This window comes from Pseudomonas sp. RIT778 (assembly GCF_019718735.1).
In the GTDB taxonomy this organism is placed as follows: domain Bacteria; phylum Pseudomonadota; class Gammaproteobacteria; order Pseudomonadales; family Pseudomonadaceae; genus Aquipseudomonas; species Aquipseudomonas aphyarum.
This window is the reverse complement of sequence record NZ_JAIHBA010000015.1, coordinates 1-115102: the sequence shown is the minus strand read 5'-3', so window position 1 is coordinate 115102 and position 115102 is coordinate 1. Positions and strand designations below refer to the sequence as shown.

Here is a 115102-nt window from a genome sequence, read left to right as displayed (position 1 = left end):
GACCGTAATCCGCGAATTGCCCCAACACTTCATCGAGCATGGCGAGCCTCCATCATCTCCTCGATGGCAAGGCACCCCACACACTGCGTGCAGCCTGGCTGCGCCAAACGACGAGCTTCCGGGATCGGCTCATCGCACGTTTCGCAAAACAGAAACGAATGCGCCGCCAAGGCAGGCTTGGCGGCATTGCGTGCAGCGAGCGCCTGATCAACACGCTCCAACACCAGGTCATTAGCGAAATCCGCAATGTCAGCCACGATCAATACCCCGCGTCGTCTGGTTGACATACGTGGCGCGGTTGAACATCCCCAACAGCCCCTGAATCCCACGAAACACCTGCAGGCGAATTGCGGCCAGTTCCTCATCAGTGACGACACCGTCACCAATGCTCCTGGCCCAGGTGTCCGCCAGATCTGCCACCTTGCGGAAGTATTCCGCGATGCCGGTGGTCAACGTCTCAGGCATGTCGTTGGTGTACGCCTCAGCCAGCTCCTGCCAGGTCGTGTCACCAACCAGCGCATGCACCGCATCCAGAATGCGGCGATCCTTGGTCAGCTCCAGAATCTCGCCGAACTCTTGAATATTCACCGTGTGGCTTGGGTGGGTTGGGGAAAGCTTGTGCTGCAGCGTGGTCGCATTTCGGCCGGTGGTGGCGGCGATAGCAGCGGCGCCGCCGGGGTAATCCCGTGCAGCATGGTAAAGCGCAAGATCGAGCGGCAAAACTTCCCGCTGCGCCCGGTCTAGAGAGCTCAGAATGATACGGCTCATGGCATTAATCCTTGTAAGTTGCCAGTGCCGCGCGGCATGCAGTGGTGATACATTTGCCGCGTGGCTTGAAAGGGCCCAAACGCCGGCTAGATCTTCGGGATCGACACCGGCACCGTGCCGGGGCGAGCAATCCGTTGCTCACCCCTGGCGCAACAGCTGCCCAATCTGTGGTGGAAAAGGCAGCAACACCAAGGCTTCCGAGCCTTGGAAAAGCGCGATAATGGGAGGTGGTTGCATGTGGTGTGCCCGCCTACCTTTTTATCGCGACCCGACAGCGCTGTGGTGGTGCGTGGCGGGAGGAACTGGGCGGCCTTTGGGTCGCCTTTTTCTTATCTATGCTGCTTTGCTGCCTTGGTTGGACTCAGTGATACCGAAATGATCAAGCACGTCGGCGAGACCAACGATACCTTGACTCTCACGGGCCAGAGACTTGATCAAAGAAACGCTAGGATCTTTGCTCGCATATTTGACATGCAGACGCAGATAGCTCACTGCGATTCGGCAACGAGCGGCGTAAGCCTCAAGTGCCTCTGAATCCAACTGATTGATGTATTCGCGTAGTTTCATATGGTTGTCCTCCGAAACCAAATTTAACCTTTTAGGTTATTTTTATCAACACCCAAAAGGACATTCACCTAAAAGGTTAATTCAGACAAAATCGTCAAATGAAAATTTCAGATACCCGCCTGCACAATTTCCGAAGGCTTCTAGCCGAAAGGCACCTACGCCTTACAGATGTCGCCGACCTACTCGGAAAAGCGCCCGCTCAGGTGAGTGCCTTCGGAGGTAAAAACCCCACGAAAGGGATTGGCAATCGAATTGCTCGCGAAATAGAAAAGGCCCTAGGTCTCCATGACGGCTACTTAGATTTACCTTTTGGGGTAGGCGAGTTCAGTAACACCACGCCGTTAAGCCATACCGGACGACGAGTGCCAGTGATCGGCTCAATAGCTGCTGGAGCTTGGTGCGCTCAAGACAGCCAATTTGATCCGCGAGATGCAGAGGAGTGGATCGAAGTTCCAGGCCCTGTAGGTCCACGTGCCTTTATCCTGCGAGTGGAAGGCATAAGCATGGAGCCGAAATTTGTAGAAGGCGACAAGGTTGTAATCGACCCTGCTCTAGAAGCGCTACCAGGTCATTTCGTAGCAGCCAAGAGAACTAGTGATCACGCAGCAACGCTTAAACAACTCAAACAGGAAGGCGATGAGCAATACTTATACGCCCTCAATCCAGATTGGCCAGATAGAATCATTAGAATGTCAGAAGAATGGATCATCTGTGGTCGTGCACGATGGAAAATTTCCGACTTGTAAGTCCAGAAAAAATCATTCTGGAAATGATTACTCCATGAGACGAAACCAATCCTTAAGTGTAAGCTTGAGACGAACGACTTCGTCTTCTGCCAGAGGACTACAATGAGCAATCGGCCCACGCAGCAAGTTCAGACTGTTCATCACTCTATTGAATGCTTTCTCACTATAAAAAATATCAGCAAAATGAATCCAGTTCTTTCTCACAATATCCCCAAGCTCACCGAAGGTCGTATAATCTAGCTCATCATCCGATCTTTGGGTAAAAGAAGAGTCCAGCTCTCTTTGAATATTATCTTTCACATTTTTCTTTATAGGCTCAGGAATCTCACTTAAATTCCACCAATCAGAACCCAGTTCAGACTTCATCTTGTCTTTTATCAAAGTTCTTATCGAGACTTCCAAGCAATAAAAGAGCTCATAATGAACTGCCATTTCCTTGGCTTCTGACCTAATATCCATTGTAAATTGTGGATAATAATCTTGATCCTTATCTCCCGCCCTTTCCGATAAATCCGTTCGCAGGAGATCTATCTGGAGTCCTTTTTCAACCCCATCGAGCGCTCTTTCTACCATTTGATGTGAAAAAGCGAAGACTTTGATCTTATCGTCCATTTTATTTCCTCAACAGATTCTCTCTCAAACTTCTAAAAATTGCGTTAAAGACTGACACATCATCAGTCTTCGGAAGAACTAAATTAATCGTATAAGAAAGCCCCAAGCGCACATCGGGATATTCTTCATTAGATGAGGACTCTGAGATTTTTTTCTCAATGGAAATTATTGGCTCCTCCGCATCTACCGCTTTAAATTCTGCAAATGCTTTGAGGGCCTCAAAGGTGGAGACAATGGCCTTGACAGTACCATTACCTTTTTCTAGCCCTGTCATTTCGACTACTAGCCCTTCAAAATCAGCGCGACTCAGACTATGGGCATATTCGTTACGAGCATAAACATCTGAATAAGCATTTTTTATTGCCTTCGCCATAGCGGCTTTGGAAGTAGCTGCGTTTGTATTTCTGAACTGCCTATACAAATCTGTGGGTGTTCCGTCGCTTCCCAATAACCCTAGCTTTTTGGCTAACGGAATAAACGCTCTTGCACCGCCTCCTGGAAAGCCGAGTTCAGTGGCAAGGTAATCCTGAGTAAATCGATCAGGTGTAGCAGCGACTTTTATCTTCTCCAAAATCTTACTGACTGCAGAGGTGGCGTTCACAAAAGCAGGGTAATTCTTAGCCATAAAGATCCCTTTTAGTTTTTGCCTGCGAAAGCAGGGCCGCTGGCACATCAGTATCACTTTTTATTCATTCCGTCACTCCGCGAGAAGGAGAATCTCTCAGGACAAAAAAATAACCATATAGGTTGTTTTTTGTTGACTTGATAACCCTTAAGGTTAATATCATCCTCACTCTTCCACCACAGAGCGAGGCACATCATGCGCACCACAGCAACCCTGCACGTCCACCCGGCCGCTACTGACCCCTTCCGAATCTTCGAAATCCGCCGCTTAGCACGCGAGAGCGGCTGCTCGTTTGTCACCAGCAAACCGAAACAGCTCGCACGTCCTGCCCCTACCCCATTCGATCCGAATGGCGGAGGGCATGCAGCATGATCAAGTACAAAATCGACAACCGCACGCTGCAGTTGCTCAACGCTCAGGTCAACCTGACCGAGACCTTCAACCACGTCCTCCGGACAGCGCCCAAGCGTGAGTGCCTGGCGTTCCGTCTCAAGGTCGAACGCGGCACAACGGCGAGCACCTTCGTCGTAGAGCTGGGCAGCGAACGCCACACGCTGACCCTGCAGAACGATAAGAAAACGCACCTCAAGCTGGCCGACTTCATCGAAGAGATCGCCAACGGCCCGTTCGATGCGAGCAACACCAGCGACCTGGTGCACCGCCCGCACGCCAGCCGCGAATATGGCCGCTTCGAGGTCTCGGACAAACAACGCGTTTTCGAACTGGTACGCACCGGCGGCGTGCTAAGCCTCGACATGGGCTTCGACTACCCCCTGCAAGCTGCGCTGCACCGCACCCAATCGCGCTCAGGCGTCACCACCATCCTGAGCATCGGCAACAAAAGCCCGCACACTCGCTGCTTCACCGCGTACGGCACCGATGTCGAGATCTACGGCAAGGTCACCGAGTCCATCAACCACCTCGCTGCAGCGGCCACCCCAGCCGCGCACGCGGCATAAGGGGAATGCTATGGAACGCACCCTCGCCCAAGCCGCAACCCAGCTCGGCCTCACCCGGCCAAAACTCATCGCACGCATGCGGGAAAAAGGCCTGATCAACGAGAAGAACCTACCGGCCTACCCCAACCGTGACCGCGACTACCTGCGCATTAAGGACGTCCAGTGGTACCACGGCCAACTCGGCATGCAGTACAGCCAGTCGACCCGGGTGAAACAACCCGGCATCCGCTGGTTGGCCGAACAGTTGGGCATCGACCTGCCTGCCATCCCGGCAGACATCCGTGACGTGGCCTAGGGAATACGCCCGCCAGATCATCGCCATGCGGACACGAGAGGAGCGCAACGCCGCGCTCCTCGAAGTGCCCGAACATCTGCGCGAGCTGACCAGAACCCACTGCCTGAACGCCTGGAACCACCCGGCCCGAAAACAACGCAAGGAGGCCCAACAAAGCCATGAGTAACACAGCCCAAAACCCGCTGCGCCTGCACCCAGCACCGGAGTCAGCCACCGTCGAATTGCTCTACCGCATCTTCGGCGACGTCCTGATCCCGCTGGAGAAAGTGCGCGAGCAGTACTTCCGCAACCTCAACGAACAATCGTTCGTGGCCGAGATCAGCAGCGGCCGCATCCAGCTCCCCATCACCACGCTGGACACCAGCCGCAAGGCACCGAAGTACGCCCACATCCGCCACGTCGCCTCCCTGATCGACATCCGCGCCTACAAGGCCGACGAAGACATGCAGCGACAGCAGGAAGAATCCACCGAGTAACAACCACAAGCCGAACGGCTGCCACCACCAGCCAATAACATCACCAGGAGCACACCACATGACTGCAATTCAAATATGCGCGCTGATAGCAATCGTCCTCATGACCGCCGGCATTTACTGGCTCGCCTACCGGAACGGATTCAACAACGGCCATGACGAGGGCCAATCACAGGGCTACAGCGAAGGCTATGACGTTGGCGGCTGTGTTGGGTATCGAGATGGAATGGATGAAGGCAAAGCCATTCAGCGATCTGAAAGCTGGGAAGAGAACCGTAACCTGGAACTCGCCCTCTGCCGGGCCAATGACCAACGCGAGAAACTTTACGCCCATTACGAGCGCGCCCTCGCTGCGTCAAAAATGGGTGAACAGGAACGACTCACCTTACTGGAAATCGCCGAAAAACTTCGGATCGCATCCGAGACATTCAGCGCCTTTCGCACCGGCAAAAAGCTGGAACGCGACACACGCACCCTCCGCGACCAAGCGCTCGCCATGGCTGCCCTGCTGCAGCCGGCAGATCAGGAGAGCGCCGCATGAGCCAAGTTCGCTCCCAACCCCACAGCCACCGCAACCCGGCTCACGCCTCATCAGCGGTTGACGAACCACCGCGCAATCAAACCTCGGAGGAAAGCGGCATGCAAAAGGACCAGCAAAACACCCAATCTACGACCGCTTTGCTCCGCGAGGAAACCCGCGTCGACACACTAGAAACAAACAGCCTCTGCTGCGCAGCAGAGAGCATTATTGCTCCTTCCAGCAGCACCACCGAGGCGCTCATACCCCACGAAAAGCTGCGCGAGGCAGCCACATCCAATGCAACGCGAACCGCTCAAAATCGCCCGCTCGCGCAGCCTGTCGTGGGGTATACGCATGGAGCACGCGTATGACCGCCTTTTCCCAAGCCCCAATAAGCACTGCCGTCATCACCCAATTTGGCCTCGACCTCATGGGCAAGATCCGCGTCGACCTGTTTGCCGGTGGTGGCGGCGCAACCATGGGCCAGGAAATGGCTACGGGCAAAGCCGTCGATATCGCGATCAACCACAACCCCAAAGCCATCAGCATGCACAAGCGCAACCACCCAGGCGCAGAGCATTACATCTCGGACGTCTATGAGGTGTGCCCCCGAAAGGCGACACGAGGCCGCCCCGTCGCACACCTACACGCGAGCCCCGAATGTACCCATCACAGCCTTGCTGCAGGAGGTCAACCACGCAGCAGTGCCAGCCGCTCTCTGTCATGGGTCACCGTCAAGTGGGCCGGGCAGGTCAAACCCGACCTCATCACTATGGAAAACGTCTGGCAGATCCTGCAATGGGGCCCCTTGATTGCTAAGCGATGCAAAACCACCGGCCGGGTGATTCGCCGCGATGGGAGCGTGACCGCAGCAGGCGAGCGCGTTCCGGTCCAGGATCAATACCTGGTGCCTGATCCGAAACGAAAGGGCAAGACCTGGCGCCGCTTCCTACAGATCCTCAAGAACATGGGCTATGACATCCTGCATGGAAAACTCAAAGCCTGCGATTTTGGCGCCGCTACCACACGCGAACGCCTTTACATGGTCGCTCGATGCGATGGCAAGCCGCTGTATTGGCCGCAGCCGACCCACTTCAAAGAACCCGCGAAGGGTCAAAAAGCTTGGCGTAATGCTGCCAGTTGCATCGATTGGTCGATCCCCTGCCCCAGCATCTTTCTGACGAAAGAAGAAGGCCGTGCCGCTGGCGTACGCCGGCCATTGGCAAGCAAGACCATGGAGCGCGTTCGCAAAGGTGCCCGCCGCTATGTGGTCGATCATGCCGACCCGTTCATCGTAAGCGTCAACCATTCAGGCAACGACATAACTCGATGCCAGTCGGTGCAAGATCCAACCAAGACCATCACTGGCGCGCATGGCTTCGCCCTGGTGACGCCACAGGTCGCGCCCTTCCTCACAGAGCACGCCAACGCAACATCCCAGCGGACCATGGCAGCAGATGCACCGCTGGGGACCATCTGCGCGCAGGTAAAGGGTGGGCACTTCGCGCTCGCCGTGGCCTACATCGCACAGCACAACGGTGGTTTCAACGAAACGTTGGGACGGCACCCAGACCAGCCTCTGACAGCGATAACCACGACGGGCAGCCAACAGCAGTTGGTGACCGCCAATCTGCTGACCCTGCGCAAGAACTGTGTAGGCAGCGCGATGGACGAGCCGATCTCTACTATCTGTGCCGGCGCAGAACATCACGCGCTGCTCGAGTACACACTCGCACCAGACGTGGAGGAAGGCGCTCTGCGCGTTGCCGCTTTCCTAATGGGGTACTACGGCACTGACAACATCTACGACCTGCGCGATCCGGCCGCCACGATCACCACACGAGATCGGTTGGCCCTGGTTACCGTGGTGATCAAGGGCACGCCATACGTTATCGTCGACATTGGCATGCGCATGCTGACGCCACGGGAGCTTTACCGAGCCCAGGGCTTTCCGGACAACTACGTGATTGACCACGGCCACGACGGCCAGAAGTTCAGCAAGAAAGATCAAGTATTGATGGTGGGCAATTCTGTTTCTCCATGGCCGATGATGGCTTTGATTGAAGCAAATATGACGGAAAACACAAACAAAGTTATGGTGGCTGCATGAATACACTCTTCTTACTGATGGCTCAATATGAAGGGCAAGCAGTCATTCCGCTCGGCCGAGTATGCGAAGACTACATGCATTTGTCCGTGGAGAAATTCAAGCGCAAACAATTAGATGGGGAAATTGATATTCCAGTAATCCGCATGGGCGCTAATACCCAGAAGGCAGCCCTCGGCATCCATTTGAAAGACTTAGCCGATTACATTGATAGGCAGCGTGAAAAAGCCAGAACTGAGCAAAACAAGTTTATGGGCAGAGAAGCATGAAAAAGGGGGGCGCCAGCCCCCTTTTGCTTATTCAGCTTTGTCCCGACCACACAAGTCTGATCGAAGCGAATCATTATCACGACAAGCTATACGTATAGCCTCTCCTAGTGACTCAGAACGAGTTTCATGCCAATAGTTATCAACTACTAGATACCTAGTTTTCGTGGAAGAATTACGCAACCCGATAGCGCGCAATATTTTGTCAAGTCCAGCCAGTATCCCGTTGGTTGGAAGCACATCATATTGAACTTCAAGTATCGCAGCCACAGGCTGCATATAATCCCTACTACTTAACGGAGGCATGCGAAATTTATGCGCAGAATGGGCCTGCAACTCTTTACCATCTAACTCATGAAACTCAACCGCTGGGATCCAGCTGATATTACCTCCTGGAAGCGTAGCAGATCCATTTATATCAAGCTCTCCATAAATATCCCTGGTAATTCTAAAAATCAAAGATTGAGGACCAGGCGGAATCACTTTAAATGAGCTGACGCGCTGATCAACTGGAGTTTCATTACTCAGTTGAAATATATAATATCGACCATAAGGCCTTATAAAATCCAAGGAAATATCCTTGACAAAAAAACCATAAGCGCTTGCTGCAATAAAACCTATCGCCCCCGTTGTTATCAAAAGACCTAAAAGCCGTCCCCCCCTTAACTTCCACTTCGTAACGACGCCCTGCTTTCTTTTGAAAATACCCTTCCTCACACTATCTCCCTAAATCCATTCATTTGTCATCGCAGGATTTTTTCTAAGTGCTGCCATCCTGAATATCGGTCGCCCCTGCCACGCAGATGGGTATATCGCCGGAGAGAATTCCAATCGCGATGTCCCGAAACACTCGAAACCCTGGGAATATCCCAGTCCATTTCGAACAGGCGGCTCACGCCTTCATGCCTTAGATCATGGAAGTGCAGATCCTCAATCCCCAGCAACGGACACGCCCGCGTGAACGATGCGGAAACGGATCTGGAGTTGTACGGAAATATCTCCCGCTCAGTCCTGGGCATGCTCTGCAGGATTGCCCAGGCCTCATCGGGCAGATGGCACCACACGTCGTTGCCGATCTTCTGTCCGGGGTTCTTCATATCACGTACCAGGACGGCCTGCCGGGACTCGTCGAGATCATCCCAGCGAATCCGAGTAATCTCCTCCTGCCGGCGCGTCGAGAAGAGAGCAAACGCAATCATCTTCGGCATGTTAATCGACTCAGGTCGACGAACCTGCATTTCGAAAAAGTGCCTCATCAACCTGTCCAACTCATCGAGCGTCGGCCGACGGTTGCGCTCCTTACTCTTGCTCACCATACCTAGCTTTCGTAAAACCTTGCGAGCGTCGGGCATGGCCAGCGGATCTACCTCGTAGCCCCAGGCCGGTCGCGCCACGGACAGCACCGCGCCTAGGTGCGAGAGATCATTACCGACCGTCTGCGCCTGAACACCGCCACCCTCTTTACTCATCCGCCACTGTGCAAACTCCACCAGTTTCTGACTGTTCAGAGCCGAGTCATCAAGGTCGCCCAACCAGGTATCCTTGATCGCCTTCAACGTCGCGTTCTTGGTTTTGCCCAACGGCCGGATCTTCTCGTACTCATTCAGGTACTGCTCGATCATCTTCCTGATCGTTACACCCTTACGGTTTGCGCGCTCAATCGCACCAGGCTCGGCCAGCTCGGTCTCACGCCGCTTGATCCAAGCCTGGGCGACCTGCTTTCGGTCGAAGGTTTGGCTTTCCTGATAAACTGTTCGTCCGTCCCGATTGATCCGTATCTGCGCCGTGTAGGCCGTCGAGTTGTCCTTGCGCTTGCGTGATGTGATCGTGCCCATTTCTCGTTGCTACATTGCCGAATTCGCTTGCTACATTGTAGCAACCGACTTCAGAAAACAAGGAAAAATGGGTAAAAACTGCTGTATAAAAGATCAGTATCAATGAATTTCGAAAAACCCCAATCATCCGTAAACACTAGCCCTCCCCGTTCCGAGCCGTCTCGCCGCTTCAGTGTGGCGCCGATGATGGATTGGACTGACCGCCATTGCCGGTACTTCCTACGCATTCTGTCGAAAAACGCCCTGCTCTACACCGAAATGGTTACCACCGGCGCTCTGCTCAACGGCGATCACGAGCGTTTCCTCCGTCACAACGAAGCCGAGCACCCGTTGGCGTTGCAGTTGGGCGGTAGCGTTCCGCTGGACCTGGCCGCTTGCGCACGTATGGCGCAGGAGCACGGTTACGACGAGGTGAATCTGAACGTTGGCTGCCCGAGTGATCGGGTGCAGAACAACATGATTGGTGCGTGCCTGATGGGGCATCCGCAGTTGGTGGCGGATTGTGTGAAGGCGATGCGGGATGCGGTGTCGATTCCGGTGACGGTGAAGCATCGGATCGGGATCAATGGGCGGGACAGTTATGAGCAGCTGTGCGATTTCGTCGGGACGGTGCGGGATGCCGGGTGCACCAGTTTTACGGTGCATGCGCGGATTGCGATTCTGGAGGGGTTGTCGCCGAAGGAGAACCGGGACATTCCGCCGTTGCGTTATGACGTGGCGGCGCGGTTGAAGGCGGATTTTCCGGAACTGGAGTTCATTCTGAACGGCGGGATCAAGACGATGGAGGCCTGCCATGAGCATTTGCAGACCTTTGACGGGGTGATGCTGGGGCGCGAGGCGTATCACAATCCTTATCTGCTGGCCGAGGTGGATCAGCAGTTGTTCGGCAGCAGCGCACCGGTGATCAGTCGGGCCGAGGCGCTGGCGCAGTTGCGGCCTTATATAGCCGAGCATTTGCTGGCCGGCGGCGCGATGCATCACATCACCCGGCATGTGCTGGGCCTGGGCACCGGTTTCCCGGGGGCGCGCAAGTTTCGTCAGTTGTTGTCGGTGGATATCCACAAAGCCAAGGATCCGCTGGCATTGCTGGATCAGGCGGCGGAGTTGCTGGCCGGGCGTTGATCGACGCTTGGAGCGTGTGGGCAACGAATGAGCGTTGCCCGGAGTTTTGTTGTACTGACAGGATGTCTTTTGGTTATGCCCGCGTTCAGCTGTGTTTTATTCAAGCGTTTCACCCTCCTCGCTTTAATCTCGACTCTCTCTGCAAGCGCCTATGCATCCTGTGATTTTGCGAAGGGGTGCGGCAACGGGGAAAATGGCCCTTTTCAATCTACCCAGATGTCTGGTTTTCTGGTTTTCACGACGACGATGGTCACAGTCGACGGGATGTCGGACATTTCCGGACTGAAAAAACGTGTGTATTCGGTAGAGGAAATAGACGCGGCACGTTATTTCCTCGCCAGTGACGGCATGCTGCAAGCCGCGTATTTCACCTCGGCGTTGCAGCGGTTTCGTCAGGATTCGCCCGACTCTGAATTGAATGACCTCGCCGTCGCTGCGCTGCTCAGCAGTCAGTAATCAGCTTGCCGCCGCAGCCGTCCAGTTCACCCAGCCAAACTGCCAGGTGGCGAGGATCAGCAAGCCGAAGGCGATGCGGTACCAGGCGAAGGTGGCGTAGCTGTGGTTCGCAATGAACTTCAGCAGGCCGCGCACGGCGATCATTGCAAAGATGAACGCTACGACGAAGCCCAGGGCGAAGACCGGCAGGTCGTTGCTCTGGAACAGTTCGCGGTACTTGTAGCCGGAATACACCGCGGCACCGACCATGGTCGGCATCGCCAGGAAGAACGAGAACTCCGTGGCGGCCTTGCGCGACAGGCCGAACAGCAGACCGCCGATGATGGTGGAACCGGAGCGCGACGTGCCCGGAATCATCGCCAGGCACTGTACGCAACCGATCTTCAGCGCGTCAGCCCACTTCATGTCGTCCACATGGTCGACACTCACTACATGATCCCGCTGCTCGACCCACAACATGACGATGCCGCCCACCACCAATGCAACGGCAACGGTGATCGGGTTGAACAGGTATTCATGAATCGTGTCGGCGAATAACACGCCGAGAATGACCGCCGGGAAAAAGGCGATCAGCAGATTGCGGGTAAAACGCTGAGCATTGTTTTGGGTTGGCAGGCCTTTGACGATCTCGAAGATCTTTGGGCGAAACTCCCAGACCACGGCCAGAATGGCGCCCAGTTGAATAATGATGTTGAACGCCATGGCGCGCTCGCCGCCGAACTCCAGCAAGTCGGCAACAATAATCTGGTGGCCCGTACTGGAAATGGGCAGGAACTCGGTCAGGCCTTCTACCGCCCCAAGAATCAGTACCTGGAACAAGGTCAGTAAATCCATTAATCCTCCGTCGGCACGCTCTTTGAGGGCGCGCCGTTAAGTGCATTCAGGCATTGAGTATCTGAAGTAAAACAATTGGCAGATGCACACCCATTGCCCGACTCGGGGACGGAGAATATGTCTTATCAAAAGCCACACTCAAGGCATGTTAATAAACGTCCGTGTGTGAACTTGTCGGTGTTATAGCTAAAAATCACATCGCCCCTTAAAATGTGATCCACCTCACACTCCCTGTACTGGCGTGCAAATCAGTAGTGGCCAAGGGACATAAAAACAGGTCGCCACAATTACAAAATAGTGGCACCATTGCACATTGCCACCATCTAACGAGCCCTCTTTCGTTAGTTCAGAGCCCCGAGAAAAGCAACTAAAAGCTTGAAAAGCTTAATTATTGTTAGAAAACTCGGGAGCCACGTCTAAAATCCGCGCAAATGTTACCAATTGTCAGTCACAGATGAGAACCGGTGCTTTAACATCCCGATGTCAGCACCTTTTCGAGTCAATGCATGATGCTCACAGGTAACTTAGCGACTAGAAGCCCGCGCCGCACAAGCGACGAACCAGGTGTTCTCACTCTGGGTCGTACCCGTGGCGTGGCTGAACACTTTAGCGCGCTAATCGCGAAGCATGTGCAGTCTGATCTGGCCATTGAGGCCGACTCTTACGCTAGTTCATATCAGCAAAATGAATATCACGGTTTGTATCGGGCCATATTCATTGTCATCGACAGCCCTCAGGCTCTTGAAGACAACCTGGCACGGGTGGAAAGCCTGCGCAGTGACAACTTGAAGCCGATCATTTGTGCGGTGATCACCGGGCGCGGCGCGTTCAACAAGATCAAGTATTTCCTGGCCGGTGCCGACTTCTGTATCAAACTCAATACCTTATCCGATGAAAGCGGCGAACTGCTGGGCGAGTTCTTCAACAGTGAAGAATGGCAGCGTGATATCAGCCTGGTGCTGGACCCCACCCGCATCTGCCTCTCGGACACCAGCAAGAAACTCGATATCTCCTTTGCCGAAATGAAGATCCTGCAAGCCTTTGCGCAGACCGGCAATCACATTCTCAGCCATGATGAAATCGCCAGCATCATGGGGCTCAACACCCATTTCTACGATCCTCGGGCGCTGGAAAAATCCATCAGCCGCTTGCGTGGGAAAATCAAGGACGTGTACGGTACGAACGCCATACAGAGCATTCGCGGGTATGGCTATCGTCTGATGAGGGGGTTGATCTCGACCGCCTGATTCAGGGAATCACTCTTTTGCAGCTTACGAGGGAACGTCTGATGCAACGCGCTAAAAATCCGATGTCTCACTGTTTTAACTGCGTCACATATCTAATAAAAAGCTGTCAATTGCATGAGCGCTGCAACACTTAAACATAACAATAAACCATTACTCTAAAAGCAGACCGAGTGGAACTTATCGAGGGCCATCATTGGGCCCAGACCCTGCCTGTCGATTATTTCCGAGGAAAACATTGCTCGCCTGCCCATTATTTTTTTCGCCAAATTTGGTGTGTACTTTAGGAGAGAGACATGGAAACCAGCACAACCCTCCCAAGAAAATACTTTGTTGTCGTGACTAATAGCTCGGCGTCGCAACGTGAACTTGAGAACATCCTCTCCAGCGAACGTTTCAATTCGTTTGGCACGTCCCAGGCACAAATGTTTATTGAAGGTGTTGCTTCGCCCTCTTCCACTCCGATGCTGATGGAGTTCACTTACCCACGCGGCACAAGGAAGCATGTCGCACGCAGCATCGAACATGATACCCAGCGCATATTGGCCACTCTCGAATCGGAATGGCTGGCCGCACAATCGGCGCATTCGTTCCACAGTTCCACGGCCATGTCCGAAGACCCCTCCGACACTTCCCGAACGATCGAGTCCGACGCGCCCTGCACTGAAGCCTGGCATCTGGACAATGATCAGGGTGCATTGACGAAAGAGGGTGTCGAAATCAGTCTCACCGGGCTCGAAACCGCACTGGTCCGCAAAATGCTCCACCACGAAGAGCGTGTTGTCAGTCGGGACGATCTGATCCTCAGCATCGGCCGCGAGCCGGAGCAATACCGGGGACTGGAAATGTGCCTGAGCCGTCTTCAAGACAAATTCAAGAACGCCAGCAACGGTGAACGATTGTTTCGTGCCGTACGCAATCGCGGTTATTGCCTGATCCAGGAAGTTGTTGCCTAAACAACATTCCCCCACTACAAGACGAACAGATACAAGTGCGATTACAAAAATAAAAAAGCACTCTGTTTGGTTTCACCCCTCCCTGGTTATACCCGCCTCCTGACCCCACCTACGATAGCAAACACAAGATTGATTATTCACCCCCTGCCTTTCGACCTTTTCTAACGTTTGAATATTGGAAATTTAAATAAGTTGGCACTGTGCCATCTTGTTAGAACTCGTCAGACAGCATCCCCGGCAATAACTTAGTCTATTGACTGACGACAGTTCCGCATACCGGCGTTGTTACCTCAGGACACTGGCTCGAACAACAATAACAAGTCTGCTTAACAACTCGGTTTTCTACTGTCGAAACCTGAATGGACGTCTTTTGGGGATATCGTATGGATCTTTCTCTTCGTATCAATCGAAACACCGGCCTCAAGGGACTGACCTTTTGGGGCCAATGGGCGCTGGCACAGACTTTCATTGTTTCACTGTTGTTCATACTCGCCGAACAGCACACGGGCACCGTCGAGTTCTACTATCGGATGTGTACGATTCTGGCGGTACTGGCCTCGGTGCCGGCTTATACCTTCAGCGGCGCGTATCGAAAGCGAGACAATTACCTGACCGGGCTGGGTCGACTGTTCATGGGCTGGTTCATGACCATGGCCGGGCTGGCGTTCATCGCCTTCATCTGCAAGGCCGATGCGCTGTTCTCTCGGCAAGTCATCCTTGAGTGGGCGGTGTACGGTTTCCTCGGTCAGGCGCTGCTGTACGCACCGCTGCATGCGTTCTCGAAGTTCTACCAGCGTTCGCGCAAAAGCGAACACAAGACCCTGATCGTCGGCACCGGCGAACTGGCGCTGGGCCTGGCGAAGAAATTGAGCCAGCACGAAAATCTGCCGCTGGTCGGCCTGGTCAGCAACGGCGACAAGCCGTCCCTGGAAGCGGACGCCCCACGCGTCGTCGGCGCTCAGGACGAGCTGCTCGAGCTGATCCAGACCCACGACATCCGCCGCTTGTACATCACCCTGCCGCTGTCGGAAGCCGCCAACATCGAGGCCATGTACGTCGATCTGCTGGATGCCAACGTTGACGTGGTCTGGGTGCCGGACCTGAACAGCCTGACGCTGCTCAACCACTCGGTGAAAGTCGTGGACGGTCTGCCGGCGATCTACCTCAACGAAAGCCCGCTGACCAGCCGCCCGACCGCTGCGCTGAGCAAAAGTCTGGTGGAGAAAGCCGTCGCCCTGCTGGCAATCATCCTGTTGAGCCCGGTACTGCTGGCCGTGGCGCTGGCGGTGAAGCTCACCTCGCCCGGCCCGGTGTTCTTCAAGCAGGATCGCCACGGCTGGAACGGCAAGGTGATCAAGGTCTGGAAATTCCGCTCGATGCGCGTGCACGATGACCGTGACGTCAAACAGGCCAGCCGCAACGATTCGCGCATCACGCCAGTCGGTCGCTTCATCCGTCGCACTTCGCTGGACGAGCTGCCGCAACTGTTCAACGTGCTGCAAGGCCACATGGCACTGGTCGGCCCACGTCCGCACGCCGTGGCGCACAACAACTACTACTCGGGCAAGATCCTCGCCTACATGGCCCGTCACCGAATCAAACCGGGCATCACTGGCCTGGCGCAAATCAGCGGTTGCCGGGGCGAGACAGACACCCTCGACAAGATGGAAAAGCGTGTTGAGATCGATCTGAAGTACATCAACAACTGGTCGCTGTGGCTGGATGTGAAGATCCTGGTGAAGACGCCGTTCACCTTGCTGTCGAAGGATATTTACTGAGGCGCAGGGCTTGAGAAGGCAACACCGCAAGGGGACGAAAGTCCCCTTTTTTGTGGGCGGGATTTGGGGGGTGGTCGGGGCTCTGAAGCCGAGGAGTGACAGATGCTTTGATGTTGGCTGTACTAGCGCCATCGCGAGCAGGCTCGCTCCCACAAGGATGATGAGCGGATCAGGATTTGCTATTCACCTCAAACAAATGTGGGAGCGAGCCTGCTCGCGATAGCGGTGGAACACCGCCCGGAGCAACCCCACTCCCACTGACTCCCCGCTCTCCCGAACCTACTCGGTAATCTTCCCGAAGTTCCGATAGAACATGTCCCCTTCCCGACTGTCCGTCATCGAGTGCAGCTGGAAGCTGCGATTGAGCCGCGCACCACCGTCACGGGTCAGCGGCGCCCACACCAGGTTGGCGCGGCGCATGGTCGACATGCTCATCATTTCGTCGAACGGGATCGACAGGTACAGCCCTTTGTCGAAACTACCCTCGCCATACTCGGCGCTGCCGGCGGTGGTGATCGTCGCCCAGGCGCCAAAGCGCACGCCGTTGAAAAACTCGCGGGAGATATCCACCGTACCGCCAAAGTCGCCCGCCAGGTAACGCCCGACGCTGACCGCGGCCAGCGTGTCGAACGGCAGGTCGGTGTAGCCGGTGATGTGGCCGGTCCAGACCGAGTAATCGCGCAGGCCGAAACCCTGATCGAATTCACGCTGACGCACGTAGTTCAGGTCCGCACCGATCGACCAGCGCTTGCCGGTTGGACGAAACAGCACCTCGCCCCCGACCCCGGCGAACATCGACTCCAGATAACCGCCGTAGACCATGCCGTACAAATCCTTGTCCAGTTGCTCGGCGTGGCTGACCTGGAACAGCGGCATGGTGGTGTCCGACGTGGTCAGGTACTGACGCAAATCGGTGCGCACACGCGGCAGGCCGCTGGGCGCGTCGTAGGTGAATTTGTCGAAGTTGTTGATCAGGTTCTGACTGAGCAAGCCGTTCCACCAGGTGTTGCGATTGAAGCGGTACTCGGCGTCCAGATCGGCAGTGAACTGATAGAGCAAACCATCGGGGCCGCCGACGTTCTGTTTGAAGCCCAGGCCGACGCCGTAATTGAAGTGCTGCGGCGCTTCGGTGTAGAGGGTTTTCTCGTTGCGCGGCATCGCCGGGTTGATCTCGGTGGTGCGGTGCAGCGATTCCAGCGGCTCCTCGTTGTTGAGCACTTCGCGGAAGGTCTGCCGGGGCACGCTGGTTTCTTCCAGCGGCAGGTCGTAGCGCTTGTTGACCACGGTGAACCAGTCGATGTCGTCGTTGACGCTGTTGTCGAGAATCCGGCTCGCGCGGCCGACAGCCTTGGGCGAATGGAAGTAGCGCTGCTGCTCGCCGTACACGATCAGTTCGGAATCGCGCTGGGTGATGCGCTCGACCTTGTAGCCGGCGTTCTGCTGCAAACGCCGGGATACGTCGGCCCAGTTGACCTCCTCCATCGTCGTGCTCGGCGCCTTCGCCGGCAGCGGTTCGGCCGGTGGGTCGAAGGTCTTGGCCGGGGCCTTGCGACTGACGAAATTGGTGTGGAACGTCACGCCGAACATCGCCGTGTTGCCCCGCTCCCACGCGGCGCTCAGGTCGAGGGAATCGGTCACCTTGAACACCGCGCCGAGGTTGATCGGCGAGTCCTGCTTGATGATGTTGTCCTTCGGCTCGTGCTTGTAGTCGTTGCCTTCGTATTCGAGTTTCAGGCTGAGGCGATCCCAGGGTGTCTGGTAACTCACGCCACCGAAAAACGCAGGCTTGCCGCGAAAGTACGACCCGGCGTTGACGTCACCGGTGCCTTCCAGATCCGGGCGGGTCTTGAAGCGATCACTGGCCCAGCCCAGCGGGTTGTCGAAGTCGCCGCGGTTACCGATGTAACCCCAGGCGATGCCGGCGCTGAAATCGAAATTGTCGTAGCGCTTGTTGGCCACGAAGAACTCACTGGCAAACAAACCGGTACCACCGATGTCTCGAAAGCCCAGCGCCACTTCCGGCGCCCAGTGGCTTTCCTGCCACAGCCGGACCTTGGCGTCGACCGCCTTGTCCTTATAGCTCTGGCTGCCGCTCAGCGCTTCGGAACCGTACGGACGGTTGGTGATGGCGGTGTAGCGAAACGAACCTTCCAGCCAGTCGAGCGGCTGCAACGAAACGCTGTATCGGCTGTACGGTTCGGTGCGGTTGGCGTTGACGCTCAACTCACCGGCGGGCGACATGCGTGCGGTCGGGGTCTGCAACAGACCGACGCCGCCGAAGTCATTCTGGGTAATGCGTGGCTCGGCATGCACCAGGCCACATGGCAATAACAACACAGCTGCAAAACGCAAATTCAACGAACCACCTCAGCCAACTGCGTGGCAATCAATTCGGCCAACTGCTGATTCAGTTCAGGGACAGGCGGATCCAGATCATCGTTTTTCACCGGCACCAGAATCTTGCTGCCGGCCACGGGCATCTGCCCGCTCTCGCGGTTCCAGTGGGCGATGCCGACCCGCCGCGATTCGCCGTTGGGCTGGATCAGCCACAGGTAATCGGCATCGGCGTCGGCCTCCAGCAACGTGCAGCCCTGCAGGTATTCGCGGGCCTCCTGCAACGGCTGGTAAGGCAAGCGGCACGGCTCGGCGACCGCGCCCAGCACTTCGACTTCGTCGACCCGTTTCGGGTAGATCAGTTGATCGCCATCGTCGAGACGGATGTTGCGGGCGAAGCCGACTTCCACCGCCACCGGATCGAGATCGGCGATCTGCCGCCCGGTCACCGGCATCTGTCGGACCTGCTCGGCCAGCCGCTGGGCCAGCGCCGCTCGACTCGGTTTGTCGAACAGCATCGCCATGCGATGCAGCACATCCAGATCGAACAGCACGCCGACCTTCAGCCGCGTCTGTTCTTCCAGCAATGACTGACGCAACAGCACACTCGCCAACCAGTAGCCTTCGGCATTCGGTACGGCCTCGCCGATCACATCGCGCAAACGCCCGCCCGCCGGCAATTCGATCGGGCCCGGTTTGGCCACATCACCGCTGACGATGACCGCTGCCTCGCTGATCCCGGTGAGTAACATCAAGCACGCCGACAGCGCTCTGAGCCGCTTCACGGGACATGCCTGCGGTCAGGGGTCAGTTGCACGATCCTGACCCGCAACTGCGAGGTCAGTTGCTGTTCACTCTGCACAATGAAACCGTCCACCGGATCGACCCAGTAACGATTGGTCGCGCGCAGGCCGATGGCCGGCGCGTCAATCTGCTCATCGACACGCAGCACGGTGTATTCCTTGTCGAGAATCTCGAGGGTTTCGAGGGCGCGGCGAGAGAAGCGGCTGTTGACGATGATCCCGACTTCCTGGCCCTTGTAGAGGTCGATCCAGCGTCGGCTGGTGTAGCCGTCGGTGATGCGATGCAAACCCTGTTTGAACGGCGAGTCATCGGACAGACGCGTGCCGTCCAGATCCCCCTCCGCGCCCAGGCCGATGCTGCGCATCGCCAGGCCGTCGCGCATCAGCAGCACCTGCTTGCCAGAGGCGACCCAGAACTGCAGATCCTCGCGCTCGCGCACCAGCGCCAGCACCCCGGAACCGGACGGCGTGGTCAGTTTGAGCTGGGGATACTTGACCCCGGCCACCTGCTCCGCCGACACATCGAGTTCATCCGGTCCGATGACCGACGCCTTGAGGTTGTTCAACGAAGCGCTCATCAGCGGATTGCAGCCACTCAACAACGCGGCCGCCATCAGGCACACGCCCACTTTCAACGTTTTCACAGTCGGCGGCCTTATTTGCTGTTGTTACTGTATTCGCTCCAGTTCTTCGCAGCGGAAGCCCCCGTCCCGACAATCGATGCCGACGGCACCAACTGGCTGATCAGGCGATTCCAGCGAGTCACGTTGGCAGGCCCGACATAGACCACATCCTGGGGCCGCACTTCGAAGTGCGAAGCGAGCGCCATGGCAGTCGGCGATTCGGCTTCCAGCTGATAGATTTTCGCCGGCTCGACATCGAGGTTTTCGACCCCGCGAATCACGTACACGGCGTTGCCGTTGGAGGTGGTCTGACTCAGGCCACCGACCGAACCGAGCACGTCGGACAGGTTCATGGTGGCGGTCTTGAAACTCAGCGCACGGGGCTGGTTGACCTCGCCCATCACGTAGATGCGCTTGTTGTCGTTGTACGGCAGATACAGCTGATCGCCACCCTTGAGGTAGACGTTCTGCAATTCGGAATCCTGCTGATTGAGGGCGTCGAGATTGAGCGGATAGACCCGCCCGTTGCGCGTCAGCATCAGCCCGGACAAGTCGGCATTGTTGGTATCGACACCGGCCGAACCGAGGGCCTCGACCACGCTCAGCGGGTTGGTCGAAATCGCCTGGGGGCCGGCCTTGGCCACGGCGCCCGAGACCACGACTTTCTGACTGGCAAAACGCAGCACCGCGACATCCACTTGCGGCTCGGCAATGAACGCCGAGAGGCGTTGCTCGATGTCCGAGCGCAGTTGCTGAATGGTTTTGCCGGCGGCCTGGACTTCCTTGATGTACGGGTAATACAACGTGCCGTCGGAGCGCACCAGACGGCCGTTGGCATCGATCTGCTGTTGCGCACCCGAAGGGGCGGTCAGCTCGGGGTGATCCCAGACCGTGATGTACAGGACATCGTTGCTGCCGATGCGGTATTCGGCCGGGGTCGCCAACAACTCCGCCGGCACCGACTCACGCTTGTACGTGGCGCGGTTCATGGCGATGAGCTTGGGGGTGATCTGAATGAGCTCGACCCGGCTGCTTTCGCTGGCGCCCTGGCGCGTGATGCTACTGGTGCTCAGGTACTGGCCGGGGGAGAACATGCAACCTTGCAAAGCGATACTTGCCAACAATAAAAGAGAAAAACGACGGGTCATAATGGCACTACGCTATTCAAGGGCGAATCCAAAAACAAAGTCACCCGACTTTCGTCGGGCGACCTTGTACTGCACCAACAGATACTTCAGTTAGTTGTGCGTGCCGGTTGTACCCGTGGTACCGGTGGTACCCGTTGTACCGCCGTTGGCACTTCCACCACTGTTGGACGCCGCTACAGCACTGGCAACCATGGCAGTACTGGCAGCAGGCGCTGTAGAAGCCGCGACACTGCCAGATACATTGGTCACTGCTGTAAGCGGCGCTTCAGCTGCGGAGGCCCAGTTGCTCAACATCGTCAACAGGGCGATCGCCATCACTTTCTTCATATCAACTCCTTTCTAACATTGCACCTGAACATCGGGTGTTCGTTAGAGGTGGTAGAGTTCAAGTCGCAAAAAGCGCGAACAAGATCCGTTGTTCTTTCACAGTCTTACCCAACTGATAAAAGTCGAACGGCAGGTTTATATCTACGGACTTGCAAAAGGCATTGCCAGTCTAATTTCCCGACGATATCTAACAACCTGACTGAAACTAACATTGCACTAAAACGCCATCATCCCTGATAACCCCGGGGATGATTCGATTGCCAGCGCCAGGTGTCGGTGACCATGTCCTGCAAGTTGCGTGTGGCTTTCCAGCCGAGCTCCTTTGCCGCCTTGGAGGCGTCGGCCCAGCTCTCGGCGATATCCCCGGAACGCCGTGGCATCACCCGGAACGGCACTGGCTGCCCGCAGGCCTGCTCGAAGGCGCGCAGCACCTGCAACACGCTGTAGCCGTCGCCGGTGCCGAGGTTCCAGGTATGAATGCCGGTGCGGTCGGCGATCGATTGCAGGGCTTTCAAATGCCCGTCCGCCAGATCCACCACATGGATGTAATCGCGCACGCCGGTGCCATCGACTGTCGGGTAATCGTCGCCGAAGATCGACAATTCCTTCAGGCTGCCGACCGCCACCTGGCTGATGTAAGGCACCAGATTGTTGGGGATGCCGTTGGGGTCTTCGCCCATCTGGCCGCTGTGATGCGCGCCGATCGGGTTGAAGTAGCGCAGCAGAGCGATGCTCCAGCGCGGTTCGGACTGGCACAGGTCGCGCAGCACGTTCTCGACGATCAGCTTGGACTGGCCGTAGGGATTGGTCGGATTGCCCGTCGGGAAATCCTCGCGAATCGGCATCTGCGCCGGCTCGCCGTAGACTGTGGCGGACGAGCTGAACACCAGCCGGAACACCCCCGCCGCCGCCATCGCCTGGCACAGCGTGATGCTGCCGCTGACGTTGGTTTCGTAGTACTCGAGCGGCTTGCGCACGCTCTCGCCCACGGCCTTGAGCCCGGCGAAGTGCAGCACGGCATCAATGGCGTGCTGCTGGAAAATCCGGTCCAACAGGGCCCGGTCACAGACATCCCCGCGAATCATCAGCGCACTTTTGCCGCAAATGGCTTCCACCGCGTGCAAGGCGGCGTCGCTGCTGTTGCAAAGATTATCCAGAACTACAACTTCATAACCTGCTTCAAGTAGTGCAAGTGTGGTGTGCGAGCCGATATAGCCGGCGCCACCCGTTACCAGAATCTTCATAGCGCGGTCCATAAGTGGGAAAAGTGCCAACTCGCGTGTCAAGCACTGTTTGTTTAATGTGTGTCTTGATTCACACAAACAGCGCGATAACAACCAAAAACAAAAACAGTTCAATCACTGGCTATAAATATTTTCATAAGCCAAACTGTATTGCCTGGTACTTATTAGCACTCCCGCGCATTCATCACTATCAACGGATGCCGACTAAAAATAACCAATAACTGTCAAACCGACATCTCATAACATTGTCGTGTTTTACACTCATTGCTATTTGCCACTCATCTCCCGAGTCAGGTATTAAAGTACAGCTTCAATAACTTGCAACCTTTCGTTATTGCAATAAACGATGGCAGTGCGCCATGAATGACCAGGAAACTTTTATGATCCGTAAATGTTTGTTCCCCGCTGCCGGTTATGGCACGCGTTTCTTGCCGGCCACAAAAGCCATGCCCAAGGAAATGCTGCCGATCGTCAACAAGCCGTTGATCGAATACGCCGTTGAAGAAGCACGGGACGCCGGCCTGCAACACATGGCCATCGTCACCGGACGGGGCAAGCGCGCACTGGAAGACCACTTCGACATCAGCTACGAACTCGAACACCAGATTCGTGGCACCGAGAAAGAGAAATTCCTGGCCGGCACTCGCGAGCTGATCGACACCTGCACCTTCTCCTACACCCGTCAGGTGGAAATGAAAGGCCTGGGCCACGCGATTCTCAGCGGCCGCCCGTTGATCGGCGACGAGCCCTTCGCCGTGGTACTGGCGGACGACCTGTGCCTGAACCTCGAAGGCGACGGCGTGCTCACGCAGATGATCGAGCTCTACAAGAAATTCCGCTGCTCGATCGTCGCCATCCAGGAAGTCCCGCGCGACCAGACCCACAAGTACGGCGTGATCGCCGGCGAGGCGATTTCCGAGGGCATCTACCGGGTCAACCACATGGTGGAAAAACCGGCCCCGCAAGACGCACCGTCGAACCTGGCGATCATCGGCCGCTACATCCTCACGCCCGACATCTTCGACCTGATCGCCGACACCGAGCCGGGCAAGGGCGGCGAAATCCAGATCACCGACGCCCTGATGAAACAGGCGCAGAACGGTTGCGTGCTGGCCTACAAATTCAAGGGTCTGCGCTTCGACTGCGGCGACGCCGAGGGTTACCTGCAGGCGACCAACTTCTGCTACGACAACGTTTACCTGAAGGGTCGCTGAGCGGCCCCCACTGATTCATTGCAGCACGCACATCCAACGAGGCAACCATGAACATTGCACAACATTCCGCAGAGATTGAACGTGAGGTGGACAACCTCGGGGTGATGAGCTGGTTATCCCGCCATCAGCCATTGCCCAGCGCCAATGGCCCGTGGCTGGGCACCCTGCTGCTGGTCGATCGCCTCGGCGTGTTTCCCTCCTCCGGGGACATACGCCGAGCGATGCGCGATCCGTATCCCCTGCTCGCCCACCTGAAACGGATCTACGGCGAACAGGCGCTGGAGGTCGATGACCGCGACGGCCTGAAAGTGATTTTCAGCGACTGGCGTTTTCGCGTGCGGATCTGCTGCAACGACCCGGCGATCATCGTCAACGTGGAAACCCGTTGCGTGACGCAGTTGATGCCGCAGAAAACCGCAGAGCTGCTGAGCCATCTGGATCTGTTCGACAACTGACGGCTACTTCGAAGTCTCGCCACAGCTGTCCTGTGGCGAGACTTTTTGCTGTCCGCCCACGACCCAACGATAGAAGTAATCGGCAATCACCCGCCCGCCCGTGGCCGGCACCGGATGAATCTTGTCCGGCCCGATCATGGCTGCGGCGTAGCGTTTGACGTCGGTGCCGAAGGCGCATTGCAGATTGGCGTAACCCAGACGCTGCTCACGGGCCCAGGGCTCGATGACCTGCGCATAAGCCGACATCGGATAGGCGCTGGAGCGGGTGGTGTCCTGACGCAGGATCAGGTTGATGCTCGCCGCCGGTTGAATCTCGCGGAGCATGCCGACCAGACCCTGAACGTTGTGCAGATACTGCTCGGGCTTCACGCCAAAACCCTGATCGTTGCCACCGAGCATGATCAGGTAAATGTCTGCGGGGATCTTCGACACCACGGCTTTCCACTGCGCCTGCCAGCGGGCATCGTTGTGGTAGAAATCAGCGGACGCCGCGCCGGATGCTGCCAGTTTCGAGACCCGAACCCCGTTCTGATCGTTGCTCAGCCACAGGCCGAACAGGGTCGGCGCGCCCTTCACCACTTCCAGTCTGAAAGCCCAATCGGTCGCGGACGACGTGCCAGACAACGGGACTTCCTGAACGCCCTCGCCTGCGAGTTTCAACGGCTGCCAGTCGGCAGAGGGTGACCAGCGATAACGCAACTCGCTGGACTCGCCGTTGCCGAGGTAAAGCAGTTTCGCCTGAGTAACGGCGGTGTTGATGGCAGGCGTCGGACTGGCGTCGACTTGCAGCCAGGCGCCGGGGCGGCCGGTCACCGTGCGACTGTCGGGGCTGGCTTGCCCGAGGCCGGAGACCTGCCAGTCGCCGCCGAAGTATTTCTCGCTAGTGCGGGTGTACTTGAAATGCGTGCCACCGAGCGCTGCGCCGTGGTTGAAGCCGACATAACCCGGCCCGGCAAACCCGACCTCCCCGGCCACCCGTTGCACCAGTTTGTTCAGGTAGAAATCCTGCCCGGCGCTGTAGCTGTCGCCGATCACCGAGATCGACAACACCTTGCCGGCCTTGCCTTCGCGCCACTGGCCAAAGCGCTCGCGAGCGTCGCCGATTTGCACCACCGACGCCGCCACCGGCGGCACATCATCAACAGCCAGCATGGATCGCTTCCTTCATCGAATCTGCGCCACCGGTGCGATGGTCGCCGCCGGCTTCTTTTTCGTCGCGGCACGTTCGCCAAGGAACAGCACGGAGGTGAAGTTGAACCGACTGAAAATCATCGACAACACCACCGGCCCGAGCAAGCCACACGTCACGCCGCAGAACACCAGCACGCTTTCGTCTTTCACACCCAAGCGGCCGAGGATCGAGCGCGACGTCGCGGCGAACAACACGTGAAACAGGAAAATCGCATAGGAGTAACCGCCAAGCCAGGTCAGCGCCTTCGAGCGCATGTCACTCGACAGCAACGCGATGCACGACACGCAGCCCACCGTCAGGCCGATCAGGCTGCGGCGGTCGACGATCAGCTCGCGGTCCACCGACGCCACGTACAGCAGCGTCAGCGAGATCAGCACAAACACCAGCGGGCCGATCACCTTGAACGTCTGCTTCAGCTCGCTGACTTTCTCCTGGCCGATCATGCCTGCCACAAAGAACGGCAGCAGATAAATCGCCCCGTTGATGCCGAACGCATCCACCGGAAACGCTGGCAACAGGAACACCGCCGCCGCGAACGCGAACAACAGATACAGACGCGTCGGTGTACGCAGCAGTCCGCGCCATTCCAACAGGCCGACGAACATGAAAATGATGAACACTGCCTGCAAGAACCAGAAGTGGTTGATCGGCACATAGAACGACAACAGCGCATCCATCACGCTGACGTCCTTGTTCACGCCCGGCCCTACCGCCTGCAACACCGAGAACGGCACACCGACGCAAAACAGCGGCACGATCAGCCGCCGCACCTTGCCGCTGAAGAACGCGGAAAAGTCATTGCCGCGAATTTTGTAGATGGAATAGATGTAGCCGGAGATGAAGGTGAACAGCGGCATGCGCACGTACACCATCGAATCGGCGATCACCCGGAACGGCGAGCCGATGTCGATTTTCAAACCACCGCCCAACGGCCCGATCACGTGATAGAGCACCAGCAACAGGCACGCCAGGCCACGCAGGGTTTCGATCTCCAGGGACTTTTTCTTGCTCGACATAAAGCACCCGCCTCAATTCAGAATTCTTGATTCAACCTTCACCGGCTTGTTCGCCCGCAACATCAGACCCAGGCCCACGAACAGCACCGGCACCACCATCGAAAAGTGCCGGGCGAACGAGCCGAAGTCCGGTTCGAACAAGCCTTGAACCAGCAGGAACGCCAGCGGAATCGCGATCAGTTCCTTGGGTTTGGTCTGGATCGGCGCGCCCTTGTAATCGGTCGAGGTGATGACCTTGAACAGCAGCAGCGCGGTCATGATCATCAACGCGACGAAGATCACCTGACCCGGCCCGGACAGCAGGATCAGCTCTACGGGGAACGACAATCGGAAGAAAATGATCATCGAGTCCAGGGCCTGCGAGACGAAGTCGCTGCCGCTGAGCCACGAGACGATCAGCGATTTGGAACCCTCCTCGCCCGCCGTGCGCAGTTCGTTGTTGCTGGCGCGAATCGAAGACACCGGGAAGCCCAGCGCCAGCTGGATCGCCATCGCAACCGCGAGATAGAACAGGAACAGCATCAGGAAGAAGGTCGTGCGCGAGACGTACTTTTTCATCACGCAGACGCCGACCCAGGACAGCGAAAACAGAATCCAGTAGGGCCGGATCAGCACGCCGTAGATCACCGCCGAGAGGAAAAATCCGCCGCGATATTTGCGCGTCAGCGAGCTGAACAGAATGCTCAGCACCGCCACCGACACGATGATTTCCTTGGTCAGGTTTTCCAGGAAAAACGAACGGACGATGCCCCACAGGCACAGGGTTCCGAAGATGGTCAGCGGCATGCGCCGGAACACCACCACGGGAATCGCCGTGAGGAAAAAGTTGCAAAACATCCCGTAGGCCCAGGCGTTGGTCAGGTTGATCCCGGTGGGCCGCAGCAGGAACGCCGAACACTCGTAGGACGAGCGATCCGGCGAGAACGGGTTCCAGAAATTACAGTTGTCGGCCCGGGCGTAGGACGACCACAGGGTCATCGCATCCGGGCCCGGATCGCGGGGAATCAGCAGCGGCATCGCCACCGACAGAAACAGCCCGGTGAACAGGATCAGGAACGACAGCGAGGAATCGAGACGGCGGCCGCGAAACTCGATGCACGGCAGTTTCAGGCCCATGACACGACAGCCTTTTTCGCGCGCGTGGCACGAGTCAGCAGCGCAATCACGCCGAGCTGCACGATGATCGCAAAGACGTTGCCCCAGGCCGCGCCGTAGATCGAATAATGCTTGATCAGCAGGTAGCTGACCGGCACTGAAACCAACAGACAAATGGCCGCGCTGGCGAGGGATACCCGGCTGTTTTTCGAAGCGATCAACCCGCCCCAGACGATGTCGCCAATGGCGCGCAGGGCGAAGGAGAAAATCAGCACCAGAAGGATGCCGTTGTCCGGACGCGGAACGCTGGTGGCGACGTAATCGAGCACCACGTTGAAAAACAGATAAATGCCCACCGCGACCGCTGCCGACACCACCAGCGAACGTGCGACCCATTTGTTCACGAACAACTGCCGGACCGTGAACGGTTGCTGATCGGCCTGATAACGCTTGGCGAGCAGCGGAATGCCGACCACCGCTACCACCGCGTAAGACAACGCCTGCAAGGTGTTGGCCGCTGACCACGCGTACACGTATTTACCGAGGCTGGCGTAAGGTTCGAGGTCGATGATCAGAAAGCGTTCGGCGTACTGACTCAGGGCGATCAGGCCAGTGCCGAGGTAAAACGGCAGCCCGGCTTTCCACACTGCGGCAGTGGCCAGCGTCCCCTCTTCCCGCCCGCGATGAACATTCACCACGATCAGGTAACCGGCGACGATCACCAGCACGTTGGCGATGACCCACAGCCACAGCACGCTGGCGATTCCGGACACCCATCCGAGCGCCATTCCGCCCACGGCCAGCAACGCCCAGAGCCCGGTCTTGATGAAGAACAGCAACGCACCCGCCGTGGCTTTCTGCGCGGAAAACACGAACGAGTTGATCTCGAACGACAGGTGTTCGGTGAGCAGCACCAGCGTCACGCAAGCGATCAGCGCGCTGGTCGCTTCTACCGACTGGAACAGCGAATAGATCACCACCGTCAGCACCGACAACGCCAGCCCCACGGCCAGGTACAGCAGCAGCACCTTGTCCACCACCCGGCGCGAACTGCCGCCCACGCTGATCAGCCGGTTGATCTCGGAACTGAAACCGACGCTGTAGAACTTCGACGCGATCAACGACGCCGCGACCACCACGCCGTAAAAACCCAGCGCCTCGTAACCGAGGTAATGGGTGATGGCGAGCACCAGCAAGAACTTCGCGCCCAGTGCCCCACCCCGCAGCAACAGCCGGAATATCATCGAATGACGCCCTTGATGATGTCGTCCATGGCCACGGTTTTCGCTTCGATCTCGCGGCAGGTGTCGGTCAGGCGTTTGCCGAAATTCGACAGCGCGTCAGGCGCGTAAACCGTGTCGATAATGGTGTCGACATTGATGTCGCCGCCGTTGATGACCCAGTCCTCGACGCCCATGTCCTGATAGGCGCCGAAGCCTTTGCGCTCGTAGCTGATGTGGTACGCCGGCACACCCGAGAGCAGCGATTCGATCGCGCCGTGCAGGCGCACGGAAATCACCAGGTCCGGTTGGTATTTGGCCAGCGTTGCCTTCAACGGCAGCAGGTCTTCGGTGATGCCCAGTTCGCGGTAAAACGCGCCGTCATCGTTACCGCGCACGGCGCTCTGTACGGCGCAGACCACTTTGCTTTTGTTCTTCAAGCGCTGCAGCAGCACTTTCAGGTTGGCCACGTAGGCGAGTTTCTTTTCCTTGCTCCATGCCGGCGGCTTGCGCAGCACCACGCACACCGTGGCCGGCGTCGAGGCGCAGCGAGTGAACTTGGGTTGCTGAAGGATCTTGCCGGCCAGCGCCTGCACCGCGAGGTCCGGTGCGCGGTAGACATTCTCGCAAGCATCGAACAGCGCCGAGGAACGGTTATCGCGCACGAACACCGCATCGGCGCTGGCGTAGTGACCGACGATCTTGTCGCTGTCGCCGTGGAACGGCCCGATGCTTTGCGGCAGGTACACCGACGGCACTTTGCTGAGGATCGCGGTTTCCAGCTGTTTGGCGTGGCCGAGTTTCAGCTTGATGTGCTCGAAGGCGCTTTTGGAGCGCATGTAGCCGCCACCGACGCCAACGATCAGATCGGTTTTCTTCAACAGGTCCGCCAGCCCCGCGTAGGACTGATTGAGGAACACCGCTTCTTTGACCCGGCCCAGGCCCTTGGCCGCCATCACCGGCGCGTCGAAACGCGGGTGCGGCAGGTATTTGAAAGAGTCCGGATCGGACGCCACGACGCTGATCGCGGTGTCTTCGCCAAAGTTGCGCTGCACCAGCGCAATGGCCAGATCGACCAGCAGACCATCGCCGGAGTTGGAGGCACTGTAGCCATGCAAAATCGTTACGTTCATGAGCGGAGTTCTACTTAATAAGAGGGAGCGGAATACACGTCGTAGGTCTGGCGGATCATCAACGCGGCGCTGAAACGCTCGCGGACGATGCGCCGACCTTCGATGCCGAGAGCCGACAACGCAGGCTTCTGGATTTTCTTCAGGCGCTCGGCCAGGGCCTGGTGGTCACCGGCGGGGAACACATAACCGGACACACCATGGGTGACCAGTTCGGGCAACGACGTGCAGTCGCTGGCGATCACCGGCAGGCCCAGCGCCATGCCTTCCAGCGGCACCATCGCAAAGCCTTCCCAGCGACTCGGCACGATCAGGGCATCGGCTTTCTGATACAGCGCGTGCACTTCGGTTGGCGTCACCCAGGGCAGGTATTCCACCCCGTCCAGCGGAGGACATTCGACGACGTCCTCGTTCACTGCACTACCCACCACTGTCAGTTTCAGGTCGCTGCGGTTTGCTTCGCTGTAGGCCTTGAGCAACACGTCGAAGCCTTTCTGGTAGTCGAGGCGACCGACAAACAGCAGATGAATCGGTGCCGGATCGTTGGCCTTGCGTTCGTCATGCTTGTGATCGATGCCGTTGTAGATCAGCGTCATGCGCTGGCGCTCGATGCCAAACTTCGCGGCCTTGTCCAGCTCGAACTGGCTGACGCAAATGATCTTGTCCGTGACCTTCTGCAGCACCCGCTCGATCCACGCATAGACTTTCTGCTTGATCGGCGAGCTTTCCATCAGGAACGAAAACGCATGGGGGCAGTAGACGATTTTCGGCTTGCGCCACGGCCGCAGGAGCACGCACACGCAACGGCCGATGACCCCGGAAAAGGTGCTGTGCAAATGCACCACGTCGGGTTTTTCCTTGAGCAGGACCCGCGCCAGTTGCCAGGCAAAACGCAGCAGCGACGGCACATTCCGCCCGCTTCGGGCGAAGGTGCGGATCTGCTGTTCGTCGATGCCGTGCAGTTCTTTCTTCTGGTCGAGCGGGACCAGGTACACCAGCTCATAGCGCCCGTCTTCCGGAGCCGCCGAAATCGTGCGGATGACCGTCGCCACCCCACCTTTGATCGTTTCCGCCACGTGCAGTATTTTTTTCACAACCCACCCACTTTCATGCCTGTAAGGACCGTCGCTGAGATTCAGGACTGGTCGGACGCGTATTCGTAGTTGTAATAGCTGCCGTTGCCGTAATAGCTGGCCGCGCGCTTCTCGACGCCGTTGAACACCGCGCCCTTCAACTCGATACCGTTCTGGGCGAAACGACGGATCGTCATTTCGATTTCCTTGGCCGGGTTCACCCCGAACCGCGCAACGATCAGGCTGATGCCGGCTTCGCGACCGACAATCGCCGCGTCGGTCACGGCCAGCAGCGGTGGCGTGTCGATGATCACCACGTCATAGCGCTCGCTGAGTTGCGCCAGCAGTTCGCGGAAATTGGCGTGCATCAACAGTTCGGAAGGGTTCGGTGGAACCTGGCCACGGCTGATGAAGTGCAGGTTGTCGACCTCGACCTTGTTGATCGCCTGATCGAGGGTGCAGCGCTTGACCAGCAGATCCGACAAACCGTTGGTGATCGGCGTGTTCAGCGTCTTGTGCAGATGCCCTTTGCGCATGTCGGCGTCGATCAGCACCACGCGCTGCCCGCTCTGCGCCATGACCGCCGCGAGGTTGGAAGAGACGAAGGTCTTGCCGACCTGCGGGCTCGGGCCGGAAATCATGATGCGGTTGTTGGTCGAATCCAGCGCCGCGAAGTGCAGGCAGGTGCGCAGGCTGCGGATCGACTCGATGGACAGGTCCGTCGGGTTGCGCAGGGCCAGCAGGTACGCCGGCGTGTCCGCCGCAACTTTGGCCCGGACTTTTTTGCTGTCCTCTTCCTGTTGCAGGGCGCTGTAGGGAATCGACGCGTAGACCGGCAAGCCGAGCTGCTCGATGGCTTCCGGCCCTTCCAGGCCCTTGCTCAGGGATTTGCGCAACAGCACCAGCGCCACGCCGACGAAGGCGCCGAGGAAAGTGGCGATCAACACGATCAGGGCTTTTTTCGGTTTGACCGGGCTGGTCAGGTCGACGTCCGCCGTATCCACCAGACGCACGTTACCCACAGCGCCGGCGCGGATGATGTCCAGCTCCTGGGATTTGTTCAGCAACTGGGTGTAGATCTGCGAGGCGACTTCGACATCGCGGGTCAGGTTGAGCAATTCCTGCTGCGTGGCCGGCAGGTCCTGAACCTTGCCTTCCAGCGAGCGCTGTTGCTGGGTCAGTTCACCGATCTGGGTCATCAGAGCGCGATAGGCCGGATGCTGTTTGGTGAACTTGCGATCCATCTCCGCCTGTTGCAGTTTCAGCTCGGAAATTCGCGTTTCGAGCGCCACGGACTGGCCGAGCACCGATTGGGTTTCCAGCGAGATGTTCACGGTCTTGCCGTGGGTCTGGTAGGCGTTGAGCGCATCGCTGGCCTTGGCCAGGTCACGTTTGACCTGCGGCAACTGGCTTTGCAGGAAGGCCAGGCTCTGCGCCGCTTCGGCCGAAGTGCGGCGCACGTTCTGATCCACGTACAGCGAGGCGATCTTGTTGAGGATCTTCACCGCTTCAGCGGCGTCGCTGCTGGCCAGGGCCAGACGGATGATCCCCGATTCCTTGCCTTGCTCGGAGATGTCCAGTGCGTCCTGATAACCCTGGATGGTCACGATGCGCGGGTAGCGCACCACTTCGAAACGGGTCCCGGGGTTGGCCAACAATTGCGCGACCTGCCCTTCCACGCCGTCCTGCGTGAAGGCTTCGCCCGCCACGCCGTCGACCAGCAGGTTGTCGTTGTCGTCGAGCAGTTGAAAGCGATGTTGTTCGCCGGCGATCAGGGTGAGTTTCTTGCCCAGCAGTTCCTTGGGCAGATTGAGCTTTGCAAACTCCAGGCGCTCACCGCCCCAGGCGTAGCTGCTCAGGCCGAAACGCGGCGGCGCGACGCTGAGTTCGCTCTCGCCGCGATAGCGCCGGGAAAGAAAGCCGCCGATCAGCGGAAAGGTGTTGGGGGTGACGTCGATGTCCAGGCGCAGATCGTCGACCGTCTTGCCGATCACCGCGCGGGATTTGATGATGCCGATTTCGGTCACCGACGGCGATTGCCCGCCGAGCATGCTGTTGAGGTCGGAAAAACCGAGCATGTCGTTCTTTTTCGGCTCGACCTGCACCAGGGCGTTGGCCAGATACACCGGCGTGGCCAAGATCGCATAAGCCACACCGGTCATCATGAACGCGCCGGTGAACGCACCGATCAACCATTTCTGATCGATCAGGCTGCCGAAGATGCCGAGAAGATCAATACTGTCTTGATCGTTGTCGCGGGTGCCGATTACTGACGGTAACTGCATAAGTCTTTCTTACCATTCACTGAACTGAAGAATATTCATCAACGCGCCAGGCGTTGCGCCCATGAGCTAACAGCATCTTCAATCAATGCATGGGCATGAATAAAAGCGGCCTGCCCCTGACGATACGGGTCCTGTATTTCTCGTTCGCTCTGCCACTTGCCCAGCAGAAACACTTTGCCCCTGGCGTGAGAGGCAATCTTCAGTACTTGATTAACATGTTGTTTTTCCATGACCAGAATCAGGTCTGATTCATTGACGATGTCTGCTGTCAGTTGCCGCGCCGTGAACCCTTCGGCACTGTGGCCGTGGTCTTCCAGCACTTGGCGCGCGGTCGACTCCATGCCTTCGCCGACCCGTGCAGACAGGCCTGCGGAGGTCACGCTGATCGCCGAAGGTGTCAGTGCATTGCGCAACAGAAGTTCCGCTGTCGGACTTCGGCAGATATTGCCTACGCAAACGACAAGAATCTTTTTGAACAAGGTTTACTTTCCCGTGTAATGTCAATCGGCCAACATGCCTTGCACATTCGAATGAACCCGCAAGACCTTCCTTCACTCGGAAATAGATTCACCCGTTAATACCGGTGCATTAAGTACCACGGCCTCTAAAAGTCCCCCAACCAGAATTACCGGACTAAAAATAACTGTGATTTTCGGGCGAAAGTTTTCCGACAAAAAATAACATTCGTGCACTTCGCGCCCTCTTCGTCATCGAAATACAGGCAACGAGATAACTATTGGCTAGATGTCATTCTCATCAGCAGAGCAGACATGAAATCAGCACATCTCAAACATCTTGGTGCCGCCGCCCTGTTGATGCTCAGTGCTACCGCGCAGGTTCACGCCAGCGCGTTGTTCCCGTCACTGCCCGCCAGAACCATCGGCGTACAGGTCAAGATCCAGAACTTCACCCCGGCCGACGCCGAGCAGATCAAAGCGGCCGGGTTCAGTTTTGTGCGCTTCGGCGTGTGGAGCGACAGCCTCGGCGCCAAGGCCTATCAGAAACAGATCAGCGATGCGTTCGCGGCGGCGCGGTCTGCCGGGCTGCCGGTCTTGATGACCGTGCGCGCCACCAAACCGTTGACCGGCGACCTGACGAGCGCCGGTGAAGCGTTCGCCAACACGGTGAGCGGGCTTGAGCAAGCCTGGAGCACGCAACTGGTGGGGATCGAAATCTGGAATGAACCGGATCTCGACACCTACTGGCCCACCGGAGACTTCAAAAACACCTTCGTGCCGTTCATGACGGCCATGTGCAAGACGCTGCAAGGCAAGCCGCAATCGACGCCTCTGGTGGGATTCGGTTTCGCCCGCCCGCCGACGGCCGGCTCCGCCTCGACCGTGGCACTCAACAGCATCCTTGGCACTTATCCGCAGTGCCTGGATGCCATTTCCTACCACCCCTACGGCATGACCGCGACGCAGATCAGCAACGCGCAAACCTTCATCCAGCAAAACTTCCATCTGCCGGGCGTTATCAGTGAATGGGGCATCTCGGCGCTCGCCTCCAACGGCGGGCCGGAAGGGCAAGCCAGTAAAATCTCTGCGTTCATTGCCGATGTTAAAAAACTCAACATCCCGCTGACGTCGATTTACGAATGGAAGAACAGCGAGTCGGGCAGCAACGACCGGGAGAAGAATTTCGGCTTGCTGACCTCCGACGGGCAGTCGAAACCGGCACAAACGGCGGCCTCGACCCAGCTCAACGCCGAATAGGCGCTGCGCAACGGGTCGGTTGCTTTGAACCTGTGGTCCTTTTTGGCATCGTATTGATCGATAACGCGCCCCGCCTTTCAAACAGCCGTTTTCAGGTTGTTGCCAGCGGGGCGCTCGATACGCCGACATGCCCTTGAGTGGCTGCCGACGCTCGGGTAATGTCACCAGACCCATAGGACAGAGCACGCTCATGACTTCCAAGCTGGAACAACTCAAACAGTTCACCACCGTCGTGGCCGACACCGGCGACTTCGAAGCGATTGCCCGGGTCAAACCGGTCGACGCAACCACCAACCCTTCCCTGCTGCTCAAGGCAGCGGCGATTCCGGCCTACGCCGAACTGCTGAACGCCAGCGTGCGCGACTGCAAGGGCGATGTCGGCCTGGCCAGCGACCGTTTCGGCGTCGCGGTCGGTCAGGAAATCCTCAAGGTCATTCCGGGCCGCATTTCCACCGAAGTGGATGCGCGCCTGTCGTTCGACAAGGACGCGATGCTCAAGCGTGCGCACCGTCTGATCGAGCTGTACGACAAGGCCGGCGTCGGCCGTGACCGCGTGCTGATCAAGATCGCCTCGACCTGGGAAGGTATCCGCGCTGCCGAGATTTTGGAAAAGGAAGGCATCCAGACCAACCTGACCCTGCTGTTCTCCTTCGCTCAGGCCGCGGCCTGCGCCGATGCCGGCGTGTTCCTGATCTCGCCGTTCGTGGGTCGCATCTACGACTGGTACAAGAAGGCCAACGGCAACGACTACACCGGTGCTGATGATCCGGGCGTGCAGTCCGTGACGCGCATCTACAACTACTACAAGGCCAATGACTACAAGACCGTGGTCATGGGCGCGAGCTTCCGCAACCTCAATCAGATCGAGCAATTGGCCGGCTGCGACCGCCTGACCATCAGCCCGGACCTGATCGAGAAACTGGCAGCCGACACCGGCAAGCTGGAACGCAAACTCGCTCCGGGCCATGCCGGCGAAGCGCGCCTGAGCCTCAACGAGGCGCAATTCCGCTGGTTGTCCAACGAAGACGCGATGGCCACCGAGAAACTGGCCGAAGGCATCCGTCAGTTTGCCCGCGACCAGGAAAAACTCGAGGCGCTGCTGCAAGCCAAGCTGTAATCGGCCGAGCGCAGACGCAAAAAGGGCGAACCCTCACAGGTTCGCCCTTTTTTGTGCCTCGTGGTTTGGCTGATCAGTGCCGTTCGAGGGCATTCACCAGGTCATGGAACGCTTCGCGGTTGGAGTCGTTCAGGCCCATGAGGATCTTGTGCGCTTCGAGCACCTTGATCCGCACCACTTCTTCCGACTGATCCTGATCCGGCAGGTCATCGAGGCATTCCGGGCACGGCACGGGATGGTTGACGATATTGAACACCTGCTCGAAACCCATCGACTGCAACAGACGGGTGATGTCCTCGTGGGTGGTGACCACGGTCGGCAGCAGGCCGACCTTCTGCCGCGACAGGATCGACAGTTTGGCCAGCAGGCCCAACGTGGTGCTGTCGATGCTGCGGGTTTCGGTCAAATCGATCACGATCGCGTTGAAATTCAGCGCGGTGAAGATTTTTTCAATAGTCGCATCCAACGCCGAACACAGGGTCAGGCGAACTTCACCGACGAACTTCAGGACGAAGGTGCCGTCCTGCTCGGCGAACTGGATTCTACCGGTACTCATCAAAGATTCCTGCTCAACACCAACAGGGCGATATCATCCGGCATCTCCCCTAGCGTGGCCAATCCAAAAACCTGCCGCAGACCATCCAGGCTGCCGCCCGCCGACTTCACCTTTTGCGGTAAAGCGGCTTCTTTCTCTTTGAGTGTGGGCTCTGGCAAAAGATCCAGAATGCCATCAGACATCAGCGTCAGGCTGAACGTCGGTGGCAGTTCGAGCACGTGGTCTTCGTAGGTGGCTTCATTGAAAAGCCCCACGGGCAGACCGCGCCCCTCGAGGTAGCGAACACTGTCAGGCGTGTACAACACAGGCAACGGCAGATGGCCGCCGATGCTATAGGTCAACAAACCGGTCTCCTCGTCGATGACTCCACCGACCATTGTGACGTGTTTACCCAGCTTACAACTGATCAGCCCCCGGTTGATATGACCGAGGACTTCCGAAGGCTTGAATTCCGGCAGCGTGCCGTTGCGCTTGGATTCGAACAACAAGCGCGTAGTCATGAACTTCAGCAGCACGGTGACGAACGCCGAAGAGGCGCCATGACCCGAAACGTCCGCCAGGTAGAACGCAACCCGGCGCTCGTCGACCCGGAAGTAGTCGACAAAATCACCCGACAGGTACAGCGACGGGATGATCTGGTGCGCGAACCTGAATTCGTCGATGCTCCACGGACTTTCCGGCAGCATGTTCATCTGCACCTGGCGACCGGCGTTCTGGTCTTCCTGGAGCAGGTTCAGGCTGGCTTCGAGTTCGCGGTTGGCCTTTTCCAGTTTCTCGCGGTAGCGCTGGTTTTCCAGCAGCAGACGCGCACGATCCAGGGCCCGGCGCACGGAGTGCTCGAGCACGGCCAGATCTTCGAGAGGCTTGATCAGGTAGTCCGCCGCGCCCAGGCGCAGGGCCTCGACCGCGTCGTTCATCACGCCGGCGCCCGAGACCACGATCACCGGAGTCTGCGGTGACCGCTCAGTGACCTGACGGATGAGTTCGAGACCGCCCATCTGCGGCATGCGCAGATCGCAGATGACCAAGTCGGGCGTGTCTTGCTCGAATACCTGAAGACCCTGCTGGCCGTTACTGGCCTGCAAGACGCTGAAACCACTGTCTTCCAAATAGGCCGCGAGGCTCGCGCGCACTACTTCGTCATCATCGATTATCAGCAGCGTGGCACTGGTTTTTGGCATGTGGGCAAACGGCGCCAGAATTAGGTTGGCGTAGCAGGCGGGGCAACGGCCCGGCGCAGACTACTGGATTCGCTTTCTAGCCTCTCTGCTGCACCGCTTCGGAGCGTTTGCCCCACACACGGTTGCACCAGAGGTGCCCTTCTAAGGCGCAGACGGTACTCCCATCCTTCGAGCGTTTCAAGCATGCGCCGATGGTCGCTTGGAGACTTTGTTTGTCAAATCACTCGCAGTTATAAGAACGGGTTCTTCGGTAACCCAATCATTGGTCGCGCCCACAAAAAAGGCGACCTCGCGGTCGCCCTTTTGTACTGATCAATCGAGATCAGAAATCGTCTTCGACCTGCCCGTCCTTGACCTTGAACTCGCGGTTCTGCAGGTAGGCGTTGCGGATGAAGGTGTACTTGTCGCCGCTGATCAGCTTCTCGCTCGACAGCAGGCTGGCGCGGGTGTCGACGATGTTCAGGCCGAAAATCGAGTTACGCACCGGCACATCGTTGATGTAGCGGTACGGGCCGGTGAAGCTGTCGACGTACTTGGACGGCGCGTCGCGCAGGGTGCTCGGGCCCATCAGCGGCAGCATCACGTAAGGACCGCTGCCAACGCCCCAGTAGCCGAGGGTCTGGCCGAAGTCTTCGTCGCTGCGGTTCAGGCCCATTTTGGTGCCGACGTCGAAGAAACCGAGCAGGCCGAAAGTGGTGTTGAAGATCAGGCGCGCGGTGTCGACGCCAGCGGCGGCCGGTTTGGCCTGAAGAATGTTGTTCGCCAGGTTGGTGACATCACCGACGTTGCGGAACATGTTGTGGATGCCGTCTTCCAGGAATTGCGGAGTAACAAATTCGTAGCCCTGCGCCAGAGGCTTCAGCGCATAGGTGTCGACGAAATCGTTGAACTCGAAGATCGGACGGTTGACGCTTTCCCAAGGGTCTTCTTCCGTTGCGGCCTGAGCGGCGAACGGCACCAGCATCACGCTGGCACATACACAAAGCTGAGCAAGAGGATGGCTCCAGCGCATAGAAAACTCCTTGGATAGTACGGACGCAGCACCTGGGCCGCGACGATAAGTGCGTCAGTATAAGACGGAAACGCCGCTTTAGGCAGTTCCCCGGTGAATCCCTCTGTAGGACGCTTCGTCATTGGCCTGTCATGCAACTGTCACCGATGTTGCCTAGCCTGATCGCTATTTCAGGGACGTTTTCCATGCCTCAAGCCGAAGCCTTGCCCCTCGCGGCACCGACGCTGACCGCCGTGCTGTTCGGACTCAGCGGCTGTCTGGTGGACTTCGGCGCCCGCGCCCGTCATCACGCCAGCGTCGGCCCGGAACACGCCGACGTCACACCCGGCGCCCTCGACAGCCTGCGCAGCCTGCAGCGCCAGCAAATCCCCTGCGCCTGGCTCGATGAGCTGTCCACGGCCTGCACTCAAGTCCTCTCATCGGCGCTGCCCGACTGGATCAAACCGTCGCAACATTCGGCAACAATCAATCCGTGGCCGGCGCCCAATGCCTGTTGGCAAGCGCTGATGAGCCTGAATGTCGATCGTCTCGACGGTTGCGTGCTGGTCAGCGGCGAACCGCGCCTGCTGCAATCGGGCCTCAATGCCGGGCTTTGGACCATTGGCCTGGCGTCCTGCGGCTCACTGTGCGGGCTGGCGCCGAGCGAATGGCAGGCCCTGAGCCAGAAGGAACGCGAACAGCTGCGCGGCAAGGCGACGGTGCAACTGTTCGGCCTGGGTGTGCACTCGGTGATCGATCATCTGGGCGAACTCGACACTTGTCTGGCGGACATCAGTCTGCGTCGTCTCAAAGGCGAAAAGCCCTGACCGGGATCATGCAGGTTGGCCAAGAGTGGATTAGTCTTAAGGAGAGCCATAGACCTTTGGCGCACGGCTGCGGTCTATGCCAGTGCCTCTCGATAAAAGGAAACAACCATGCCCGCTCAAGAACTGCAAAAACAGCTCAATGCCCTGCGCGAGCAACTGGATCAAAATCCTCCGCTGACCGAAGCCGAGCGCGCTGATCTACATGCGCTGATGGAACAGATCGAACTGGAACTTGAACTGGAAACAAAGACCCAGGACTCCAGCATTGCCGACGGAGTGAACCTGGCAGTTGATCGCTTCGAACTCGAACATCCCGCCATTGCCGGCACGTTGCGCAACATCATGAATTCCCTGGTCAGCATGGGCATCTGAAACCCGCGAATGCAAAAAAGCCCTGCCATCACTGGCAGGGCTTTTTCATGTCCGCGAGGCGGGTTACTGACGAACCAGACGATGGTTCGGCAGTTGCACGCTTTCGGTGCTGCGATACGGGTTGATGTCCAGCCCGCCCCGGCGCACATAACGCGCGAACACCGTGAGCTTTTCCGGCTTCAGCAGGCGCTGGAGGTCGAGGAAGATCCGCTCCACGCACTGCTCGTGGAAGTCCGAGTGCTGGCGGAAGCTGACGATGTATTCCAGCAGGCTGGCGTGATCCAGCGCGGCGCCACGGTATTCCACCACCACGCTGCCCCAGTCCGGCTGGCTGGTCACCGGGCAGTTGGATTTGAGCAGATGGCTGTGCACGCTCTCCTCCACCACGCGCGAATCGTCGCAGCGCAGCAGTTCGGGGCGCGGATGCTCGTAGTTGCTGACGCTGATATCCAGATCGTCGATGCACACGCCCGGCAACGCCACGACGCCTTCAGCTTCGACGTCTTTCAGGCTGCGAACCCGCACGCCCACCGGCTTGCCGGCAGCAGCGGACAGATCTTTGACCAGCGTCGCTTCGAGGCTCGCGATGTCGGCGAACGGCGTCTGGTTCAGAGAGTTCAGATACAGCTTGAACGACTTGGATTCGATGATGTTCGGCGAGTCCGCCGGAATGCTGAATTCACCGATCGCCACCACCGGTTTGCCCGACGGCAGCAGCCACGACAGCTCGAAGCAGTTCCAGAAATCCACGCCTTTATACGGCAGGGTTTCGGCGGTCAGGCCCAGCTCGGCCCATTTCGCGGTGCGCGGAATCGGGAACAGCAGGGACGGCGTGTACGTGGCGATGTATTCGCTGGATTTGCCCAGCGGCGAATGTTCGGCTGCGGGATGCATGGCGGAAACCTGACTGAAGAATCAGCGGATTCTACCAGCCTTTGCTCCCGCCTTTGAGTGCTTACTGACTGACAGTCAGTTTGCCGACCATTCCGGCCTGGTAATGCCCGGGAATGTTGCATGCAAACTCCAGGTTCACCGCTTTGCTGAAGGTCCAGGTCAGCTCGGCGGTCTTGCCCGGTTCCACCAGCACGCTGTTGGGGTCGTCGTGCTTCATGCCATGGCCCATCGAGCCGTGATCCATGCCCGCCATGTCGTGGGACATTTCCTTCATGGCGGTAGGCGTGAGCATGCCGCTTTGCTGCATCTGCAACATTTCCTGCTGATGTTTTGCATGCATCGCTGCGTCGCCGAGGTTGAATTCGTGCAGCAACTGGCCTTTATTCACCAGCACAAAACGAACGGTCTCACCGGCCTTGATCTCGATCGCCTTCGGATCATAGCTCATGTCGCCCATCACCACTTCGATGCTGCGGGTGGCCTTGGCCGCCGGGGCCGGCTGGCCGAAGTCATAGGTGTGCGCCGGCGATGCCCACAGCGGCGAACTGAGCGCCAGCAGACACGCGGCAAGGGCCAGACGGTTACGCAAAAACATAGTCGTACTCCAACAAATCAAGGTTCAGCCTGTGGGAAACTCTAGCCCGCCTGCGCTGGCAGCGACCTGACAGGCAGATTACAACTTTGTCAGGTTGGCGCTCACCGCGTTTGCCCACGGTATAACGTCCTCGTTCCCGCTACCCGAGCCGCCCATGAAACTGCTGATCGTCGAAGACCAACCCAAAACCGGCCAGTACCTGCGCCAGGGCCTGACCGAGGCCGGTTTCAACACCGAACTGGTGGCCGACGGTACCACCGGCCAGCAACTGGCGTTGAGCGGCGACTATGCGCTGCTGATCCTCGACGTGATGCTGCCCGGTCGCAATGGCTGGCAGATCCTGCAAGCGGTGCGCAGCGCCGGCCTGGAAACGCCGATCCTGTTTTTGACCGCCAAGGACACTGTTGAAGACCGGGTTCACGGCCTCGAACTGGGCGCCGACGATTATCTGGTCAAACCGTTCGCCTTCTCCGAATTGCTGGCGCGGGTGCGCAGCCTGTTGCGCCGCGGCAGTTCCACGCCTCAGGAAACCAGCCTGCGCCTGGCCGACCTGAGCCTGGACCTGATTCGCCGCCGGGTCGAACGCAGCGGCCAACGCATCGACCTCACCGCCAAAGAGTTCGCCCTGCTGGAAATGCTCCTGCGCCGCCAGGGCGAAGTGCTGCCCAAATCGCTGATCGCCTCGCAGGTCTGGGATATGAACTTCGACAGCGACACCAATGTGATCGAAGTGGCGATTCGTCGACTGCGTCTGAAGATTGATGACGACTTCCCCCACAAGCTGATTCACACCGTACGTGGCATGGGTTACGTCCTTGAAGAGCGTGCCGACTGATGCGCCGACTGTCCTTGAGCGGTCGGCTGGCGCTGTTGTTCGCCGGCTGCACCGCAGTGGTTTCGCTGGTCGCCGGGGTCGTTTTCAATCGAGCCAGCGAGGGTCACTTCATCGAGCTCGACCAGCAACTGCTCGAAGGAAAACTGCTCAGCGTACGTCAGACGCTGCTGAGTGGTAGCGACGCCGCGCACATCACCGATGAGTTGAGCCAGCAGGGCGATGTCTCGCTGCGCATCAGCAGCTCTGAGGGGCAACGCTGGTTCGGCCGCTCATTGCACGCCCCGGCAAACCTGCCGCAGCAACCCGGTCTGGCCACCATCAACGACAACGGCACCGACTATCGCCTGCTCAACGCCGCGCTTGAACCGGAAAAACCCGATTCCCCGCAATTGACCTTGCTGCTGGACATCACCCACCACCAGCACTTCCTGCAACGCATGCAGCATCTGATCTGGCTGACCGTCGGCCTGTCGGCGCTGGCCACTGCACTGCTCGGTGCCTGGGCGGCCCGCAGCGGTCTTCGCCCGTTACGCCGTATGAGTGCGGTGGCCCGTGGGATTTCGGCGCAATCGCTGAATGCCCGACTGCCGGAAGCGCGGATGCCCGCAGAACTCGCGGAATTGGCCCACAGCTTCAACGCCATGCTCGGACGCCTCGATGACTCCTTTCAGCGGCTGTCAGCGTTTTCCGCCGACATCGCCCATGAACTGCGCACCCCACTGTCGAACCTGCTGACCCACACCCAGGTCACTCTCACCCGCCCTCGCCCCCTCGAAGACTATCGCGAAGCGCTGCACAGCAACCTCGAAGAGCTGCAATGGATGGCGCAACTGGTGAACGACATGCTTTATCTGGCCAAGGCTGACCACGGTTTGCTGGTGCCCAAGCGTGAACCGCTGGAGCTGGCGGAAGAAGCCGATGCGTTGCTGGAGTTTTTTGCGCCGCTGGCCGAAGACGCTCAGGTCAGACTGAGCCGTGACGGTGCGGGGCGGTTTGCGGGTGATCGCGCGATGTTGCGCCGGGCGCTGTCGAACCTGCTGGATAACGCGTTGCGCTTTACCCCGGCCGCTGGCGAAGTACGTGTGAAGGTGGCCGAGCAGGCGAAATCCTTGAGGGTGACCGTAGAGAACAGTGGCGAGGGGATTTCTGCCGAGTTATTGCCGCGCTTGTTCGACCGCTTCTACCGGGCGGATCCGGCGCGACAGGAAGGCAGCAGCGAGCATGCGGGATTGGGGCTGGCGATTACTCAGTCGATCATCCGGGCCCATGGCGGGCAGATTCATTGCGAATCGGCTCAGGGCTGGACGCGGTTTGTGATTGAGTTGCCGAAAAACGATTGAGGCCGGCAATGCCGGCCTCAATGGGGGAACTTACGAATAGCGCAACGCGTGCGCCGGTTCGATCTTCGCCGCTCGCCAGGCCGGATAAACGGTGGCCAGGAAGCTGAGGATGAAGCCCGCCGAGCAGATCAACAGCACGTCGCCGCCCTGCAATTCCGATGGCAGGTTGCTGACGAAGTACACATCCGAACTGAAGATGTGCTGCCCGGTCACGCGCTCGACCCAGCCCACCATCTCACTGACATTCAGCGCGGCAATCACCCCCAACACACCGCCGATAATGGTGCCGACGATACCGATCACCGTGCCCTGCACCATGAAGATCGCCATGATCTGTCGTGGCGTGGCGCCGATGGTGCGCAGGATCGCGATGTCCGCGCCCTTGTCGTTCACCACCATGATCAGGGTCGCGATGATGTTGAACGCCGCCACCGCGACGATCATCAGCAGCAACAAGCCGATCATGGTTTTTTCCATCTTCATCGCGCTGAACAGGCTGCCCTGGGTGTGGGTCCAGTCGTCAGCCTTGAAATCGGCGCCTAGGCCAGTGGCAATGTCCGACGAAACCTTCGGCGCGGCGTACAGATCCTTCACCGCCAGACGCACGCTCTGCACCTGATTCGGTTCCCAGTGCTGCATGGTCGCGGCGTCGGAGACGTGGATCAGGCCCATGGAACCGTCGAGTTCGGCACCGACCTTGAATACGCCGACCACATTCAGACGCTGCATGCGCGGGGTGATGCCGCCCGGTGCGGTGCTGACTTCCGGCACGATCAGGGTGATCTTGTCGCCGACATTGAGGCGGAAACGCCGGGCGGTGATTTCACCCAGCACTACGCCGAACTCACCCGGTTTCAAGGCATCGAGACGGCCCTGAACAATGTGCTGGGCAACGATCGACACCTTGCCTTCCTGGGCCGGATCGACGCCGCTGATCTGGATCGGCTGCATCATGCCCTTGTAGGACAGCATGCCTTCCATCTCGGTGAACGGCACGGCGGCCGTCACTTCCGGATTCTTCATCGCGGCGGCGGCCACTGGCTGCCAGTCGTCGATCGGCTTGACGCCGACGATGGTCGCGTGCGGCACCATGCCGAGGATGCGCGAGCTCATTTCGCGCTGGAAACCGTTCATCACCGACAGCACCACGATCATCGCCAGCACGCCGAGGGCGAGGCCGATCATCGAGGTCATCGAAATGAACGAAACAAAGCGATTGCGGCGCTTGGCGCGGGTATAGCGCGTGCCGATAAAGATCGATAACGGTCTGAACATTCGCTGGGGCACCGTATAAAAATAAAAGACCCGATGCCTTTTCAGGCACCGGGTTTCAAGCCGTCAGATGGGGGTCAGGCAACCTTCCTGCAATTGCAGGACGCGGTCCATCTGGCGAGCCAGGTTCATGTCGTGAGTCACCACCAGAAACGCCGTGCGCATCGAAGTGCTGAGTTCCAGCATCAGATCCTGAATGCCTTCGGCGGTGTGGGAATCGAGGTTACCGGTCGGCTCGTCGAGCATCACCAGCCCTGGATTGTTCACCAGAGCACGGGCGATAGCCACGCGCTGACGCTCGCCACCGGACAGCTCTGCCGGTTTGTGTTCCAGGCGATGGCCCAGCCCCACTCGCTCCAGCAACGCCGTGGCACGCTGACGCGCTTCCGGGATTGCGGTCTTGCCGATCAGCAGCGGCATGCAGACGTTTTCCAGCGCGGTGAATTCCGGCAGCAAGTGGTGGAACTGGTACACGAACCCGAGGGCACGGTTACGCAGCAGTCCACGCTTCTTTTCGCTCAGCGCCGACAGTTCTTCACCGTCGAGCCAGACTCCGCCCTTGGTCGGCGTGTCGAGGCCGCCCAGCAGGTTGAGCAAGGTACTTTTGCCCGAACCGGATTTGCCGACGATCGCCACCCGCTCGCCTGGATGCAGTTCCAGTTGCAGGTTGGCCAGCACTTCCACCGACTCCGGGCCTTCCTCGTAGGATTTGCCCAGGTTGCGGCAGCTCAAGATTGCTTTTTCACTCATGCCCGACTCACTCATAACGTAGCGCCTCCGCCGGCTGGGTGCGCGCGGCACGCCAGGCTGGATACAGGGTGGCGAGGAAACTCAGGACCAACGCAGCGGCGCAGACCATGACCACGTCCTGGCTCTGCACCTGCGACGGCAGGTAATCGATGAAATACACGTCGGCGTTGAGGAATTTGTGTCCGATCACGCCTTCGAGGGCCGAAATCGCGGCGCTGACGTTGAGCGCGGCAAAAATCCCGACCACGGCGCCGATGGCCGTGCCGACCACGCCGATCACCGTACCCTGCACCATGAACGTGCGCATGATCGTGCCCGGTGTGGCGCCCAGTGTGCGCAGAATGGCGATGTCGCCCTTCTTGTCGTTCACCACCATCACCAGCGTGGAAATGATGTTGAACGCAGCAACCGCGACGATCAGCAGCAACAGCAGGCCGATCATGGCTTTTTCCATGCGGATCGCCTGATACAGATTGCCGTGGGTACGGGTCCAGTCGCGGGCGTAGTAACGGTCTTCGCCTAGGCGCTGGGCGATGTTCCACGCCTCACGCGGCGCCTGGAACAGATCGTCGAACTTCAGACGCAGGCCCTGCACCTGATCAGGCTTCCAGCGGTGCATCTTCGCCAGATCCTGCAGGTTGGTGACGCCCAGGTAACCGTCAAGTTCACCGGCGCCGACATGGAAGATGCCGACCACGGTGAAGCGTTTCATGCGCGGGAACATCCCGGCCGGGGTCACGCTGACCTCCGGCGCGACGAAGGTGACCTTGTCACCGAGGCCAACGCCGAGCTTGGTCGCGGCCTTGTCGCCGATCACGATGCCGAAGCTGCCCGGCGTCAGGTCGTCGAGTTTGCCCTGCTTCATGAAGTTGTCGATGATCGAGACGTTGCGCTCCAGCGCCGGATCAATGGCATTGAGCAACACCTTGGACACCTGGCCGTTGTTGGTCAGCAACCCCTGCATCTGGGTGAACGGCGCGACGGCCGCCACCTGCGGATTCTGCTTGACCTTGGCGGCCAGGCTCGGCCAGTCGTTGATGGCTTCACCGGTCTCGATGGTCGCGTGGGGCACCATGCCCAGCACGCGGGTGCGCATCTCATGATCGAAGCCGTTCATCACCGACAGCACCACGATCATCACGACCACGCCAAGGGCGAGCCCGATCATCGAAGTCAGGGAAATGAATGACACAAAATGATTGCGACGCTTTGCACGGGTATAACGCGTGCCGATAAATACGAAGAGAGGTCTGAACATGTCGGGGCTTGTTCGGAGGGAAAAGGAACGTCCTTGTGGCGGGGGTCGATAACCAGCTTTACACTCAGACCACCGCCGCTACCATGGGTTCGCCATGTCGACATTAGATGAAGAAGATCGCCGCGAATACTACCGTATCGAGGACACGATCGCACTGGAAATTCGGCCCCTGTCCGCTCCCGAAGCCGCAGGCCAGGAAGTGTTGCAGGATGCTTCTCCACTGTTCAACCTGCTCAGCGAATTGCACCTGAGCGAATTCGAGTCGCAGCACCTGCTGCGCCAGATCAGCGAACGCGACCGCGCCATCTCGGCGTTCCTGAAATCCCAGAACAAACGCATCGACCTGCTCAGCCAGGTGATCGCCCTGACCGTGCTCGGCCATATCGGCGAGCCGCAGCCAGTGATCATCTCCGAGGGCGGCATCGACTTTCAGCACCCGACCCCGATCGCCACCGGCGCTCACCTGTCGGTGAAACTGGTGCTGATGCCCCAGGCGCTTGGCCTGCTGCTGCGCGCCCGCGTCACCCATTGCGACCGCAAGGGCGACGGCTACGACGTCGGCACCGAGTTCGAACACCTGACCGATGCCCAACGCCAGTTGCTCGCCCGCTATATCTTGCAGAAGCAGGCCCAGGAACGACGTCTGGCCCGCGAACAGAACGAATCAGGCATTTAAATTAAGGAAGAACCGTGACCCTTATCTACGGCCACCGCGGCGCCAAGGGCGAAGCACCGGAAAACACCCTGAGCAGTTTTCAGGAATGTCTCAAGCACGGCGTGCGCCGTTGCGAGCTGGACCTGCACCTGTCCAAGGACGGCGAGCTGATGGTCATCCACGACCCGACCCTCAAGCGCACCACCGACCGGCGCGGCAAGGTGGTCGAGCACACCGCCGCCGATCTGGTGACCTACGACGCGCGCAAGGGCGGCCCGGGCTGGATCAAGCCCTGCCCGATTCCGACGCTTGAAGAGCTGTTCGAAAAGTGCGATTTCGAGCACTGGCAGCTGGAAGTCAAAAGCGCTTCGCGCACCCGCGCCGCGACCACCGTGCTGGCCATCCGTGAAATGGCGGTCAGGCACGGGCTGCTCGACAAGGTGACGATCACCTCGAGTTCGCGGGAAGTATTGAAGGCTGCGCTGGATCTGGTGCCCGACGTGTCACGCGGCCTGGTGGCCGAATACGCCTGGCTCGACCCGTTGAAGGTCGCGCAAAGCTACGGTTGCGAGATTCTGGCGTTGAACTGGACGCTGTGTACGCCGGAACGCCTGCAAAAGGCGCAGCGTCAGGGGCTGCATGTGTCGGTGTGGACCGTCAACGAGCCTGCGCTGATGCGCAGACTCGCCGACTTCGGCGTTGACAGCCTGATTACAGACTTTCCCGGTTTGGCCACTGCCACCCTCGGGAATTGCTGAAATCGGTCTCCCCGGCCGGCTCAGGCCACCGGCCGGAGCCCGTCAAAAAAGCCGGTTGAGGCCGTCGTACGCCGCTACCCGATAGGCTTCGGCCATGGTCGGGTAGTTGAACGTCGTGTTGACGAAGTACTTCAGGGTATTCAGCTCGCCCGGCTGGTTCATGATCGCCTGACCGATGTGCACGATCTCCGACGCCTGATAACCGAAGCAGTGAACGCCCAGCACTTCGAGGGTTTCACGGTGGAACAGGATCTTCAGCATGCCTTGCGGCTCGCCGGCGATCTGTGCCCGCGCCATGCTCTTGAAGAACGCCTTGCCCACTTCGTACGGCACTTTGGCCTGGGTCAGCTCCTGCTCGTTCTTGCCGATCGAGCTGATCTCCGGAATGGTATAGATGCCGGTCGGCACGTCATTCACGAAACGCCAGCTGCCATTGTCGACGATGCTGCCAGCGGCCGAACGGCCCTGGTCGTGGGCGGCACTGGCCAGGCTCGGCCAGCCGATCACGTCACCGGCGCCATAGATGTTCTGCACACAGGTGCGGTAGTTCTCGTCGACTTCGATCTGGCCACGGCTGTTGACCTTGACCCCGATGTTTTCCAGACCCAACTGATCGGTGTTGCCGGTACGGCCGTTGCACCAGAGCAAGGCGTCGGCCTTGATCTTCTTGCCGGACTTCAGATGCAGGATCACGCCGTTGTCCACGCCTTCGACGCGGTCATATTCTTCGTTGTGACGCACGGTGATGTTGTTGTTGCTGAAGTGGTAGCTCAACGCCTGGGAGATTTCCGAGTCGAGGAAGCTCAGCAACTGACCGCGGTTGTCCACCAGCTCGACCAGCACGCCCAGACCGCTGAAGATCGAAGCGTACTCACAGCCGATCACGCCGGCGCCGTAAACGATCAGTTTGCGCGGGGTGTGGCCGAGGCTGAGGATGGTGTCGCTATCGTAGATACGCGGGTGGTGGAAATCGATGTCCGCCGGGCGATAAGGACGCGAACCGGTGGCGATGATGATGTGCTTGGCCACCAGTTTCTCGACCACGCCGTTGGCGCAGACCACTTCGATGGTTTGCTCGTCGGCGAAGCTGCCGGTGCCGATAAACACGTCGACGCGGTTACGGGCGTAGTAGCCGGTACGCGAAGCGACTTGTTTGGAAATGACTTTCTCGGCGCTTTTCAACACGTCCGGGAAGGAGAACCAGCGCGGCTCGCCGATCGCACGGAACATCGGGTTGGTGTTGAACTGCATGATCTGCCGCACCGAGTGACGCAGGGCCTTGGACGGGATGGTGCCCAGGTGGGTGCAGTTGCCGCCGACCTGGCGACGGCTGTCGACCATCGCCACCTTGCGCCCTGCTTTGGCGGCGTTCATTGCCGCGCCTTCTCCCGCCGGGCCGGAACCCAGCACCACCACGTCGTAGTTGTAGACAGCCATGCGTACTCCTCAGAACAGGCCGCGGTGCCAGCAGCACCGGCGGCTAAATCACGCCGAACGACGGCGCGAAGGAACAATTGGGGGCCAGTAGAAAACCCGGACACAGTCTATAGAAGCGTCAACGCCGCGCACATTAACCCTTGGTCGCGTCGTAGGCTACTTTTGCCTGCACTACAACGCCAGCTTTCGTACTGTTCTCAGTCAACTTTTGCGCCACTGAGCCGTTCAAAAGCGTGACTGGTGCGTGTGACGAAACCTGTATCGGCACGAATCACAAAGAATGCACCAATGTCGTGTTTTTCGGCATAGTCCCAGGCCCTTTCAGGCCCGAGAATCAGCAACAGCGTCGATAGTCCATCGGCTATCAGCGCTGAAGGATGAATCACCGTGACCGACGCCAGATCGTGTAGGACCGGCGCACCGGTCCGGGCATCGAAGGTGTGGGAATAGCGCCGGCCATCCTGCTGAAAATAGTTGCGGTAGTCGCCGGACGTGGACAGGGCATAGCCATCGATATTAATGACGCGCTCTGCCACCTGCTGATCGTCGCGCGGCTCTTCCAGAGCGATACGCCACGGCGAACCATCTGGTTTCGTGCCGGATGCCTTGAGCTCGCCGGTGGCTTCGGCAAGGTAATCATGAATGCCCAGGGCCTCGAGCCGCGCGGCAATGGTGTCGACTGCGTAACCGGCAGCGATGCTGTTGAAATCCACCTCGACCGCCGCATCCTTGCACAACCGGTCGCCGTCGATGCGCAGGTGTTGATGACCGACTCTCTGCCGCACTTCGGCCAGCGCCGCCGCATCCGGGACTTTTTCTTCACGCCCTTGCGGGCCGAATCCCCATAGATTCATCAGCGGCTCAACCGTGAGGTCGTAGGAGCCTTCGCTTTGTTGCGACAGCTGCTCGCCCGCGCGGATCAATTCAAGGATCGGTGCGGGCATGATCTGACAGCGATCAGCCGGCAATGCATTGAAGCGCGAGATGTCGGAGTCTGCGCGGTATGTCGACATCTGCCGGTCGACGTCCGCGAGGATTTTTTCCACCTCGACACGCACCTCCTGCGGGGCAGGCAGATTGGCGTGGCGCACGTATTTGATCGAATAAGTGCTGCCCATCGTCGGCCCACCGAAAGCCTCCAGGGAATCGCCGTTGCCGCAGCCGGACAAAACCCCGCCCAGCAGCACGAGAATCCACCACCGTCCAGTTAACAATTCTTCATCTCCCCGCAAAACCGCGCCGGCCATTATGGGCTACGAGCGCAACGCTTTCTTACAAGATTTAGAGTGAGTACCTACCCATGTCCTCCACGACCGGCAACGGCAAGGCGATTTTTCGCGTTGTCAGCGGCAACTTTCTCGAGATGTTCGACTTCATGGTCTACGGCTTCTACGCCACGGCCATTGCCAAGACCTTCTTTCCCACCGACAGCGCCTTCGCTTCCCTGATGCTCGCCCTGGCCACGTTCGGCGCAGGCTTCCTGATGCGCCCGTTGGGGGCGATTTTTCTCGGCGCCTACATCGACCGTCACGGCCGGCGCCAGGGCCTGATCATCACGCTGGCCCTGATGGCGGCCGGTACCGTGCTGATTGCCTGTGTGCCGGGCTACGCCACCCTTGGGGTCGCCGCGCCGCTGATCGTGCTGTTCGGCCGATTGCTGCAAGGCTTCTCGGCCGGCGTGGAACTGGGCGGTGTGTCGGTGTACCTGGCGGAAATCGCCACGCCGGGCCGCAAGGGCTTCTTCGTCAGCTGGCAGTCCGCCAGCCAGCAGGCAGCTGTGGTATTCGCCGGCCTGCTCGGTGTCGGCCTCAACCACTGGCTGAGCCCGGAACAGATGGGCGAATGGGGCTGGCGCGTGCCGTTCCTGATCGGCTGCATGATCGTCCCGGTGATTTTCGTCATCCGCCGCTCGCTGGAGGAAACCCCGGAGTTCCAGGCGCGCAAACATCGCCCTACCCTGCAGGAAATCGTCCGTTCGATCGGTCAGAACTTTGGCATCGTCATCGCCGGCATGGCGCTGGTGGTCATGACGACGGTGTCGTTCTACCTGATCACCGCCTACACGCCGACGTTCGGCAAGGCGGAATTGCACCTGTCGGACTTCGATGCGTTGCTGGTGACCGTGTGCATTGGCCTTTCGAATTTCTTCTGGCTGCCGGTGATGGGCGCGGTGTCGGACAAGGTCGGGCGTAAACCCCTACTGTTGGCGGCGACGATTCTGGCGATCCTGACCGCTTATCCGGCGTTGTCGTGGCTGGTGGCGAACCCGAGCTTCAGCCATTTGCTGATCGTCGAGTTGTGGCTGTCGTTCCTGTACGGCTCGTACAACGGGGCGATGGTGGTGGCGCTCACCGAAATCATGCCGGTGGAAGTTCGTACGACCGGTTTCTCGTTGGCCTACAGCCTGGCGACCGCGACCTTTGGTGGCTTTACGCCGGCGGCCTGCACTTATCTGATCCATGTACTGGACAACAAGGCGGCACCGGGGATCTGGCTCAGCGGCGCAGCCGTGTTGGGCCTGATCGCCACGCTGGTGCTGTTCCGTGGCAACAAGCACGAACTGCGCACGGCACAAGCGGCTATCCCCCGCTAAGGCAAAATCGCGCACAAACAAAAACGCCCCGACCTAAGTCGGGGCGTTTTCATTTGCAGCTAAGGCTTAGCGCGGGAACGCTGGCGGGTTTACACCGGCCATGTCTTCCATCACGCGAATCACCTGGCAGCTGTAGCCGAACTCGTTGTCGTACCAGACGTACAGAACAACGCGGTTGTCCTGAACGATGGTCGCTTCTGCGTCGACCACACCGGCGTGGCGCGAGCCCACGAAGTCGGTCGAAACCACTTCCTGCGAGTTGACGAAGTCGATTTGCTTGTGCAGATCGGAGTGCAGCGCCATGTAGCGCAGGTACTCGTTCATCTCTTCACGGGAGGCGGCTTTCTCAAGGTTCAGGTTGAGAATGGCCATCGACACGTTTGGCGTCGGAACGCGGATCGCGTTACCGGTCAGCTTGCCGGCCAGCTCAGGCAGGGCCTTGGCAGCAGCGGTGGCAGCACCGGTCTCGGTGATCACCATGTTCAGCGCGGCGCTACGGCCACGGCGATCGCCCTTGTGGAAGTTGTCGATCAGGTTCTGGTCGTTGGTGTACGAGTGAACGGTTTCGACGTGACCGTTGATGATGCCGAACTTGTCATTCACGGCTTTCAGCACCGGCACGATGGCGTTGGTGGTGCAGGAAGCGGCGGACACGATCTTGTCGTCAGCAGTGATTTCGTTGTGGTTGATACCGTGAACGATGTTCTTCAGCTTGCCCTTGCCAGGCGCGGTCAGAACAACGCGGTCGATACCCGGGCACTGCAAGTGCTGACCCAGGCCATCGGCATCACGCCATACACCGGTGTTGTCCACCAGCAGCGCATCTTTGATGCCGTACTGGGTGTAGTCCACTTCGGTAGGGTTCTTCGCGTAGATAACCTGGATCAGGTTGCCGTTGGCGGTGATGGTGTTGTTTTCTTCGTCGATGGTGATGGTGCCGTTGAACGAACCATGTACCGAATCGCGACGCAGCAGGCTGGCGCGCTTGGTCAGGTCGTTTTCGGCGCCCTTGCGCACCACGATGGCACGCAGACGCAGACCGTCGCCGCCACCGGTTTTCTCGATCAGGATGCGCGCCAGCAGACGGCCGATACGACCGAAGCCGTACAGCACAACGTCGGTGCCTTTGCGTGCCGAAGCGTTTTGCTGGCCAACCACGTCAACCATTTCTTCGCGAACGAACTGCTCGGCGGTGCGGCCGTTGCCTTCGTTGCGGAATTTGTACGCCAGCTTGCCCAGATCTACCGAGGCCGCGCCGAGCTTGAGCTCGCTCATGGCCTTGAGCAGTGGGAATGTTTCGTGGACGGAGAGTTCGCTGTCGTCGGCAGAACGGTGGCGAGCAAAGCGGTGAGCTTTGAGAATCGCGATGACAGACTGGTTGATCAGGCTGCGGCCATAGATCGAGCTCACCACGTTGTTGTTGCGGTAGAGCTGACCGATAAGCGGAATCATCGCTTCTGCGAGTGCTTCACGGTCGATCCATTCACCAAGACACTGGTCGGGCTTCTGAGTCACGGTAACCTTCCACATGTAGGGGCAGAAAAAAGGGGCTACATTATGCCGCCGAGAACCTCTTGTAGCAATGCGCGCTTGTCGCGCAATCGGTAACAAAAATCCGTCCAAAAAAATAACGCTCCCCGCCAGCCCAGTAAAACCGGGGCTTCCAGCGCAGCCATTTTTTCGACGACTGTTAGACGATGTCTGTAACCCTCCGTAACACCACCAACATTTGGCACTACATAACCGTAAAAAAAGCGCTGCTTTTTATGGTTACCACTACATTTTTCCCAAACAGCGCAGATAGACGCATCCTGCAACTGACAGGCGGCACCGGACGCCGCTACAATTACCGACTTTGTCGCAACGCCTGGAGCTCAACCTTCCGTGCCTGTTCTGCGTCTACCGCTTCTCCCTGCCGCGGCAGGTAAACAGCACTGGGGCAACCTCCCCGGTGCCGCCCTGAGCCTGGCGATTGCCGAGGCTGCCAGCGCTGCCAAGCGCTTCACGCTGCTTTTGACCGCCGACAGCCAGAGTGCCGAACGGCTGGAGCAGGAGCTGAGTTTCTTCGCCCCGGATTTGCCGGTGCTGCATTTCCCGGACTGGGAAACCCTGCCCTACGATCTGTTTTCGCCGCACCAGGACATCATCTCCCAGCGCATCGCCAGCCTTTATAGACTGCCGGAACTGGAACATGGCGTGCTGGTGGTGCCGATCACCACCGCCCTGCACCGTCTGGCGCCGACCAAATTCCTGCTCGGCAGCAGCCTGGTGCTGGACGTCGGGCAGAAACTCGATGTCGAGCAAATGCGCTCGCGGCTCGAAGCCAGTGGCTATCGCTACGTCGACACGGTCTACGAGCACGGCGAGTTCACGGTGCGTGGCGCGTTGATCGATCTGTTTCCGATGGGCAGCAAACTGCCTTATCGCATCGATCTGTTCGACGACGAAATCGAAACCCTGCGCACCTTCGATCCGGAAAACCAGCGCTCCATCGACAAGGTCGATTCGGTCAAGCTGCTGCCGGCCAAGGAATTCCCGCTGCAGAAAGAAGCGGTTACCCGCTTCAAGGCGCGTTTCCGCGAGCGTTTCGACGTCGACTTCCGTCGATGCCCGATCTTTCAGGATCTGAGCAGCGGCATCACGCCGGCCGGTATCGAGTACTACCTGCCGCTGTTCTTCGAAGAAACCTCGACCCTGTTCGATTACCTGCCTCAGGACACCCAAGTGTTTTCGCTGCCGGGCATCGAGCAGGCGGCAGAAAACTTCTGGAATGACGTGCGCAATCGTTATGAAGAGCGCCGCGTCGATCCATCGCGTCCTTTATTGCCGCCGGCCGAACTGTTCCTGCCGGTGGAAGACTGCTTTGCCCGCCTGAAGAACTGGCCGCGCGTGGTCGCCAGTCAGCAGGACGTGGAAACCGGTGCCGGCCGCGAACGCTTCCCGGCGCAGGCGCTGCCGAACCTGGCGATCGAAGCCAAGGCCACCCAGCCGCTGGCCGCGCTCTCGGCATTTCTCGACGAGTTCCCGGGACGCGTGCTGTTCACCGCCGAATCCGCCGGTCGTCGCGAAGTGCTGCTGGAGTTGCTGGATCGCCTGAAGCTGCGGCCGAAAACCGTCGACAGCTGGCCGGATTTCGTCGCGAGCAAGGATCGCCTGGCGATCACCATCGCCCCGCTCGACGAAGGCCTGATGCTGGACGACCCGGCGCTGGCACTGGTCGCGGAAAGTCCGCTGTTCGGCCAGCGCGTGATGCAGCGTCGCCGCCGCGAAAAACGCGCCGACGCCAACAACGATGCGGTGATCAAGAACCTCACCGAACTGCGTGAAGGCGCGCCGGTGGTGCACATCGACCACGGCGTCGGTCGCTATCTCGGCCTGACGATTCTGGAAATCGATAATCAGGCCGCTGAGTTCCTGACCCTCGAATACGCCGAGAATGCCAAGCTCTACGTGCCGGTGGCCAACCTGCATTTGATCGCTCGCTACACCGGCAGCGACGATGCACTGGCCCCGTTGCACCGCCTCGGCTCCGAGACCTGGCAAAAAGCCAAGCGCAAGGCCGCCGAGCAAGTGCGCGACGTGGCTGCCGAATTGCTCGACATCTACGCCCGTCGCGCTGCCCGCGAAGGTTATGCGTTTGCCGATCCGAAGGCCGATTACGCGACCTTCAGCGCCGGCTTCCCGTTCGAAGAAACTCCGGACCAGCAATCCACCATCGAAGCCGTGCGCGAAGACATGCTCGCGCCGAAACCGATGGATCGACTGGTCTGCGGCGACGTGGGTTTCGGCAAGACCGAAGTGGCCATGCGCGCCGCGTTCATCGCGGTGCACGGTGGCAAGCAAGTGGCGATCCTGGTGCCGACCACCCTGCTCGCCCAGCAGCACTACAACAGCTTCCGCGACCGCTTCGCCGACTGGCCGGTGACCGTGGAAGTGATGAGCCGCTTCAAGTCGGCCAAGGAAGTGAACGCTGCGGTGGCCGAACTGGCCGAAGGCAATATCGACATCGTCATCGGCACGCACAAGCTGCTGCAGGACGACGTCAAGATCAAAAACCTCGGACTGGTGATCATCGACGAAGAGCACCGTTTCGGTGTCCGTCAGAAGGAACAGCTCAAGGCCCTGCGCAGTGAAGTCGACATCCTTACGCTGACCGCCACGCCGATTCCGCGCACGCTGAACATGGCGGTGTCGGGCATGCGCGACCTGTCGATCATCGCCACACCGCCGGCGCGACGCCTGTCGGTACGCACCTTCGTGATGGAGCAGAACAAGAGCACGGTCAAAGAAGCCTTGCTGCGTGAGCTGCTGCGCGGCGGTCAGGTCTATTACCTGCACAACGACGTGAAGACTATCGAGAAGTGCGCCGCCGACCTGGCCGAACTGGTGCCGGAAGCGCGGATCGGCATCGGCCACGGGCAGATGCGCGAACGCGAACTCGAACAGGTGATGAGCGACTTCTACCACAAGCGCTTCAACGTGCTGATCGCCTCGACCATCATCGAGACCGGCATCGACGTGCCGAGCGCCAACACCATCATCATCGAGCGCGCCGACAAGTTCGGTCTGGCGCAGTTGCACCAGTTGCGCGGTCGCGTTGGCCGTAGTCACCACCAGGCTTACGCCTACCTGCTGACCCCGCCGCGCCAGCAAATCACTGGCGATGCGGAAAAACGCCTGGAGGCGATTGCCAATACTCAGGATCTGGGTGCGGGCTTCGTGCTGGCCACCAACGACCTGGAAATCCGTGGCGCCGGCGAACTGCTGGGCGACGGCCAGAGCGGGCAGATTCAGGCGGTCGGCTTCACGCTGTACATGGAAATGCTCGAGCGCGCGGTGAAGTCGATCCGCAAGGGCGAACAGCCGAACCTCGATCAACCGCTCGGCGGCGGCCCGGAGGTCAACCTGCGGGTGCCGGCGCTGATTCCGGAAGATTACCTGCCGGACGTGCATGCACGCCTGATCCTCTACAAACGCATCGCTTCGGCCACCGACGAGGAAGGCCTGAAGGATCTGCAAGTGGAGATGATCGACCGCTTCGGTCTGCTGCCGGAGCCGACCAAGAATCTGGTGCGCATCACGGCGCTGAAGTTGCAGGCCGAGCAGTTGGGCATCAAGAAAGTCGATGGCGGCCCGCAAGGTGGCCGTATCGAGTTCGCGGCGCAGACGCCGGTCGACCCGATGACCCTGATCAAACTGATCCAGAGCCAGCCAAAACGCTACAAATTCGAAGGCGCCACGATGTTCAAGTTCCAGGTGCCGATGGAGCGCCCGGAAGAGCGCTTTAATACTGTGGAGGCGCTGTTCGAGCGCCTCATCCCGAAAACTGCTTGAAGGACGCCGCATGCGCCTGTTTCGCTCTCTGACTTTGCTACTGACTCTGGTGGCACCTACGGCGTTTGCCGATGACCTGTATCAGGTCGAAATGATTCTGGTACGCCAGAACGCCGTGCCGGCGATTGTCAGCCGCGCCGCACCGGAAGACTGGGCGGCCGGCGCCCAACGCCTGGGTGATGACAGCAAGCGCACCCCGGCGCTGAACGATGTTGTGACCAAACTCACCGCCAGTGGCGAGTACAGCGTGCTGATGCACAAAGCCTGGCAGCAGACTCTCGGCGAGACGCCGGCGAAAGTTGCAGTCAGCGAAGGTCAGGAGCAGTTCGGCCAGTTCCCGATCGAAGGCACGATTGAAATGAAGCTCGGGCGCTTCACTGACGTGAATGCCGACTTCTGGGTCAATCAGATCGACGCCAACGGCATGGTCACCGCCAGCGAGCGCCTGAAACAGGACAGCCACACCAAGAACGGCCAACTCAACTACCTCGACAACGGCCATCTGGCCCTGCTGATCAAAATCACTTCACTGACGGCGCCCGCGCCTCGGGAAGCGCCTGAAGTCGTTCCGGACTGATCGAAGTCCTTATGCCCCCGCCACTGAGTAAACCGCTGGCCTCCTCCTGGGTCAGCCGATTCAAGGAACAAAGCCTGGAGCGTGGCCGCCGCTACGCGCTGGAAAACCGGGTGCGATTCGTGCAGGTCGGCGACGCGACCATTACCGCTAGTTGCGAAGGCTCTGGCGGTAACGTCTACCGTCAGACGATTCACTTGCGCGAGTCAGCCAAAGGCACGCTGCTGATGGTCGACGCCACCTGCACCTGCCCGGTGCACAGCAACTGCAAACACTGTGCGGCGGTGTTGCTGCAAGTGCAGGAAACCCTCGAATACCCCGCCGCCGCCAAGGACGCCGAACTGCTGGAAAAACTCCAGGCCGTGCTGGAAAACCGCAGCCCGAAGGCGCCGCCGCAAGTGCTGGTGGACAACGTGCAGCCGGTGCCGCGCTTGTGGCTGGCGAGCGTCGAGTTCAGCGCGTTCGAACCGCGCAACGGCAAGATGCAGCGTTATATCCAGCATCGTGCGGCACTGTCCTTCAGCTACCTCGACGAATACGTCAGCGGGCAAAAGAACAGCGACATTCTGATTCGCCAGGAAGCCCAGACCCTGCGGGTCAAACGCCACCCGGACATCGAACAGAGCTACCGCGAGCAGCTGCGAATTCTCGGGTTCCGCATCGCCACCCGCCAGAGCAAGGCCCTGCCGGAAAGCGCCGGCGAACTCTACGAGATGGTCAACGACAGCGCCTGGCTGACGTTCACCCTCAACGATCTGCCGAAGCTGCGCACTCAAGGCTGGGAGCTGTTGGTCGACGATGAGTTCGGTTTCGACCTGACCGCCGTCGACGACTGGTACGCCACCGTCGAGCAGACGCCGGAGCGCGACTGGTTCGATCTGGAGCTGGGGATCATCGTCAACGGCGAGCGTCTGAGCCTGCTGCCGATTCTGCTCAATCTGATGCGCTCGCACACGGAAATCCTCAACCCCGAACGCCTTGCCCGGCGACGGGACGATGAGTTGATTTTGGTGAACATTCCGCAACGCAACAGCGAGCACGGACCGTTACAAGTCGCCCTGCCCCTCGGCCGGCTGAAGCCGGTGCTGGCGACCCTTGGCGAGTTTTATTTGCAGGAACCGGGCGAAACCACCCTGCGCCTGAGCAAGGCCGACGCCACGCGCCTGAATTCGCTGGAAGGCATTCCCCTGCTCTGGGAGGGTGGCGAACAGATTCGCAGCTTCGCCCAACGCTTGCGTGATATCCGCGACTACAGCGCCAAAGCACCGAAGGGACTGAATGCAACGCTGCGTCCTTATCAGCTCGAAGGCTTGAGCTGGATGCAGTCGCTGCGGCAACTTGAAGTCGGCGGGATTCTCGCGGACGACATGGGCCTGGGCAAAACCTTACAGACACTGGCGCATATTCTCAGCGAGAAAAACGCCGGGCGTCTGGATCGCCCGTGCATGGTGGTGATGCCCACCAGCCTGATTCCCAACTGGCTGGACGAAGCGGCGCACTTCACGCCACAGCTCAAGGTTGTCGCCTTGTACGGTGCCAGCCGTAAAAAGCATTTCGAGCATTTGGCCGATTACGACCTGATCCTCACCACTTATGCACTGCTGCCCAAGGATGTCGAACGTCTGGCCCAGCAGCCGCTGCATGTACTGGTGCTGGATGAGGCGCAGTACATCAAGAACCCGAACAGCAAAGCCGCCCAGGCCGCCCGTGAACTCAATGCGCGTCAGCGCCTGTGCCTGAGCGGGACGCCGCTGGAAAATCACCTGGGCGAACTGTGGTCGCTGTTTCACTTCCTGCTGCCCGGCTGGCTCGGCGACGTCAAAAGCTTCAACGCCGATTACCGCGTGCCGATTGAAAAGCGCGCGAGCGAAGTCAGACTTCAGCACCTCAACGGTCGGATCAAACCGTTCCTGCTGCGCCGCACCAAGGAACAGGTCGCGACCGAGCTGCCACCGAAAACCGAGATCATCCACTGGGTCGAGCTCAACGAAGCGCAGCGCGACGTTTACGAAACCATGCGTCTGGCCATGGACAAGAAGGTTCGCGACGAGATCACCCGCAAAGGCGTGGCGCGCAGTCAGATCATCATTCTCGAAGCGTTGCTCAAGCTGCGTCAGGTCTGCTGCGATTTGCGCCTGGTCAACGACGCTACCCTGCCCGCTCGCGGCAGCACCTCAGGCAAGCTCGACAGCCTGATGGAAATGCTTGAGGAGCTGTTCGAGGAAGGCCGGCGGATTCTGCTGTTTTCTCAGTTCACTTCGATGCTGTCACTGATCGAGGACGAGCTGAAAAAACGCAATGTCGCGTATGCGCTGCTGACGGGACAGACCCGTGATCGGCGAACGCCTGTGAAGGAATTCCAGAGCGGCAAGCGTCAGATCTTTCTCATCAGCCTGAAGGCTGGTGGTGTGGGCCTGAACCTGACGGAAGCGGACACGGTGATTCACTACGATCCGTGGTGGAACCCGGCGACCGAGAATCAGGCAACCGACCGCGCGTATCGCATCGGTCAGGAAAAGCCGGTGTTCGTCTACAAGATGATTGCCCGGGGCACGGTCGAGGAGAAGATTCAGCACTTGCAGAAGGAAAAATCCGACCTGGCGGCCGGTGTGCTGGATGGGCGCAAGGCCGGTGACTGGAAGTTGCAGAGTGACGATATCGAGGCGCTGTTTGCGCCGTTGCCGGACAAGTTTGAAAAGCGCTGAGATCTTTGTCGGCTATCAGATCGATTCGCGAACAAGCCCGCTCCCACAGGTTTAGCGTGACCTCTGTGGGAGCGGGCTTGCCCGCAAAAGGCTCGACTCAGTTTCTAGCCAGACTCAGCCCCTGAGTACGCGCGCCAACGTCGACTTCACCTTGCCCATGCCATCGTGCAACGCCTGCTCGATCTCTGCCATGGTGATCACTTCAGTGGTCTTGCCCGCCGCCGGATTCACCACCAGCGACAGACAGGCGTAATCCAGATCCAGCTCACGGGCCAGCGCCGCTTCCGGCATGCCGGTCATGCCGACAATATCGCAACCGTCACGCTCCAGACGCACGATCTCGGCCACGGTTTCCAGTCGCGGGCCCTGGGTGCAGGCGTAAACGCCCTGATCGCTGTACTCGCAACCTTCGGCGGCCAACGCAGCAATCAATTGCTGACGCAGCGGTTCGCTGTAGGGAAAGCTGAAGTCGATGTGTGTGACATGTTCCAGATCATCGGCGAAATAGGTGTGCTCGCGACCGCTGGTGTAGTCCACGATCTGATGCGGCACGCAGAAATGTCCGGTGCCCATTGCAGGATGAATCCCACCCACGGCGTTGACCGCGATGATCGCCTCAGCCCCGGCCTGCTTCAACGCCCACAGGTTGGCGCGGTAGTTGACCTTGTGCGGCGGGAAGCGATGCGGGTGACCGTGACGAGCGAGGAATAGCACTTCCTTGCCGGCGTATTCGCCAATCTGGACCTCGGCCGATGGCGCGCCATAAGGCGTATCCACCGCCAGCGACTGACGAATGCTCAGGCCTTCCAGCTGGGTCAGGCCAGTGCCGCCGATGATTGCGTAAACCGTCATAGCGAAAAAATCCTTAATCGATCAGTTGAGCGTCTTTGAGCGCGCCGACAGCGGTCAGCCAGCGCGGATCCTGACGGTATTCGGTGTTGGCGAATGCCTGACCGCGCATGCGTGCGATGCGCGGCGACGGCTTGACCTTCATGCGCTGCGCGGCGCTCAGGGCCAGTTCGGCGGCCGCTCGGTCGTTGCACACCAGGCCCATGTCGCAACCGGCACTGAGCGCGGCTTCGATACGGCTGGCGGCGTCGCCCACTACATGCGCGCCGGCCATCGACAGGTCATCGCTGAAGATAACGCCGTCGAACTGCAGCTCACCGCGCAGGATGTCCTGCAACCAGCGCCGGGAGAAACCGGCGGGCTGCGCATCGACTTGCGGATAAATGACGTGGGCCGGCATGACGGCGGCCAGTTGCTTGCTGAGTCTGGCAAACGGCACGAGGTCGTTGGCGCGAATCTCTTCGAGGCTGCGCTCGTCGTTGGGAATCGCGACGTGCGAGTCGGCTTCCGCCCAGCCGTGGCCGGGAAAATGCTTACCGGTGGCGGCCATGCCGGCGCTGTTCATGCCTTTGATGAAAGCACCGGCGAGTAGCGCAGCACGCTCCGGGTCACCTTCAAACGAGCGGGTGCCGACGACGGCGCTGCGCTGGTAATCCAGATCCAGCACCGGCGCGAAGCTCAGGTCGAGGCCGACTGCCAGCACTTCGGTGGCCATGATCCAGCCGCATTGCTCGGCCAGATACTCGGCGTTCGGGTTGTCAGCGATGGCGCGCATGGCTGGCAAACGGACGAAGCCCTGACGCAGACGCTGAACGCGACCGCCTTCCTGATCGACAGCCAACAGCAAGTCCGGACGAATGGCACGGATCGCCGCGCTCAGCTCGCGCACCTGACGCGGATGCTCGATGTTGCGGGCAAAAATGATCAGGCCGCCCACTTCGGGCTGGCGCAACAATTGGCGATCTTCGGCCGTCAGCCAGGTACCGGCGACGTCCACCATCAACGAGCCTTGCAGGCCAGCAGTCATAGAGATTCCTTGGAAACGAAAAAACCGTCGCCCACGAAATCACCACCTGGGGCATTGCCCGGCGGGTCGGTGATTTCAATGAGAAACGGGTTCAGAACGAGAGTCGACATGGGCGGCTAGCTTAGCGGATGTCAGCTGCCGCGCCCACCCATGGACGGTTAAACCTTGGCAGGTGCCGGCGCGGACTTGCTGCGTGGTCGCAACTGCGCAGTGGCCATGGCCGTGTCGGTGACGCCGGTTTCGGCACGCATGCCGGCTGCCAGGAACGGCACCATCAGACGCATCACCTGTTCGATGGAGGTGTTGACACCGAAATCGGTCTCGGCAATCGCGCGCAAGGCCTTGATACCCGACATGCTGAATGCTGCAGCACCGAGCATGAAGTGCACACGCCAGAACAGTTCGATCGGAGGAATGCGCGGCGCGGCTTCGTTCACCAGCAACATATAGCGACGGAATACCTTGCCGTACATGTCTTCCAGATAACGGCGCAGGTGGCCCTGGCTCTGACTGAATGCCAGACCGAGCAAGCGCATGAAAATCGATAGATCGTTGCCGCTACGTGGCTGCACCACCAGCGCTTGCTCGACGAGAATTTCCAGCAGCTCTTCGAGCGAAGGCTTGTTCTCTGGCTTGGCCTGGCGGCGCTCCAACTCTTTGTCGAGGCTGATGCAGAACGGACCGAGGAAGCGCGAGAAAACCGCCTGGATCAGCGCCTTCTTCGAGCCGAAGTGATAGTTCACCGCAGCGAGGTTGACCCCTGCCTTGCTGGTGATCAGACGCAATGAGGTTTCAGCGAAACCTTTTTCCGCGAACAGCTGTTCTGCAGCATCAAGAATGCGTTCAACGGTTTCCGACTGGGCCATGGCTACTCCGCCTGACAAACACTTGTTTGAAACATACGTTTCAGCCTATGCCTTGTCAAGCCTGCCAGTTCGTTTTGGGAATGGTCGGTCAGTTATTTAACCACAACAAGGACGCCACATTAATCGACGTCGTCACTGACCGTCCGGCGGCATGGCAAAAAACGATCATTGCCAAGACTGCTTCACTGTATATAATCCCAGTCACTGTATAAAAAGACAGAGCGATCAATATGCTTAAGCTGACGCCACGCCAAGCCGAGATTCTGGCCTTTATCAAACGCTGCCTCGAAGACAACGGCTACCCGCCGACCCGTGCGGAAATCGCTCAGGAACTGGGTTTCAAGTCGCCCAACGCGGCCGAGGAGCATCTCAAGGCCCTCGCCCGTAAAGGCGCGATCGAGATGACTCCCGGAGCCTCTCGCGGCATTCGCATTCCTGGCTTCGAAGCCAAGGTCGACGAATCCACCCTGCCGATCATCGGTCGAGTGGCTGCCGGCGCGCCGATTCTCGCCCAGCAGCACATCGAAGAGTCCTGCAACATCAACCCGGCCTTCTTTCATCCGCGCGCCGACTACCTGTTGCGCGTCCACGGCATGAGCATGAAGGACATCGGTATTTTCGACGGCGACCTGCTGGCGGTTCACACCACCCGCGAGGCACGCAACGGTCAGATCGTGGTTGCCCGGATCGGCGACGAAGTCACCGTCAAACGCTTCAAGCGTGACGGCAGCAAAGTCTGGCTGATTGCCGAAAACCCCGAGTTCGCCCCTATCGAAGTCAACCTGAAAGACCAGGAACTGGTCATCGAAGGCTTGAGTGTCGGCGTCATCCGCCGCTAAAGGAGGCTTTATGCAGTTCCCACACGCACCTCAGCAAACACAACTGCCGTTGTTCGAAGCGTTTCTGGCGCAACCCATCGCCCCCATCCTCAAGGATGTCGTCGAGCGGCCGTGGAATACCGAACCCGAAGCGTTCAGCGAGCTGTCACTGCGCGGTGCGGCCGGGAACTGCCTGAGCCTGCTGGCACCGATTCTTCGCGAACTGAGCGAGGATCAGGACGCACGCTGGCTGACCCTGATTGCACCGCCTGCCAGCCTGACCCAGACCTGGCTGCGGGACGCTGGATTGAATCGCGAACGCATCCTGCTGTTGCAACCGCGCGGCGCCCAAAGCGCTCAGCAATTGGCCTGCGAAGCATTACGCCTGGGCCGCAGCCACACAGTCGTCACGTGGCTGAATCCATTGAGCGCAGGATCACGGCAACAGCTGATCAGCGCCGCCCGTACCGGGGACGCTCAAAGCCTGAACATTCGTTTGGGGTGATTCAGCAACAATGCGCGCCATGTAAAGCGCAGGGCTTCTCCAGGGATAGAGAAGCCGATCTGGAGCAGTAACTGACAGACAGCGGATCAATGAAGAACCCGCGGCCCCTCATCCTTATCGAATTCGCCTTCAACCATACGCCCCGCCATTTGCACGCCGACGCTCAACATCGCCTTGGCAATTTCAACGTGCTGGCCTTGCAGAAACGCCTTGGCATCCTCGGAGAAATCCAGAGTTACCAGAGAACCCTCGTCCTCGGCCCTGCGCAGTTCGATTCGGCCGTCTGGTAGCTCGACAATTTCTAGAAAGGACGTTGGCATATAGGTCTGTTCTCCACGAAAGGCAGGGATTATATAGACATCATTCAGGCTTCGCTCGGGATCTTGACCAGCAGCACGCCTCTCGTCGCCGCCAGTCCACAGTTCCTCAGCACTCGTTCAAGCCTTCACGGAAACGGATCGCCAGCCCCTTGAGGTTCTGCCGCCAGCTCTCGAGCTCTTCGCGGCTCAGCTCTTCAACCGCCTCTTCTTCATCCAGATTCACCGCCTGAATTAACGGCTGCGTCACATCGCCCTTCGGCTTGTGTGGCACCCGTGGCGGCTGAAACAGCGCCGAGTGCGCGGCCAGCAATTTAGCCAGCCAGGTCTCCGGATTGCCTGCCAGCTCGATCATCTCCGCCAGCTCAGGAATGGCAATCGACTCCAGCACTTCGCGGGTCAGCAGAGTTTCCGCCCGCGACGCATTGGCTTGCGGCAAACGATAGAAGCCGGCGATTTCATGACACAGCCCCAACAACGCACCGTAGAGATGAAACAGTGCGGATTCGCGCCCGGCCTGAATCAGCGCCAGCGAGTTCATCGCCCGCCCCTCTTCGGCCCTGGCCAGCGCTTCCAGCGACAAACCCGCGAAATAGATCTTCTGATTGGTACGGGTATAAAGTTCGTGGGCCATGTCGGCACTCTCCACAACGAAATAATTGCTTCACACAGGCCGGACAGTGTCATGGATCAGCCGATCTGACCGCAAGCATTAAACAAAAAGGCCGCATGAAAACCCGAAGGTTGTCATGCGGCCTTTTGTGTTGAAGATGCCCAGTCAGGGCACCTTCAGATCAGCGATTGCTCAAGCCTTGGCTTTCGCCGGACGCTTGTCCTCAACTGTCCACTTACCACCGTCGAAGAACGCTTTCCAGCCAGTCGGCTTGCCGTCGACTTCGGTCTGAACATACTGCTCTTTGGTCTTGCGGCTGTAGCGGATCACCGCTGGCAGGCCATCCGGATCCTTCTGCGGCGCTTCGCACAGGAAATGGTACTTCGGATCGATCTCGTCCTTGTGCGGCAGAATCTCGATCACTAGCGGAGCACGGGTCTCGCGGTTTTTCGGGAATTGGCTGGCCGCCAGGAACAGGCCGGATGCACCGTCGCGCAGGATGTAGGTGTCGTTGACCTTTTCGCATTTCAGCTCAGGCATCTTCACCGGATCCATCTTCGGCGGCGCCGCGTCACCGCTTTTCAGCAGTTTGCGGGTGTTCTTGCACGTCGGGTTGGTGCAACCGAAGAACTTGCCGAAACGGCCGGTCTTGAGCTGCATCTCGCTGCCGCACTTGTCGCATTCCAGGCTCGGACCTTCGTAGCCCTTGATGCGATAGCTGCCTTCTTCGATCTCGTAGCCGGCGCAATCCGGGTTGTTACCACAGATGTGCAGCTTGCGCTTCTCGTCGAGCAGGTAGGCGTCCATCGCCGTGCTGCAGATCGGGCAGCGATGCTTGCCGCGCAGCACCAGGGATTCCGACTCGCCCTCGTCGTCCGCCGCGATTTCATCGCCCGGCACCAGGTTGACGGTGGCCTTGCAGCGCTCTTTCGGCGGCAGGCTGTAACCCGAGCAGCCGAGGAATACACCGGTCGATGCAGTACGAATCTGCATCGGACGGCCGCAGGTGGTGCAAGGAATGTCGGTCATTACCGGCTGGTTGGCACGCATGCCGGCTTCCGGATTCTCCGCCACTTCAAGTTTTTTCTTGAAGTCGCCGTAGAACTCGTCCAGCACGTTTTTCCAGTCGCGCTCGCCCTGAGCCACGTCATCGAGGTTCTCTTCCATGCCGGCGGTGAAGCCGTAGTCCATGAGATTCGAGAAGCTTTCCGACAGACGCTCGGTGACGATGTCGCCCATCTTTTCCGAATAGAAACGACGGTTGTGCAGGGTCACGTAGCCGCGATCCTGAATGGTCGAGATGATCGCTGCGTAGGTCGAAGGACGACCGATGCCGCGCTTTTCCATTTCCTTCACCAGGCTGGCTTCCGAATAACGGGCCGGCGGCTTGGTGAAGTGCTGCGACGGATCGAGCTTGATCAGCTTCATCACGTCGCCCTGCGCCATGTCCGGCAGAACGTCATCGTCGCCAGGCTTGGTGATCTGCGGCAGCACACGAGTGTAACCGTCGAACTTCAGGATGCGGCCCTTGGCGCGCAGCTCGAAGTCGCCGGCAGCGACGCTGACGGTGGTCGACAGGTATTGCGCCGGCAGCATCTGGCAAGCCAGGAACTGGCGCCAGATCAGCTCGTAGAGGCGCTCAGCGTCGCGCTCCATGCCAGCCAGCTTGGCGGGCGTGGTGTTGGCGTCGGAAGGACGAATCGCTTCGTGAGCCTCTTGTGCGCCTTCCTTGCTGCTGTAGACGTTCGGCGACTCCGGCAGGTACTTCTTGCCGAACTCGGTTTCGATGTAATCGCGCGCCATCGCCACGGCATCAGCCGAGAGGTTGGTCGAGTCGGTACGCATATAAGTGATGTAGCCGGCTTCGTACAGACGCTGAGCCATCATCATGGTTTTCTTCACACCGAAGCCCAGGCGGTTACTCGCGGCCTGTTGCAGTGTGGAGGTGATGAACGGTGCCGACGGCTTGCTGCTGGTTGGCTTGTCTTCACGCTTGACGATGCTGTAGCTGGAAGATTTGAGCTTCTCCAGCGCGGCCGTAGCCTGGGCTTCGTTCAGCGGTTTGAAGGCTTCACCTTTCTCGCGAGCCACTTCGAAACGCACGGTCGAACCTTTGGTGGTGCCGAGGTCGGCGTGCACTTCCCAGTACTCTTCCGGGTTGAACGCACGGATCTCGCGCTCACGCTCCACCACCAGCTTCACGGCAACCGATTGCACGCGACCGGCGGACAGGCCACGAGCGATCTTCGCCCACAACAGCGGCGAGACCATGTAGCCAACGACACGATCGAGAAAACGACGGGCCTGCTGCGCGTTCACTCGATCGATGTCGAGTTCGCCCGGCTCCGAGAAGGCTTCCTGAATCGCCTTCTTGGTGATTTCGTTGAACACCACGCGCTTGTAGCGGCTGTCGTCACCACCGATGGCTTCGCGCAGGTGCCAGGCAATGGCTTCCCCCTCGCGATCCAAGTCGGTTGCGAGATAGATGGTGTCAGCATCCTTGGCGAGCCGACGCAGCTCTTCGATGACCTTTTCCTTGCCCGGGAGGATCTCGTACTTGGCTTTCCAGCCATGCTCGGGATCGACACCCATGCGCGAGACCAGCTGCTTGCGCGCCTTCTCTTTCGGCGACAGCGCTGGCGCTTCGCCCGCAGCAGCCTTGCCGCGCTTGGCGGCAGGCTCCTTGCTGGCGCTAGCCGAACCGCTGGTGGGCAGGTCTCGGATATGGCCGATACTCGACTTCACCACGTATTGGTTGCCCAGATACTTGTTGATGGTCTTGGCCTTAGCCGGGGATTCCACAATGACCAGCGATTTGCCCATGGATCAGAAAATTCCTGAATTCTAGAAGTGAAAGGCGGTTGGCGCCTGACGCGGCACCGCTATATATAGTGGCTACAAGGTGAGGTCAAGCGCAGGGTTTTGCGCGCACTCGCCTTACGGCTTCGAAAAAAGGCTCGGTTCGGCTTGCACCAAAGCAAAGCGTGGGACCTGCTCCCCGTCAACCTCGACGGACTCCAGGAACATGCTCAAGGGACGTACCCAGAAGCCGTAATCGCCATACAGGGCTTGGTAAAAGACCACTTCTTCTTCGGTCTCGGAATGCCGCGCAACACTGAATACGCGGTACTGCGGACCTTTGTAATGTTGGTAGAGCCCAGGTTGTATCGGCATGCTTCGGCCCTCACTCAAATTTTTTCAAAATAAAAACAAAAATAAATCCGCAAAAACAAAAACCGGGGCACTTGGCCCCGGCTTCCATCGACGAGACGCTTAAACGCGTTCGAAGACGGTGGAGATGCCTTGGCCGAGGCCAATGCACATGGTGGCCACCCCGAAGGTGCCGCCATTCTGCTTCATCACGTTCAGCAAGGTGCCGGAAATACGGGCACCGGAGCAACCGAACGGGTGACCCAGGGCGATCGCGCCGCCGTGCAGGTTAACCTTCTCATTCATCTTGTCGAGCACTTTCAGGTCTTTCAGCACTGGCAGGGCCTGTGCGGCGAACGCTTCGTTGAGCTCGAAGAAGTCGATATCGTTGATACCCAAGCCGGCACGTTTCAGTGCTTTCTGAGTAGCCGGTACCGGACCATAGCCCATGATGGCCGGGTCCACACCCGCTACCGCCATCGAACGAATCACCGCCAGAGGCTGGATGCCCAGGTCCTGCGCACGCTGCGCCGACATCACGATCATGCACGAAGCACCATCGGTGATCTGCGACGAAGTACCGGCCGTCACGGTGCCGCCCTTTGGATTGAACGCCGGCTTCAGAGCCGCCAGACTTTCCAGGGTGGTTTCCGGACGAATGGTTTCGTCGTAGTCGAAGGTTTTCAGGAAACCGTTCTCGTCGTAACCCTGCATCGGGATGATTTCGTCCTTGAACTTGCCTTCCACAGTCGCCTTATGGGCGAGCTGGTGGGAACGCACGCCAAAGGCGTCCTGCTGTTCGCGAGTGATGCCGTGCATTTTGCCCAGCATTTCAGCGGTCAGGCCCATCATGCCCGAGGCTTTCGCCGCGTACAGGGACATGTGCGGGTTCGGATCGACACCGTGCATCATGCTCACGTGACCCATATGCTCGACGCCGCCAACCACGAACACGTCACCGTTACCGGTCATGATCGCTTGCGCAGCAGTGTGCAGCGCGCTCATCGACGAGCCACACAGACGGCTGACGGTCTGGCCGGCCGAGGTGTGCGGGATCTGGGTCATCAGCGACGCCATGCGCGCGATGTTCCAGCCTTGTTCGAGGGTCTGGTTCACACAGCCCCAGATCACGTCCTCGACTTCGGCAGGATCGACCTTGGCGTTGCGTTCCAGCAGTTTGCTGATCAGGTGCGCCGACATGTCTTCGGCGCGGGTGTTGCGGTGCATGCCGCCCTTGGAGCGGCCCATCGGAGTACGACCGAAGTCGACAATCACGACGTCTCTAGGATTCAAGCTCATAAGTTCACTCTCACTCTAGTTGGGGGCGCTTAACCGAAGAAGCTCTGGCCGTTCTTGGCCATTTCGCGCAGCTTCGCGGTCGGGTGGTACAGCGCGCCCAAATCAGCGTACTGGTCGGCCAGGGCAACGAACTCGGCAACACCGATCGAGTCGATGTAGCGCAGCGCACCGCCACGGAATGGAGGGAAACCAATACCGTAGACCAGACCCATGTCGGCTTCGGCGGCGGTTTCGACGATGCCGTCTTCCAGGCAACGCACGGTTTCCAGGCACAGCGGGATCATCATCCAGTTGATGATGTCTTCGTCAGTGACTTCGCGCTGCTCGTAGACGATCGGCTTGAGCACTTCCAGTACCGACGGATCGGCGACTTTCTTCTGCTTGCCTTTCTTGTCGGCCTCGTAGGCATAGAAGCCTTTACCGTTCTTCTGACCGAGACGCTTGGCTTCGTAAAGCACGTCAATGGCCGAACGACGGTCGTCCTTCATGCGGTCCGGGAAGCCTTCAGCCATCACGTCACGACCGTGGTGACCGGTGTCGATGCCGACCACGTCCATCAGGTACGCCGGGCCCATCGGCCAGCCGAATTTTTCCATGATCTTGTCGATACGGACGAAGTCCACACCGGCGCTGACCAGCTTGGCGAAACCGCCGAAGTACGGGAACAGTACGCGGTTGACCAGGAAGCCCGGGCAGTCGTTGACGACGATCGGGTTCTTGCCCATTTTCTTGGCGTAGGCAACGGTGGTGGCAATCGCCAGCTCGCTGGACTTCTCGCCACGGATCACTTCCACCAGCGGCATCATGTGCACCGGGTTGAAGAAGTGCATGCCGACGAAGTTTTCCGGACGCTTGAGGGCCTTGGCCAGCAGGCTGATGGAAATGGTCGAGGTGTTGGACGCGAGGATGGTGTCCTCTTTGACCTTGTCTTCGACTTCCGCCAGAACGGCTTGCTTGACCTTCGGGTTCTCGACCACGGCTTCAACGACCAGGTCGACGTGACCGAAATCACCGTAGGACAGGGTCGGACGAATGCCGTTGAGCACTTCAGCCATTTTCGCGGCGGTCATGCGGCCTTTATCAACGCGACCGACAAGCAGCTTGGCGGCTTCAGCCAGACCTTGCTCGATGCCGTGCTCGTTGATGTCCTTCATCAGGATCGGCGTACCTTTGGAGGCCGACTGATAGGCGATACCGCCACCCATGATGCCGGCGCCCAGTACGGCAGCCTGCTTCACGTCCTTGGCGATTTCGTCGTAGGCCTTGGCCTTTTTCTTCAGCTCCTGATCGTTCAGGAACAGACCGATCAAGCTCTGCGCGGCAGAGGTCTTGGCCAGTTTCACGAAACCTGCGGCTTCAACTTCCAGCGCCTTGTCACGACCGAAGTTCGCGGCTTTCTGGATGGTCTTGATCGCTTCGACCGGGGCCGGGTAGTTCGGGCCAGCCTGGCCAGCCACGAAACCTTTGGCGGTTTCGAAAGCCATCATTTGTTCAATGGCGTTCAGCTTGAGCTTTTCCAGCTTCGGCTGGCGCTTGGCCTTGTAGTCGAACTCGCCGGAGACGGCGCGCTTGATCAGCTCAAGGGCGGCATCCTGCAGTTTTTCAGGGGCAACCACGGCATCGACGGCGCCGACTTTCAGCGCGTCTTCAGGACGGTTTTCCTTGCCGGCGGCAATCCACTCGATGGCGTTGTCGGCACCGATCAGGCGCGGCAGACGCACGGTACCGCCGAAGCCCGGGTAGATGCCCAGCTTGACTTCCGGCAGACCGATCTTGGCCTTGGTCGACATGACGCGGTAGTCCGCTGCGAGGCACATTTCCAGGCCGCCCCCCAGGGCGATGCCGTTGATCGCGGCGACGGTCGGAACGTTGAGGTCTTCGAAATCGCTGAAGATCTTGTTGGCTTCGAGATTGCCAGCAACCAGCTCGGCATCCGGCAGCTTGAAGTTGTCGACAAATTCGGTGATGTCGGCGCCGACGATGAACACGTCCTTGCCACTGCTGACGATCACGCCCTTGATCGAAGCATCTGCCTTGATGGTGTCTACGGCCTGACGCAGTTCGTTCAGGGTAAGACGGTTGAACTTGTTGACGGACTCACCCTTGAGGTCGAATTTCAATTCGACGATGCCACTTTCAAGAGCTTTAACCGTGATGGCTTTACCTTCGTAAATCATCAACTGATCTCCACGATATGGAAGCTGAACAGTACACGTCGGACGCAGGCAAATGGCTCGGCAGGACGTTTTTTCGTCGATGCTGACACTCATCCACCCGGCACACCCGCCAACGCGATAGTCGGGATTCTGTAGGAGCAGTCTGCAATACAAACGCTCAATTCATACGCCCGTTTGATTTGGGTACGCCACCTTCACGGAATTTCCGACAATTGTCAATCGCCCTAAATACGGGTTGAAATGCGACTTTGCGGTCATTTCTGTAGGACGCAGCCCGGCCACAGACGCTTGCATGTGAGGGCATTCATAAGATTAATAGTTAGAAAAGTCGCCCTAATTCACCGCAAGCCTTGTTTAACAGGCTACGCTGGCTGGACTACGAAGGAAAACAGGCGCAGATTTGCTGACCGGATGACTCCGGTTCAACGCCAAAAAGAATTTCCGGCCTGCCTGGCCAACCCCGCCCGATGAATCATGTCGGGCTTTTTATTGCGCGTCTGCCAGACGTTTCGCACCGTTGCAGCGCGAAAAGTCCGCAAGTCATGCCAGCGCTTTCAGCGTGGCATCAATCTCCAGCAAAACCGACGCCTCACCCTTCTCGCCCCAATAGAGGGCGATCATCTGCTTATCCGCCTCGACCTTGAAAACGTTGCCCGGCAATTTTTCGAAATGATTCAGCAGCAGTGGATCCTCACAGACTTCCTGCCACTGATTCACCCAAACACCCGGGGATTTCTGCCAATACGTCCAGCACGCCGACTGCTTGCCACGGCGTGGCCGATGGTATTGCGCGCACGGGTTTGGCGGCTCCTGGCTCAGCCAGTGCGGCCACTCCTGGGGCGCCAGCTGCATGGCCAGCCCGATGCGCCGGGCCTCGGTGCGCAAGGCTATCCGGCCACTCTGTGCACGGGACGGACGCAACCACGCCAGGGGACTCAACACCACCAGCAGGATTGACACCACCAGCCAGACCGTCATATCTCTACTCCCGATTCTTGATGAGCCCATTGCGTCACTTTGGAACCAATGCGCTTGAAACCAGCCATACTTAACAATATTGATCCCTCACGAGGAGCACCTCATGCCCTACCACCATATCCTGGTCGCCGTAGATCTGACCGAAGAGTGCGACCCTGTGATCCACCGCGCCCGAGAGCTGTCGGTGAGCAATGGCGCCAAGCTGTCGCTGGTGCATATCGTTGAACCGATGGCCATGGCCTTCGGCGGTGACGTACCGATGGATCTGTCACAACTGCAACAACAACAGTTCGATCAAGCCAAGGAACGCCTCGAACGCCTGAAGCACAAGTACACCGAGCTCGAAGGCGCCAACTGCCACCTGACCTACGGCCAGCCGCGTCAGGAAATCCACCATTTCGCCAAGGAACAGGAATGCGACCTGATCGTGGTCGGCAGCCATGGCCGGCATGGTCTGGCGCTGTTGCTGGGCTCGACCGCCAATGACGTGCTGCACGGCGCACCTTGCGATGTGCTGGCAGTGCACTTGGTCAAACGCTGATCCCAGGCACTTGTGAAAAGCTAAAAAAGCCCGGCGCCCATCACTGGACGCCGGGCTTTTTCATGCCTTGAAACAATCAGGCGTCCAGCTCGGCCCAACGCTCCACCAGCGCATCCAGCTCAGCCTGCAACTGCTCCAGAGAAGCAATCACCTTGGCCGTCTCGGCCGGCGGACGCTGATAGAAGCCGGCCTCGGCCATTTCAGCCTCGACAGCAGCAATCCGCTGCTCCTTGGCGTCGATGTCGCCCGGCAGCGCTTCCAGCTCGCGCTGAAGCTTGTAGCTCAACTTCTTCTTCGCCGCTGGAGCCGCAGCAACCGGCGCGGCAACCGGAGCCGGTTCGGCAGTGACCACCGCCGAGTTCAGGTCGGCCTTGCCGGATTTGCTTTCGGTCACGCCCAGCAGACGCGGCGAACCGCCCTGACGGATCCAGTCCTGATAGCCGCCGACGTATTCGCGCACCTTGCCTTCACCTTCGAAGACCAGAGTGCTGGTGACCACGTTGTCGAGGAATGCCCGGTCGTGACTGACCATCAGCACAGTGCCGTTGAAGGTCAGCAGCACTTCTTCGAGCAGCTCGAGGGTTTCCACGTCGAGGTCGTTGGTCGGTTCGTCGAGTACCAGCAGGTTCGCCGGCTTGCTGAACAATTTGGCCAGCAACAGACGCGCACGCTCACCACCGGACAACGCCTTCACCGGCGTGCGGGCACGCTGCGGGCTGAACAGGAAGTCGCCGAGGTAGCTCAGCACGTGGCGGCTCTGGCCGTCGATATCGATGAAGTCGCGACCTTCGGCGACGTTGTCGATCACGGTCTTTTCCAGATCCAGCTGATGGCGCAACTGGTCAAAGTAGGCCACATCGATCTTGGTGCCCTCTTCCACTTTGCCGCTGGTCGGTTGCAGACCGCTGAGCATCAGTTTCAGCAGAGTGGTCTTGCCGGTACCGTTGGCGCCGAGCAGGCCGATCCGGTCGCCACGCTGCAGCACCATGGAGAAATCACGGATCAGGAACGGACCGCCCGGATGCGCGAAGCTCACGTTATCCAGCACCATCACCTGCTTGCCGGACTTCTCCGCTGTTTCCAGCTGGATGTTGGCCTTGCCGGTGCGCTCGCGACGCTCGCTGCGCTCCACGCGCAATGCTTTCAGCGCACGTACGCGGCCTTCGTTACGGGTGCGACGGGCCTTGATGCCCTGGCGAATCCACACTTCTTCCTGGGCCAGACGCTTGTCGAACAGCGCGTTGGCGGTTTCTTCGGCGGCCAGTGCGGCTTCTTTATGGACGAGGAAACTGGCGTAGTCGCCGTTCCAGTCGATCAGGCCACCGCGATCCAGTTCGAGGATGCGGGTGGCGAGGTTTTGCAGGAAAGAACGGTCGTGCGTGATGAACAGCACGGCGCCCTGGAAATCCTTCAGCGCTTCTTCAAGCCAGGCAATCGCACCGATGTCCAGGTGGTTGGTAGGCTCGTCGAGCAGCAGCAGATCCGGCTCGGACACCAGCGCCTGCGCCAGCAGCACACGACGACGCCAGCCGCCGGACAGTTCGGCGAGGGTCTTGTCGGCCGGCAGTTGCAGGCGGCTCAGGGTGCTGTCGACCAGGGTCTGCAAGCGCCAGCCATCGCGCGCTTCGAGGTCGTGCTGAACGTGCATCAACTTGTCCAGATCGGCATCGGTGACGATGTTCTGGCTCAGGTGATGGTATTCGGCGAGCAAGGCGCCAACGCCGTCGAGGCCTTCGGCAACCACGTCGAACACTGTCCGCTCGTCGGCCACCGGCAATTCCTGTGGCAATTCACCGATTTTCAGACCGGGGGCACGCCACACCGAGCCGTCATCAGGCTTCTGGTCGCCCTTGACCAGTTTCATCATGCTGGATTTGCCAGTGCCGTTGCGGCCGATGATGCACACCCGCTCACCACGGGCGATCTGCCAGGACACCTTGTCCAACAACGGCATCGCGCCGAATGCAAGGGACACATCGCTGAATTTGAGCAGGGTCATGAGCTTCTCCAAAAACCGGGCGCGCATTCTACCTGAATCGGGGCCCGAGCAGGCCGGCAATTTCGCCGCTGACGCACTCTGCACAACAATTGTTGCGAACTTGTGCTGCAAGGCCGGCAAAGCTTTCGCCGCCTGCTGGCAAAAGGCTAAGCTACAGACAATTCAGTGCGGGTTTTGGGCCGGCACTTGTCATGATTTCTCTGCCCGGATGTCTCATGCGCAGTCGCCTCTTCAGTGTTTTGTCATGTTTGCTGCTTTCCGCCGCTGCCGTTCAATCCGCCCAGGCGGTGGACCTGTCCACCCAACGCCAGTATTACGATGAAGCCAAACGCGCCCTGGCCAAGGGCGACACCGGCCCGTATTTCCGTTACAGCCAGGCTCTGGCTGATTATCCGCTGGAGCCATACCTGGCTTACGACGAGCTGACCGCCCGGCTGAAAACCGCCAGCAACGCGGAGATCGAAAAGTTTCTTGCCGAGCACGGTGACCTGCCCCAGGCCAACTGGATGAAGTTGCGCTGGTTGCGTTGGCTGGCCGATCGCGGCGACTGGGCGACGTTCGTCAAGTATTACGACCCCAAACTGAATTTCACCGAGCTGGACTGCCTGAACGCGCAGTACCAGATCAGCCACAACAAGAAGGCCGAGGGCTACGCCAACGCCGAGAAGCTGTGGCTGACCGGCAAATCCCAGCCCGCTGCCTGTGATGCGCTGTTCGGCATGTGGGCCGCCGAAGGTCAACTGACCGAACAGAAACGCTGGGAACGCGCCAAACTCGCCGCCCAGCACCGCAACTATCCGCTGGCCAACAGCCTGGTCAACGGCCTGACCACCCTCGCCCCGCGCGGTCGCCTGCTGGTGGACGTGGCGCAGAAACCGGAACTGCTCAACCAGCCTTCGCGGTTCACGCCGGCCGATGAACCGATGTCCGACGTGGTCAGCCTCGGTCTGCGCCGCCTCGCGCGTCAGGACCCGGACAAGGCCATGGCCCTGCTCGACGGTTATGCCAGCAGCATGCATTTCTCCCGGGATGAAAAAGTCGCGATCGCCCGGGAAATCGGCCTGACTCTCGCCCGCCGCTTCGACAGCCGCGCGCTGGATGTGATGACCAAATACGACCCGGAACTGCGCGACAACACCGTGTCCGAATGGCGCCTGCGCCTGCTGTTGCGTCTGGCGCGCTGGGACGACGCCTACCAACTGACCCGCCGTCTGCCGCAGGATCTGGCCACTACCAACCGCTGGCGCTACTGGCAGGCCCGCAGCCTGGAACTGGCGCAACCGCAGAATCCGGAAGCGCAGACGCTGTACAAGAATCTGTCGCGGGAGCGGGATTTCTACGGTTTCCTCGCCGCCGACCGCTCGCAGTCGCCTTACTCGCTGAACAACAAGCCGCTGGTGCTCAGTCAGGCGCTGATCAACAAGGTGCGCAACACCCCTGGCGTGCGTCGTGCGCTGGAGTTCCACGCCCGTGGGCAGATCGTCGACGGTCGCCGCGAGTGGTATCACGTCAGCCGGCATTTCAGCCGCGACGAAATGGTCGCCCAGGCGAAACTGGCTTACGACCTGAAATGGTATTTCCCGGCCATCCGCACCATCAGTCAGGCGCAGTACTGGGATGATCTGGATATCCGTTTCCCGATGGCCCACCGCGACACACTGGTGCGCGAAGCCAAGGTGCGCGGCCTGCATTCGAGCTGGGTGTTCGCCATCACCCGTCAGGAAAGTGCGTTCATGGACGACGCCCGTTCCAGCGTCGGCGCCAGCGGCCTGATGCAACTGATGCCCGGCACCGCCAAGGAAACCGCGCGCAAGTTCAGCATTCCATTGGCCTCGCCACAGCAGGTGCTCGATCCGGATAAAAACATCCAGCTCGGTGCCGCTTACCTGAGCCAGGTGCACAGCCAGTTCAACGGCAACCGCGTGCTCGCCTCTGCCGCCTACAACGCCGGCCCCGGCCGCGTGCGCCAGTGGCTGCGCGGCGCCGACCACCTGAGCTTCGACGTCTGGGTGGAAAGCATCCCGTTCGACGAAACCCGCCAGTACGTGCAGAACGTGCTGTCCTACTCGGTGATCTACGGCCAGAAACTCAACTCGCCGCAACCGCTGGTGGACTGGCATGAGCGGTATTTCGATGATCAGTGATCGAGGCGTGTTTCGCCGATAGATCGACGTAAACAAAAATGCCCGCATTGAGAGATGCGGGCATTTTTTATGGCGCTCTACTGGGTCGGTTACATGGTCGGTTACATGGTCGGTTACTTAGTCGGTTACTGGGTCGGTCGAAGCCTGATGACCATCACTGAACTGCAACGCCGCCAACCGCGCATACAACGGGTTACTCGCAATCAACTCCTGATGCGTGCCGATCGCAACCAGTTTGCCTTGATCCATCACCGCGATCCGGTCGGCGTTTTTCACCGTGGCCAACCGGTGGGCGATGACCAGTGTGGTGCGGTTTTGCATCAGGCTCGGCAGCGCTTGCTGGATCAGGTGTTCGCTCTGGGCGTCGAGGGCGCTGGTGGCTTCGTCGAGCAGCAGGATCGGCGCGTCGACCAGCAGCGCCCGGGCGATTGCCAGGCGCTGGCGTTGTCCACCAGACAGGCCGAGGCCGCCGTCACCCAGATGGGTCTGGTAACCGTCGGGCATCTGTTCGATGAAATCATGGGCGTGGGCGATTTTCGCCGCTTCCCGCACCTGCTCCAGCGTGGCGGCGGGGCAGCCGTAGCGAATGTTCTCTTCGACACTGCCGAAGAACAGCGCCGGGGTTTGCGAGACCAGCGCGAAGCAGCGACGCAAGTCCAGCGGATCAAGGCTCGTCAGCGGCACGCCATCGATCAGGATCCGCCCTTCCCGGGGATCGTAGAAACGCAGCAACAAGTCATATACCGTGGACTTGCCCGCGCCGGACGGGCCGACGAGCGCGAGGGTTTCGCCGGCGTTGATCGTCAGACTCAAGCCATCGACGGCGAGGCTTTCGGGACGCGAAGGGTAGGAAAAACGCACATCCTGCAATTCCAGCTCGCCTTTGACCCGCTCCGGCAGCGTCACCAATCCCGTGGTCGGTGGCTGGATGATGTTCTCCGAACGCAGCAATTCAGCGATGCGCTCGGCGGCGCCGGCTGCCCGCTGCAACTCACCTATCACTTCGCTCAATGTGCCAAAGGCACTGCCGACGATCAGGCTGTAGAACACGAACGCCGCCAGTTCACCGGCAGAAATCCGCCCGGCAATCACGTCCATGCCGCCGACCCACAACATCACCGCGACGGCGCCGAGCACCAGCACGATCACCAGCGTGATCAGCCAGGCCCGCTGAAAAATCCGTTTGCGCGCAGTCTCGAATGCCTGCTCGACGGTGCCGGCGAAACGCTGTTCGTCCTGAACCTGATGGTTATAGGCCTGCACGGTCTTGATCTGGCCGAGAGTCTCCGAGACGTAGCTGCCAATGTCGGCGATCCGGTCCTGACTCAACCGGGAGAGGTTACGCACGCGGCGGCCGAAAATCAGGATCGGCGCAATCACCAACGGCAGTGCGATCACAACGATGCTGGTGAGCTTGGGGTTAGTGATGAACAGCAACACCACACCGCCGATGACCATCAGCAGATTACGCAGGAACAGCGACAGCGACGAGCCGATCACCGATTGCAGCAACGTGGTGTCAGCGGTCAGCCGCGACTGGATTTCCGAGCTGCGGTTGTCCTCGTAAAACCCGGGATGCAGGTACACCAGATGGTTGAACACCTGTCGACGGATGTCCGCCACCACGCGTTCACCGATCCAGGACACCAGATAAAACCGCGCAAAGGTGCCGACCGCCAAGCCGAACACCAGCAGCATGAACAGGCCGATGGATTGGTTGAGCAGGTGCGGCGACTGGGTCATGAAGCCTTGATCGACCAGCAACTTGATGCCCTGCCCCATAGACAGGGTGATGCCCGCCGTGACGATCAGCGCCAGCAGTGCGCCGAAGGCCGGCCAGCGATAGGGAGCAAGGAAATGACTGGTCAGGCGCAGGGCCCGGCGGTGGCGCGAGGAAAGCATCGGGATCATTCAGGTTCACGTCGTGTGCTGATGGATAGGGCCAGCCTACAGACTCAAATGGGGTGGAACTCTGTAAATCACAATGAGTCAGGTTAAATATGACCGGCAAGACTACCCCCTAGATGCTATTGGTCTAAGGTCCGGGTTGAGACAGACGGTCATTTCTGTTTGAGTGGAGATGCCGTTCCGGACCGACCGCAGGGAGTTGTCACAGCCTGGTCACCTGACGGTTTTAATCTAGGCACACAACCTGATGAGGAGACAGGCCATGTCCTTGCAAAACAGCAGCGATGACAAGATTGAAGTGATCCGCACCAAGCCCGGCCAACCTCTGGGTTGCTCGATCATTGACGAAAACGGGCGTGAAATCGAGATCACTGAAGACATGATCCAGGACGCCTGCCGCGACCTGGAGAAGCGATTGGTCAAGCCTGCCGAACAAGAGTGATATCGCCACCGTCTTCCTGACCCGGCCCATAGAGGCCGGGTTTTTTCTACCTGCGGTTTATACAGCCACAGCGCCCAACGCGGTCACGATCTGGCGCAGGGCCGGCGAGTCGCCCTCGATCCGCACCTTCAAACCTTCGATTTCGCGTCGCGACGGATACTGTTTGCGTAGTAGATCAAACGCGGCACGTTGCTCACCGACACTGCCCAGCAGCGTGCGACGGAAATCCGCGTCGTCCCGGCGCGGGTCGTATACGCCACGGCACAACATCGCCAGCGCCCAGGCCGGATCGCTGTCGGCATGCAGGGAAACTTCCGACAACCACGGCGCCGGCAGCAGATCGCCGAGCTGAATGCTCGCGGGCTCACCGATAAATTCGCAGTACGCCTGATAGATCTGCGCGGTGCCCCGCTGTTTGCCATCGAGGCTGTAACCAGCGATGTGCGGCGTCGCCAGTACGCAGAGTTCGGCCAGCGCCACATCGACTTGCGGTTCGGCTTCCCAGACATCGAGCACCGCTTGCAGGTCTTCACGCTCCAGCAGCACTTCGCGCAACGCGGTGTTATCCACCACCGGACCACGAGCCGCGTTGATCAGCCAGGCGCCGGGCTTGAGCTGCTGCAAACGCTGCTCGTCGAACAGGTGCCAGGTCGCGCCGTCGCCGCTGCGGGTCAGCGGGGTGTGCAGGCTGATCACGTCGCACTGCGCGATGATCTGCTCCAGGCTGACATAGTCGCCGCCCTCGGCCGCCTGACGTGGCGGATCGCAGACTTTCACGTTCCAGCCCAGACCTTTGAGCACCTTGATCAGGCGACCGCCGACTTCACCGGCGCCGATCACACCGTAAGTGCGTTCACGCAAATCGACGCCTTCGATTTCGGCCAGGGTCATCAGGCTGCCGAGCACGTAATCGACCACGCCCCGGGCATTGCAGCCGGGCGCGCTGGACCAGGTGATGCCGGCCTCGTTGAAGTAATCGAGATCCAGATGATCGGTGCCGATGGTGCAGGTGCCGACAAAACGCACCTTGCTGCCTTCGAGCAATGCGCGGTTGACGTTGGTCACCGAGCGCACCAGCAGCACGTCGGCCTGTTCGACCGTGGCCCGGTCGATGGAACGGCCCGGCACCCGGCGGATCTCGCCGAAACCGGCAAAAAAGGCATCGAGCAGCGGGATATTTTCGTCGGCAACAATCAGCATGGCGGGGCTCCTTGGGCGGATCGGCAGTGTAGGCGCTGGGACTGCGATGAGCCAGCAGGCTGTGATTTCTTGATGGGACGCGGCGATTACAAATCCGCAACAGAGGATTTTTCCTGACCATAACGTCAGCGGCGTAGAATGCCCGGCCTTGCGCATCAACCCCTGTGGACGCTTTGCCTGTGAATTCCGTGACTGACCGCCCTGCCGCCGTTTCCCTCAACCGCCCTGCCCGGGTTCGCCTGGAGCTGAAGAATCTGCTCGGCCTCGCCCTGCCGATCATGATCGCGCAACTGGCGACCACCGCCATGGGCTTCGTCGATGCGGTGATGGCCGGGCGCGTCGGGCCCAAGGATCTCGCGGCCGTGGCGCTGGGCAACTCGATCTGGGTGCCGGTGTTCCTGCTGATGACCGGCACCCTGCTGGCCACCACGCCGAAAGTCGCCCAACGCTTCGGCGCCGGCACCCACAGCGAAATCGGCCCGATCGTGCGTCAGGCCCTGTGGCTGGCTCTGGTAGTCGGACTGATGGCGACCACCATGCTGTTCAGCGCCGAGCCGATCCTGCACCTGATGAAAGTCGATCCGGAACGGATCGGCCCGTGCATGCAGTACCTGCACGGCATCGCCAGCGGTCTGCCGGCAGTGGCGTTCTACCATGTGCTGCGCTGCACCAGTGACGGCCTCGGTCGTACCCGCCCGGCGATGGTGCTGGGCCTGTGCGGTCTGGCGCTGAACATTCCGCTGAACTACGTGTTCATTTATGGCCACTTTGGCGTGCCTGCGATGGGCGGCGTCGGCTGCGGGTGGGCCACGGCCATCGTGATGTGGGTGATGGCGCTGGGTCTGGCCGGTTATGAGCGCTGGGCGCCGGCCTACAAGTCGAGCGAACTGTTCAGCCGTTTCGACTGGCCGCAATGGGCGGTGATCAAGCGTTTGCTGGCCATCGGTCTGCCGATCGGCATCGCGGTGTTTGCCGAGTCGAGCATCTTCGCGGTGATCGCGCTGCTGATCGGCAGCCTCGGCGCCACGGTCGTTGCCGGGCACCAGATCGCGCTGAACGTCAGCTCGCTGGTGTTCATGATTCCGTACTCGCTGGGCATGGCCGTGACCGTACGCGTCGGCCAGGCTTTGGGCCGTGAAGAACCCCGTGAAGCACGTTTCGCCGCAGGTGTCGGCATGGGCACTGCGCTGGCTTACGCCTGCCTGTCGGCGAGCATGATGCTGCTGATGCGCGAACACATTGCGGCGATCTACACGTCGGATCCGATGGTGATTCACATCGCGGCGATGCTGATCGTGTACTCGGCGCTGTTCCAGTTCTCCGACGCGATCCAGGTCACCGCCGCCGGCGCCCTGCGCGGTTATCAGGACACCCGGGTGACGATGATCCTGACTCTGTTCGCCTATTGGGGCATCGGCCTGCCGGTGGGTTACGCCCTCGGCCTGACCGACTGGCTCGGTGAGCCACGCGGCCCGAGCGGCTTGTGGGAAGGCCTGATCGTCGGCCTCAGCTGCGCGGCGCTGATGCTGTCGATCCGCCTGACGCGCAGCGCACGCAAACGCATTCGCATCAGCCGTTCGATGGGCTGACCGGCCATAAAAAAAGACCTGCACTTGCAGGTCTTTTTTTGCCTTCCGATCACCCGGACTTCTTGCGGATCCAGTACAGATAGGTCCCGGCCTCTTCGTGCTGCCCCACCAGTTCATGGTCGAGAAACACGCAGAACTTGGGGATGTCGCGACGGGTCGACGGGTCGGTGGCGATCACCTTGAGCAGGCCGCCAGGCACCAGGTCACGGATGTGCTGGTGCAGCATCATCACCGGCTCCGGGCAGTTGAGGCCCGTGGCGTCGAGGGTGCCGTCGACCGGCGTATCAATCATTTCACTCATGATTCACTCCTGAAACTGGCCGGCATTGTCGCCCAATGCCGGGTGTTCGGTCACCTGTCGCGCGCTCAGCGGGCTTTGGTTTTCTTCACGTCATGGCGGCGCAAATGGCAGGTCACTTCCTCGCGGTCGTGATAAAGCTGCTTGCAGCCGATGTCGACCTTGATCCCACGGGCCTTGAAACCGTCGGCGATACGTTCGAGCAAGCGCTTCACTTCGGCGTAACGCTGCTTCATCGGCAGCTTCAGGTTGACCACCGCTTCCCGGCAATGCCCCTCGCCGATCCACTCTTCGAGCATCGCGGCGTTGCGCGCTGGTTTCTCGACGATGTCGCAGACCATCCAGTCCACCGGTTGCTTGGGCTTGAAGGTGAAACCGTCGGCCATCAAGTGCTGCACCAGGCCGGTGTCCATCAGGCTTTCGGCCATCGGGCCGTTGTCGATGGCGGTCACCAGCATGCCTCGATTGACCAGTTGCCAGGTCCAGCCGCCCGGCGCCGCGCCGAGGTCGACGCCGGTCATGTCGCTGTGCAGGCGATCTTCCCACTGATCGCGGGGGATGAAGTGGTGCCAGGCCTCTTCCAGTTTCAGGGTCGAACGGCTCGGCGCCTCGCGCGGGAACTTCAGGCGCGGAATGCCCATCGGCCACATCGCCGAGTTACCGGCATCGGCCAGACCGAGGAACACCTCACGGCCGCTCTTGAAGGTCAGCAGCAGACGCGGCTTGCTGGCGTCTTCCACCAGTTTGCCGGCGCCGGTCAGGGCCTTGCGCAGCGGGCCTTCGAACTTCTTGCAGAAGTTCGACAGTTCCTTGCCGTCGTTGGTGTCGACGACTTCCAGCCACAGGCTGCCACAGACCGGGAATTCGGCCATGTTCGCGAGAATCACGCTGATGCGGTCGTTTTCTGGCAGATCGATGAAAAACCCGCGCGCCCACTGGCGCGGGAAGATCAGCTCGGCGAAACGCTGGCCGCGCATCAGGCGCTCGGCACCGTCTTCTTCGGTGCAGACAAACTCGGCGCAAGCGGTGGCCGGTTTGGCCTTGGCGTAGCCGGCCACGTTCAGTTGAGCGGCGAGGTCGGAAATCTCCGAGCAGACTTCGCCTTCGAAGCCTGGCCGGCAATGCATGAATAGGGTGTTCATTCTTACTCCTGGGCAGAGGGCGATCATTCATCCCCTGCGCGATGCCCAGACCCTGCGTTGAAGCAAAGCCTGTCACGAAAACCGGCGCATGATAGCCCATGTCGGAACCTTGGACTTGCCCATAGAGTCCAGTTATTAGCCAGCTACTGAAAACAGGGCTACGTTGATAGCTCTGCCCGTCCCCTCAGTCCGTAGCCGTGCGGACTCAAAGGAGTGATCGTAATGCCGTCCCTTGATAGCCTGAACACCCTTAAAACTCTGAAAGTCGACGACAAGACTTACCACTATTTCAGCCTGCCGGATGCCGCCAAGACCTTGGGCGATCTCGACAAGCTGCCGATGTCGCTGAAAGTCCTGCTGGAAAACCTGCTGCGCTGGGAAGATGAAAAAACCGTCACCGGCGCCGACCTCAAGGCGCTTGCCGCGTGGCTCAAGGAGCGCCGCTCCGACCGCGAAATCCAGTACCGCCCTGCCCGCGTGCTGATGCAGGACTTTACCGGCGTCCCCGCGGTGGTCGATCTGGCCGCGATGCGCGCTGCCATGGCAAAGGCCGGCGGTGATCCGCAACGAATCAACCCGCTGTCGCCGGTGGATCTGGTGATCGACCACTCGGTGATGGTCGACAAGTTCGCCAGCGCCAGCGCCTTCGAACAGAACGTCGACATCGAAATGCAGCGCAACGGCGAACGCTACGCCTTCCTGCGCTGGGGCCAGAGCGCCTTCGACAACTTCAGCGTGGTGCCGCCGGGCACCGGGATCTGCCACCAGGTCAACCTCGAATACCTCGGCCGCACCGTGTGGACCAAGGACGAAGACGGCCGCACCTATGCCTTCCCTGACACGCTGGTCGGCACCGACTCCCACACCACCATGATCAACGGCCTCGGCGTACTCGGCTGGGGCGTCGGTGGGATCGAGGCGGAAGCGGCGATGCTCGGGCAACCGGTGTCGATGCTGATTCCGGAAGTGATCGGTTTCAAACTCACCGGCAAGCTCAAGGAAGGCATCACCGCCACCGACCTGGTGCTGACCGTGACCCAGATGCTGCGCAAGAAAGGCGTGGTCGGCAAATTCGTCGAGTTCTATGGCGACGGTCTCGCCGACCTGCCGCTGGCCGACCGCGCAACCATCGCCAATATGGCCCCGGAATATGGCGCGACCTGCGGCTTTTTCCCGGTGGATGACGTGACTCTCGACTACCTGCGCCTGTCCGGCCGTCCGCCTGAAGTGGTGAAACTGGTCGAGGCTTACACCAAGGCTCAAGGGCTATGGCGCCTGCCCGGTCAGGAACCGGTGTTCACCGACAGCCTGGCGCTGGACATGGGCAGCGTCGAAGCCAGCCTCGCCGGGCCGAAACGCCCACAGGACCGGGTTTCCCTGCCGAATGTCGGCCAGGCCTTCAGTGACTTCCTAGACCTGCAATTCAAACCTACCAGCAAAGAAGAAGGACGTCTGGAAAGCGAAGGCGGTGGCGGTGTCGCGGTGGGCAATGCCGATCTGGTCGGCGAAACGGACTACGAGTACGACGGCCACACCTATCGCCTGAAAAACGGTGCCGTGGTGATTGCCGCGATCACCTCCTGCACCAACACCTCCAACCCCAGCGTGATGATGGCCGCCGGCCTGCTGGCGAAAAAAGCCGTGGAAAAGGGCCTGACCCGCAAGCCGTGGGTGAAGAGTTCGCTGGCTCCGGGTTCGAAAGTGGTCACCGATTACTACAAGGCTGCCGGGTTGACGCAGTACCTCGATCAGCTCGGTTTTTCACTGGTCGGTTATGGTTGCACCACCTGCATCGGCAACTCCGGCCCGCTGCCGGAACCGATCGAAAAAGCCATCCAGAAAGCCGACCTCACCGTGGCTTCGGTGCTGTCCGGCAACCGCAACTTTGAAGGCCGGGTGCATCCGCTGGTGAAAACCAACTGGCTGGCCTCGCCGCCGCTGGTTGTCGCTTACGCCCTGGCCGGCAGTGTGCGCACCGACATCAGCAGCGAGCCGCTGGGCAACGACCAACAGGGCAATCCGGTTTACCTGCGTGACATCTGGCCGAGCAGCAAGGAAATCGCCGATGCGGTGAATCAGGTCAACACCGCCATGTTCCACAAGGAATATGCCGAGGTGTTTGCCGGTGACGAACAGTGGCAAGCTATCGAAGTGCCGCAAGCCGCGACTTACGTCTGGCAGGCGGATTCGACCTACATCCAGCACCCGCCGTTCTTCGACGACATTTCTGGGCCTTTGCCGGTGATCGCCGATGTGAAAGGCGCGCGAGTGCTGGCGTTATTGGGCGACTCGGTGACCACCGACCACATCTCCCCCGCCGGCAATATCAAGGCCGACAGCCCGGCCGGGCGTTACCTGCGCGAGCAAGGCGTCGAGCCACGGGACTTCAACTCCTACGGTTCACGCCGGGGCAACCACGAAGTGATGATGCGCGGCACTTTCGCCAACATCCGTATCCGCAACGAAATGCTGGGCGGCGAAGAAGGTGGCAACACGATCTACATTCCGACCGGCGAGAAACTGGCAATCTACGACGCGGCCATGCGTTATCAAGCCTCGGGCACGCCGCTGGTGGTGATTGCCGGCCAAGAATACGGCACCGGTTCCAGCCGCGACTGGGCGGCCAAGGGCACCAACCTGCTGGGGGTGAAAGCGGTGATCGCCGAAAGCTTCGAGCGCATCCACCGTTCCAACCTGGTGGGCATGGGCGTGTTGCCGTTGCAGTTCAAGCTCGATCAGAACCGCAAGAGCCTGAACCTCACCGGCAAGGAAACCCTGGATATTCAGGGGCTGAGCGGTGTCGAGCTGACGCCACGGATGAACCTGACCCTGGTCATCACCCGTGAAAACGGGCGTCAGGAGAAAATCGAAGTGCTGTGCCGCATCGACACTTTGAACGAGGTCGAGTACTTCAAGTCCGGGGGGATCCTGCATTACGTGTTGCGCCAGTTGATCGCCTCGTAAGACCTGCAGATGCAGAAACACCGCCGATTGGCGGTGTTTCTGTTTGGGCACGGCACTTTTCTGCGGACGAAAAAAAACCCGCCGAAGCGGGTTTTTCCCAAGACCATTATCGACTCCCTGTCGGCAGCGATCCTTGCTAATGGTCGATCATCCGTGATCCTGAAACACTCCCTGTGCTTCAGTTGATGAGGCTAGATTACGCTGTGGATCCAATCGGCAATAGTCGAAATAGCTACCATCGCGTGTAAGACATTCGCCATAGCGGGCCTTCCGAAAACCCTTAGACGTGTCAGGCTTCGAGCGCAGAAGCCGCCAGTTGCGCAACTTTCAGCTGTCCCTTTGCCGCAGTTTGCTCGTCATCTTCCAGAAACCATGCGGCAGACAGTCCGGCGAACGCCAGCACCCATTGCAACAGGCGCTTTCGCTCGATTGCCGCTGCCTCGCAGATCACGTCGACTTGTCGCCGAAAGCGCTCAGGGTCGGTCGCCGTCGGCAACTCAGGGTTGCAGATCAGGTTGGCGTAGTCGTAGCCGCGCTCGCCCCGCACCCGCTTGGGGTCGATAGCCAGCCAGCTTCGTGGGCCGAAATCGAGGACGTTGTCGTGATGCATGTCGCCGTGCAGCACCACCTCGTCCTGCGGTTCGGCGAGCAAGGCCTGGGCGGTTTGCAGGCATTCGGCGTATTGGCCGCCGTATCGGGTCGCCGCCACTCGTAATGAAGCAAACCACGGCGCCAGTTCCACCAACGGCGGTGGCGGCGTTAGTCGCGGAGCGTGCAGGCGCGCCAGCGCTCGGCACATGATCCGTGTGGCTTCGTCGTCTTCACCGTTGAGCGCCATGTGCATCAGCGAACGCTGGCCCATCGCCCGCTCCAGCAACAAGCCTTCTTCGTGATGCGCGAGCACCCGGGCGGCACCTTCGCCGTCCCACCAGGTCATCAGCAGGTTGCCGTACTTTTCTTCGTCGTCCACCGCGACTTTCAGCATCGCCGGTGCATCGCCCTGACGCACCGGCAACAGGCGGCTGCCCGGGGTGATGATCGGCTTGCCGTCCGGCGCCAGCGTCCAGCGTTCCAGCCACGGCGTGAACAGGTCGAGATCAGCCACCTTCACGCTCGCGGGCCCGGTCGCTCTCCGTGAGGAAGTGCTCAAGTCGACTCAACTGTTCTTCCCAGCCCCGACTGTCCATGTAGTACGCCTCCTTCTGGCGCACGTCGGGAATGTGCGCAAAACCTGACTCGGAGACTTTCAGCAGCGTGCCGTTCTCGTAGTCCTGCAGTTCGAATTTGACCAGCGTGGTCGGTTCCTGGGAATAGTCGATTTTCGGGTTCACCGCGTACGGGTGCCAGCGGAAGGAGAACAGCTGCTGCGGCTCGACCCGTTCCACCAGCACGTTCCAGAGCACATGTTCATAACCGGGGTACGTCACCTGCCCCTGCGTCCATTCGCCCGCGATAAACCGCCGGCCCTCCAGCGCAACGCCGAACCACTGGCCGAACGCCTCGGCATCGACCAGGGCGCGCCAGACATGGGAGCGCGGCGACCTGAGCATGATTTTACGTTCAAAGCTGTTGGGTACTGGTTTCATACGTCACCTCCTGTTTTGAACAGTAGGCTTGTATGACCACATGTCCAATCCGAAGTTGTATCAATCCAGTGCAACGGTCGGCTCTGATTGAAATATCCGGCAGTATTTTGCGGCGTCGGTTCGTCAGAATGCGCACGGATCAGCGCGGCGAAACTGATAACGTTCGCAGCGAACTGAACGACACAAGGACGTCATCATGCAGCTCTCTCTCCCCGAACGTTACCGTGGCGCCCTGCTCGGCCTGGCCTGCGGCGATGCCGTGGGAACCACCGTCGAATTCCAGCCGCGCGGCAGCTTCCAGCCCCTGACCGACATGGTCGGTGGCGGGCCGTTTCGCCTGAAGCCCGGTCAATGGACCGACGACACCTCGATGGCGTTGTGCCTGGCGGAAAGTCTGCTGAACAAAAACGGCTTCGATGCCGCTGACCAGATGGGCCGCTACCTGAACTGGTGGCAATGGGGTTATCTGAGTTCGACCGGCGAATGTTTCGATGTCGGCATGACCGTGAGTCAGGCGCTGGATCGCTACCAACACACCGGAGAGCCGTTTGCCGGCTCTACTGACCCGCACAGTGCCGGCAATGGCTCGTTGATGCGACTGGTGCCCGTGGTTCTGTTTTATTTCCCCGATGCCCGGCAAATCAGGCGATTCGCCGCCGACAGTTCTCGCACCACGCACGCGGCCCCCGAGGCCATCGAATGCTGCCGGTTATTTGCCGAACTGCTCTGCAAGGCCCTGGAAGGTGCATCGAAATCGGAACTGCGCACCCTGCCGCCAACAGCCTTCAGCCAGCCCAAGGTGGCGGCAATTGCCCGGGGCGAGTACCTGCACAAGACCGAGCGCGACATTCGCGGCAGTGGTTACTGCGTCGAATCCCTGGAAGCGGCGTTATGGTGCTTCCAGCACACCGACAGTTTTGCCGCGGCCGTCCTGCAAGCGGCGAATCTGGGCGATGACGCGGACACCACAGCTGCCATCGTCGGCCAGTTGGCCGGCGCCCATTACGGCGTGCAGGGAATCCCGTCCGGATGGCTGGAAAAACTGCATGACGGAGAGGAAATTGCCGCGACAGCAGAGCGGTTGCTCAACGCATCGAGACAGCACAAACCCTGATGGCGCCGTGAAGTCGCTAAACTGCCCGGCACGTTCATTCATCAAAGCGAGATGACTCATGTCCCCACGCCTGCTTCTGGCCCTGACACCTTTTCTTTTTATCTCTGTTGCTCAAGCTGCCGTGGACTGCGCCAATGCCAGCGATCAGGCGACCATGAACCAATGCGCCGCGCAGGAAAACAAGGCGGCGGACAAGGAGTTGAACTCGGTTTATCAGCAGATTACCGCCCGGTTGAAGGACAACCCTGATGGCAAAAAACTGCTGGTGAGCGCGCAACGGGCGTGGATCGGGTTTCGCGATGCCGAGTGCAAGTTTTCGGCATCCGGCGTGGCAGGCGGGAGTGTTTATCCGTTGATCTACAACAATTGCATCGCCTCGGTGACAAAGACGCGAACCGAGGCGCTCAAGCAATATTTGAAATGTGAGGAAGGTGACATGAGCTGCCCGGTGCCCGGGGCCTGATTTTTCCGAGCCTTTGAAGGCCTGATCGCGAGCAGGCTCGCTCCCACATTGGTTTTGTGCCGTTCACAAATTCCCTGTGGGAGCGGGCTTGCTCGCGAAGGCGTCATCCCTGACGCCGCTAATTACCGAACAAAAATCTGCGCCGTAGTAATCGCCATATCCCCACCCGGCAACTTGATGCTGCCGGTCTGTTTCATGGTCTCGGCATCAAAGATCGCCACGTCGTTGAAGGTCCCGGCCAGATAGATCTTGCTCCCGTCCTTGTTGAATGAAATGCAGTAGTAGGAATGGTCCAGTGTCGCCGCCTGAATCAGCTTTTTCTGCTTGATGTCGTACTTGGCCAGACGATTGAGCACGCCGAACATCAGGTTCGGATCCTTCGGCGAGCGCATGCCGCTGAAGTAGATCTCGGTCAGCGGGCCGAAATCGGTGGTTTCGGTCTTGCCGGTTTTCAGATCGACGCTGAACAAGCCGTACAGATATTCAGCGGTGGCCGGATCCTGCTTCTTGTCCTTGAACTTGGCGGCGGTGTACAGCAGAGAGAAATCGTGGCGGTAAGTCTGCTGGTTCCACACGTAAAGCACGTCCGGCGCGCTGTAGTTCGGGCGTTTCCAGTGACGGCTGGGGATCAGCACGTCGAACTTGCCGCTCTTCACATCGACCTTGTACACATCAGCACCGGCCACATACAGCGTGCCGTCATCGCCGCTCTGCATGATCGTCAACTGCCGTGGCGCCGGGAAGCTGCGCACCGGTTTGGCGTCCATCCCGGCGTCGGTGGCGTACACGTCCAGACGCGGCTGTTTGACCTCGTATCGGTCATTGAGCATCTGGGTCGGGTTGGCGATGGTGTACAGCTCCTTGCCGTCATGGCTGACGGTGAAGGCGAACATCGACCGCGCCTTTTCCCCCGGCTGCTGGGTGATGCTGGCGTGGAACACCTGCTTGCAACTGTCCAGTTCGACACCATAGACATCGGCGTAATGGTTGTTCAGCACATACGCGGTCTTGCGATCCGGCGAAAGCTGTACGGTGCCGGGGCCGAAGGCGTCAGGCATCTTGCAGGACTTGTACAGGCTGTCGGTCGCCAGGTCGATGACGTGCAGGTTGTTCGGATAGTTGGTGGTCAACATGTACTCGTGACCGTCTTGCAGCGCGGTGTTTTCATCGGCCAGAACCGGAAGCGAACAGGCGCTCAGAACCGCGAGTGCGGCAACACCGCAGGCTTTGTTGAGGCTAGGCATGCTGGAATCCTTTTTCTTGGGGATCACTTGTCTTTCGGGAAGACAGTGCCGAGGTTGCGCCAGTTGTCGTTGGACGCCTGGGCATCCTTGTTCCAGTCCGGGTAGGTGCTCATCATGTCCGGCACCTGGGCCGGCCACCAGCACGGGTCGGAGCAACCGTAGAGGTCAGCCTCCATCGGCTGGCACAGCGACGACACCCCGCCGAAGGCATCGATTTCCCAACCCGGGTCGGTGGTCGAGGCGCAACCGGCAACGGAGCTCATCGCCACCACTTCTTCGATGCGGTTCTCGTCCGCGGCCTGATCCAGCTTCAACGCTTTGTTATTGATTGCCTTGAGATGTTTCATATCAGTGAGCCTTGCGCGGAGTGATGTAGCTGCTGATGAACGCAGGGTTGTTGGCCATGATCCGGGTGTAGACCTCGATGCCGAAGTCGACCCAGTCACGCATCAGTTCGCAGTAGTGATAAGTCGGGTGGGCCGGATCGCCGTAGCGGGCATAGCTCTCGTGGTAGCAGCCGCCGGAGCACAGGTTGCGGATCTGACAGTCATGACAACCGGTGTTGGTGCGATCCAGGCGCTGGGACAGGAAGTCGTTCAACTCGACCTGTTTAACGCCGCTGTGAACGTTGCCAAAGGTCGGCAGCGACGAGCCGGTGAAGCGATGGCACAGGTTCAGTTCGCCCTTGTGATCGACCGCCAGCATCTTCAGTCCGGCGCCGCACGGCAGGGCTTTTTTGTGGCCTTCGTGGATATCGGTGATCAACTGATGCAGGTTGGAAAAACCGATGTTGCGGTGTTCCAGCGCAGCCTCCAGATAACGCCGACCGAGGCGTTTCATGCTGGCGAACACTTCGATCAATTCGTCAGTGGTCAGGTTGAAGCTGCTGATATCGCCGGAGGTCACCGGAGCAAATCCGACCTCGGCAAACCCCAACTCGTTAAACAGGTGATCCCAGATGGTTTCAACGTCGGTGACGCCGGTGGTCAGGGTCACCCGCGCGCCGACCGGACGGCTGTTGTAGCGCGACAGCAGCATTTCGGCCTTGCGCCGCACCACGTCATAGGTGCCCTGCCCGCCCACCGTGATGCGATTACGGTCGTGCACGGTTTTCGGCCCGTCGATGCTCACTGACAGCCCAAAGCGGTGTGCATTCAGGTAGTCCACGGTTTCTTCGGTGAGCAGCGTGGCATTGGTGGTCATCACGAATTCGACGAACTTGCCGGCCTCGGCAAAACGCTTCTCGCAGTAATCGACCATGTACTCGATCAGCTTGCGATTGCTCAGCGGCTCGCCGCCGAAAAACACCACGGTGAACCGTTCTTCGTCGGGGGACTCACGCAGCAACATTTCCACCGAGGCGATGGCGGTTTCGACGTCCATCTTCTTGCCGGCGGACGGTTTGTCGAGGTCTTCCTTGTAGCAGTAGGTGCAGCTCAGGTTGCAGCCGGTGTTGACGTTGAGCACCACGGTGTTGATCGCGGTGCGCTCGACGCGTTTGACCGCGATGTCCGGCGTCAGCGGCGAGCCGTCGCTGACCAGTTCCAGCGAAATCAGCTCACGCAGGGTCTCGTTGATTTCCTCGCCGTTGAACCGCGCGCCGAGGCGCTGGATCAGGTCTTCCGAGGAGCAACCGGGGCCGCGCAACGCATCGATGATAGTCCCGGTCAGTTCATCGCTGGCGAACAGCGAACTGCTGGGGATGTGGAACAGCATGCGGTCGGCGTCGACGTGCACTTCGTGCAGATTACGTTCGACCAGATTCAAGATGGCGCCCATTGCAAACCTCCTGTGCAAGCCCCGCTTGGGGGACTTGCGGTCATTCCGAAAAGTGTCTGAATCGCTGTCGCTCAGCTCAACTCACGTTTCAACATCAGGGAATGGGTGGATTGTTCCAGCGTTGCACGGTGACGATCAGGTGGCCTTCGCCGGTCAGGGATTTCCCTGCGTCGTCGACGGCGGCGATCACCTTGAGGTTGCCGGCATTGTTGGTGGACATCTTGCGTGCTGGATTCGGCCCGGCATCGCCCGGAGTGAACACGCCCGCGTCGGTCTGCATGGTACCGGCGAACTTGACGTCCTCGTCCTCTTTGGCACGCTCGTCGAAGGCTTCGACTTTCCATTGCGCCGGGAACACGCCGATGCGATACGGCTTGCCGCCCGCACCCTTGCCCCAGGCTTCGGCATCGAAGCGGCCCTGGACTTTCGGCGTCGAACCGCCGCCCTCGCCGATCCGTGCCACCGAGAATTCCGGCACCACTTTGACCGAGGCGATCTTGTTGTACACCGACAGATTCGGGCCTTTCAGGCTGCCGACGCTGACCGCGCGCAGACCCGGCTGGGCATTGGCTGCCGCTTTGACTTTGACCTTGATCCGGTCGGCGTTCTGCTCGACCACTTCGACCACGTCCACGCCTTTGCCGAAGTTCGGTTTGCCGCTCAGACCGCTGCCGATCAGGGTCACTTCGGTTTCGCTGCCTGCCTTCACATAACCTGGCTGCACCGCCAGCAAGCGCTGCGAACCCTGTTTGGCGGCGACAAAGTCCAAACCGCGCTCATCGTGCTCGGCCTCGAACATCCGGCCCTGCATGGCGTTGCCTTGTGCGGCGAACACCTGACGCATGGTCACGCCATCGACGGTCACGTTGCCGCGCCATTCGTAGCCGCTGTAGAGGATCGCACTGCCGTCGCCGTTGAACGGGCTGCCGTCGGCGTACTGACCTTTGACGGCGACCTTAAAGGTGTCACTGCCATCGGCGGTGACGCTCATGGTGCCGGCCAGTTCACCCTTGCCTGGCAAATGGCCGCTGAAGCTCCAGTCGCCCACCAGCGCCTCGGCTTTCGGTGCGGTTTTGATCCAGGACTGCCATGCCGGGTTATCCAGCGGATAACGCTTGGCCAGCAGCGGGACCATTTCCTTGCGGGCAATATCGAACCAGTCACGATCGCGGGACATGGCCTGATATTCCAGCGACGGCCATTGACCGAGGTGGAAATTCACCAGTCGTTCCCATTCCTGAGCCGGACGCCGTTGCAGGGCGATCCGCGCACCGGAGTGGCAGCGGCCGCACATCTGCGCGGTTTTCTCGTCGAACTGCTCGACCGTGTTCAACCGCCGCTCCAGCGCGTAACGCACGCCATCGGTTTCGCTGGGCGCCAGGCCCTGAGTGTCAGCGAGGTATTTGACCAGCGTGCGACGGTCGTCATCGCTGATCTGCAAACCGTGCATGGTCTGCATCCGGGCGATGCTCATCAGCCAGCCTTCCGGGGTCTTGCGCTGGTGGCTGATGCGGCTCAACTGGTCGCCGGTTTCAGGGGTGTGACAGCCCTGGCAGGTTTCCTTGAGGATGGTCTGGGCATCGCGGGCTGCCAGGCTGTACGGCGAATGCAGGGCCACGCAAGCGGCCACGGCCAGCAGGCTGGCGCTCATGCCTGATCGGAGTTTTCTCTTCATCAACGTCGAACCTCGCACGGTGCTTTCTTATTGTTGTGGCTTATCGTTTTTATGGTTTCTGCCGTTCGTGGCGATGCACGAACGGAGGCAAGCGAAACGTCTGCTGTGAGCAATACACGGAGCGTGCCAGCTTGCCGATAAGCTTTTCAATCAAGCAGTTACGTGAAGATCAAGGCGAAGTGGCGGTGCCGGCGGTGCTTGCCGGCGTCCAATTTCGCGACAGCTGTTGCAGTCTGAGACAAGCATAGTTGTTGCGGCATCAGCGACATTGCGTCGCGCGACAGATGACCCGGAGCTAACAGCATCCCCCATGAAAAACCTCCAGGAGAGTGACGCCTGCCGAACCCACACGAAAACAAGCCCCGCCAATGACGGGGCTCTTGTATTGGTTGTTGACCCGCGCCTAGCGAACGGAGTTGTCCGGGTGAACCTTGTAACGCCCACAATGGTTGCAAACCATCGAGCATTCACAGTGGGCGCCGGCCTTGGCTGCCAATGCCGCGGAATCACGCTGGGCCGCTTGAATTCGACGATCCCGGTGATACCCATACGCGAGCAGCAAACTGACACCCATACACCACAGCCCCACAATTAAAGCCGCCATCATTTCCCCTCCATCATGGCAACACCGAATGAGGTAACGATTACGAAAAAACTGGTTGAAGCCATCCACGCACCTGCCCGAATCGTATCGACATCGGTCAAGTCGCCGATCAATAGCGCCGCAATCCCTGTCACCAGAAATCCAGTCCCCACGCCCATCGTAAAATTGGTTAGCCATCGAATGGTTAAGTTGTTCATCGACATCCCTGTGAAGACACTGACCCGCCAAATCCATGGCAGGAAAACCCTATACACCAAGCAACTTAGCTCGTACCTCATGCCTCCACCAGTCGGTAAAAACTGTCAGACGCGCGACTTTTCCTACACCTGAAACGGCCCGATTTCGCCAAGGCCCCGTGACAGCTGGATTGGCTTTGTAGGATGCGTATCCTGCATCTCAACGGGTGTCGCGTTTTGAGACAAATTCACCCTCATTGCCACTCAAACTCTTCCTCCTTCCGCCCGTGCAACCGGGCTGTGCGCCACCTTCGAGCATTTGGCACAACCATTGCGAAAGCCCCTCTCGACCCCATCGAACAACAAGAGGTTTCGCCATGCCCCTGCCTTATCTGCTCCCTGCCACTTCGGCCTTTATCCAGCGCCCGCCACGCATGCTGATCGGCGGCGACTGGGTCGAAGCCAACGACGGCCAGACCATGCCGCTGCACAATCCGGCCACCGGTGAAGTGCTGTGTGTGGTGCCTCGAGCCACGCCGGAAGATGTCGACCGCGCGGTGCTCGCCGCCCGGCAAGCCTTCGATGATTCAGCCTGGAGCCGCACCCGTCCGCGCGAGCGGCAGAACCTGCTGTGGAAACTCGCTGACCTGATGCAGCGTGACGCCGAACTGCTGGCGCAACTGGAATGCCTGAACAACGGCAAGAGCGCGGCGGTGGCGCAGGTAATGGACGTGCAACTGGCCATCGACTTCCTGCGCTACATGGCCGGTTGGGCGACCAAGATCGAAGGTTCCAGCGTCGACGTCTCGTTGCCGCTGATGCCCGGCGATCAGTTCCACAGTTTCATTCGCCGCGAAGCGGTGGGCGTGGTCGGCGCCATCGTTGCCTGGAACTTCCCGTTGCTGCTGGCCTGCTGGAAACTCGGTCCGGCACTGGCTACCGGTTGCACCGTGGTGCTCAAACCCGCCGACGAGACCCCGCTGACCGCGCTGAAACTGGCGGAACTGGTGCTGGAGGCGGGTTATCCGGAAGGTGTGTTCAACGTGGTAACCGGCACCGGCATCACGGCCGGTTCCGCCCTGACTCACAACCCGCTGGTCGACAAGCTGACCTTCACCGGCTCCACTGCTGTCGGCAAGCAGATCGGCAAAATCGCCATGGATTCGATGACCCGGGTCACCCTGGAACTGGGCGGAAAATCACCGACCATCGTCATGGCCGACGCCGACCTGAAAACCGCCGCGGCGGGTGCGGCCAGTGCGATTTTCTTCAACCAGGGCCAGGTCTGCTGCGCCGGTTCGCGGCTGTATGTGCAGCGCAAGCATTTCGACAATGTGGTGGCTGATATCAGCGATATCGCCAATGCGATGAAACTCGGCAACGGCCTCGACCCGAGCATCGATATGGGCCCGCTGATTTCCGCGCGCCAGCAGGAGCGGGTCTACAACTACATCGAAATGGGCCGGGAAAGCGGCGCGACCATCGCCTGCGGCGGTGAGCAGTTCGGGCCGGGGTTCTTCGTCAAGCCGACGGTGATTGTCGATGTCGATCAGCGGCATTCACTGGTGCAGGAAGAGATCTTCGGGCCGGTGCTGGTGGCGATTCCGTTCGATGACGAGGCCGATGCGCTGCGCATGGCCAATGACAGCCCTTACGGTTTGGGCGCGAGCATCTGGTCGAACGATCTGGCGGCGGTACACCGGATGATTCCGCGGATCAAGTCGGGATCGGTGTGGGTCAACTGCCACAGCGCGCTGGATCCGGCGTTGCCGTTTGGCGGCTACAAGATGTCCGGGGTCGGGCGCGAGATGGGGTATGCGGCGATCGAGCATTACACCGAGTTGAAGTCGGTGTTGATCAAGTTGTAATGACTGCGCTTGCGGCTCAGGGTTTGAAACCCTGAGCCAACAGCCACCCGCGAACGGCTCGCCCATGCTCAAGCGTCAATCCCGCCAACACCTGATCCGCCGGCTCATCGCGCAGCCGCCGCACCAGCGGAGCCAGCTCGACACCTTGCACATGCCAGATCCCCAGCGGTTGATCCGCCGTGATCACCACCTCGGCTTCATCGACAAAACCGTCACGCAACACCGGCATCCGCTCGATGCGCAACGCGGCAAAGTCCGCTTGCGCATGAGCCACTTCAGCATCTGGCCACTGCCGCCGCGCCTGCCAGAACGGCTGATCGAGCCAACGCTGTTCATCGGCATAAAAGTCTCGACCGATCCGCGCAAAACGCAGGAATAGTTGCTCCACACGCTGACGGTGAAAACGCTGGGCCAGCGCCGCTCGTTCCGGTTTGCGCAACAGCGTGTTGATCACCACCGGCGCCTGCAACGCCGAGGACAGCGACTGAAAAATCCCGTTGCCCGACAGCGGGTCCACCGCCATCGCCGCATCGCCCACGCGAATCCAGTTATGACCGCAGACCTGTGGCGCAAGAATCGCGGTGCTGCTGCGAGCGTGCAGTTGCAACTCGAATTCCTGCCCGCCAGCAAAGAACGCTTGGGCAAAATCCGAGGCCTGACGCCGCGCGCGGCTGTGATCGAGCAGTTGCGCCTTGCCCGGCAATTGGGCGCTGGCCACATCCACCGTCCACTGCCAATAACACTGGCCATCGTCCCGTCGGGCCATCCACGCCCAACCGTCCTCGAGGCTTTCCACGGCGCTGGCAGTCACACTTGGCGCGCCTTGCCAGCGATTGAGCAGGCTGACCGTCTCCGGCCCGCGCAGACCTTTACCGGACGCCGGCGCCTGTCGCCCACGGGCTTCCACCAGAAAATCCGCCGTCAGCCTCTGTCCGCCATCAAGTTCTACCTGATGGCCTTCGACCGAGGACTGAACATTCAGGATTCGCCCTTCAATCACCTCGACCCCGACCCTTCGCAAGTCTTCCCGCAAACCGCGATCAAAAGTCGGACGATCCAGCAGAAACTCGATGTTCTGCGCATGCTGCTGGCCGTTCCACGCAACCTGCCTTTGGGACGGCAACGTGGCATTCGACAAAGCATGATTCAACCCGGCACCGCGCAGCGCTTCCAACACCCGTTGCGACACACCTTCAAGCGCCGCAAACCGCCGCCATTCGCTGACCAGCGTCACCGCGTAACCCAGTCGTCGCAGCCCCAATGCGACCGCCGCACCAGCCGGTCCGGCACCGAGAATCAGGATCGAAGTCATGGATCGAAACGCCGTTCAGGGCCGCGATAACTAGCGTGCTGTTTCAGCCAGTCAATAACTTCGACATTGCTCGCCTGCGGATACTCCAGCAGATAGCCGGCAATATGCCCGCTCAACGCGGCACACCCCAGACTGGCCCCGGACTGCCCCGGATAAGTGCCGCGAACACACGCGGCAAAATCCGCCTGCGCACTGTCGAGCCATGACCATTGCTCATCGGTACAACGCGCATCGCCAGTCACCCGCAACACCTGCGAATAACTCGCTGGAAACACCGCCGCGCCCTGCGCCGGGCTCGATGCACACAGCAACACTCCATGGGCCACCGCCGCCGCGCAGGCCTCGCGCAACAGGCTGCGATCCTGGCGCAGGCCGAGGCTCAGATTGATCAGCCGCACGTCCTGCGCCACCAGCCAGTCGATGGCCGAGGCGATCTGCAAGGCGCTGGTAACGCCGCGCTGATCGAACACTTGGGCCACGCAAATCTGTGCGGCCGGTGCCCGACGACTGATGGCTTCGATCACCGCGCTGCCATGCCCGAGGGGATCGTCGCGCAAATCGGATTCAGCCAGTCCATCCTCCAGCAACGAGAATCGCCGCCCGGCAATCACCTGCACCCGCTGCGCCGCCGAGTGCCCGCTGTCGACCACACCAATCCGCAATTCAGGCTTCATGCAGCACCGTTTTCGAAATGAGCACACCGTCGAGCAATTCAAAGCGCAGATCGGCATCGGCCAGGGTCGACGGACGATGGCTTATGAGGATCCGCGTGCGCCCGGCAAACAACCGGTCGATGGCTTCGATCACCTCGCGCTCGGTGGTTTCGTCGACGGCCGATGTAGCCTCGTCGAGCACCAGAATCAGCGGATCCTGCAACAGCGCCCGGGCAATCGCGATCCGCTGTTTCTGTCCGCCGGACAACTGCTGACCGCGCTCGCCCAATGGGCTGTCGAGGCCTGCGGGTAACGACGCGATCAGGCTGTCGAGTTGCGCCAACCGTGCGACTTCGGCGATGGCTTCGCGGCTGGCGTCCGGCACTGCGTAAGCCAGGTTGTCGGCGAGGCTACCGCGAAACAGCACGATGTCCTGACTGACCACGGCGATGCGCCGGCGCAGTTCGAACAGTTCCAGTTCACGCAGATCCACTTCGCCGAGCAACACCCGCCCGGACTGCGGATCGTGATGCCGTTGCAGCAGATCGATCAGCGTCGATTTGCCGACGCCGGAGCCGCCGCTCAAGGCGACTTTCAAGCCGTAGGGAATCGTCGCCTCGATCCCGCTCAACGTACTCGCTCGGCCCGGATGGCTGAAGTGCACCGCGTCGAAACGCAGGTCGCCCGAGGTCGGAAACGGTTTCGGCGTGACCGGTGAAAACACCGTGGGTTCTTCGCCGCGCAACTCCATGACCCGACTGAGGCTGACGGTCATCCGCTGGATCGCCACGTACAACCCCAACAGGCTCTGCACCGGCCCGACCGCCATCCCCAGATAAGTGGAAAACGCGATCAGCGCGCCGAGTTGCCAGGTGCCCTGCACTACCCAATAACCGCCGATCAGAAACGCACAGGCGCGGGACAGCGAGGTCAACGTACCGGGCACGGCCTGAGTGAAAAACTCGGTGACTTGCAGGCGCAGCAACTGGTTCATGTAGCCCTGCCCGAGGCTTTCCAGACGTCGCGCTTCACGCTGTTGCTGGCCGGCGGACTGGATGAACTTCATCACCGGCAGGGTCTCGACCATGAACGACGACATGTCCGCCGAACGCTCGCGCAACTGCCGCACATCGCGCTCGACCTTGCGCCGCATCCAGCGCAGCCAGAGCACGTCGAGCGGGATCAGCACCAGCGCCAGCAATGACAGTTTCCACGACAGCGTAAACAACATCGCTATCGCCACCACCAGGCCGATCACACTCGACACTGCGGAGAACAACGAGTCCACGGCAAAGCGCTGAATCTCCGCCACATCGCCGTCGAGCCGCGACATCAGATCGCCAATCCGCCGCTGGCCGTAGAAGCTCGGCGACAGCTTCTGCAAATGCCGGTAAAGATCATCACGCAGGGCAAACAGAATCCGTCCTGACAGCCGCGTGTGCAGATAACGGTTGATCCCCGACAACGCCGTGCCGAGCAGTCCCGCGATAATCATCAGCATCGCGATCATCACCAGAACCGGAAAATTGCGCGCCAGCAAGCCATCGTCGATCAACAGCTTGACCAGCCACGGCTGCACCAGCACCAGCAGCGACGCGCACACCGACAGACCGAGCAGGCCGGCAATGGCCAGACGCTGCGGCCGCACGAAACCGTATAGCCAACGCAACGACGCTTGCAGTGCGGCGGGGCTCTGGCTGTCGATCAGCCGCACGAACAGGCGCTGCATCACGAGCGCAACTGTTTGAGTTTGCGGTACAGAGTCGCGCGGCTGATGCCGAGGGCGTCGGCCGCGGCCGAGACATTGCCCTGATGGGTGTCGAGGGACTGGCGGATCATCTCCAGTTCGTTCTCGCGAATGCTGCCGGTCTGGGGTTTCTCGGTGACGGACAGTTCGTCGAGCATGCTGTCGGGCAGGTGATCGAGGGTCAGCACCGTTTCACCGGGTTCGCGCATGGCCAAAGCGGTGCGCAAGACCATTTCCAGTTGACGGATGTTGCCCGGCCAGTGATAAGCGCCGAGCAGGCGATTGAGGTCGTCGTGCAGCACGGCGTTCGGCGCGTCGAGTTTGCCCAGCAGCCGAGTGACCAGCGCGCTGAAATCATCGCGCTCGCGCAGGGCCGGGAGCATCACGCTGATGCCGTTGACCCGATAGAACAAGTCTTCCCGAAATTGCTTGTCTTCGACCTGACGCTTGAGGTCGCGGTGGGTGGCGCAGATCAGCGCGACGTCGATGTCCTGCTCTTCCCCGGCACCCAGCGGCGCGACTTTGCGGTCCTGCAAAACCCGCAGCAGACGCGCCTGCAAGGCCAGCGGCATGTCTCCGATTTCATCGAGGAAAAGCGTGCCGCCGTGGGCCTGTTGCAGGCGCCCGATCATGCCGCCCCGACGCGATCCGGTGAACGCGCCTTCGCGATAGCCGAACAGTTCCGACTCGATCAGGCCCTCGGGAATTGCCGCGCAGTTCACGGCCACAAACGGTTTGTCGCTGCGGCTGCCGGCCAGGTGCAGGGCGCGGGCGATCACTTCTTTACCGGTGCCGGTTTCGCCGAGCAACAGCACCGGCAATTCATTGGCCAGACCTTGGCGAGCCATGCGCAGGGCTCGGGCGTAGCGAGCGTTGTTGCCGGCCAGGGCTTCCAGATCCGGCTGTGCCTTGGCGGTTTTCGCCACGCTGCGCGGCGGGCCGCCGAGGTTGACCGAACGCGCCGGGGCTCGCAGGGTCTTGTAGAAAAATTCACCCTTGGCGGTCTGCACACTGCCGACGCCACCCTGTTGCAGACGGGTCAGCAATTGCACGCCATCGACCCCGAGAAACTCTTCGCAACGCCGTCCGACCAGCGCCGAACGTTCGGCCCGCAGCAACTGGCAGGCCTGGGCGCTGACCGCCAGAATCTGCCCGCCGAGACTCACCGCCAGCAAGCCTTGCCATGGCGATTCCAGATACTGCCGGCGACTGTGGAAGGCGAGGACAATCTGATCGGGAAAACTATTGTTGAACACCCGACTCTCGATCTGGCTGACCGCCATGCTCAGCAGCGCGGTGCTGTCATGGACGCGGCCGAGCGGGCCTTCGCGGGTCAGGTCGAGGACGCCGAGAATTTCGCCTTGGGGGCAATGGATCGGCACCGAAGTGCAGGAAAAATCGGTGAGGCGGTCGAGGTAGTGTTCGCCGCAGTCGATCAGGGTGGGCCGCGCTTCGACCAGTGCCGTGCCGAGGGCGTTGGTACCACGAGCGGCTTCGCTCCAGCAGGCGCCGAGGGTGATGTCCTGCAGACCGCTGCCCTTGAGCCGGTCGGCACGTCCCTCCACCGCGAGGATGGTGGCGTCGGAATTGGCGAGGATGATCAGGCCTTCCTTGCCCTGACGCTCGGCCAGGTAATCGATGGCCGGTATCGCCGCATCGATCAGCAGGCGATTGCTCGCCAGCAACACATCGAGACTCGCGCTCGATTCCAGCGCCAGCTCATGCTTGCCATTGAAATGCACGCCGTGGCTCAGGCTGCGCCGCCACGAAGCATCGATCTCCGCACGCAACACGCCATCCGGGACCTGTCCTTCGAGATGGAGTTTTTCCCGGGCCAGCCGGGCTTCGTGGTGAGACTTGGGATCGGTTGTTTTTATAAGAGTCATCAAGCGCTCCGGAGCGGTCCGCTTTGCGCTTTTTTACATCAGCGCCCTGACGCCAATGTTTACGTTAACGTCAGGGCGATGGCAAGCACCGTAGGGCGCTTGTGTTCCGGCAGGCGGATTGCCTCAGCGCTGCCACACCTCGGTATTCACGAAAAACGCCCGGGCGTTGTCTTCGAGACTTTCCAGGTGATAGCCGCCTTCCTGCACGATCAGGCATGGCAGGCCCAGGCTGCGAATCCGCTCGCCCAGTGCTGCAAAGCCTTCACGAGTGACGGCGACTTTGCTTTGCGGGTCCAGCTCATAGATATCGAAGCCCAACGACAACACCAGCACCTCGGCGCCGAACTCGCGTACCGCGTTCAATGCGACTTCCAGTTGCCCGAGGAAATCCGCTTCGCTTGCTCCATGAGCCATCGGCAAGTTGAGGTTGAAGCCCTCCCCTGCGCCGCTGCCACGTTCGTCGGCGAACCCGGCGACGCCCGGATAGAAGTTGGTCGGATCGCCATGCACCGAGACGTAAAGCACGTCATCGCGATCGTAGAAAATATCTTGGATGCCCTGGCCGTGGTGCATGTCGGTGTCGAGAACCGCGACTTTATCGAACTTGTCACGCAGCACCTGCGCCGCCACCGCCGCGTTGTTCACGTAGCAGAAACCGCCCGCCGCTTCGGCCCGAGCGTGATGCCCCGGCGGACGGCACAAGGCGTAGGCTGCCGGCTCGCCGTCGATCAGCGCCTGAGCCCCGGCCACTGCGCTTTGCGCCGACCAGTACGCCGAGCGCCAGGTCTGCTCGCCGACCGGGCAACTGCCGTCCGCCAGATAGCGCGCGGCCTGGGCGAGGATGCCGCGCAATGCATTGGGCTCGCGGACGAAGATGTTCGACATCACCTCATCGCCCCAGTCTTCGGGGATTTCCTTCCAGCGTGCATGCGCTTCCTGAAGAAAGGTCAGATACGGCGCGCCATGCACCGCCAGCAACGGCGCGAGACCGGCATCGGCGGGTTGCTCGACACTGAAACCCAAGCCATGGGCGGCCTGCACCAGACGTTGCGCACGCTCGGGGACTTCCTGCGGCGTACGCATCTGCCCGCGCGAGTAATAGCTGCGTGGATGGTGGAGCAATTGTTCGGGGTGGAAAAAACTGCGCATGGTTCAGACTCCCTGTTCGATTCGACCGGCGCGGGCCAGCACGGCGTTGAGCAATACGTCGGTGCCCTGCTTCACGTCTGCGGGCAACACATCTTCGGCTTCGTTATGGCTCAAGCCACCCACGCACGGGATGAACACCATCGCCGTCGGGCAGTAACGCGCGAGGTGAATCGCGTCATGGCCGGCGCCGCTGACAATCGACTGCTGAGCGTAGCCCAGCGCATCCACCGCCTCTTGCACGGCTGCCACGCATTCGGCGTCGAACGGCGTGGCCGGGCTGATCCAGTGCGGGGTGATCGTCAGGTTCAGGCCTCGGCCATCGGCGATGGCCTGCAAGCGGGCGCGGACCTGTTGCTCCATGGCGGCAATGGCGTCGTCGCAGTGATGACGCAGGTCGACGGTGAAATTCACCAGCCCCGGAATGGTGTTGCGCGAAGACTTGTTGATACTCAACTCGCCGACCGTGGTCAGGCCTTCGGGGGCAAAATCTGCGGCCAGACCTTCAATCGCCTGAATCATCCGCGCCACACCGTACAGCGCATCTTTGCGCAGCGACATCGGCGTGGTGCCGGCGTGGGCGGCCATGCCTTCCACGCGCACGTCGAGCCAGCGGATCGCCTGACCGCCCGTGACCACGCCGATGCTTTTGGCGTTGTCTTCAAGGATCGGGCCTTGCTCGATGTGCGCTTCAAAATACGCGTCCACCGCGCCGCCCAACGGGCGTTCACCGGCGTAACCGGTACGCTGCAAGGCCTCGGCAACGCTGATGCCATCGACATCGCGCACCGCCAGCGCCGCGTTCAGCTCCATGATCCCGGTGAACACTGCCGAGCCAAACATGGCGGGCGTAAAGCGTGCACCTTCTTCGTTGGTCCACACCGCCACTTCCAGCGGTTTGCGGGTCTGGATGTTCAGGTCGTTGAGGCAACGCACCACTTCCAGCCCGGCGAGTACCCCGTAGACACCATCGAAACGCCCGCCCTCGGGTTGGGTGTCGAGGTGGCTACCCATCATTACCGGCGCGGCGTCCGGATCGGTGCCGGCGCGACGGGCGAACAGGTTGCCGATGGCGTCCACGCTCAGGGTCATGCCGGCTTCGCGGCACCAGTGGGCGAACAGTTCGCGACCGGCCTTGTCTTCGTCGCTCAATGCCAGACGGCAGCTGCCGCCCCGGGCTGTCGCACCGATTTCGGCCATGGCCATCAGGCTCGCCCACAGGCGTTCGCCATTGATTTTCAACATGAGGTTCTCCTGAAATTCCGGGTTAGGCACGGGCCATTTCCGCGCGATGGGCACTGGCGTGACGACGGGCGAGGGACAGCACGCAGACCAGCGATATGCCGGCGATCAGGCTGTAAAACACCGCCATCGGCCACCACTGCCCGGTGAACTTGTGCGCGAGCATCGTGCCGATCAGCGGCGTTAGCCCACCGGCCACCGCGCCGCAGATCTGATAGGCCAGCGAGATCGCGGTGTAGCGCACACGAGTCTCGAACATGCCACTGACGTAACCGGCGATCACCGCATAGAACGAGGCCATGCACACCACCGCCAGCGCGATGCCGAGGATGATCAGCGGCGCCTGGGCCGAGCTGACCAGCACGAACATCGGATACGGCGAGGCCATCGCCAGCAGCGACACCAGACACAGGAAACGCGTCGCACCGATCTTCTCCGCCGTCCACGCCGCCAGCGGTTGAATGCAGAACTGGATGATCGCGACGAAGAACAGGCATTCGAGAATCAGCGAACGTGGCAGCGCCAGTTGCTGAGTGGTGTAGGCGATCATGAAAGTGTTGGTGAAATACACCCCGGCGATGCCCAGCGTGTTGGCGCCGATGCACAGCAACAGTGGGCGCCACGCGGTGCGCAACACTTCCATCACCGGCGCCTGTTCTTTCTTGATTTGCTTGCTGGCCTGCTCACGGCTGGCGAGAAATTCCGGTGACTCGTTCACGCCCAGTCGGATCGCCAGGCCCACCAGCAGCAACAGCGCACTGGCGAGGAACGGTAAACGCCAGCCCCAACTCATCAGGTCTTCTTCCGGCAAACGGGTCACCGCGCTGAACGCCAGCAGCGACAGGATCAAACCCGCCGGGCTTCCCAGTTGCGCGAACGACGCGAAGAAATTGCGCCGGCCCTTCGGCGCATGCTCGCCGGCCATCAACACCGCCCCGCCCCACTCGCCACCGACGGCGATGCCCTGGACGATACGCAGCAGAATCAGCAGCACAGGTGCGGTTGCGCCGATCTGCGCGTAGGTCGGCAACAGACCGATGCACACCGTGACCACGCCCATCATCAACAGCGTGATGATCAGCGATTTCTTGCGGCCGATGCGGTCGCCGATATGACCGAAAATGATCCCGCCCAACGGCCGGGCAAAGAAGCCCACGGCGAAGGTGCCGAATGCGGCCATGGTGCTGAACAGCGGATCGTCGGAGGGAAAGAACAGCGCGCCGAACACCAGCGCGGCGGCTGTGGCGTAAATGTAAAAGTCGTACCACTCGATCATGGTGCCGATGAAGGCTGCGGCCGCCGCACGGCGCGGCTGGTTCGAAGCGTGGGGCTTCATGGGGTCGGGCTCCTTTGATTGTTTTTTTGGCAGGAGGAAAACGCAAATCCGAGGCGCTCTGGCGGCGCCTGTCGTGGGGTGATTTATCGTCCCGGGGCTATGATTAGTCAATTTTCTATTTATTATTCCGAGTATTAACTCACCTTATAATCGAGAGCCGCCATGGCTGAACGTGATGTGCAACGCCTGCTCAACGACCGCCTCGACTGGAACCTGCTGCGCACCTTCCGGGTGATCGGCCAGGAGCTGAGCATCAGCCGCGCCGCCGCGCGTCTGCACCTGACCCAACCGGCGGTGAGCCAGGCGCTCAAGCGTCTGGAGGAGCAACTGGGTCGCCAGTTGATTGCCCGACGCGGTCCGCGCTTTGCCCTCACCGAAGTCGGCGAGCAGATCTTCGAACTGGCCGGCGAGATCTACGGGCAGATGTCTCAAGTCAGCAGCCTGCTGGAGCAACCGGCCGACGAAGTGATCGGCAAGGTGCGGCTGCTGATCATCAGCCGGATCTTTTCCGAACGCTTCGATGACTTCCTCGCTGACTTTCATCGGCAGTATCCACGGGTGGATCTGGAGGTGGATGTGATGCGCAGTTCGGACATCGTCAGCGCCCTTCAGGAGAAAACCGCGACCCTCGGCCTGAGCCTCAATCGCCGCCCGCAACCGCGTCTGGAACAGCGTCTGTTTCTGCGTCAGCGCTATGCGTTTTTCTGTGGCAAGCACCACGCGCTGTTTGGCCGACAGGACATCGGCGAAGGCGATCTACAGCGGGAGAACTTCGTCAGTTTCACCAGTGACCAGATTGGTGGAATGCTCTCGCCGCTGACGATTTTTCGCGATCAGCAGGGCTTCAGCGGACGCATTGTTGCCTCCTCGCCAAGCCTGGAAGAAGTCCGGCGACTGGTGATCGCCGGGTTCGGTATCGGTTGCCTGCCGGAGCACGTGGTGGCGGCGGACGTCGAGGCCGGATTGCTCTGGCGCCTGCCGCCCCACGAGGGAATTGCCGATGTCGACATTCATCTGTTGTGGAACCGCGACCAGCGCATGAGCCGCGCCGAGACGCTGTTCATCGAACGCTTGCAGGCCTGTCTGGCGGATCAGTAACCGAGCAGTCGATCCGCGCTGTTGAGCAATGGCTCACCGGCATTCAGACGGCGGAAGTTCTCGGCGATCTGCTCGGCGATGCAATCGTGGGAGGCCGCCGAAGCCATGTGCGGGGTGATGGTCACGCCCGGGGTTTTCCACAGCGAATGATCGGCGGGCAGCGGTTCCTGTTCGAAGACATCGAGCAGTGCACCGCGCAGTTTTCCCCGGGCCAGCGCTTGTTGCAGATCCTCGATGTTCAGGTGCCCGCCGCGCCCGACGTTGACCAGTGCCGCACCGTTGGCCAAGTGCTCGAACGTCTGGTGATTGAGGATGCCGCGAGTCTCGTGGGTGAGCGGCAACAGATTGATCAGCAACTCCACGCCGTCGAGGAACGGGTTGAAAGTATCGGTGCCGGCGAAGGTCTGCACGCCCGGTAAATCCTTTTTGCTGCGCGCCCAGCCACGCACCTCGTAACCAGCGTTGGCCAGGTCTTGAGCGATCGCGCTGCCGAGCGAGCCGAGGCCCATCACACCGATCCGGAACTCATGTGCCGGGCGTTGCAGCGGTCGCTCCCAATGCTGTTGGCGCTGTTGCTCGAGCACTTGATCGAAGCCGCGATGATAGTGAATCACCGCCCAGCGTACGTACTCGGTCATGCCTTGCCGATGACCGGGATCGACCACCCGGCACACCGGCAGATCCGGGCATGAAGGATCGTGTTCCAAGTGATCGATACCGGCGGCGACCGAGTGAATCACTTGCAGATTGGGCAACGCGGCGAGACTGTCCGCCAGCGGAAACCAGCATGCTGCGATCTGCGCATTCACTGCCCGGGGATCGTCGGCCAGCACCGCCGAAAGCTGCGGCGCGCGGCGGGCAAAGGCTTCCTGCAATTGTTTGAGCAACAGCGTGTCGCGGGACATCAGTGCAACGGTGTTCATGACAGATAGGACTCGCGCTGGGATTCGATCAGGGTCAGTGCGGCCTCCCAGGCCAGGTCGATGATGTTGTCCTGCTCATCGCGGTCGAACTGTTCGGCGGTGTGGGCGCAGACTTCCGGCGAGGGGAAATGCAGTTCGCAGCCACCGGCCAACGCCTGCACTTGGGCCTGGCAGGCACGCTCCAGAAAATGGATTTCCTGGAACGCCTGGGCCACGCCGGAACCGCCGACCAGCAGGCCGTGATTGCGCAGGATCATGGCGCGATGCGGGCCAAGGTCGGCGATCAACCGATCGCGCTCGTCCAGCGACAGCGCGATGCCTTCGTAGGTGTGGTACGCGAGTTTTCCGTAGAACTTCAGTGCGTGCTGACTGATCGGCAGCAGGCCTTGTTTCTGCGCGGCGACAGCCATGCCGGCGGCGGTGTGGGTGTGGATCACGCAGTTCAGATCCGGGCGCGCCATGTGGATCGCCGAGTGGATCACGAAGCCGGCGGCGTTGACCCGATGCCCGGCGTATTCTGGGTCGACGATGCGTCCGTCCTGATCGATGCGCACCAGATCGGAGGCGCGCATGCGGTCGAAGATCACGCCGTAGCGGTTGATCAGGAAATGATGTTCAGGCCCCGGAATCCGCAGGGTGATGTGGGTGTCGATCAGGTCGGTCATGCGAAAGTGTGCGATCAAGCGGTACAGCGCGGCGAGCTCGCAACGGGCTTGCCATTCGATCGGATCAATGTGGGCGGGCTTACTCACGAATACACCTCTTTGTTGGTATGAAGGACGACCGGGTTGGCCCGCAGACGCGCGAGGCCACAGACACCGATCAGAGACAGGGCAGACAGCAGCGTGAAGAACACCGCCAATGGCAGCCACTGTCCGGAGAACTTGCTGGCCAGCAGCGTGCCGATCAGCGGCGTGGTGCCGCCGGCCAACGCGCAGCTCAATTGGTAGGCGATGGAGATCCCCGAGTAGCGCAGATGCACCGGGAAGGCCTGCGTCATGTATCCGGCGATCACCGCGTACAAAGCCGAGAGAATCACCACCGCGACGGCGATGCCGAGGGTCATCAGCAGGATGTTCTGAGTGCCGACCAGCAGAAACATCGGGTACGGCGTGACCATGCACAGCAACGCCACCAGCATCAGGAATCGACCTTCGCCGATGCGTTCGGCGAGCAGCGCAGACACCGGTTGCGACAGCAGTTGAATGACCGTCACCAGGAACAGGCAGTCGAGAATGGTCGCCCGTGGGATGCCCTGATATTGGGTGACGTAGGTAATCATGAAGGTGTTGGTGAAGAAGAAGCCGGCCGAACCGATGGTGACGGCGGCGGCAGCAAACAGGATCTGCCGCCAGCACTGACGGATCACGTCTTTCACCGGGTATTTGGCGGTTTCGTTGTTGTCCTTGGCCTTGGCGAATTCCGGTGATTCATGCACCCCGGAACGAATCATCAGACCGACCATCATCAGCACGCCGCTGGCGAGAAACGGCAGACGCCAGCCCCAGGCGAGGAAGTCTTCCGGCGACAGCGACGTCACCAGTCGGAACGCGATCAACGCCAGCAGCAAACCCGCCGGGCTGCCGAGCTGGGCGAACGAGGCGTAGAAGGTTTTGCGTTTGGCCGGCGCGTGTTCACTGGCCATCAACACCGCCCCGCCCCACTCGCCGCCGACGGAGATGCCCTGGATCAGGCGCAACACGATCAGCCCGATCGGCGCCCAGATGCCGACGCTGGCGTAGCTCGGCAACAGACCGATACCTGCGGTAGCCAGCCCCATCAGCGCCATGGTCACCAGCAGCATTTTCTTGCGGCCGAGACGATCGCCCAAATGACCGAACACCATCCCGGCCATCGGGCGGGCGATGAAGCCGACGGCGAAACTGCCGAACGCGGCGAGCGTGCTTGTCACCGGGTCGCTGCTGGGAAAGAACACTTGCCCGAGCACCAGTGCGGCGGCGGTGGCGTAGATGTAGAAATCGTAGAACTCGATGGTCGTGCCAATGAAGGCAGCGGCCGCGGCGCGACGCGGCTGAGGAGTGGTGTGCATGCAAGAACCCTGTGTATTTATAGTTTTGGGCAGGTGTCGAGGCGGCTGACGGTCGCGCTCTGTGGCGCTTGTGGGCTTTATCGCTTCCGTGACAGGATTAGTCAATTTTCAATAACTTATCTTTACTATTAGCGTGGCTACTACATGACCTCATCCGCTAATCCTTGGGTCGGCCGGCGTTTTCTAAATGACCGGCTGGACTGGAACCTGCTGCGCACCTATCTGGTGATCGGTCAGGAAGGCAGCATGAGCCGCGCCGCTGCCCGGCTGCACATCACTCAGTCGGCGGTCAGCCAGGCGTTGAAACGTCTCGAAGAACAACTGGATTGTGTGTTGATTGCCCGCAGCGGACGGCGCTTTGATCTGACGGAAACCGGGGAAGAAGTCCTGCGGATTGCGGCGGATATCTACGGCGATATTTCTCGTTTGGGCACCGTGGTCGAAAACCGCCATGACGACGTGGTGGGCAAGATCCGTATCCTCACCGTGAGTGGCGTTCAGGCGCGGCATTACGATGAGTTTCTTGCGGACTTCCACGAAACTCACCCGAAAATCGAGCTGGAAGTCGAGGTGATGGGTAGCTCGAACATCATCAGTTCATTGCTGCAGAAGACCGCTACGGTGGGAGTCGGATTGTGTCGTCTACCGCAGCCGAGGCTGGAACAACGAGTATTGTTTCGTGAGCGCTATGCGTACTTTTGCGGGCAGCGGCATCGACTGTTCGGACAGCAGAATCTGACGCTGGAACAGCTTGCCGCGGAGAACTTTGTCAGCTTCACCAGCGATCAGCTCGGCGGCAATCTTTCGCCGTTGACGCTGTTTCGTGACCAGCAGGGATTTACCGGCAAGATCGTCGCCTCCTCCACCAGTTTCGAAGAGATTTATCGTCTGATCTGTGCGGGGTTCGGAATTGGCTGTCTGCCGATTCACCTGGTGCGACGAGATGTCGAACAAGGCTTGCTGTGGCGCTTGCCGCCAGAGGATGGGGTGGTGGATTTCGATATCCAGCTGCTGTGGAATCGCGAACAGAAGATGACTCAGGCGGAAACGGTGTTCATCGACAGCTTCCAGCACATGCTCAGCTTGCGTGAGCCTGTGCTGTGAAGCTGCAGCGGATTACACGTGGGGATCGCCCGGCGCTTTGGTCGGCGCCGCGTATTGCGGCTTGAGGTGACCGTCCTGGTCGAGTAGCCAGGCGTCCATGATCTGCCGCACCACCGGACCTGCGACCCGGCCACCGGCCTCGCCGTTTTCGATCATCACCGAGATCGCGATTTTTGGATGTTCGGCGGGCGCAAAGCCGACGAACAAGGCGTTGTCACGGTGACGTTCGAGGGTTTTCTCGCGGTTGTAGCGCTCCCCCTGCTTGATCGCCACCACTTGCGCCGTACCGCTCTTGCCGGCGATGCGGTATTGCGCACCGGCCGCCGCCGCACGAGCAATGCCTCGGGCATCGTGCATCACCATCTGCATACCGTGGTTGACCTGTTCCCAGTCACGCGGATCCTTGAGCAGGATGTTCGGCATCGGGTGTTCGTCCACCGGCGCCACACCGTCGACAGTCTTGGCCAGGTGCGGACGGTTCCAGATGCCCTTGTTGGCAATCAGCGCGGTGGCTTGAGCCAGTTGCAGCGGCGTGACCTGCATGTAGCCCTGACCGATGCCGAGGATCACGGTTTCGCCGGGGAACCAGGCTTGCCGGCGCGTAGCGCGCTTCCAGGCCTGGGACGGCATCAGGCCGGGCGACTCCTCGAACATGTCGAGTGAGACTTTTTCGCCGAGGCCGAACATCGCCATGTAATCGTGCAGGCGATCAATGCCGAGCTTGTGCGCCAGGTCGTAGAAGTAGGTGTCGTTGGAACGCATGATCGCTGCATCCATGTCCACCCAGCCGTCGCCGCTGTGGTTCCAGTTGCGGTACTTGTGGTCGAAGTCCGGCAGTTGGTAATAGCCCGGATCGAAGACTCGGGTTTGAGGCGTGACCACGCCGGCGTCGAGGCCAGCGATGGCCACTTCCGGCTTGATCGTCGAACCGGGTGCGTACAGGCCGCGCAGCACACGGTTGAACAGTGGACGGTCAATGGAGTCGCGCAGCGCGGAATATTCCTTGGAGCTGATACCGGTCACGAACAGATTGGGATCGAAGCTCGGGTTGCTGACCATGGCCAGTACTTCGCCGGTCGAGGGGTCCAGCGCAACGACCGAGCCGCGACGGTCGCCCAGAGCGGCTTCGGCGGCTTCCTGGAGCTTGATATCGAGGCTCAGTACGATGTTTTTGCCTGGTATCGGATCGGTGTGTTTCAGCACGCGCAGTACGCGGCCCTGAGCGTTGGTCTCTACTTCCTCGTAACCGACGTGGCCGTGCAGTTGTGGCTCGTAGAAGCGTTCGATACCGGTCTTGCCGATGGATTGTGTGCCGCGGTATTCGACGGAATCGAGGGTCTTGGATTCTTTCTCGTTGATGCGGCCGACGTAGCCGATCGAGTGTGCGAAGTGCGCGCCCAGCGGATAGTTACGAACGAATTGTGGCTCGACATCCAGGCCGGGTAGACGGAACTCGTTGACGGCGAGTATGGCGATCTGTTCTTCGGTCAGCTCATAGAACAGCGTTACAGGTGTAAACGGGTGACGCGACTGCTTCATGGCCTTGTCGAAGACTGTGCGGTCTTCGGCGGGCAGGTGCAGGAGACTGATGACTTCATCCAGCTCCTGGTTGACGTCGGTCGCGCGTTCGCGGGTGATGGTCAGGTTGTAGCTGGGACGGTTGTCGGCCAGCAATACGCCATTGCGATCGTAGATCAGGCCGCGAGTCGGCGGGATCGGCAGGACATGGACGCGATTGTTTTCGGAGATGGTCGAGTGGTAGTCGAACTCGACGACTTGCAGGATGTAGAGGCGCACAACCAGAGCGCAACTGACAGCGAAGACGAACAAGGCACAGGCGATCAGGCGTTTGTTTACCAGCCGCGTCTCTTTTTCGTGATCCTTGATAGGGATGGGTTCGGGCATTTCTGCAGCCACTCTTTGACAAAAAATGAGCGCCGATCCTTGGGCGTGACATCAGTCCGTTAAAAAACGAGCTGCACCATACCAAAAACCGGGCGGTCATTTCAGAGGGATTTCCCCAATGGTTGCGATCGCGACGGCTGGGGGTTTCTCCAGGAACTTTCCTGCGGGCAAAACAAAACCCCAACTGCTTTCGCAATTGGGGTTTCGGAATTTAATCTTGACGATGACCTACTCTCACATGGGGAAACCCCACACTACCATCGGCGATGCATCGTTTCACTTCT

At 59.9% G+C, this 115102-nt stretch carries 106 protein-coding genes (1 of these 106 cut by a window edge); 39 read left to right on the top strand and 67 right to left on the bottom strand.

Going from position 1 to position 115102, the window contains the following annotated elements; translation table 11 throughout:
- From K5E37_RS11835 to K5E37_RS11820, 4 genes are all read right to left on the bottom strand, one after another.
- On the bottom strand, nt 1–40 hold the beginning of the coding sequence (locus K5E37_RS11835) for a VapE domain-containing protein (RefSeq protein WP_221533908.1). 2177 nt of this gene lie to the left of the window's left edge; only the first 40 of its 2217 coding nucleotides appear in the window; its start codon is at nt 38–40; the stop codon falls past the left edge of the window.
- Complete coding sequence (locus K5E37_RS11830) at nt 30–257, bottom strand: TraR/DksA family transcriptional regulator (RefSeq protein ID WP_221533907.1); 228 nt, start codon at nt 255–257, stop codon at nt 30–32. Before K5E37_RS11830 ends, K5E37_RS11835 begins: the two co-directional genes overlap by 11 nt.
- Nucleotides 250–768: a phage regulatory CII family protein gene (locus K5E37_RS11825; RefSeq protein ID WP_221533906.1), complete on the bottom strand. Its 519-nt coding sequence runs from the start codon at nt 766–768 to the stop codon at nt 250–252. Before K5E37_RS11825 ends, K5E37_RS11830 begins: the two co-directional genes overlap by 8 nt.
- A 333-nt stretch (nt 769–1101) precedes the next feature.
- Nucleotides 1102–1335: a hypothetical protein gene (locus K5E37_RS11820; protein WP_221533905.1), complete on the bottom strand. Its 234-nt coding sequence runs from the start codon at nt 1333–1335 to the stop codon at nt 1102–1104.
- A gap of 98 nt (nt 1336–1433) precedes the next feature.
- Here K5E37_RS11820 and K5E37_RS11815 point away from each other — a divergent pair, with 98 nt between their 5' ends.
- Nucleotides 1434–2081, top strand: coding sequence for a LexA family transcriptional regulator (locus tag K5E37_RS11815; RefSeq protein WP_221533904.1), 648 nt, complete (start codon nt 1434–1436; stop codon nt 2079–2081).
- Between the two features lie 27 nt (nt 2082–2108).
- Here the strand turns inward: K5E37_RS11815 and K5E37_RS11810 are convergent, their stop codons facing one another.
- Nucleotides 2109–2693: a Swt1 family HEPN domain-containing protein gene (locus K5E37_RS11810; RefSeq protein ID WP_221533903.1), complete on the bottom strand. Its 585-nt coding sequence runs from the start codon at nt 2691–2693 to the stop codon at nt 2109–2111.
- A 1-nt stretch (nt 2694) separates the two neighbouring features.
- A complete protein-coding gene (locus K5E37_RS11805; RefSeq protein ID WP_221533902.1) occupies nt 2695–3318 on the bottom strand; it encodes a DUF5343 domain-containing protein in 624 nt (207 codons plus the stop codon).
- A gap of 368 nt (nt 3319–3686) precedes the next feature.
- Between K5E37_RS11805 and K5E37_RS11800 the strand changes: the two genes are divergently transcribed.
- The 7 genes from K5E37_RS11800 (at nt 3687) to K5E37_RS11770 (ending at nt 7941) form a co-directional block, all read left to right on the top strand.
- Nucleotides 3687–4277: a hypothetical protein gene (locus K5E37_RS11800; RefSeq protein ID WP_221533901.1), complete on the top strand. Its 591-nt coding sequence runs from the start codon at nt 3687–3689 to the stop codon at nt 4275–4277.
- 10 nt (nt 4278–4287) lie between these two features.
- Entirely contained in the window at nt 4288–4572 is a 285-nt protein-coding gene (locus K5E37_RS11795) for a phage antirepressor KilAC domain-containing protein (protein WP_221533900.1), read from the top strand.
- 158 nt (nt 4573–4730) lie between these two features.
- Nucleotides 4731–5048 carry a pyocin activator PrtN family protein gene (locus tag K5E37_RS11790; RefSeq protein ID WP_221533899.1) on the top strand — a complete coding sequence of 106 codons (318 nt, stop codon included), beginning with the start codon at nt 4731–4733 and terminating at the stop codon, nt 5046–5048.
- 58 nt (nt 5049–5106) lie between these two features.
- Nucleotides 5107–5586 (top strand): hypothetical protein, encoded by a 480-nt coding sequence (locus tag K5E37_RS11785; RefSeq protein ID WP_221533898.1) that lies wholly within the window; start codon nt 5107–5109, stop codon nt 5584–5586.
- Nucleotides 5583–5936, top strand: coding sequence for a hypothetical protein (locus K5E37_RS11780; RefSeq protein ID WP_260404143.1), 354 nt, complete (start codon nt 5583–5585; stop codon nt 5934–5936). Before K5E37_RS11785 ends, K5E37_RS11780 begins: the two co-directional genes overlap by 4 nt.
- On the top strand, nt 5933–7675 hold the full coding sequence (locus tag K5E37_RS11775; protein ID WP_221533897.1) for a DNA cytosine methyltransferase: 1743 nt from the start codon (nt 5933–5935) through the stop codon (nt 7673–7675). The genes K5E37_RS11780 and K5E37_RS11775 overlap by 4 nt, the downstream gene beginning before the upstream one ends.
- Complete coding sequence (locus tag K5E37_RS11770) at nt 7672–7941, top strand: pyocin activator PrtN family protein (protein ID WP_221533896.1); 270 nt, start codon at nt 7672–7674, stop codon at nt 7939–7941. The genes K5E37_RS11775 and K5E37_RS11770 overlap by 4 nt, the downstream gene beginning before the upstream one ends.
- 27 nt (nt 7942–7968) lie before the next feature.
- Here K5E37_RS11770 and K5E37_RS11765 read toward each other — a convergent pair whose 3' ends face one another.
- Complete coding sequence (locus K5E37_RS11765) at nt 7969–8655, bottom strand: hypothetical protein (protein ID WP_221533895.1); 687 nt, start codon at nt 8653–8655, stop codon at nt 7969–7971.
- Nucleotides 8656–8681: 26 nt separating this feature from the next.
- Nucleotides 8682–9773, bottom strand: coding sequence for a site-specific integrase (locus K5E37_RS11760; protein ID WP_221533894.1), 1092 nt, complete (start codon nt 9771–9773; stop codon nt 8682–8684).
- 102 nt (nt 9774–9875) lie between these two features.
- On the opposite strand from K5E37_RS11760, the gene dusA reads away from it, so the two are divergent.
- Both dusA and K5E37_RS11750 read left to right on the top strand, forming a co-directional pair.
- Entirely contained in the window at nt 9876–10895 is a 1020-nt protein-coding gene (dusA, locus tag K5E37_RS11755; RefSeq protein ID WP_221533893.1) for a tRNA dihydrouridine(20/20a) synthase DusA, read from the top strand.
- Nucleotides 10896–10970: 75 nt separating this feature from the next.
- Nucleotides 10971–11351, top strand: coding sequence for a DUF2388 domain-containing protein (locus tag K5E37_RS11750; protein WP_260404139.1), 381 nt, complete (start codon nt 10971–10973; stop codon nt 11349–11351).
- On the opposite strand, the gene K5E37_RS11745 is transcribed toward K5E37_RS11750, so the two are convergent.
- Complete coding sequence (locus K5E37_RS11745; RefSeq protein ID WP_221533891.1) at nt 11352–12185, bottom strand: undecaprenyl-diphosphate phosphatase; 834 nt, start codon at nt 12183–12185, stop codon at nt 11352–11354. It abuts the gene before it with no gap.
- 506 nt (nt 12186–12691) lie between these two features.
- On the opposite strand from K5E37_RS11745, the gene K5E37_RS11740 reads away from it, so the two are divergent.
- The 3 genes from K5E37_RS11740 to K5E37_RS11730 all read left to right on the top strand — a co-directional run bounded on the left by K5E37_RS11740 (nt 12692) and on the right by K5E37_RS11730 (nt 16163).
- A complete protein-coding gene (locus K5E37_RS11740) occupies nt 12692–13432 on the top strand; it encodes a winged helix-turn-helix domain-containing protein (protein ID WP_085608235.1) in 741 nt (246 codons plus the stop codon).
- A gap of 293 nt (nt 13433–13725) precedes the next feature.
- Nucleotides 13726–14385, top strand: a complete 660-nt coding sequence (locus K5E37_RS11735; RefSeq protein ID WP_221533890.1) for a helix-turn-helix domain-containing protein — start codon at nt 13726–13728, stop codon at nt 14383–14385.
- A gap of 383 nt (nt 14386–14768) precedes the next feature.
- Entirely contained in the window at nt 14769–16163 is a 1395-nt protein-coding gene (locus tag K5E37_RS11730; protein ID WP_221533889.1) for an undecaprenyl-phosphate glucose phosphotransferase, read from the top strand.
- A gap of 279 nt (nt 16164–16442) precedes the next feature.
- On the opposite strand, the gene K5E37_RS11725 is transcribed toward K5E37_RS11730, so the two are convergent.
- The 6 genes from K5E37_RS11725 to galE form a co-directional block, all read right to left on the bottom strand.
- Complete coding sequence (locus K5E37_RS11725; protein WP_221533888.1) at nt 16443–18521, bottom strand: YjbH domain-containing protein; 2079 nt, start codon at nt 18519–18521, stop codon at nt 16443–16445.
- Complete coding sequence (locus K5E37_RS11720) at nt 18518–19249, bottom strand: capsule biosynthesis GfcC family protein (protein WP_221533942.1); 732 nt, start codon at nt 19247–19249, stop codon at nt 18518–18520. Before K5E37_RS11720 ends, K5E37_RS11725 begins: the two co-directional genes overlap by 4 nt.
- 29 nt (nt 19250–19278) lie before the next feature.
- Nucleotides 19279–19944, bottom strand: a complete 666-nt coding sequence (locus K5E37_RS11715) for a YjbF family lipoprotein (RefSeq protein ID WP_221533887.1) — start codon at nt 19942–19944, stop codon at nt 19279–19281.
- A gap of 11 nt (nt 19945–19955) precedes the next feature.
- Nucleotides 19956–21071, bottom strand: a complete 1116-nt coding sequence (locus K5E37_RS11710) for a polysaccharide biosynthesis/export family protein (RefSeq protein ID WP_176240358.1) — start codon at nt 21069–21071, stop codon at nt 19956–19958.
- 90 nt (nt 21072–21161) lie between these two features.
- Nucleotides 21162–21398 (bottom strand): hypothetical protein, encoded by a 237-nt coding sequence (locus K5E37_RS11705; RefSeq protein WP_003226528.1) that lies wholly within the window; start codon nt 21396–21398, stop codon nt 21162–21164.
- A 227-nt stretch (nt 21399–21625) separates the two neighbouring features.
- Nucleotides 21626–22642 carry a UDP-glucose 4-epimerase GalE gene (galE, locus tag K5E37_RS11700; RefSeq protein ID WP_221533886.1) on the bottom strand — a complete coding sequence of 339 codons (1017 nt, stop codon included), beginning with the start codon at nt 22640–22642 and terminating at the stop codon, nt 21626–21628.
- Between the two features lie 380 nt (nt 22643–23022).
- On the opposite strand from galE, the gene galU reads away from it, so the two are divergent.
- Both galU and K5E37_RS11690 read left to right on the top strand, forming a co-directional pair.
- Nucleotides 23023–23856 (top strand): UTP--glucose-1-phosphate uridylyltransferase GalU, encoded by an 834-nt coding sequence (gene galU, locus K5E37_RS11695; protein ID WP_007951629.1) that lies wholly within the window; start codon nt 23023–23025, stop codon nt 23854–23856.
- A gap of 47 nt (nt 23857–23903) precedes the next feature.
- Nucleotides 23904–24311: a hypothetical protein gene (locus tag K5E37_RS11690; protein ID WP_007951628.1), complete on the top strand. Its 408-nt coding sequence runs from the start codon at nt 23904–23906 to the stop codon at nt 24309–24311.
- A gap of 3 nt (nt 24312–24314) precedes the next feature.
- On the opposite strand, the gene K5E37_RS11685 is transcribed toward K5E37_RS11690, so the two are convergent.
- Genes K5E37_RS11685 through K5E37_RS11650 form a run of 8 tightly spaced genes read right to left on the bottom strand, consistent with a single transcriptional unit; the run spans nt 24315 to nt 33801 of the window.
- Nucleotides 24315–25463 (bottom strand): GDSL-type esterase/lipase family protein, encoded by a 1149-nt coding sequence (locus K5E37_RS11685; protein ID WP_221533885.1) that lies wholly within the window; start codon nt 25461–25463, stop codon nt 24315–24317.
- Nucleotides 25464–25475: 12 nt separating this feature from the next.
- Nucleotides 25476–26519, bottom strand: coding sequence for an acyltransferase family protein (locus K5E37_RS11680; protein WP_221533884.1), 1044 nt, complete (start codon nt 26517–26519; stop codon nt 25476–25478).
- A 12-nt stretch (nt 26520–26531) separates the two neighbouring features.
- Nucleotides 26532–27635, bottom strand: a complete 1104-nt coding sequence (locus tag K5E37_RS11675) for a hypothetical protein (protein ID WP_007951624.1) — start codon at nt 27633–27635, stop codon at nt 26532–26534.
- A complete protein-coding gene (locus K5E37_RS11670; protein WP_221533883.1) occupies nt 27626–28858 on the bottom strand; it encodes a polysaccharide biosynthesis C-terminal domain-containing protein in 1233 nt (410 codons plus the stop codon). Before K5E37_RS11670 ends, K5E37_RS11675 begins: the two co-directional genes overlap by 10 nt.
- Nucleotides 28855–29967 (bottom strand): polysaccharide pyruvyl transferase family protein, encoded by a 1113-nt coding sequence (locus K5E37_RS11665; protein ID WP_007951622.1) that lies wholly within the window; start codon nt 29965–29967, stop codon nt 28855–28857. Before K5E37_RS11665 ends, K5E37_RS11670 begins: the two co-directional genes overlap by 4 nt.
- A gap of 14 nt (nt 29968–29981) precedes the next feature.
- A complete protein-coding gene (locus K5E37_RS11660) occupies nt 29982–31058 on the bottom strand; it encodes a glycosyltransferase (RefSeq protein ID WP_221533882.1) in 1077 nt (358 codons plus the stop codon).
- Nucleotides 31059–31099: 41 nt separating this feature from the next.
- On the bottom strand, nt 31100–33322 hold the full coding sequence (locus K5E37_RS11655; protein WP_221533881.1) for a polysaccharide biosynthesis tyrosine autokinase: 2223 nt from the start codon (nt 33320–33322) through the stop codon (nt 31100–31102).
- 38 nt (nt 33323–33360) lie between these two features.
- Nucleotides 33361–33801 carry a low molecular weight protein-tyrosine-phosphatase gene (locus K5E37_RS11650; protein WP_221533880.1) on the bottom strand — a complete coding sequence of 147 codons (441 nt, stop codon included), beginning with the start codon at nt 33799–33801 and terminating at the stop codon, nt 33361–33363.
- 291 nt (nt 33802–34092) lie between these two features.
- Here K5E37_RS11650 and K5E37_RS11645 point away from each other — a divergent pair, with 291 nt between their 5' ends.
- Nucleotides 34093–35037, top strand: coding sequence for a glycosyl hydrolase family 5 (locus K5E37_RS11645; protein WP_221533879.1), 945 nt, complete (start codon nt 34093–34095; stop codon nt 35035–35037).
- Between the two features lie 190 nt (nt 35038–35227).
- Nucleotides 35228–36154: a transaldolase gene (gene tal, locus K5E37_RS11640; protein ID WP_007951616.1), complete on the top strand. Its 927-nt coding sequence runs from the start codon at nt 35228–35230 to the stop codon at nt 36152–36154.
- A 73-nt stretch (nt 36155–36227) separates the two neighbouring features.
- Here the strand turns inward: tal and rssC are convergent, their stop codons facing one another.
- From rssC to K5E37_RS11625, 3 genes are all read right to left on the bottom strand, one after another.
- On the bottom strand, nt 36228–36710 hold the full coding sequence (gene rssC / locus K5E37_RS11635; RefSeq protein ID WP_003226553.1) for an anti-sigma factor antagonist RssC: 483 nt from the start codon (nt 36708–36710) through the stop codon (nt 36228–36230).
- Complete coding sequence (rssB, locus tag K5E37_RS11630) at nt 36710–37891, bottom strand: two-component system response regulator RssB (RefSeq protein WP_221533878.1); 1182 nt, start codon at nt 37889–37891, stop codon at nt 36710–36712. The genes rssC and rssB overlap by 1 nt, the downstream gene beginning before the upstream one ends.
- A 322-nt stretch (nt 37892–38213) precedes the next feature.
- Complete coding sequence (locus tag K5E37_RS11625) at nt 38214–38903, bottom strand: VacJ family lipoprotein (protein ID WP_085608221.1); 690 nt, start codon at nt 38901–38903, stop codon at nt 38214–38216.
- Nucleotides 38904–39088: 185 nt separating this feature from the next.
- Between K5E37_RS11625 and K5E37_RS11620 the strand changes: the two genes are divergently transcribed.
- Nucleotides 39089–39709, top strand: coding sequence for an HAD family phosphatase (locus tag K5E37_RS11620; protein ID WP_221533877.1), 621 nt, complete (start codon nt 39089–39091; stop codon nt 39707–39709).
- 108 nt (nt 39710–39817) lie between these two features.
- A complete protein-coding gene (locus tag K5E37_RS11615) occupies nt 39818–40081 on the top strand; it encodes a DUF4404 family protein (protein WP_179694268.1) in 264 nt (87 codons plus the stop codon).
- A 63-nt stretch (nt 40082–40144) separates the two neighbouring features.
- Here the strand turns inward: K5E37_RS11615 and queF are convergent, their stop codons facing one another.
- Entirely contained in the window at nt 40145–40975 is an 831-nt protein-coding gene (queF, locus tag K5E37_RS11610) for an NADPH-dependent 7-cyano-7-deazaguanine reductase QueF (RefSeq protein WP_085608218.1), read from the bottom strand.
- Nucleotides 40976–41036: 61 nt separating this feature from the next.
- Nucleotides 41037–41570, bottom strand: a complete 534-nt coding sequence (locus K5E37_RS11605; protein ID WP_221533876.1) for a plastocyanin/azurin family copper-binding protein — start codon at nt 41568–41570, stop codon at nt 41037–41039.
- Nucleotides 41571–41724: 154 nt separating this feature from the next.
- Here K5E37_RS11605 and K5E37_RS11600 point away from each other — a divergent pair, with 154 nt between their 5' ends.
- Nucleotides 41725–42405 (top strand): heavy metal response regulator transcription factor, encoded by a 681-nt coding sequence (locus K5E37_RS11600; protein WP_007951608.1) that lies wholly within the window; start codon nt 41725–41727, stop codon nt 42403–42405.
- The gene (locus tag K5E37_RS11595; RefSeq protein WP_221533875.1) at nt 42405–43745 is read left to right on the top strand and encodes a heavy metal sensor histidine kinase; all 1341 of its coding nucleotides are present in this window, start codon (nt 42405–42407) and stop codon (nt 43743–43745) included. The genes K5E37_RS11600 and K5E37_RS11595 overlap by 1 nt, the downstream gene beginning before the upstream one ends.
- Nucleotides 43746–43775: 30 nt before the next feature.
- On the opposite strand, the gene K5E37_RS11590 is transcribed toward K5E37_RS11595, so the two are convergent.
- From K5E37_RS11590 to K5E37_RS11580, 3 genes are all read right to left on the bottom strand, one after another.
- Nucleotides 43776–45020, bottom strand: a complete 1245-nt coding sequence (locus K5E37_RS11590) for a lipoprotein-releasing ABC transporter permease subunit (protein WP_064381083.1) — start codon at nt 45018–45020, stop codon at nt 43776–43778.
- A gap of 63 nt (nt 45021–45083) precedes the next feature.
- Complete coding sequence (gene lolD / locus K5E37_RS11585) at nt 45084–45767, bottom strand: lipoprotein-releasing ABC transporter ATP-binding protein LolD (RefSeq protein ID WP_162831788.1); 684 nt, start codon at nt 45765–45767, stop codon at nt 45084–45086.
- Between the two features lie 7 nt (nt 45768–45774).
- A complete protein-coding gene (locus K5E37_RS11580; protein WP_221533874.1) occupies nt 45775–47025 on the bottom strand; it encodes a lipoprotein-releasing ABC transporter permease subunit in 1251 nt (416 codons plus the stop codon).
- A 94-nt stretch (nt 47026–47119) separates the two neighbouring features.
- Between K5E37_RS11580 and K5E37_RS11575 the strand changes: the two genes are divergently transcribed.
- On the top strand, nt 47120–47701 hold the full coding sequence (locus tag K5E37_RS11575; protein ID WP_207983433.1) for a PilZ domain-containing protein: 582 nt from the start codon (nt 47120–47122) through the stop codon (nt 47699–47701).
- 14 nt (nt 47702–47715) lie between these two features.
- Nucleotides 47716–48438: a glycerophosphodiester phosphodiesterase gene (locus tag K5E37_RS11570; protein WP_007953017.1), complete on the top strand. Its 723-nt coding sequence runs from the start codon at nt 47716–47718 to the stop codon at nt 48436–48438.
- A gap of 42 nt (nt 48439–48480) precedes the next feature.
- Here the strand turns inward: K5E37_RS11570 and sthA are convergent, their stop codons facing one another.
- Both sthA and K5E37_RS11560 read right to left on the bottom strand, forming a co-directional pair.
- A complete protein-coding gene (sthA, locus tag K5E37_RS11565) occupies nt 48481–49875 on the bottom strand; it encodes a Si-specific NAD(P)(+) transhydrogenase (protein WP_102688107.1) in 1395 nt (464 codons plus the stop codon).
- 197 nt (nt 49876–50072) lie between these two features.
- Nucleotides 50073–51122 carry an FAD:protein FMN transferase gene (locus K5E37_RS11560; protein ID WP_260404107.1) on the bottom strand — a complete coding sequence of 350 codons (1050 nt, stop codon included), beginning with the start codon at nt 51120–51122 and terminating at the stop codon, nt 50073–50075.
- Between the two features lie 53 nt (nt 51123–51175).
- On the opposite strand from K5E37_RS11560, the gene K5E37_RS11555 reads away from it, so the two are divergent.
- Nucleotides 51176–52468: an MFS transporter gene (locus tag K5E37_RS11555; RefSeq protein WP_221533873.1), complete on the top strand. Its 1293-nt coding sequence runs from the start codon at nt 51176–51178 to the stop codon at nt 52466–52468.
- A gap of 66 nt (nt 52469–52534) precedes the next feature.
- Here the strand turns inward: K5E37_RS11555 and K5E37_RS11550 are convergent, their stop codons facing one another.
- Entirely contained in the window at nt 52535–53998 is a 1464-nt protein-coding gene (locus K5E37_RS11550) for a glyceraldehyde-3-phosphate dehydrogenase (RefSeq protein WP_221533872.1), read from the bottom strand.
- A 354-nt stretch (nt 53999–54352) separates the two neighbouring features.
- Between K5E37_RS11550 and mfd the strand changes: the two genes are divergently transcribed.
- From mfd to K5E37_RS11535, 3 genes are read left to right on the top strand one after another with little or no spacing between them, the layout of a single operon-like run.
- Nucleotides 54353–57802: a transcription-repair coupling factor gene (mfd, locus tag K5E37_RS11545; protein WP_207983437.1), complete on the top strand. Its 3450-nt coding sequence runs from the start codon at nt 54353–54355 to the stop codon at nt 57800–57802.
- Between the two features lie 10 nt (nt 57803–57812).
- Entirely contained in the window at nt 57813–58379 is a 567-nt protein-coding gene (locus K5E37_RS11540; protein WP_007953029.1) for a CsiV family protein, read from the top strand.
- 11 nt (nt 58380–58390) lie between these two features.
- Entirely contained in the window at nt 58391–61081 is a 2691-nt protein-coding gene (locus K5E37_RS11535; protein ID WP_221533871.1) for a DEAD/DEAH box helicase, read from the top strand.
- A 114-nt stretch (nt 61082–61195) separates the two neighbouring features.
- Here K5E37_RS11535 and K5E37_RS11530 read toward each other — a convergent pair whose 3' ends face one another.
- The 3 genes from K5E37_RS11530 to K5E37_RS11520 all read right to left on the bottom strand — a co-directional run bounded on the left by K5E37_RS11530 (nt 61196) and on the right by K5E37_RS11520 (nt 63823).
- Entirely contained in the window at nt 61196–61933 is a 738-nt protein-coding gene (locus tag K5E37_RS11530) for an S-methyl-5'-thioinosine phosphorylase (RefSeq protein ID WP_221533870.1), read from the bottom strand.
- A gap of 13 nt (nt 61934–61946) precedes the next feature.
- A complete protein-coding gene (gene nagZ / locus K5E37_RS11525; protein WP_169432674.1) occupies nt 61947–62945 on the bottom strand; it encodes a beta-N-acetylhexosaminidase in 999 nt (332 codons plus the stop codon).
- 170 nt (nt 62946–63115) lie between these two features.
- A complete protein-coding gene (locus K5E37_RS11520) occupies nt 63116–63823 on the bottom strand; it encodes a TetR/AcrR family transcriptional regulator (protein ID WP_007953037.1) in 708 nt (235 codons plus the stop codon).
- 230 nt (nt 63824–64053) lie between these two features.
- Between K5E37_RS11520 and lexA the strand changes: the two genes are divergently transcribed.
- Both lexA and sulA read left to right on the top strand, forming a co-directional pair.
- The gene (gene lexA, locus K5E37_RS11515) at nt 64054–64662 is read left to right on the top strand and encodes a transcriptional repressor LexA (protein ID WP_007953044.1); all 609 of its coding nucleotides are present in this window, start codon (nt 64054–64056) and stop codon (nt 64660–64662) included.
- Nucleotides 64663–64672: 10 nt separating this feature from the next.
- Nucleotides 64673–65146, top strand: coding sequence for an SOS-induced cell division inhibitor SulA (gene sulA / locus K5E37_RS11510; RefSeq protein ID WP_085608209.1), 474 nt, complete (start codon nt 64673–64675; stop codon nt 65144–65146).
- 86 nt (nt 65147–65232) lie between these two features.
- Here sulA and K5E37_RS11505 read toward each other — a convergent pair whose 3' ends face one another.
- The 7 genes from K5E37_RS11505 to K5E37_RS11475 all read right to left on the bottom strand — a co-directional run bounded on the left by K5E37_RS11505 (nt 65233) and on the right by K5E37_RS11475 (nt 73680).
- Entirely contained in the window at nt 65233–65466 is a 234-nt protein-coding gene (locus K5E37_RS11505) for a hypothetical protein (protein WP_007953047.1), read from the bottom strand.
- Between the two features lie 106 nt (nt 65467–65572).
- Entirely contained in the window at nt 65573–66097 is a 525-nt protein-coding gene (locus K5E37_RS11500; RefSeq protein WP_085608208.1) for a DUF6586 family protein, read from the bottom strand.
- Nucleotides 66098–66268: 171 nt separating this feature from the next.
- Nucleotides 66269–68899 carry a type I DNA topoisomerase gene (topA, locus tag K5E37_RS11495; RefSeq protein ID WP_085608207.1) on the bottom strand — a complete coding sequence of 877 codons (2631 nt, stop codon included), beginning with the start codon at nt 68897–68899 and terminating at the stop codon, nt 66269–66271.
- Nucleotides 68900–69013: 114 nt separating this feature from the next.
- Complete coding sequence (locus K5E37_RS11490) at nt 69014–69250, bottom strand: DUF1653 domain-containing protein (protein WP_007953059.1); 237 nt, start codon at nt 69248–69250, stop codon at nt 69014–69016.
- 99 nt (nt 69251–69349) lie between these two features.
- Complete coding sequence (gene fadA, locus K5E37_RS11485) at nt 69350–70525, bottom strand: acetyl-CoA C-acyltransferase FadA (protein ID WP_085608206.1); 1176 nt, start codon at nt 70523–70525, stop codon at nt 69350–69352.
- A gap of 29 nt (nt 70526–70554) precedes the next feature.
- Entirely contained in the window at nt 70555–72702 is a 2148-nt protein-coding gene (fadB, locus tag K5E37_RS11480) for a fatty acid oxidation complex subunit alpha FadB (RefSeq protein WP_007953061.1), read from the bottom strand.
- A gap of 540 nt (nt 72703–73242) precedes the next feature.
- Nucleotides 73243–73680 carry a hypothetical protein gene (locus K5E37_RS11475; RefSeq protein ID WP_085608204.1) on the bottom strand — a complete coding sequence of 146 codons (438 nt, stop codon included), beginning with the start codon at nt 73678–73680 and terminating at the stop codon, nt 73243–73245.
- A gap of 103 nt (nt 73681–73783) precedes the next feature.
- Between K5E37_RS11475 and K5E37_RS11470 the strand changes: the two genes are divergently transcribed.
- Nucleotides 73784–74221 (top strand): universal stress protein, encoded by a 438-nt coding sequence (locus K5E37_RS11470; RefSeq protein WP_007953063.1) that lies wholly within the window; start codon nt 73784–73786, stop codon nt 74219–74221.
- Nucleotides 74222–74297: 76 nt separating this feature from the next.
- Here K5E37_RS11470 and K5E37_RS11465 read toward each other — a convergent pair whose 3' ends face one another.
- Complete coding sequence (locus K5E37_RS11465; protein ID WP_221533869.1) at nt 74298–76220, bottom strand: ATP-binding cassette domain-containing protein; 1923 nt, start codon at nt 76218–76220, stop codon at nt 74298–74300.
- Between the two features lie 215 nt (nt 76221–76435).
- Between K5E37_RS11465 and K5E37_RS11460 the strand changes: the two genes are divergently transcribed.
- Nucleotides 76436–78364 (top strand): transglycosylase SLT domain-containing protein, encoded by a 1929-nt coding sequence (locus tag K5E37_RS11460; RefSeq protein WP_007953066.1) that lies wholly within the window; start codon nt 76436–76438, stop codon nt 78362–78364.
- A 117-nt stretch (nt 78365–78481) separates the two neighbouring features.
- On the opposite strand, the gene K5E37_RS11455 is transcribed toward K5E37_RS11460, so the two are convergent.
- A complete protein-coding gene (locus K5E37_RS11455) occupies nt 78482–80275 on the bottom strand; it encodes an ABC transporter transmembrane domain-containing protein (RefSeq protein WP_221533868.1) in 1794 nt (597 codons plus the stop codon).
- Between the two features lie 259 nt (nt 80276–80534).
- Here K5E37_RS11455 and K5E37_RS11450 point away from each other — a divergent pair, with 259 nt between their 5' ends.
- Nucleotides 80535–80714: a PA1571 family protein gene (locus tag K5E37_RS11450; RefSeq protein WP_221533867.1), complete on the top strand. Its 180-nt coding sequence runs from the start codon at nt 80535–80537 to the stop codon at nt 80712–80714.
- 57 nt (nt 80715–80771) lie between these two features.
- On the opposite strand, the gene pdxB is transcribed toward K5E37_RS11450, so the two are convergent.
- Entirely contained in the window at nt 80772–81914 is a 1143-nt protein-coding gene (pdxB, locus tag K5E37_RS11445) for a 4-phosphoerythronate dehydrogenase PdxB (RefSeq protein WP_221533866.1), read from the bottom strand.
- A 179-nt stretch (nt 81915–82093) separates the two neighbouring features.
- Between pdxB and K5E37_RS11440 the strand changes: the two genes are divergently transcribed.
- The gene (locus K5E37_RS11440; RefSeq protein ID WP_221533865.1) at nt 82094–83503 is read left to right on the top strand and encodes an MATE family efflux transporter; all 1410 of its coding nucleotides are present in this window, start codon (nt 82094–82096) and stop codon (nt 83501–83503) included.
- Nucleotides 83504–83552: 49 nt separating this feature from the next.
- Here the strand turns inward: K5E37_RS11440 and tusA are convergent, their stop codons facing one another.
- Complete coding sequence (gene tusA / locus K5E37_RS11435) at nt 83553–83804, bottom strand: sulfurtransferase TusA (RefSeq protein ID WP_007953079.1); 252 nt, start codon at nt 83802–83804, stop codon at nt 83553–83555.
- Nucleotides 83805–83869: 65 nt separating this feature from the next.
- The gene (rlmM, locus tag K5E37_RS11430) at nt 83870–84943 is read right to left on the bottom strand and encodes a 23S rRNA (cytidine(2498)-2'-O)-methyltransferase RlmM (RefSeq protein WP_221533864.1); all 1074 of its coding nucleotides are present in this window, start codon (nt 84941–84943) and stop codon (nt 83870–83872) included.
- A gap of 222 nt (nt 84944–85165) precedes the next feature.
- Here rlmM and acnA point away from each other — a divergent pair, with 222 nt between their 5' ends.
- Entirely contained in the window at nt 85166–87907 is a 2742-nt protein-coding gene (acnA, locus tag K5E37_RS11425; RefSeq protein ID WP_221533863.1) for an aconitate hydratase AcnA, read from the top strand.
- A gap of 289 nt (nt 87908–88196) precedes the next feature.
- Here the strand turns inward: acnA and K5E37_RS11420 are convergent, their stop codons facing one another.
- Entirely contained in the window at nt 88197–89012 is an 816-nt protein-coding gene (locus K5E37_RS11420; RefSeq protein ID WP_221533862.1) for an aminoglycoside phosphotransferase family protein, read from the bottom strand.
- The gene (locus K5E37_RS11415) at nt 89005–89493 is read right to left on the bottom strand and encodes an SRPBCC family protein (protein WP_007953087.1); all 489 of its coding nucleotides are present in this window, start codon (nt 89491–89493) and stop codon (nt 89005–89007) included. Before K5E37_RS11415 ends, K5E37_RS11420 begins: the two co-directional genes overlap by 8 nt.
- Nucleotides 89494–89689: 196 nt before the next feature.
- On the opposite strand from K5E37_RS11415, the gene K5E37_RS11410 reads away from it, so the two are divergent.
- Nucleotides 89690–90607, top strand: a complete 918-nt coding sequence (locus K5E37_RS11410) for an ADP-ribosylglycohydrolase family protein (RefSeq protein WP_221533861.1) — start codon at nt 89690–89692, stop codon at nt 90605–90607.
- Between the two features lie 58 nt (nt 90608–90665).
- The gene (locus K5E37_RS11405) at nt 90666–91070 is read left to right on the top strand and encodes a lysozyme inhibitor LprI family protein (protein ID WP_221533860.1); all 405 of its coding nucleotides are present in this window, start codon (nt 90666–90668) and stop codon (nt 91068–91070) included.
- Nucleotides 91071–91192: 122 nt separating this feature from the next.
- Here K5E37_RS11405 and peaD read toward each other — a convergent pair whose 3' ends face one another.
- The 5 genes from peaD to K5E37_RS11380 form a co-directional block, all read right to left on the bottom strand.
- Nucleotides 91193–92314 carry a quinohemoprotein amine dehydrogenase subunit beta gene (gene peaD / locus K5E37_RS11400; RefSeq protein ID WP_221533859.1) on the bottom strand — a complete coding sequence of 374 codons (1122 nt, stop codon included), beginning with the start codon at nt 92312–92314 and terminating at the stop codon, nt 91193–91195.
- A gap of 23 nt (nt 92315–92337) precedes the next feature.
- Nucleotides 92338–92661 carry a quinohemoprotein amine dehydrogenase subunit gamma gene (qhpC, locus tag K5E37_RS11395; protein ID WP_008016081.1) on the bottom strand — a complete coding sequence of 108 codons (324 nt, stop codon included), beginning with the start codon at nt 92659–92661 and terminating at the stop codon, nt 92338–92340.
- A gap of 1 nt (nt 92662) precedes the next feature.
- On the bottom strand, nt 92663–94093 hold the full coding sequence (gene peaB, locus K5E37_RS11390; protein ID WP_085608195.1) for a quinohemoprotein amine dehydrogenase maturation protein: 1431 nt from the start codon (nt 94091–94093) through the stop codon (nt 92663–92665).
- Nucleotides 94094–94187: 94 nt separating this feature from the next.
- A complete protein-coding gene (gene peaA, locus K5E37_RS11385) occupies nt 94188–95768 on the bottom strand; it encodes a quinohemoprotein amine dehydrogenase subunit alpha (RefSeq protein ID WP_085608194.1) in 1581 nt (526 codons plus the stop codon).
- Nucleotides 95769–96371: 603 nt separating this feature from the next.
- Nucleotides 96372–96569, bottom strand: a complete 198-nt coding sequence (locus tag K5E37_RS11380; RefSeq protein WP_007953098.1) for a hypothetical protein — start codon at nt 96567–96569, stop codon at nt 96372–96374.
- Nucleotides 96570–96925: 356 nt separating this feature from the next.
- Between K5E37_RS11380 and K5E37_RS11375 the strand changes: the two genes are divergently transcribed.
- Nucleotides 96926–98416 carry an aldehyde dehydrogenase gene (locus K5E37_RS11375; RefSeq protein ID WP_221533858.1) on the top strand — a complete coding sequence of 497 codons (1491 nt, stop codon included), beginning with the start codon at nt 96926–96928 and terminating at the stop codon, nt 98414–98416.
- Between the two features lie 16 nt (nt 98417–98432).
- Here the strand turns inward: K5E37_RS11375 and K5E37_RS11370 are convergent, their stop codons facing one another.
- The 7 genes from K5E37_RS11370 to K5E37_RS11340 all read right to left on the bottom strand — a co-directional run bounded on the left by K5E37_RS11370 (nt 98433) and on the right by K5E37_RS11340 (nt 107738).
- Entirely contained in the window at nt 98433–99728 is a 1296-nt protein-coding gene (locus K5E37_RS11370; protein WP_221533857.1) for an FAD-dependent monooxygenase, read from the bottom strand.
- Entirely contained in the window at nt 99725–100402 is a 678-nt protein-coding gene (locus K5E37_RS11365) for a S8 family serine peptidase (RefSeq protein WP_221533856.1), read from the bottom strand. The genes K5E37_RS11370 and K5E37_RS11365 overlap by 4 nt, the downstream gene beginning before the upstream one ends.
- The gene (locus K5E37_RS11360) at nt 100392–102110 is read right to left on the bottom strand and encodes an ABC transporter ATP-binding protein (RefSeq protein WP_221533855.1); all 1719 of its coding nucleotides are present in this window, start codon (nt 102108–102110) and stop codon (nt 100392–100394) included. Before K5E37_RS11360 ends, K5E37_RS11365 begins: the two co-directional genes overlap by 11 nt.
- Nucleotides 102110–104014 (bottom strand): sigma-54-dependent Fis family transcriptional regulator, encoded by a 1905-nt coding sequence (locus K5E37_RS11355; RefSeq protein WP_085608188.1) that lies wholly within the window; start codon nt 104012–104014, stop codon nt 102110–102112. The genes K5E37_RS11360 and K5E37_RS11355 overlap by 1 nt, the downstream gene beginning before the upstream one ends.
- A 123-nt stretch (nt 104015–104137) precedes the next feature.
- Nucleotides 104138–105163, bottom strand: a complete 1026-nt coding sequence (locus K5E37_RS11350) for a histone deacetylase family protein (RefSeq protein ID WP_221533854.1) — start codon at nt 105161–105163, stop codon at nt 104138–104140.
- Between the two features lie 3 nt (nt 105164–105166).
- Nucleotides 105167–106405, bottom strand: coding sequence for a Zn-dependent hydrolase (locus K5E37_RS11345; RefSeq protein WP_221533853.1), 1239 nt, complete (start codon nt 106403–106405; stop codon nt 105167–105169).
- Nucleotides 106406–106427: 22 nt separating this feature from the next.
- Nucleotides 106428–107738 carry an MFS transporter gene (locus K5E37_RS11340; protein WP_085748323.1) on the bottom strand — a complete coding sequence of 437 codons (1311 nt, stop codon included), beginning with the start codon at nt 107736–107738 and terminating at the stop codon, nt 106428–106430.
- A 162-nt stretch (nt 107739–107900) separates the two neighbouring features.
- Here K5E37_RS11340 and K5E37_RS11335 point away from each other — a divergent pair, with 162 nt between their 5' ends.
- Nucleotides 107901–108836 carry a LysR family transcriptional regulator gene (locus tag K5E37_RS11335; protein ID WP_007953119.1) on the top strand — a complete coding sequence of 312 codons (936 nt, stop codon included), beginning with the start codon at nt 107901–107903 and terminating at the stop codon, nt 108834–108836.
- Here the strand turns inward: K5E37_RS11335 and K5E37_RS11330 are convergent.
- The 3 genes from K5E37_RS11330 to K5E37_RS11320 are packed head-to-tail and all read right to left on the bottom strand — an operon-like array spanning nt 108830 to nt 111809.
- Entirely contained in the window at nt 108830–109759 is a 930-nt protein-coding gene (locus K5E37_RS11330; RefSeq protein WP_221533852.1) for a glyoxylate/hydroxypyruvate reductase A, read from the bottom strand. The two genes, K5E37_RS11335 and K5E37_RS11330, sit on opposite strands and share 7 nt — an antisense overlap.
- Nucleotides 109756–110511: a class II aldolase/adducin family protein gene (locus tag K5E37_RS11325; protein WP_085608183.1), complete on the bottom strand. Its 756-nt coding sequence runs from the start codon at nt 110509–110511 to the stop codon at nt 109756–109758. Before K5E37_RS11325 ends, K5E37_RS11330 begins: the two co-directional genes overlap by 4 nt.
- A complete protein-coding gene (locus K5E37_RS11320; protein WP_221533851.1) occupies nt 110508–111809 on the bottom strand; it encodes an MFS transporter in 1302 nt (433 codons plus the stop codon). Before K5E37_RS11320 ends, K5E37_RS11325 begins: the two co-directional genes overlap by 4 nt.
- A 144-nt stretch (nt 111810–111953) precedes the next feature.
- On the opposite strand from K5E37_RS11320, the gene K5E37_RS11315 reads away from it, so the two are divergent.
- Nucleotides 111954–112913 carry a LysR family transcriptional regulator gene (locus K5E37_RS11315; RefSeq protein WP_007953130.1) on the top strand — a complete coding sequence of 320 codons (960 nt, stop codon included), beginning with the start codon at nt 111954–111956 and terminating at the stop codon, nt 112911–112913.
- Nucleotides 112914–112925: 12 nt separating this feature from the next.
- On the opposite strand, the gene mrdA is transcribed toward K5E37_RS11315, so the two are convergent.
- Nucleotides 112926–114818 carry a penicillin-binding protein 2 gene (gene mrdA, locus K5E37_RS11310; protein WP_221533850.1) on the bottom strand — a complete coding sequence of 631 codons (1893 nt, stop codon included), beginning with the start codon at nt 114816–114818 and terminating at the stop codon, nt 112926–112928.
- Between the last annotated feature and the right edge of the window lie 284 nt (nt 114819–115102).

What these genes read in the sequence shown, in the direction of transcription:
- K5E37_RS11735 (WP_221533890.1), top strand. Translation starts at nt 13,726, where the DNA reads ATGGAAACCAGCACAACCCTCCCAAGAAAATACTTTGTTGTCGTGACT.
- K5E37_RS11575 (WP_207983433.1), top strand. Translation starts at nt 47,120, where the DNA reads ATGTCGACATTAGATGAAGAAGATCGCCGCGAATACTACCGTATCGAG.
- fadA (WP_085608206.1), bottom strand. Translation starts at nt 70,525, where the DNA reads ATGAGCTTGAATCCTAGAGACGTCGTGATTGTCGACTTCGGTCGTACT.
- peaD (WP_221533859.1), bottom strand. Translation starts at nt 92,314, where the DNA reads ATGCCTAGCCTCAACAAAGCCTGCGGTGTTGCCGCACTCGCGGTTCTG.
- fadB (WP_007953061.1), bottom strand. Translation starts at nt 72,702, where the DNA reads ATGATTTACGAAGGTAAAGCCATCACGGTTAAAGCTCTTGAAAGTGGC.
- galU (WP_007951629.1), top strand. Translation starts at nt 23,023, where the DNA reads ATGATCCGTAAATGTTTGTTCCCCGCTGCCGGTTATGGCACGCGTTTC.
- K5E37_RS11340 (WP_085748323.1), bottom strand. Translation starts at nt 107,738, where the DNA reads ATGAAGCCCCACGCTTCGAACCAGCCGCGCCGTGCGGCGGCCGCAGCC.
- peaB (WP_085608195.1), bottom strand. Translation starts at nt 94,093, where the DNA reads ATGGGCGCCATCTTGAATCTGGTCGAACGTAATCTGCACGAAGTGCAC.
- lolD (WP_162831788.1), bottom strand. Translation starts at nt 45,767, where the DNA reads ATGAGTGAAAAAGCAATCTTGAGCTGCCGCAACCTGGGCAAATCCTAC.
- K5E37_RS11795 (WP_221533900.1), top strand. Translation starts at nt 4,288, where the DNA reads ATGGAACGCACCCTCGCCCAAGCCGCAACCCAGCTCGGCCTCACCCGG.
- K5E37_RS11730 (WP_221533889.1), top strand. Translation starts at nt 14,769, where the DNA reads ATGGATCTTTCTCTTCGTATCAATCGAAACACCGGCCTCAAGGGACTG.
- K5E37_RS11745 (WP_221533891.1), bottom strand. Translation starts at nt 12,185, where the DNA reads ATGGATTTACTGACCTTGTTCCAGGTACTGATTCTTGGGGCGGTAGAA.
- rssB (WP_221533878.1), bottom strand. Translation starts at nt 37,891, where the DNA reads ATGCCAAAAACCAGTGCCACGCTGCTGATAATCGATGATGACGAAGTA.
- K5E37_RS11450 (WP_221533867.1), top strand. Translation starts at nt 80,535, where the DNA reads ATGTCCTTGCAAAACAGCAGCGATGACAAGATTGAAGTGATCCGCACC.
- K5E37_RS11815 (WP_221533904.1), top strand. Translation starts at nt 1,434, where the DNA reads ATGAAAATTTCAGATACCCGCCTGCACAATTTCCGAAGGCTTCTAGCC.
- K5E37_RS11810 (WP_221533903.1), bottom strand. Translation starts at nt 2,693, where the DNA reads ATGGACGATAAGATCAAAGTCTTCGCTTTTTCACATCAAATGGTAGAA.
- mrdA (WP_221533850.1), bottom strand. Translation starts at nt 114,818, where the DNA reads ATGCCCGAACCCATCCCTATCAAGGATCACGAAAAAGAGACGCGGCTG.
- sulA (WP_085608209.1), top strand. Translation starts at nt 64,673, where the DNA reads ATGCAGTTCCCACACGCACCTCAGCAAACACAACTGCCGTTGTTCGAA.
- K5E37_RS11790 (WP_221533899.1), top strand. Translation starts at nt 4,731, where the DNA reads ATGAGTAACACAGCCCAAAACCCGCTGCGCCTGCACCCAGCACCGGAG.
- K5E37_RS11460 (WP_007953066.1), top strand. Translation starts at nt 76,436, where the DNA reads ATGCGCAGTCGCCTCTTCAGTGTTTTGTCATGTTTGCTGCTTTCCGCC.
- lexA (WP_007953044.1), top strand. Translation starts at nt 64,054, where the DNA reads ATGCTTAAGCTGACGCCACGCCAAGCCGAGATTCTGGCCTTTATCAAA.
- K5E37_RS11770 (WP_221533896.1), top strand. Translation starts at nt 7,672, where the DNA reads ATGAATACACTCTTCTTACTGATGGCTCAATATGAAGGGCAAGCAGTC.
- K5E37_RS11455 (WP_221533868.1), bottom strand. Translation starts at nt 80,275, where the DNA reads ATGATCCCGATGCTTTCCTCGCGCCACCGCCGGGCCCTGCGCCTGACC.
- topA (WP_085608207.1), bottom strand. Translation starts at nt 68,899, where the DNA reads ATGGGCAAATCGCTGGTCATTGTGGAATCCCCGGCTAAGGCCAAGACC.
- K5E37_RS11335 (WP_007953119.1), top strand. Translation starts at nt 107,901, where the DNA reads ATGGCTGAACGTGATGTGCAACGCCTGCTCAACGACCGCCTCGACTGG.
- K5E37_RS11415 (WP_007953087.1), bottom strand. Translation starts at nt 89,493, where the DNA reads ATGAAACCAGTACCCAACAGCTTTGAACGTAAAATCATGCTCAGGTCG.
- K5E37_RS11505 (WP_007953047.1), bottom strand. Translation starts at nt 65,466, where the DNA reads ATGCCAACGTCCTTTCTAGAAATTGTCGAGCTACCAGACGGCCGAATC.
- K5E37_RS11615 (WP_179694268.1), top strand. Translation starts at nt 39,818, where the DNA reads ATGCCCGCTCAAGAACTGCAAAAACAGCTCAATGCCCTGCGCGAGCAA.
- K5E37_RS11535 (WP_221533871.1), top strand. Translation starts at nt 58,391, where the DNA reads ATGCCCCCGCCACTGAGTAAACCGCTGGCCTCCTCCTGGGTCAGCCGA.
- K5E37_RS11375 (WP_221533858.1), top strand. Translation starts at nt 96,926, where the DNA reads ATGCCCCTGCCTTATCTGCTCCCTGCCACTTCGGCCTTTATCCAGCGC.
- K5E37_RS11370 (WP_221533857.1), bottom strand. Translation starts at nt 99,728, where the DNA reads ATGACTTCGATCCTGATTCTCGGTGCCGGACCGGCTGGTGCGGCGGTC.
- K5E37_RS11820 (WP_221533905.1), bottom strand. Translation starts at nt 1,335, where the DNA reads ATGAAACTACGCGAATACATCAATCAGTTGGATTCAGAGGCACTTGAG.
- peaA (WP_085608194.1), bottom strand. Translation starts at nt 95,768, where the DNA reads ATGAAGAGAAAACTCCGATCAGGCATGAGCGCCAGCCTGCTGGCCGTG.
- K5E37_RS11805 (WP_221533902.1), bottom strand. Translation starts at nt 3,318, where the DNA reads ATGGCTAAGAATTACCCTGCTTTTGTGAACGCCACCTCTGCAGTCAGT.
- K5E37_RS11500 (WP_085608208.1), bottom strand. Translation starts at nt 66,097, where the DNA reads ATGGCCCACGAACTTTATACCCGTACCAATCAGAAGATCTATTTCGCG.
- K5E37_RS11775 (WP_221533897.1), top strand. Translation starts at nt 5,933, where the DNA reads ATGACCGCCTTTTCCCAAGCCCCAATAAGCACTGCCGTCATCACCCAA.
- K5E37_RS11345 (WP_221533853.1), bottom strand. Translation starts at nt 106,405, where the DNA reads ATGTTGAAAATCAATGGCGAACGCCTGTGGGCGAGCCTGATGGCCATG.
- K5E37_RS11800 (WP_221533901.1), top strand. Translation starts at nt 3,687, where the DNA reads ATGATCAAGTACAAAATCGACAACCGCACGCTGCAGTTGCTCAACGCT.
- K5E37_RS11670 (WP_221533883.1), bottom strand. Translation starts at nt 28,858, where the DNA reads ATGATATTCCGGCTGTTGCTGCGGGGTGGGGCACTGGGCGCGAAGTTC.
- tal (WP_007951616.1), top strand. Translation starts at nt 35,228, where the DNA reads ATGACTTCCAAGCTGGAACAACTCAAACAGTTCACCACCGTCGTGGCC.
- queF (WP_085608218.1), bottom strand. Translation starts at nt 40,975, where the DNA reads ATGCATCCCGCAGCCGAACATTCGCCGCTGGGCAAATCCAGCGAATAC.
- K5E37_RS11675 (WP_007951624.1), bottom strand. Translation starts at nt 27,635, where the DNA reads ATGGGCCTGAAACTGCCGTGCATCGAGTTTCGCGGCCGCCGTCTCGAT.
- K5E37_RS11350 (WP_221533854.1), bottom strand. Translation starts at nt 105,163, where the DNA reads ATGCGCAGTTTTTTCCACCCCGAACAATTGCTCCACCATCCACGCAGC.
- rlmM (WP_221533864.1), bottom strand. Translation starts at nt 84,943, where the DNA reads ATGAACACCCTATTCATGCATTGCCGGCCAGGCTTCGAAGGCGAAGTC.
- K5E37_RS11530 (WP_221533870.1), bottom strand. Translation starts at nt 61,933, where the DNA reads ATGACGGTTTACGCAATCATCGGCGGCACTGGCCTGACCCAGCTGGAA.
- qhpC (WP_008016081.1), bottom strand. Translation starts at nt 92,661, where the DNA reads ATGAAACATCTCAAGGCAATCAATAACAAAGCGTTGAAGCTGGATCAG.
- pdxB (WP_221533866.1), bottom strand. Translation starts at nt 81,914, where the DNA reads ATGCTGATTGTTGCCGACGAAAATATCCCGCTGCTCGATGCCTTTTTT.
- K5E37_RS11540 (WP_007953029.1), top strand. Translation starts at nt 57,813, where the DNA reads ATGCGCCTGTTTCGCTCTCTGACTTTGCTACTGACTCTGGTGGCACCT.
- K5E37_RS11550 (WP_221533872.1), bottom strand. Translation starts at nt 53,998, where the DNA reads ATGTGGAAGGTTACCGTGACTCAGAAGCCCGACCAGTGTCTTGGTGAA.
- K5E37_RS11315 (WP_007953130.1), top strand. Translation starts at nt 111,954, where the DNA reads ATGACCTCATCCGCTAATCCTTGGGTCGGCCGGCGTTTTCTAAATGAC.
- K5E37_RS11490 (WP_007953059.1), bottom strand. Translation starts at nt 69,250, where the DNA reads ATGCCGATACAACCTGGGCTCTACCAACATTACAAAGGTCCGCAGTAC.
- rssC (WP_003226553.1), bottom strand. Translation starts at nt 36,710, where the DNA reads ATGAGTACCGGTAGAATCCAGTTCGCCGAGCAGGACGGCACCTTCGTC.
- K5E37_RS11605 (WP_221533876.1), bottom strand. Translation starts at nt 41,570, where the DNA reads ATGTTTTTGCGTAACCGTCTGGCCCTTGCCGCGTGTCTGCTGGCGCTC.
- K5E37_RS11555 (WP_221533873.1), top strand. Translation starts at nt 51,176, where the DNA reads ATGTCCTCCACGACCGGCAACGGCAAGGCGATTTTTCGCGTTGTCAGC.
- acnA (WP_221533863.1), top strand. Translation starts at nt 85,166, where the DNA reads ATGCCGTCCCTTGATAGCCTGAACACCCTTAAAACTCTGAAAGTCGAC.
- K5E37_RS11825 (WP_221533906.1), bottom strand. Translation starts at nt 768, where the DNA reads ATGAGCCGTATCATTCTGAGCTCTCTAGACCGGGCGCAGCGGGAAGTT.
- K5E37_RS11620 (WP_221533877.1), top strand. Translation starts at nt 39,089, where the DNA reads ATGCCTCAAGCCGAAGCCTTGCCCCTCGCGGCACCGACGCTGACCGCC.
- tusA (WP_007953079.1), bottom strand. Translation starts at nt 83,804, where the DNA reads ATGAGTGAAATGATTGATACGCCGGTCGACGGCACCCTCGACGCCACG.
- K5E37_RS11705 (WP_003226528.1), bottom strand. Translation starts at nt 21,398, where the DNA reads ATGAAGAAAGTGATGGCGATCGCCCTGTTGACGATGTTGAGCAACTGG.
- K5E37_RS11330 (WP_221533852.1), bottom strand. Translation starts at nt 109,759, where the DNA reads ATGAACACCGTTGCACTGATGTCCCGCGACACGCTGTTGCTCAAACAA.
- galE (WP_221533886.1), bottom strand. Translation starts at nt 22,642, where the DNA reads ATGAAGATTCTGGTAACGGGTGGCGCCGGCTATATCGGCTCGCACACC.
- K5E37_RS11625 (WP_085608221.1), bottom strand. Translation starts at nt 38,903, where the DNA reads ATGCGCTGGAGCCATCCTCTTGCTCAGCTTTGTGTATGTGCCAGCGTG.
- K5E37_RS11645 (WP_221533879.1), top strand. Translation starts at nt 34,093, where the DNA reads ATGAAATCAGCACATCTCAAACATCTTGGTGCCGCCGCCCTGTTGATG.
- K5E37_RS11380 (WP_007953098.1), bottom strand. Translation starts at nt 96,569, where the DNA reads ATGAACAACTTAACCATTCGATGGCTAACCAATTTTACGATGGGCGTG.
- K5E37_RS11785 (WP_221533898.1), top strand. Translation starts at nt 5,107, where the DNA reads ATGACTGCAATTCAAATATGCGCGCTGATAGCAATCGTCCTCATGACC.
- K5E37_RS11470 (WP_007953063.1), top strand. Translation starts at nt 73,784, where the DNA reads ATGCCCTACCACCATATCCTGGTCGCCGTAGATCTGACCGAAGAGTGC.
- K5E37_RS11590 (WP_064381083.1), bottom strand. Translation starts at nt 45,020, where the DNA reads ATGTTCAGACCGTTATCGATCTTTATCGGCACGCGCTATACCCGCGCC.
- K5E37_RS11405 (WP_221533860.1), top strand. Translation starts at nt 90,666, where the DNA reads ATGTCCCCACGCCTGCTTCTGGCCCTGACACCTTTTCTTTTTATCTCT.
- K5E37_RS11475 (WP_085608204.1), bottom strand. Translation starts at nt 73,680, where the DNA reads ATGACGGTCTGGCTGGTGGTGTCAATCCTGCTGGTGGTGTTGAGTCCC.
- K5E37_RS11365 (WP_221533856.1), bottom strand. Translation starts at nt 100,402, where the DNA reads ATGAAGCCTGAATTGCGGATTGGTGTGGTCGACAGCGGGCACTCGGCG.
- K5E37_RS11465 (WP_221533869.1), bottom strand. Translation starts at nt 76,220, where the DNA reads ATGACCCTGCTCAAATTCAGCGATGTGTCCCTTGCATTCGGCGCGATG.
- K5E37_RS11690 (WP_007951628.1), top strand. Translation starts at nt 23,904, where the DNA reads ATGAACATTGCACAACATTCCGCAGAGATTGAACGTGAGGTGGACAAC.
- K5E37_RS11410 (WP_221533861.1), top strand. Translation starts at nt 89,690, where the DNA reads ATGCAGCTCTCTCTCCCCGAACGTTACCGTGGCGCCCTGCTCGGCCTG.
- K5E37_RS11355 (WP_085608188.1), bottom strand. Translation starts at nt 104,014, where the DNA reads ATGACTCTTATAAAAACAACCGATCCCAAGTCTCACCACGAAGCCCGG.
- K5E37_RS11710 (WP_176240358.1), bottom strand. Translation starts at nt 21,071, where the DNA reads ATGACCCGTCGTTTTTCTCTTTTATTGTTGGCAAGTATCGCTTTGCAA.
- K5E37_RS11520 (WP_007953037.1), bottom strand. Translation starts at nt 63,823, where the DNA reads ATGGCCCAGTCGGAAACCGTTGAACGCATTCTTGATGCTGCAGAACAG.
- sthA (WP_102688107.1), bottom strand. Translation starts at nt 49,875, where the DNA reads ATGGCTGTCTACAACTACGACGTGGTGGTGCTGGGTTCCGGCCCGGCG.
- K5E37_RS11780 (WP_260404143.1), top strand. Translation starts at nt 5,583, where the DNA reads ATGAGCCAAGTTCGCTCCCAACCCCACAGCCACCGCAACCCGGCTCAC.
- K5E37_RS11750 (WP_260404139.1), top strand. Translation starts at nt 10,971, where the DNA reads ATGCCCGCGTTCAGCTGTGTTTTATTCAAGCGTTTCACCCTCCTCGCT.
- K5E37_RS11320 (WP_221533851.1), bottom strand. Translation starts at nt 111,809, where the DNA reads ATGCACACCACTCCTCAGCCGCGTCGCGCCGCGGCCGCTGCCTTCATT.
- K5E37_RS11595 (WP_221533875.1), top strand. Translation starts at nt 42,405, where the DNA reads ATGCGCCGACTGTCCTTGAGCGGTCGGCTGGCGCTGTTGTTCGCCGGC.
- dusA (WP_221533893.1), top strand. Translation starts at nt 9,876, where the DNA reads ATGAATTTCGAAAAACCCCAATCATCCGTAAACACTAGCCCTCCCCGT.
- K5E37_RS11685 (WP_221533885.1), bottom strand. Translation starts at nt 25,463, where the DNA reads ATGCTGGCTGTTGATGATGTGCCGCCGGTGGCGGCGTCGGTGGTGCAA.
- K5E37_RS11720 (WP_221533942.1), bottom strand. Translation starts at nt 19,249, where the DNA reads ATGTTACTCACCGGGATCAGCGAGGCAGCGGTCATCGTCAGCGGTGAT.
- K5E37_RS11360 (WP_221533855.1), bottom strand. Translation starts at nt 102,110, where the DNA reads ATGCAGCGCCTGTTCGTGCGGCTGATCGACAGCCAGAGCCCCGCCGCA.
- K5E37_RS11740 (WP_085608235.1), top strand. Translation starts at nt 12,692, where the DNA reads ATGATGCTCACAGGTAACTTAGCGACTAGAAGCCCGCGCCGCACAAGC.
- K5E37_RS11600 (WP_007951608.1), top strand. Translation starts at nt 41,725, where the DNA reads ATGAAACTGCTGATCGTCGAAGACCAACCCAAAACCGGCCAGTACCTG.
- K5E37_RS11580 (WP_221533874.1), bottom strand. Translation starts at nt 47,025, where the DNA reads ATGTTCAGACCTCTCTTCGTATTTATCGGCACGCGTTATACCCGTGCA.
- K5E37_RS11760 (WP_221533894.1), bottom strand. Translation starts at nt 9,773, where the DNA reads ATGGGCACGATCACATCACGCAAGCGCAAGGACAACTCGACGGCCTAC.
- K5E37_RS11560 (WP_260404107.1), bottom strand. Translation starts at nt 51,122, where the DNA reads ATGGCCGGCGCGGTTTTGCGGGGAGATGAAGAATTGTTAACTGGACGG.
- K5E37_RS11655 (WP_221533881.1), bottom strand. Translation starts at nt 33,322, where the DNA reads ATGCAGTTACCGTCAGTAATCGGCACCCGCGACAACGATCAAGACAGT.
- K5E37_RS11665 (WP_007951622.1), bottom strand. Translation starts at nt 29,967, where the DNA reads ATGAACGTAACGATTTTGCATGGCTACAGTGCCTCCAACTCCGGCGAT.
- K5E37_RS11680 (WP_221533884.1), bottom strand. Translation starts at nt 26,519, where the DNA reads ATGTCGAGCAAGAAAAAGTCCCTGGAGATCGAAACCCTGCGTGGCCTG.